This is a genomic window from Paenibacillus silvestris (assembly GCF_009882985.1).
GTDB classification, from domain to species: Bacteria; Bacillota; Bacilli; order Paenibacillales; family NBRC-103111; genus Paenibacillus_E; species Paenibacillus_E silvestris.
The window spans coordinates 983,881-1,099,223 of record NZ_WTUZ01000010.1 but is presented as its reverse complement, the minus strand read 5'-3'; the positions used below and the strand labels follow the sequence as shown (position 1 = coordinate 1,099,223).

General features: G+C 47.2%; 100 protein-coding genes (1 of these 100 running past the window's edge). 75 read left to right on the top strand and 25 right to left on the bottom strand.

Going from position 1 to position 115,343, the window contains the following annotated elements; translation table 11 throughout:
* The 6 genes in view from GQF01_RS08510 to GQF01_RS08485 are tightly spaced (at most 48 nt apart) and all read left to right on the top strand, a layout consistent with a single transcriptional unit that may run on beyond the window.
* Positions 1 to 1,693: the 3' portion of a putative 2-aminoethylphosphonate ABC transporter permease subunit gene (locus GQF01_RS08510; protein WP_161406343.1), read on the top strand. Its footprint begins 32 nt before the window's first position; only the last 1,693 of its 1,725 coding nucleotides appear in the window; its start codon lies beyond the left edge, outside the window; the stop codon is at positions 1,691 to 1,693.
* Positions 1,694 to 1,740: 47 nt separating this feature from the next.
* Positions 1,741 to 2,526, top strand: coding sequence for a DeoR/GlpR family DNA-binding transcription regulator (locus tag GQF01_RS08505; protein WP_161406342.1), 786 nt, complete (start codon positions 1,741 to 1,743; stop codon positions 2,524 to 2,526).
* Between the two features lie 34 nt (positions 2,527 to 2,560).
* Positions 2,561 to 3,376, top strand: coding sequence for a phosphonoacetaldehyde hydrolase (gene phnX / locus GQF01_RS08500; protein ID WP_161406341.1), 816 nt, complete (start codon positions 2,561 to 2,563; stop codon positions 3,374 to 3,376).
* Positions 3,377 to 3,418: 42 nt separating this feature from the next.
* Positions 3,419 to 4,519 (top strand): 2-aminoethylphosphonate--pyruvate transaminase, encoded by a 1,101-nt coding sequence (gene phnW, locus GQF01_RS08495; protein WP_328803423.1) that lies wholly within the window; start codon positions 3,419 to 3,421, stop codon positions 4,517 to 4,519.
* Positions 4,520 to 4,538: 19 nt separating this feature from the next.
* Positions 4,539 to 5,672: an alanine dehydrogenase gene (gene ald / locus GQF01_RS08490; RefSeq protein ID WP_161406339.1), complete on the top strand. Its 1,134-nt coding sequence runs from the start codon at positions 4,539 to 4,541 to the stop codon at positions 5,670 to 5,672.
* Positions 5,673 to 5,720: 48 nt separating this feature from the next.
* Positions 5,721 to 6,398 (top strand): MgtC/SapB family protein, encoded by a 678-nt coding sequence (locus tag GQF01_RS08485; RefSeq protein WP_161406480.1) that lies wholly within the window; start codon positions 5,721 to 5,723, stop codon positions 6,396 to 6,398.
* A gap of 53 nt (positions 6,399 to 6,451) precedes the next feature.
* Here the strand turns inward: GQF01_RS08485 and GQF01_RS08480 are convergent, their stop codons facing one another.
* A complete protein-coding gene (locus tag GQF01_RS08480) occupies positions 6,452 to 7,780 on the bottom strand; it encodes a UDP-glucose dehydrogenase family protein (protein WP_161406338.1) in 1,329 nt (442 codons plus the stop codon).
* A 14-nt stretch (positions 7,781 to 7,794) separates the two neighbouring features.
* Complete coding sequence (locus tag GQF01_RS08475; protein ID WP_161406337.1) at positions 7,795 to 8,952, bottom strand: glycosyltransferase family 4 protein; 1,158 nt, start codon at positions 8,950 to 8,952, stop codon at positions 7,795 to 7,797.
* Between the two features lie 233 nt (positions 8,953 to 9,185).
* Between GQF01_RS08475 and GQF01_RS08470 the strand changes: the two genes are divergently transcribed.
* Positions 9,186 to 10,385 carry an ATP-binding protein gene (locus GQF01_RS08470; protein WP_161406336.1) on the top strand — a complete coding sequence of 400 codons (1,200 nt, stop codon included), beginning with the start codon at positions 9,186 to 9,188 and terminating at the stop codon, positions 10,383 to 10,385.
* Between the two features lie 66 nt (positions 10,386 to 10,451).
* On the opposite strand, the gene GQF01_RS08465 is transcribed toward GQF01_RS08470, so the two are convergent.
* On the bottom strand, positions 10,452 to 11,312 hold the full coding sequence (locus tag GQF01_RS08465) for an AraC family transcriptional regulator (protein WP_161406335.1): 861 nt from the start codon (positions 11,310 to 11,312) through the stop codon (positions 10,452 to 10,454).
* 174 nt (positions 11,313 to 11,486) lie between these two features.
* Here GQF01_RS08465 and GQF01_RS08460 point away from each other — a divergent pair, with 174 nt between their 5' ends.
* The 5 genes from GQF01_RS08460 (at position 11,487) to GQF01_RS08440 (ending at position 17,904) form a co-directional block, all read left to right on the top strand.
* Entirely contained in the window at positions 11,487 to 12,365 is an 879-nt protein-coding gene (locus tag GQF01_RS08460) for a phytanoyl-CoA dioxygenase family protein (protein WP_161406334.1), read from the top strand.
* Positions 12,366 to 12,577: 212 nt separating this feature from the next.
* A complete protein-coding gene (locus GQF01_RS08455) occupies positions 12,578 to 14,419 on the top strand; it encodes a PAS domain-containing sensor histidine kinase (RefSeq protein ID WP_202556126.1) in 1,842 nt (613 codons plus the stop codon).
* A 148-nt stretch (positions 14,420 to 14,567) separates the two neighbouring features.
* Complete coding sequence (locus GQF01_RS08450) at positions 14,568 to 14,714, top strand: aspartyl-phosphate phosphatase Spo0E family protein (RefSeq protein WP_161406332.1); 147 nt, start codon at positions 14,568 to 14,570, stop codon at positions 14,712 to 14,714.
* A gap of 164 nt (positions 14,715 to 14,878) precedes the next feature.
* Positions 14,879 to 15,880, top strand: coding sequence for an aldo/keto reductase (locus GQF01_RS08445; protein WP_161406331.1), 1,002 nt, complete (start codon positions 14,879 to 14,881; stop codon positions 15,878 to 15,880).
* Positions 15,881 to 16,620: 740 nt separating this feature from the next.
* A complete protein-coding gene (locus GQF01_RS08440; protein ID WP_161406330.1) occupies positions 16,621 to 17,904 on the top strand; it encodes a polysaccharide lyase family 7 protein in 1,284 nt (427 codons plus the stop codon).
* A gap of 13 nt (positions 17,905 to 17,917) precedes the next feature.
* On the opposite strand, the gene GQF01_RS08435 is transcribed toward GQF01_RS08440, so the two are convergent.
* Complete coding sequence (locus GQF01_RS08435; RefSeq protein ID WP_161406329.1) at positions 17,918 to 18,802, bottom strand: helix-turn-helix domain-containing protein; 885 nt, start codon at positions 18,800 to 18,802, stop codon at positions 17,918 to 17,920.
* Positions 18,803 to 18,971: 169 nt separating this feature from the next.
* Here GQF01_RS08435 and GQF01_RS08430 point away from each other — a divergent pair, with 169 nt between their 5' ends.
* The 5 genes from GQF01_RS08430 to GQF01_RS08410 all read left to right on the top strand — a co-directional run bounded on the left by GQF01_RS08430 (position 18,972) and on the right by GQF01_RS08410 (position 24,125).
* Entirely contained in the window at positions 18,972 to 20,111 is a 1,140-nt protein-coding gene (locus tag GQF01_RS08430; RefSeq protein WP_161406328.1) for a fatty acid desaturase family protein, read from the top strand.
* Entirely contained in the window at positions 20,101 to 20,418 is a 318-nt protein-coding gene (locus GQF01_RS08425; RefSeq protein WP_161406327.1) for a MocE family 2Fe-2S type ferredoxin, read from the top strand. Before GQF01_RS08430 ends, GQF01_RS08425 begins: the two co-directional genes overlap by 11 nt.
* Before the next feature lie 25 nt (positions 20,419 to 20,443).
* Complete coding sequence (locus GQF01_RS08420; RefSeq protein ID WP_161406326.1) at positions 20,444 to 21,385, top strand: hypothetical protein; 942 nt, start codon at positions 20,444 to 20,446, stop codon at positions 21,383 to 21,385.
* Positions 21,386 to 21,606: 221 nt separating this feature from the next.
* Entirely contained in the window at positions 21,607 to 22,821 is a 1,215-nt protein-coding gene (gene fdhA / locus GQF01_RS08415; protein WP_161406325.1) for a formaldehyde dehydrogenase, glutathione-independent, read from the top strand.
* Positions 22,822 to 23,240: 419 nt separating this feature from the next.
* Complete coding sequence (locus tag GQF01_RS08410; protein ID WP_161406324.1) at positions 23,241 to 24,125, top strand: TolB family protein; 885 nt, start codon at positions 23,241 to 23,243, stop codon at positions 24,123 to 24,125.
* Here GQF01_RS08410 and GQF01_RS08405 read toward each other — a convergent pair.
* A complete protein-coding gene (locus GQF01_RS08405) occupies positions 24,100 to 24,912 on the bottom strand; it encodes a CPBP family intramembrane glutamic endopeptidase (protein WP_161406323.1) in 813 nt (270 codons plus the stop codon). The genes GQF01_RS08410 and GQF01_RS08405 overlap by 26 nt on opposite strands.
* A gap of 279 nt (positions 24,913 to 25,191) precedes the next feature.
* Between GQF01_RS08405 and iolD the strand changes: the two genes are divergently transcribed.
* The 11 genes from iolD (at position 25,192) to GQF01_RS08350 (ending at position 37,380) form a co-directional block, all read left to right on the top strand.
* Positions 25,192 to 27,057, top strand: a complete 1,866-nt coding sequence (iolD, locus tag GQF01_RS08400; protein WP_161406322.1) for a 3D-(3,5/4)-trihydroxycyclohexane-1,2-dione acylhydrolase (decyclizing) — start codon at positions 25,192 to 25,194, stop codon at positions 27,055 to 27,057.
* An 18-nt stretch (positions 27,058 to 27,075) separates the two neighbouring features.
* Positions 27,076 to 27,984, top strand: a complete 909-nt coding sequence (iolE, locus tag GQF01_RS08395; protein WP_161406321.1) for a myo-inosose-2 dehydratase — start codon at positions 27,076 to 27,078, stop codon at positions 27,982 to 27,984.
* 7 nt (positions 27,985 to 27,991) lie between these two features.
* Positions 27,992 to 29,002 (top strand): 5-dehydro-2-deoxygluconokinase, encoded by a 1,011-nt coding sequence (gene iolC, locus GQF01_RS08390; RefSeq protein ID WP_161406479.1) that lies wholly within the window; start codon positions 27,992 to 27,994, stop codon positions 29,000 to 29,002.
* 42 nt (positions 29,003 to 29,044) lie between these two features.
* Entirely contained in the window at positions 29,045 to 30,490 is a 1,446-nt protein-coding gene (locus GQF01_RS08385; protein WP_161406320.1) for a CoA-acylating methylmalonate-semialdehyde dehydrogenase, read from the top strand.
* A 43-nt stretch (positions 30,491 to 30,533) separates the two neighbouring features.
* Positions 30,534 to 31,412 carry a class II fructose-1,6-bisphosphate aldolase gene (gene fba / locus GQF01_RS08380; protein ID WP_161406319.1) on the top strand — a complete coding sequence of 293 codons (879 nt, stop codon included), beginning with the start codon at positions 30,534 to 30,536 and terminating at the stop codon, positions 31,410 to 31,412.
* On the top strand, positions 31,409 to 32,452 hold the full coding sequence (gene iolG, locus GQF01_RS08375) for an inositol 2-dehydrogenase (RefSeq protein WP_161406318.1): 1,044 nt from the start codon (positions 31,409 to 31,411) through the stop codon (positions 32,450 to 32,452). Before fba ends, iolG begins: the two co-directional genes overlap by 4 nt.
* Before the next feature lie 33 nt (positions 32,453 to 32,485).
* Entirely contained in the window at positions 32,486 to 33,304 is an 819-nt protein-coding gene (gene iolB, locus GQF01_RS08370) for a 5-deoxy-glucuronate isomerase (RefSeq protein ID WP_161406317.1), read from the top strand.
* An 83-nt stretch (positions 33,305 to 33,387) separates the two neighbouring features.
* Complete coding sequence (locus GQF01_RS08365; protein ID WP_161406478.1) at positions 33,388 to 34,398, top strand: LacI family DNA-binding transcriptional regulator; 1,011 nt, start codon at positions 33,388 to 33,390, stop codon at positions 34,396 to 34,398.
* Between the two features lie 204 nt (positions 34,399 to 34,602).
* On the top strand, positions 34,603 to 35,499 hold the full coding sequence (locus tag GQF01_RS08360; protein WP_328803422.1) for a formylglycine-generating enzyme family protein: 897 nt from the start codon (positions 34,603 to 34,605) through the stop codon (positions 35,497 to 35,499).
* 35 nt (positions 35,500 to 35,534) lie between these two features.
* Positions 35,535 to 35,705: a hypothetical protein gene (locus tag GQF01_RS08355; protein WP_161406315.1), complete on the top strand. Its 171-nt coding sequence runs from the start codon at positions 35,535 to 35,537 to the stop codon at positions 35,703 to 35,705.
* Positions 35,706 to 36,228: 523 nt separating this feature from the next.
* Complete coding sequence (locus tag GQF01_RS08350; protein WP_161406314.1) at positions 36,229 to 37,380, top strand: Gfo/Idh/MocA family protein; 1,152 nt, start codon at positions 36,229 to 36,231, stop codon at positions 37,378 to 37,380.
* An 18-nt stretch (positions 37,381 to 37,398) separates the two neighbouring features.
* On the opposite strand, the gene GQF01_RS08345 is transcribed toward GQF01_RS08350, so the two are convergent.
* The 5 genes from GQF01_RS08345 to GQF01_RS08330 form a co-directional block, all read right to left on the bottom strand.
* Positions 37,399 to 38,274 (bottom strand): helix-turn-helix transcriptional regulator, encoded by an 876-nt coding sequence (locus GQF01_RS08345; RefSeq protein ID WP_161406313.1) that lies wholly within the window; start codon positions 38,272 to 38,274, stop codon positions 37,399 to 37,401.
* A gap of 328 nt (positions 38,275 to 38,602) precedes the next feature.
* Complete coding sequence (locus GQF01_RS08340; protein WP_161406312.1) at positions 38,603 to 39,370, bottom strand: hypothetical protein; 768 nt, start codon at positions 39,368 to 39,370, stop codon at positions 38,603 to 38,605.
* A gap of 42 nt (positions 39,371 to 39,412) precedes the next feature.
* Entirely contained in the window at positions 39,413 to 39,589 is a 177-nt protein-coding gene (locus GQF01_RS35885) for a hypothetical protein (protein ID WP_164819425.1), read from the bottom strand.
* Between the two features lie 158 nt (positions 39,590 to 39,747).
* Positions 39,748 to 40,080, bottom strand: a complete 333-nt coding sequence (locus GQF01_RS08335; protein ID WP_161406311.1) for an S-Ena type endospore appendage — start codon at positions 40,078 to 40,080, stop codon at positions 39,748 to 39,750.
* A gap of 130 nt (positions 40,081 to 40,210) precedes the next feature.
* Positions 40,211 to 40,783, bottom strand: a complete 573-nt coding sequence (locus tag GQF01_RS08330; protein WP_328803417.1) for an S-Ena type endospore appendage — start codon at positions 40,781 to 40,783, stop codon at positions 40,211 to 40,213.
* A gap of 253 nt (positions 40,784 to 41,036) precedes the next feature.
* Between GQF01_RS08330 and GQF01_RS08325 the strand changes: the two genes are divergently transcribed.
* The 3 genes from GQF01_RS08325 to trhA all read left to right on the top strand — a co-directional run bounded on the left by GQF01_RS08325 (position 41,037) and on the right by trhA (position 43,471).
* The gene (locus tag GQF01_RS08325) at positions 41,037 to 42,080 is read left to right on the top strand and encodes a glycosyltransferase family 2 protein (protein WP_235959092.1); all 1,044 of its coding nucleotides are present in this window, start codon (positions 41,037 to 41,039) and stop codon (positions 42,078 to 42,080) included.
* Between the two features lie 2 nt (positions 42,081 to 42,082).
* Complete coding sequence (locus GQF01_RS08320) at positions 42,083 to 42,715, top strand: glycerol-3-phosphate acyltransferase (protein ID WP_161406308.1); 633 nt, start codon at positions 42,083 to 42,085, stop codon at positions 42,713 to 42,715.
* Between the two features lie 111 nt (positions 42,716 to 42,826).
* Complete coding sequence (trhA, locus tag GQF01_RS08315; RefSeq protein WP_161406307.1) at positions 42,827 to 43,471, top strand: PAQR family membrane homeostasis protein TrhA; 645 nt, start codon at positions 42,827 to 42,829, stop codon at positions 43,469 to 43,471.
* A gap of 17 nt (positions 43,472 to 43,488) precedes the next feature.
* Here the strand turns inward: trhA and GQF01_RS08310 are convergent, their stop codons facing one another.
* Entirely contained in the window at positions 43,489 to 44,382 is an 894-nt protein-coding gene (locus GQF01_RS08310; protein ID WP_161406306.1) for an AraC family transcriptional regulator, read from the bottom strand.
* A 226-nt stretch (positions 44,383 to 44,608) separates the two neighbouring features.
* On the opposite strand from GQF01_RS08310, the gene GQF01_RS08305 reads away from it, so the two are divergent.
* The 5 genes from GQF01_RS08305 to GQF01_RS36835 all read left to right on the top strand — a co-directional run bounded on the left by GQF01_RS08305 (position 44,609) and on the right by GQF01_RS36835 (position 50,684).
* Positions 44,609 to 45,766 carry a glycosyltransferase family 2 protein gene (locus GQF01_RS08305; RefSeq protein ID WP_161406305.1) on the top strand — a complete coding sequence of 386 codons (1,158 nt, stop codon included), beginning with the start codon at positions 44,609 to 44,611 and terminating at the stop codon, positions 45,764 to 45,766.
* 21 nt (positions 45,767 to 45,787) lie between these two features.
* The gene (locus GQF01_RS08300) at positions 45,788 to 47,035 is read left to right on the top strand and encodes an aminotransferase class III-fold pyridoxal phosphate-dependent enzyme (RefSeq protein ID WP_161406304.1); all 1,248 of its coding nucleotides are present in this window, start codon (positions 45,788 to 45,790) and stop codon (positions 47,033 to 47,035) included.
* 32 nt (positions 47,036 to 47,067) lie between these two features.
* On the top strand, positions 47,068 to 48,099 hold the full coding sequence (locus GQF01_RS08295; protein WP_161406303.1) for a zinc-dependent alcohol dehydrogenase: 1,032 nt from the start codon (positions 47,068 to 47,070) through the stop codon (positions 48,097 to 48,099).
* A gap of 78 nt (positions 48,100 to 48,177) precedes the next feature.
* A complete protein-coding gene (locus tag GQF01_RS08290) occupies positions 48,178 to 49,422 on the top strand; it encodes an MFS transporter (protein WP_161406302.1) in 1,245 nt (414 codons plus the stop codon).
* Positions 49,423 to 49,451: 29 nt separating this feature from the next.
* Positions 49,452 to 50,684, top strand: coding sequence for an HAD-IA family hydrolase (locus GQF01_RS36835; RefSeq protein ID WP_328803416.1), 1,233 nt, complete (start codon positions 49,452 to 49,454; stop codon positions 50,682 to 50,684).
* Here GQF01_RS36835 and GQF01_RS08280 read toward each other — a convergent pair.
* Positions 50,681 to 51,475 (bottom strand): helix-turn-helix transcriptional regulator, encoded by a 795-nt coding sequence (locus GQF01_RS08280; RefSeq protein ID WP_161406301.1) that lies wholly within the window; start codon positions 51,473 to 51,475, stop codon positions 50,681 to 50,683. The genes GQF01_RS36835 and GQF01_RS08280 overlap by 4 nt on opposite strands.
* A 338-nt stretch (positions 51,476 to 51,813) precedes the next feature.
* On the opposite strand from GQF01_RS08280, the gene GQF01_RS08275 reads away from it, so the two are divergent.
* The 3 genes from GQF01_RS08275 to GQF01_RS08265 all read left to right on the top strand — a co-directional run bounded on the left by GQF01_RS08275 (position 51,814) and on the right by GQF01_RS08265 (position 56,622).
* Positions 51,814 to 53,508 carry a cache domain-containing sensor histidine kinase gene (locus GQF01_RS08275; protein ID WP_161406300.1) on the top strand — a complete coding sequence of 565 codons (1,695 nt, stop codon included), beginning with the start codon at positions 51,814 to 51,816 and terminating at the stop codon, positions 53,506 to 53,508.
* On the top strand, positions 53,501 to 55,096 hold the full coding sequence (locus GQF01_RS08270) for a response regulator (RefSeq protein WP_161406299.1): 1,596 nt from the start codon (positions 53,501 to 53,503) through the stop codon (positions 55,094 to 55,096). The genes GQF01_RS08275 and GQF01_RS08270 overlap by 8 nt, the downstream gene beginning before the upstream one ends.
* Before the next feature lie 116 nt (positions 55,097 to 55,212).
* Positions 55,213 to 56,622: a HEAT repeat domain-containing protein gene (locus GQF01_RS08265; RefSeq protein ID WP_161406298.1), complete on the top strand. Its 1,410-nt coding sequence runs from the start codon at positions 55,213 to 55,215 to the stop codon at positions 56,620 to 56,622.
* Between the two features lie 88 nt (positions 56,623 to 56,710).
* Here the strand turns inward: GQF01_RS08265 and GQF01_RS08260 are convergent, their stop codons facing one another.
* A complete protein-coding gene (locus GQF01_RS08260) occupies positions 56,711 to 57,568 on the bottom strand; it encodes an AraC family transcriptional regulator (RefSeq protein ID WP_161406297.1) in 858 nt (285 codons plus the stop codon).
* Positions 57,569 to 57,571: 3 nt separating this feature from the next.
* Positions 57,572 to 58,225, bottom strand: coding sequence for a TetR/AcrR family transcriptional regulator (locus GQF01_RS08255; RefSeq protein WP_161406296.1), 654 nt, complete (start codon positions 58,223 to 58,225; stop codon positions 57,572 to 57,574).
* 144 nt (positions 58,226 to 58,369) lie between these two features.
* On the opposite strand from GQF01_RS08255, the gene GQF01_RS08250 reads away from it, so the two are divergent.
* Positions 58,370 to 59,872, top strand: a complete 1,503-nt coding sequence (locus tag GQF01_RS08250; protein ID WP_235959089.1) for an MDR family MFS transporter — start codon at positions 58,370 to 58,372, stop codon at positions 59,870 to 59,872.
* 195 nt (positions 59,873 to 60,067) lie between these two features.
* Here GQF01_RS08250 and uraA read toward each other — a convergent pair whose 3' ends face one another.
* The 3 genes from uraA to GQF01_RS08235 all read right to left on the bottom strand — a co-directional run bounded on the left by uraA (position 60,068) and on the right by GQF01_RS08235 (position 65,881).
* Positions 60,068 to 61,336 (bottom strand): uracil permease, encoded by a 1,269-nt coding sequence (gene uraA / locus GQF01_RS08245; protein ID WP_328803415.1) that lies wholly within the window; start codon positions 61,334 to 61,336, stop codon positions 60,068 to 60,070.
* Between the two features lie 67 nt (positions 61,337 to 61,403).
* The gene (locus GQF01_RS08240) at positions 61,404 to 64,316 is read right to left on the bottom strand and encodes a DEAD/DEAH box helicase (RefSeq protein WP_161406293.1); all 2,913 of its coding nucleotides are present in this window, start codon (positions 64,314 to 64,316) and stop codon (positions 61,404 to 61,406) included.
* Entirely contained in the window at positions 64,313 to 65,881 is a 1,569-nt protein-coding gene (locus GQF01_RS08235) for an SWIM zinc finger family protein (RefSeq protein WP_161406292.1), read from the bottom strand. The genes GQF01_RS08240 and GQF01_RS08235 overlap by 4 nt, the downstream gene beginning before the upstream one ends.
* Before the next feature lie 128 nt (positions 65,882 to 66,009).
* Between GQF01_RS08235 and GQF01_RS08230 the strand changes: the two genes are divergently transcribed.
* A complete protein-coding gene (locus GQF01_RS08230) occupies positions 66,010 to 66,702 on the top strand; it encodes a polysaccharide deacetylase family protein (protein ID WP_161406291.1) in 693 nt (230 codons plus the stop codon).
* Positions 66,703 to 66,799: 97 nt separating this feature from the next.
* The gene (locus GQF01_RS08225; protein WP_161406290.1) at positions 66,800 to 67,177 is read left to right on the top strand and encodes an IDEAL domain-containing protein; all 378 of its coding nucleotides are present in this window, start codon (positions 66,800 to 66,802) and stop codon (positions 67,175 to 67,177) included.
* Between the two features lie 113 nt (positions 67,178 to 67,290).
* On the opposite strand, the gene GQF01_RS08220 is transcribed toward GQF01_RS08225, so the two are convergent.
* Both GQF01_RS08220 and GQF01_RS08215 read right to left on the bottom strand, forming a co-directional pair.
* Positions 67,291 to 68,070, bottom strand: a complete 780-nt coding sequence (locus tag GQF01_RS08220; RefSeq protein ID WP_161406289.1) for a 3'-5' exonuclease — start codon at positions 68,068 to 68,070, stop codon at positions 67,291 to 67,293.
* 47 nt (positions 68,071 to 68,117) lie between these two features.
* On the bottom strand, positions 68,118 to 69,269 hold the full coding sequence (locus GQF01_RS08215; RefSeq protein ID WP_202556122.1) for an MFS transporter: 1,152 nt from the start codon (positions 69,267 to 69,269) through the stop codon (positions 68,118 to 68,120).
* Between the two features lie 734 nt (positions 69,270 to 70,003).
* Here GQF01_RS08215 and GQF01_RS08210 point away from each other — a divergent pair.
* The 21 genes from GQF01_RS08210 to GQF01_RS08110 all read left to right on the top strand — a co-directional run bounded on the left by GQF01_RS08210 (position 70,004) and on the right by GQF01_RS08110 (position 95,184).
* Positions 70,004 to 73,906: a polysaccharide lyase family 8 super-sandwich domain-containing protein gene (locus tag GQF01_RS08210; RefSeq protein ID WP_235959263.1), complete on the top strand. Its 3,903-nt coding sequence runs from the start codon at positions 70,004 to 70,006 to the stop codon at positions 73,904 to 73,906.
* 137 nt (positions 73,907 to 74,043) lie between these two features.
* Positions 74,044 to 74,937 carry an SMP-30/gluconolactonase/LRE family protein gene (locus tag GQF01_RS08205; RefSeq protein ID WP_161406287.1) on the top strand — a complete coding sequence of 298 codons (894 nt, stop codon included), beginning with the start codon at positions 74,044 to 74,046 and terminating at the stop codon, positions 74,935 to 74,937.
* Positions 74,938 to 74,950: 13 nt separating this feature from the next.
* Positions 74,951 to 75,763 (top strand): MBL fold metallo-hydrolase, encoded by an 813-nt coding sequence (locus GQF01_RS08200; RefSeq protein ID WP_161406286.1) that lies wholly within the window; start codon positions 74,951 to 74,953, stop codon positions 75,761 to 75,763.
* Positions 75,764 to 75,978: 215 nt separating this feature from the next.
* Positions 75,979 to 76,839 carry an AraC family transcriptional regulator gene (locus GQF01_RS08195; protein WP_161406285.1) on the top strand — a complete coding sequence of 287 codons (861 nt, stop codon included), beginning with the start codon at positions 75,979 to 75,981 and terminating at the stop codon, positions 76,837 to 76,839.
* An 837-nt stretch (positions 76,840 to 77,676) separates the two neighbouring features.
* On the top strand, positions 77,677 to 79,638 hold the full coding sequence (locus GQF01_RS08190) for an ABC transporter substrate-binding protein (protein WP_161406284.1): 1,962 nt from the start codon (positions 77,677 to 77,679) through the stop codon (positions 79,636 to 79,638).
* Between the two features lie 122 nt (positions 79,639 to 79,760).
* Positions 79,761 to 80,759 (top strand): ABC transporter permease, encoded by a 999-nt coding sequence (locus GQF01_RS08185; protein ID WP_161406283.1) that lies wholly within the window; start codon positions 79,761 to 79,763, stop codon positions 80,757 to 80,759.
* On the top strand, positions 80,756 to 81,916 hold the full coding sequence (locus GQF01_RS08180) for an ABC transporter permease (RefSeq protein WP_161406282.1): 1,161 nt from the start codon (positions 80,756 to 80,758) through the stop codon (positions 81,914 to 81,916). The genes GQF01_RS08185 and GQF01_RS08180 overlap by 4 nt, the downstream gene beginning before the upstream one ends.
* Before the next feature lie 12 nt (positions 81,917 to 81,928).
* Positions 81,929 to 82,963 (top strand): ABC transporter ATP-binding protein, encoded by a 1,035-nt coding sequence (locus GQF01_RS08175; RefSeq protein WP_161406281.1) that lies wholly within the window; start codon positions 81,929 to 81,931, stop codon positions 82,961 to 82,963.
* Positions 82,960 to 83,985: an ABC transporter ATP-binding protein gene (locus tag GQF01_RS08170; RefSeq protein WP_161406280.1), complete on the top strand. Its 1,026-nt coding sequence runs from the start codon at positions 82,960 to 82,962 to the stop codon at positions 83,983 to 83,985. The genes GQF01_RS08175 and GQF01_RS08170 overlap by 4 nt, the downstream gene beginning before the upstream one ends.
* Complete coding sequence (locus GQF01_RS08165; RefSeq protein WP_161406279.1) at positions 83,982 to 84,380, top strand: hypothetical protein; 399 nt, start codon at positions 83,982 to 83,984, stop codon at positions 84,378 to 84,380. Before GQF01_RS08170 ends, GQF01_RS08165 begins: the two co-directional genes overlap by 4 nt.
* Position 84,381: 1 nt before the next feature.
* On the top strand, positions 84,382 to 84,819 hold the full coding sequence (locus GQF01_RS08160) for a hypothetical protein (protein WP_161406278.1): 438 nt from the start codon (positions 84,382 to 84,384) through the stop codon (positions 84,817 to 84,819).
* Positions 84,820 to 84,846: 27 nt separating this feature from the next.
* A complete protein-coding gene (locus GQF01_RS08155; protein WP_161406277.1) occupies positions 84,847 to 85,668 on the top strand; it encodes a sugar phosphate isomerase/epimerase family protein in 822 nt (273 codons plus the stop codon).
* A 50-nt stretch (positions 85,669 to 85,718) separates the two neighbouring features.
* Positions 85,719 to 86,477, top strand: coding sequence for a DeoR/GlpR family DNA-binding transcription regulator (locus tag GQF01_RS08150; RefSeq protein WP_161406475.1), 759 nt, complete (start codon positions 85,719 to 85,721; stop codon positions 86,475 to 86,477).
* A 73-nt stretch (positions 86,478 to 86,550) separates the two neighbouring features.
* On the top strand, positions 86,551 to 87,510 hold the full coding sequence (locus GQF01_RS08145) for an AraC family transcriptional regulator (RefSeq protein ID WP_202556120.1): 960 nt from the start codon (positions 86,551 to 86,553) through the stop codon (positions 87,508 to 87,510).
* A gap of 21 nt (positions 87,511 to 87,531) precedes the next feature.
* The gene (locus GQF01_RS08140) at positions 87,532 to 88,521 is read left to right on the top strand and encodes a Gfo/Idh/MocA family protein (protein ID WP_161406275.1); all 990 of its coding nucleotides are present in this window, start codon (positions 87,532 to 87,534) and stop codon (positions 88,519 to 88,521) included.
* Between the two features lie 19 nt (positions 88,522 to 88,540).
* The gene (locus GQF01_RS08135) at positions 88,541 to 89,341 is read left to right on the top strand and encodes a sugar phosphate isomerase/epimerase family protein (RefSeq protein WP_161406274.1); all 801 of its coding nucleotides are present in this window, start codon (positions 88,541 to 88,543) and stop codon (positions 89,339 to 89,341) included.
* A 32-nt stretch (positions 89,342 to 89,373) separates the two neighbouring features.
* The gene (locus GQF01_RS08130) at positions 89,374 to 90,822 is read left to right on the top strand and encodes a sulfatase (protein WP_161406273.1); all 1,449 of its coding nucleotides are present in this window, start codon (positions 89,374 to 89,376) and stop codon (positions 90,820 to 90,822) included.
* Positions 90,816 to 91,811, top strand: coding sequence for a Gfo/Idh/MocA family protein (locus GQF01_RS08125; protein WP_161406272.1), 996 nt, complete (start codon positions 90,816 to 90,818; stop codon positions 91,809 to 91,811). The genes GQF01_RS08130 and GQF01_RS08125 overlap by 7 nt, the downstream gene beginning before the upstream one ends.
* A 24-nt stretch (positions 91,812 to 91,835) precedes the next feature.
* On the top strand, positions 91,836 to 92,375 hold the full coding sequence (gene cysC, locus GQF01_RS08120) for an adenylyl-sulfate kinase (RefSeq protein WP_161406271.1): 540 nt from the start codon (positions 91,836 to 91,838) through the stop codon (positions 92,373 to 92,375).
* On the top strand, positions 92,372 to 93,763 hold the full coding sequence (locus GQF01_RS08115) for a sulfatase family protein (protein ID WP_161406270.1): 1,392 nt from the start codon (positions 92,372 to 92,374) through the stop codon (positions 93,761 to 93,763). The genes cysC and GQF01_RS08115 overlap by 4 nt, the downstream gene beginning before the upstream one ends.
* 5 nt (positions 93,764 to 93,768) lie before the next feature.
* Entirely contained in the window at positions 93,769 to 95,184 is a 1,416-nt protein-coding gene (locus tag GQF01_RS08110; protein ID WP_161406269.1) for a sulfatase-like hydrolase/transferase, read from the top strand.
* A gap of 397 nt (positions 95,185 to 95,581) precedes the next feature.
* Here GQF01_RS08110 and GQF01_RS08105 read toward each other — a convergent pair whose 3' ends face one another.
* Positions 95,582 to 96,514, bottom strand: a complete 933-nt coding sequence (locus GQF01_RS08105) for an NHL repeat-containing protein (protein WP_161406268.1) — start codon at positions 96,512 to 96,514, stop codon at positions 95,582 to 95,584.
* 184 nt (positions 96,515 to 96,698) lie between these two features.
* Here GQF01_RS08105 and GQF01_RS08100 point away from each other — a divergent pair, with 184 nt between their 5' ends.
* The gene (locus GQF01_RS08100) at positions 96,699 to 97,511 is read left to right on the top strand and encodes a phytanoyl-CoA dioxygenase family protein (RefSeq protein ID WP_161406267.1); all 813 of its coding nucleotides are present in this window, start codon (positions 96,699 to 96,701) and stop codon (positions 97,509 to 97,511) included.
* 69 nt (positions 97,512 to 97,580) lie between these two features.
* Positions 97,581 to 98,312, top strand: a complete 732-nt coding sequence (locus GQF01_RS08095) for a nucleotidyltransferase domain-containing protein (protein WP_161406266.1) — start codon at positions 97,581 to 97,583, stop codon at positions 98,310 to 98,312.
* Positions 98,313 to 98,373: 61 nt separating this feature from the next.
* Here GQF01_RS08095 and GQF01_RS08090 read toward each other — a convergent pair whose 3' ends face one another.
* Positions 98,374 to 100,110: a sigma-54 interaction domain-containing protein gene (locus GQF01_RS08090; protein WP_161406265.1), complete on the bottom strand. Its 1,737-nt coding sequence runs from the start codon at positions 100,108 to 100,110 to the stop codon at positions 98,374 to 98,376.
* Between the two features lie 230 nt (positions 100,111 to 100,340).
* On the opposite strand from GQF01_RS08090, the gene GQF01_RS08085 reads away from it, so the two are divergent.
* Together GQF01_RS08085 and pruA are read left to right on the top strand one after the other, a co-directional pair.
* On the top strand, positions 100,341 to 101,255 hold the full coding sequence (locus GQF01_RS08085; protein WP_161406264.1) for a proline dehydrogenase family protein: 915 nt from the start codon (positions 100,341 to 100,343) through the stop codon (positions 101,253 to 101,255).
* Positions 101,256 to 101,282: 27 nt separating this feature from the next.
* Positions 101,283 to 102,851, top strand: a complete 1,569-nt coding sequence (gene pruA, locus GQF01_RS08080; protein ID WP_161406263.1) for an L-glutamate gamma-semialdehyde dehydrogenase — start codon at positions 101,283 to 101,285, stop codon at positions 102,849 to 102,851.
* Between the two features lie 208 nt (positions 102,852 to 103,059).
* On the opposite strand, the gene GQF01_RS08075 is transcribed toward pruA, so the two are convergent.
* The 3 genes from GQF01_RS08075 to GQF01_RS08065 form a co-directional block, all read right to left on the bottom strand.
* Positions 103,060 to 103,707, bottom strand: coding sequence for a transcriptional regulator (locus GQF01_RS08075; RefSeq protein ID WP_161406262.1), 648 nt, complete (start codon positions 103,705 to 103,707; stop codon positions 103,060 to 103,062).
* A 365-nt stretch (positions 103,708 to 104,072) separates the two neighbouring features.
* Positions 104,073 to 104,885, bottom strand: coding sequence for an ABC transporter permease subunit (locus GQF01_RS08070; RefSeq protein WP_161406261.1), 813 nt, complete (start codon positions 104,883 to 104,885; stop codon positions 104,073 to 104,075).
* Positions 104,882 to 105,772, bottom strand: coding sequence for an ABC transporter ATP-binding protein (locus GQF01_RS08065; RefSeq protein WP_161406260.1), 891 nt, complete (start codon positions 105,770 to 105,772; stop codon positions 104,882 to 104,884). The genes GQF01_RS08070 and GQF01_RS08065 overlap by 4 nt, the downstream gene beginning before the upstream one ends.
* 147 nt (positions 105,773 to 105,919) lie before the next feature.
* Between GQF01_RS08065 and GQF01_RS08060 the strand changes: the two genes are divergently transcribed.
* The 7 genes from GQF01_RS08060 to murI all read left to right on the top strand — a co-directional run bounded on the left by GQF01_RS08060 (position 105,920) and on the right by murI (position 112,518).
* Positions 105,920 to 106,531, top strand: a complete 612-nt coding sequence (locus GQF01_RS08060) for a TetR/AcrR family transcriptional regulator (protein ID WP_235959087.1) — start codon at positions 105,920 to 105,922, stop codon at positions 106,529 to 106,531.
* Between the two features lie 67 nt (positions 106,532 to 106,598).
* A complete protein-coding gene (locus GQF01_RS08055; RefSeq protein WP_161406258.1) occupies positions 106,599 to 107,687 on the top strand; it encodes a lactonase family protein in 1,089 nt (362 codons plus the stop codon).
* Position 107,688: 1 nt separating this feature from the next.
* Complete coding sequence (locus GQF01_RS08050; RefSeq protein WP_161406257.1) at positions 107,689 to 108,006, top strand: MGMT family protein; 318 nt, start codon at positions 107,689 to 107,691, stop codon at positions 108,004 to 108,006.
* 123 nt (positions 108,007 to 108,129) lie between these two features.
* Positions 108,130 to 110,142 carry an MASE4 domain-containing protein gene (locus tag GQF01_RS08045; RefSeq protein WP_161406256.1) on the top strand — a complete coding sequence of 671 codons (2,013 nt, stop codon included), beginning with the start codon at positions 108,130 to 108,132 and terminating at the stop codon, positions 110,140 to 110,142.
* A 141-nt stretch (positions 110,143 to 110,283) separates the two neighbouring features.
* Positions 110,284 to 110,814, top strand: a complete 531-nt coding sequence (locus GQF01_RS08040; protein WP_161406255.1) for an ATP-dependent Clp protease proteolytic subunit — start codon at positions 110,284 to 110,286, stop codon at positions 110,812 to 110,814.
* Positions 110,815 to 110,939: 125 nt separating this feature from the next.
* A complete protein-coding gene (locus GQF01_RS08035; protein WP_161406254.1) occupies positions 110,940 to 111,710 on the top strand; it encodes a Cof-type HAD-IIB family hydrolase in 771 nt (256 codons plus the stop codon).
* A 31-nt stretch (positions 111,711 to 111,741) separates the two neighbouring features.
* Entirely contained in the window at positions 111,742 to 112,518 is a 777-nt protein-coding gene (gene murI, locus GQF01_RS08030) for a glutamate racemase (RefSeq protein ID WP_161406253.1), read from the top strand.
* An 82-nt stretch (positions 112,519 to 112,600) separates the two neighbouring features.
* On the opposite strand, the gene greA is transcribed toward murI, so the two are convergent.
* Complete coding sequence (gene greA / locus GQF01_RS08025; RefSeq protein WP_161406252.1) at positions 112,601 to 113,071, bottom strand: transcription elongation factor GreA; 471 nt, start codon at positions 113,069 to 113,071, stop codon at positions 112,601 to 112,603.
* 149 nt (positions 113,072 to 113,220) lie between these two features.
* On the opposite strand from greA, the gene GQF01_RS08020 reads away from it, so the two are divergent.
* Positions 113,221 to 115,212: a stalk domain-containing protein gene (locus GQF01_RS08020; RefSeq protein ID WP_161406251.1), complete on the top strand. Its 1,992-nt coding sequence runs from the start codon at positions 113,221 to 113,223 to the stop codon at positions 115,210 to 115,212.
* Positions 115,213 to 115,343: the final 131 nt, after the last annotated feature.

The following is a 115,343-nucleotide window of genomic DNA, read 5'->3' as shown; positions in this document are numbered from 1 at the left end:
TGTTCGACGAAACTGGGGGGAGCTCCTCAATTTACAAAATTTCCTGATTGTCATACTTGTTATCACTTTGACCTTTACGATATTAGTGCCGCTCTGTTTATTGTTCAGTAAAGCTTTTTTTAATTCGAAGGCAGAGTTCATCGGGATTCAGAATTTTATCAACTATTTTACGACGCCATCTTTGGCGCAATCCTTGTGGAATACGATATGGGTTTCATTGCTTTCTACCGGGATTGCCGCCACCTTGGCCTTCGTATATGCGTATGGGATTAGCCGGACGGCCATTCGAGGTAAAGCGTTCTTGCATTATGTCGCTATGCTGCCGCTTTTTGAACCGACCATGATGCATGGAATTGCCTTAACGTATCTTTTTGGTAATCAAGGCATTGTGACAACGGGTATCTTCGGATTATTGCCGAGCGGCATTCATATCCCGATCTACGGCCCCGTAGGCATTGTCATTTCCGAAGTCATTTATTTGTTCCCGCAAGCCTTTCTCATTTTCATTACGGCATTGTCGATCACCGATCAGCGGTTGTATGAAGCTGCGGAGACACTCGGTGCAGGCAAGGTGAGAACGTTCCTGACGGTTACTTTGCCTTCGGTCAAGTATGGATTAATCAGTGCCATCTTCGTTTGTTTCACGGCGTGCTTTACGGATTTCGGGGCGCCACAAGCAATTGGCGGTAAATTCAACGTATTAGCTACTGATATTTATAAGCAAGTTATTGGTCAGCAAAATATGTCAATGGGCGCTACAGTTGGTATTTTGTTAACGATTCCGGCGATTATCGCTTTTGTAGTAGACCGATTAGTAGAAAGAAAACAACGTTCCATGCTTTCTTCCAAATCGACTCCTTATCGAATTGCTGGAGGGAAAGTTCGAGATATCATCTACCAACTGTTTGGTGTCATCATGGCTATTCTAATTCTCATTCCAATAATTACGATTGCCTGTGCTTCATTGATTAAAGTTTGGCCTTATAACTTAAATTTTAGCTTCAAACATTATGATTTCTCTCATGTCGCAGGCTCAGGACTCGATCCGTTCTGGACCAGTTTGCAGGTATCGTTTCTTACAGCAATCGTCGGGACAATCGTCACGTTCCTATTTGCCTATTTGATTGAGAAATCGCGTCATTTGAACGGACTTAGGCAGATTGGCTATTTTCTGTCTGTACTACCGCTAGCGCTGCCTGGGATGGTTATTGGTTTGGCTTACATTTTCTTCTTTAATAATCCGAACAATCCCATGAACTGGATTTATGGATCTATGATTATCCTTGTACTTGCCAATATCACCCATTTCTATGGCGTGCCATTCATCACAGCAACGACAGCCCTGAAGAAGCTGGACAAAGAATTTGAGCTCGTTTCCGAATCGATGCGCGTTCCCTTCTACAAAACACTGATGAGAGTAACGGTCCCTATGTGTTTGCCGGCGATTATTGAAATTGCCATGTACCTCTTTGTCAACTCGATGGTTACGGTTTCGGCCGTTGTGTTTCTGCGATCTGCGGATTTGAACTTAGCGGCAGTGGCGCTTGTGAATATGGAGGATGCTGGGGATGTGGCGGCGGCGGCAGCTATGGCGGTGCTCATCGTAATTACGAATATTATCGTAAGACTGCTATACACCCTGCTTTCCAAAAAAGTAAGAAAGAAAACAGAGGCTTGGCAGATTAGGAAGTAACCGCTACAAATCAACAATCAGGCAGTTGTGTAAGGAGGTTAACGTTCGTGTCACTGATCGGGGAAGAACGCAAGGAGTATATCCTTAATCAGATCAATTCCGAAGGCAAAGTTATTACCAATGAGCTTGTCGAGGTGCTCCAGGTTTCTTCGGAAACCGTGCGCAGGTATTTGGAGGATCTTGAAGAGTCTAACAAGTTGAAGCGGGTCTACGGCGGAGCGGTGAAAGTGAATCGATCCCGAGAAGAGCCCTCCCATTTGAACAGAAAAGTACTCAACGCCCAGGAAAAACGCAAAATCGGCAAAGCGGCTGCAGCCCTTGTTCAGGATAATGAAGTGATTTTTATCGATGATGGCTCGACGACGCTGCAGATCATTGAACATTTGCTTAATAAGGAGAATCTCACAATATTAACAAACTCCATTCCAGCGCTTCATTCGCTCATTGAGTATAAGAACAGAGAGCTGTACGCCGGGGAAATATTTTTCATTGGTGGCAAAGTAAGCTCGCTGCAATCCAGGGTTGTCGGCTCGTTAGCGGAGAAAATGGTGGAACATTTTTATGCAGACAAAGCGTTTATCTCCATTGATGGGATGATGATTGACAAAGGGATCACGTCTTTTGATGAAAAGCGAGGTCAATTAGCGAAGAAGATGATGGAACATGCCAAGATGAACCTTGTGGTCTCCGATCACACCAAAATAGGCATGGTGCAATTCTATAAAATGGCGGACTTCCGGGATATCGATGTTATCGTCAGCAATGTTCCTGCACCGGAAGACTGGGAAGCTGAACTAGAACAAATGCATGTAGAGTGGATCACGTCAGAATGATATAGATTTGCTAACTAAGAGAGGGATGGTAATGATGTCGAGAAATTATGAAGGTCAGATTCAAGCTGTTATTTTTGATTGGGCAGGTACGATGGTTGATTATGGATGTTTTGCACCTCTAGACGTATTCCTGCGGATATTTGAGAAACGGGGCATTGCCATTACAGCGGAAGAAGCACGAGGTCCGATGGGACTTTTGAAATGGGATCATATTCACACGTTATGCGCCATTCCAAGAATCGCTCAGCTATGGAAAGAGAAATTCGGGGCGTTGCCTACCAATGCAGATGTGGATGATCTATATGCGGATTTCGAACCTTTGCTTTTTGAAATTTTACCGAATTATACGGATCTGATCCCTGGCGCTCTAGACCTTGTGAAGGAACTGCGAGCTAGAGGACTGAAAATTGGTTCAACGACCGGATATACGGCGGAAATGATGGAAGTTGTGAGCCGAGAAGCCAAATTGAAAGGGTATGAACCGGATTCATTGGTTACTCCTTCCGAAGTAAAAGCTGGGCGGCCTTACCCGTGGATGTGTTACGCGAATGCCGTGAATCTAGGCGTTTATCCGTTCCAGGCCATTGTCAAAGTAGGCGATACGGTCAGTGATATTCAAGAAGGTGTTCATGCAGGCGCATGGAGCGTAGGGGTTGTAAAAGGAGGAAGCGAGCTCGGTCTTACCGAGGAGGAAGTCCGTACACTGCCAGCTGCGGAATTGGCAGCAAAAATGGCAGTTGTTGAAGAACGTTTCCGTCAAGCCGGGGCTGATTACGTGATCCCGACGATCGGCGACTTGGTGAAAGTGATTGATGATATTAACGCTCGTTTGGCAAAAGGTGGTCAATAGATGAATAATCCTAAGGAGGTTTCTACATTGAATATTGATTTGATTGAAAATAACCCGTATTTGCTTTTGACGCCTGGCCCCCTATCGACTAGCAAAAGGGTAAAAGCGGCCATGCTGAAAGACTGGTGTACGTGGGATGATGATTACAATCGAATTGTGCAGGATATTCGCGCTAAACTTGTGCAATTAGCGACCAAGGAGTCTTCGCTTTATACTTCCGTGCTTATGCAAGGCAGCGGCTCATTTTGTGTAGAATCGGTCATCGGAAGCGTTATTCCACGGGATGGCAAAATACTAGTTATGGCGAATGGTGCTTATGGTCAACGGATGGCTCAAATGGCAAAAATGCTGAACATTTCGCTCATTGTCTTGGATAGCGGTGAGATTCAACCTCCGGATTTGGATTTATTGGAATATACGCTGCGCAAAGAATCGGATATTACGCATGTAGCCGTTGTTCATTGTGAGACGACGACGGGGATGTTGAACCCGATAGAAGCCGTAGGCTATTTAGCTAAAAAATATAACAAAACGTATATCGTAGATGCGATGAGTTCTTTTGGCGGAATTCCGATGGATATCGCAGACCTACAGATTGATTTCTTGATCAGCAGCGCTAACAAGTGCATACAGGGTGTTCCCGGATTCGGTTTTATTATCGCCAAGATTGATGAAATGAAAAAGTGTGCCGGATGGGCGCGTTCTCATTCCCTCGATTTGTTTGATCAGTGGGATAAAATGGAGAATTACAATGGTAAATGGCGCTTTACATCACCAACTCATGTCGTTCGTGCTTTCTATGAGGCGCTCAAAGAGTTGTCAGACGAAGGCGGAGTTATCGCCAGATACAATCGATACAAGACAAGTCAACGAGCTCTCGTCAAGGGGATGAAGGTACTCGGATTTGAGACATTACTGCCAGATGCGTTGCAGTCGCCGATCATTACTTCCTTCCTATATCCAGAAAGTGAAGCGTTCCAGTTCCAAACTTTATATGAGAAATTGAAGCTTAGAGGTTTTGTGATTTATCCGGGTAAAATTACGAATGCCAACACATTCCGAATTGGCAACATTGGTGAAGTGGAAGCAGCAGATATGATTCGTCTTGTGGATGCTATACAGCAAGAACAATTCTGGAAATAGGCGAAGGAGATGCATGAGCATGATTATTGGTGTGCCAAAAGAAATTAAAAACAATGAAAATCGTGTTGGCATTACGCCTGCGGGCGTAGCCTCTTTTAGACATTATGGGCATGAGGTTTGGATTGAAGCTAGTGCTGGTTTGGGGAGCGGCTTCGAGGATGAGGATTATTTGGCAGTGGGAGCGAGAATCGTGCCTACAGCCAAGGATGCTTGGTCGGCTGAGATGGTGCTTAAAGTAAAAGAACCGCTTGCTGAGGAATATGGGTATTTCCGGGAAGGCTTAATTCTGTTCACGTATCTGCATCTTGCGGCAGAATCCGAGTTGACCCGGGCGTTAACGGACAAGAAAGTCATTGCAATTGCTTATGAAACCATTCAACTAAATAACGGATCTCTACCGCTTCTGACACCGATGAGTGAAGTTGCTGGCAGAATGTCTATTCAAATTGGCGCACAATTCTTGGAAAAGTCCAAAGGTGGAAAAGGCATTCTTCTTGGTGGAGTTCCAGGCGTAGCGCCAGCTGAAGTCGTAATCATCGGCGGAGGTGTGGTGGGGACGCAAGCGGCCAAAATGGCCGTTGGGCTTGGAGCGAGTGTGACGCTTCTTGATGTAAATCCAGAGCGATTGCGCCAATTGGATGACCAATTCCAAGGACGTCTGCGCACGTTAATGTCGCATGGAAGCAATATTGCCGATGCTGTCAAGAAAGCGGATCTGCTGATCGGCGCCGTGTTGATTCCGGGCAGCCGTGCACCACGACTAGTGTCAGAAGCTGTTGTCAAAACGATGAAACCTGGTTCCGTCATTGTGGACGTAGCCATCGATCAAGGCGGCTCGATTGAGACTATCGACCGTATTACAACACACAGTGATCCGACCTATGTGAAGCACGGTGTTGTGCATTATGCGGTTGCTAATATGCCTGGCGCAGTCGCGCAGACATCCACAATTGCCTTGACGAACGTCACGGTAGGTTATGGTTTGCAAATTGCCAATAAGGGCTATCGTGAAGCTGGGCTGCAGCATCAAGATTTGGCAAAAGGTTTTAATACAATTGAAGGCAAAGTCACTTATAAAGCTGTTGCTGAAGCCCAAGGTTATCCCTATGTTGAGATTGATGACGTACTAAACGGTCTTTCCGTATCCGTATAGCAAGTCCCGCGTTGTAGTCAGATGCAAGTTGAGAGGAGAAACACAGTGTTGATATCTCCCTTTGTTATCAAGTTAGGTATTGCTTTATTTCTTGGAATGTTAATCGGAATTGATCGTCAGCTGAAACATAAGCCAGTAGGCATGAAAACAAACATGGTTATTTCTGTTGCCAGCTGCTTAATTACAATGGTTTCGATCGAATCCGTAAGCCGTTTCTCCATTCCAGGTCATACCAACATGGACCCAATGCGGCTTGCTGCGCAAATCATCAGCGGCGTCGGTTTCTTAGGCGCAGGCGTCATTTTAAGAAAAAACAATGATGAAATTTCCGGTTTAACGACAGCGTCTATGGTGTGGTCCGCATCAGCGCTCGGGATTGCAACGGGTGCTGGGTATTATTTGCAGGCCTTTGTAGCCGTCATTTTTATTATTTTTTCCGTCAATTTGTTTCCTGTCATCATTAAATGGATCGGCCCGCGCTCACTCAAGCAAAGATATCTGGAAGTGAGAATCATTTGTCATGAAAGCCAGGATCCTAACCAGATTTTCAAAAGGTTGAAGGAACTAAACATTCAGATTGATCGCGTGAAAGTGAAGGATGTAGAAGGCAGCTCTAGTCAGATGGAGTTGAAGTTGTTAACGTATGAAAAAGTGCAAGTAACGGACCTCTATGCTTCGCTGAAGTCTGTTGAACATGTTACTTTTGTGGAAGTGGAGAGTAGATAACTTCGTGGTAAAAATCAAAACCCCAGTCCTTGTATAGCGGACTGGGGTTTATTTTATTCCGGTGAGGAGACTCCCGCCCAGGGGATTGGACTACGCTCCATCGGCCTGCCAACTGGCATATAGATGGCCCCATCAATATCCACGATTTGTGAGATGATTGGACTCGGCAAGAGATTCCGGCCGTCAAGCACATAGGGCCGACGCATGAGGTGAAGCAAGTAAGGCCAATCGAGCTCAGCGAACTGCGGCCATTCCGTCATAATCATGACAGCGTCAGCCTGGGCCGCTGCGGCATAAGGGGAATCCATCAGCTGAACGGATTTGGCTCCAACTTGTCTGACGACAGGGTCGAAGGCTTGAACCTCAATGCCGTGACGCTCACATTGAGCTAATAAGGTTAGAAATGGCGCGTCGCGAACATCATTTGTATTGGGCTTGAACGAGATGCCTAAGACGCAGAGGCGCTTGCCTGAGGGATTGCCCCAAAGAGAGATAAGTTTAGCGATCATTCTTGGAATACGCTGATTATTGACCTTAGCGACCGATTCCAAAATGGGAAGCGGGCTGCCGATCAGCTTCCCAGTCGTCAGCAGAGACTGCAGATCCTTGGAGAAACAGGAACCTCCATAGCCTACACCTGCCGACAGGAATTCAGGACCGATGCGCTGGTCAGCGCCAACTCCGCTCATGACGTGGCGGATATCTGCGCCATAGCCTTCACACACATCGGACATCATGTTCGCGAATGAGATTTTCATCGCAAGGAAGGCATTCGATGCGTATTTAATGAGCTCAGCGCTTCGTCTGTCACAAACATGAACGGGAGCTTCGATCCCTTCATATAACTGGCGAAGCAGCGATTCGGCTTGGGGCGTTTGACAACCGAATACGATACGGTCAGGTTCCATGAAGTCATTGAAGGCGCTGCCTTGCCTTAGGAATTCAGGATTAAAGGCCACCTCTGTATGCAACCCAGCCGCTAGCAAAGTAGCTTCCAGTTCATCGCAGGTGCCTACGGGTACTGTACTTTTGATGATGACAAGAGGAGGACAGGTGCCGGCTTGCATCAAGTGAGACAGCACTTCATGGATATGCCCTAGGTCTGTATGACCGTCTGATCGTGTGGGAGTGCCCACAGCAATCATCAAAGCATCTGTATCTGATGAGGCCTGAACGATATCTGTCTCGAAACGCAATAAGCCGTTCGCATAGACATCAGCCAATTCTGGCTCCAGCTGAGGCTCCCATACAGTCAACTTATTTTCCTTCAGCCCTCGAATGACGGGCTCGCGGTCAACGGCAATGACTTCGTGCCCCAGCTTCGCAAAGCAGACAGCGGCAACCAAGCCTACATACCCTGTTCCGACTAATGTTAATCGCATGGATGTCCCCTCCTTTAGGCCGTATAGAATCCAAGTTTACTTCCAAGCTGACGAGCATCGATAATCTGTTCGTAGTCCTCGAGTAATCTATCAAAGATAGCTTCCCATGAGCGTCCGAGGGCAAAACTTCTTGCTTCATGCCGGAAATCTGCCCAATGTTCCGGTGCGTGGACGAATTCGTCAATGGCACGGATGAACGATTCGGGCTGGCGAGGCTCGCATAAGGTTCCCGTCTGCCCAGGAACTATCATGTCCCGTACACCTCCGCTATTTGCGGCGATAACCGGAAGTCCGGAAGCCATCGCCTCTTGGACGACATTGCCGAATGTTTCGGTACTGGAAGGGAAGACGAAGAGATCTGAGGAGGCATAGATTTCTGCGAGTTCTTCCCCTTGCTTGTAACCGGCAAATGTTACATTATTCGGAGCTTGTTCACGCAGCTCGTCAAGTTGTGGTCCGTCACCGACGATGAGCCAGTGAACACGTTCTTTCAGAGAATCAGGCAAAGTACGCATGACTGCCGATAAGGTGTCAATATCCTTTTCAGGGGCAATTCGCCCAACATAGAGGAGGAGGTATGGCGCTGTAATTCCGTATCTCTCGCGAACAGCGTTCGTATGCTTCTCGGGAGTGTAGAGCGCGCAATCAACACCTCTGGACCACAGCAGCATGCGGTCGAAGCCTTGTGCATGCAACTGCTGCATCGTATCGGTTGAAGGGACGAAAGTGGCGTCACAAGATTGGTGAAACCACTTCATGTACGTCCAATACAAGGGGACTGCTCTTTTCATCCGGTAGTAGGTCAAATAGCGATCAAAGTGGGTATGATAGGAGGCTACGTGCGAAATCCGGTGTTTGCGGGCGTAGTGCAGACCGCACAAACCGATGTTAAACGGAGTTGCCATGTGGAGCAGATGGGGACGAAAGCGATCAAGCTCAGAACGCATAGACATAAAGTTGGGCAAGGCAATCCGGCATTCGGGGTAGAGGAAAAAAGGGACGGAGGGGACGGGGCGAATCAGTTCGGAGTAAGCCATTTCATCCGTACATTTCGGTGTGAACACAAGGTGCTCAACACCACGACGGTTCAAGTGATCCGTAAGACGTCCTAATGTGAGTGCAACGCCATTCATTTGAGGAACATAGGTATCGGTAAACAACGCGAGGCGCATAAGAATCCCTCCTGTAGTTCCTAGATGCTTTTAGCGTAACATCCGATTATTTGTGCAACGTTAACCGTATGTTAATTCTTTTTTAAATCAGCAAGGGCTTGATTACAGGCGTAAATTCTCATTTTGTCGAAAATCAATGGTGAAAGGGTTGCAGAAATCGACATACAGCAATGAGAGATTTGGAATATGATAGAGAGGAAGGTAGAGTTCACTCGTAGAAGGGGCTGATCGTTGTGGGCAAAATACAAATATCCTCAAAAGGGATCGAAAAAACTCTTCGTAAATTTGATTATTTGCAGGCGATTTCCGAATATATTTGGAACGGCTTCGACGCGCAAGCTACAGTGGTAGACGTTAAACTTCATTTAAATGTACTCGGCGGCGTTGACCATATCGTGATCTCGGATAATGGCTACGGCATTGATAGGCGCGAGTTGGAACGGAAGTTCACACCATTTTTTGAGTCTGAGAAGCAGATAGATCCAGAGAAGCGAACTAGAACGACATCAGCCATGCATGGTAAAAATGGAATCGGCCGATTAACCTTCCATCGCTTTGCTTCAGATGCGAAATGGAAAACAACCTATGTGGACGGGTTGCTGAAAAATACGTATACCATTCAAATTGGTGCGAATCAGCTGGACGCTTACGAGGTTTCGAGGCTCAAATTGACGGATGGTGAGCCAGGAACGAGTGTAACTTTTCACAATATCATGCAGGATTTCATCGTTGAGAATTTGTCCGCTTATCTATGCAAAGAATTTGGCTGGTTTCTGGAGCTGCACGCGGACCAAGATTTCGATCTTCGCTTGGATGGCCAATCGCTGGATTATTCGAGTCTAATTGGGGAAAAAGAGTGCTTTGATCTCGTTCATCCCGGCAGCCTAACCCCTTTTCAAGTTAAATTTGTTCGATGGCAGGATCGGATTAACCATGAATATTCCAAGCTATATTTCATAGACTCTCATTTGGAAGAAAAGTATAAACAGCCGACCACTTTTAATAATAAAGGGGACTCCTTTTACCATAGTGTTTACATTCAAAGTAAACTGTTCGACTATTTTGATTTTGAGAGTGATGATCAAAGCGGGCAGTTGGAAGCTGCTTTTGGCGGGAGCAAGAAATGCGATGCATTCCAATTTTTACTGGAAGAAATCAATACATTTATTAAGCAGAAAAGAAAGCCATATTTAGAAATACTATCTGACCATGTCATTCAAGAATTTGAGGAAGCCAAAGCATTTCCGGATTTCACGGACGGTCCTGAGGATACTGCGAGGAAAAACGAACTGGAATCCGTCATTCGAGAACTGTGCCAGTTGGAACCACGGGTGTTCGCTAGATTAAATCTGGAGCAGAAGAAATTAATGGCGCATCTTATTCATTTGGCGATGGGCTCGGCGGAGCGGGAGCGGTTGTTGGAGGCCTTGTAGGCGGCCGAAACGTGCCGTCTCTCTCAAATAAACCTTAGCGAAATTCTCGCTAAGGTTTTTATCATTTTAAGACCGCTGCCGATTCCGGTACTCCGAAGGGGAGATGCCATAATACAGCGTGAACTGCTTGCTGAAATGATGGATAGAGGAGTAACCTAAATCCTCGGCGATGTCTGTGACCGATCGGGCGCTCTCTTTCAATGCGGCTGCGGCTTGCTTCATAATGACGGAAGTCCAGTAAGCCTTGGGCGACATGCCCGTAGCTTGTTTGAACAGTTGGTGGAATTGCGTTTTCTTCAGTTTGCTTTGTTCCAGCCATGATTCATAACTGGAGCCCATGTAGGCTTTCTTATGAATATTATCAAGCAGAGGCTTGATGCGGAAATCAATGAACGGCGTGTAGGTATGCAGTTGAACAATTTTTAGCACCAAGGCTTGAAGGAGGCTTGTGGCGATAGCGTCTGAATAGGGCGCGGAATTCTGATGCTGCTCCACGACTAGGGCGAACAGATCAGTAATGGCGCTTTGATGCTGGAAATGGAGCAGATTGGGCAGATTGTCTAAGTCAGCATTCGGTTCCATAGCTGTCAATATGTGAGGATCGAAATCGGCTTCTTTCCAAACAAGATGCTTTTGTCCAGCGTCTGGTCGCGTTTCCCATAAGTCACAATAAATATTATAGGTGGATAGTGCATGCGCAGCGTCTGAATGAAAAGAGTGCTGCAGCTTAGGTGGAAAATAGAGCAAATCGCCTTTGGCTATGGGATAGGTACCGGAAGGGAGGGTAACGGCTCCTTTGCCGCCAGTCACGAGGTGGAAGGCATAGCAATAGCCTAAACGGAAGGATTCGCTGCCATTTTTCTCATAAGGAAAACGGTAATGGTGGGCAGTTCTTACGGCTGGATTCATCGCTGTCAAAATTGGCATCGGACGGTCTCCCTTTTAAACGCAGGTTTATCATCTAATAGTAAGTCATAATGATCTGGTTGAAAAGAAATTACCGGAAGAATTGATCAATCTTTGAACGGCAGGATAAATACGTTCTAACGCAAAGATGCTAAATTAATAAGTGTAGATCACCTTTGAGGAGGAATGGGAACAATGAACGTGAGCCAAATCGGCGGAAGTTTGAGCAAAGAGCAAATTGACTTTTATAACACAGAAGGCTATCTGGTAATTCCTAATCTGCTTCAGGAAGAGGATCTCGCGCAGGCGATTGAAGCAATGACGACCAAGGTCTCGCAAATTGCGGAGGAGCTTATGGAGGCAGGTCTCATTCATGACAAATTAGAAGGTCGTCCTTTTAAATATCGTCTGGCGGAGTTATTTAAAGATTTAACTGCAGATCATTTTCTGAAATATGGAAGAAGCTGGAGAGATAGGATTCCCGGTTATTTTCACTTAATGAGCAATCCCAAGATTTTGGATGCGGTTGAGTCGTTAATCGGCGGCGAGCTGTTCTCCAATCCGGTATATAATACGCGACCGAAAATTCCAAAGGTTGCCGCAGGCGCTGTGCCTTGGCACCAAGATAAATCCTATTGGCCTGATGCCAATTCCAATCCCGTGATCACGGTTTGGATTCCTCTAGTCGATGCAAATGAGATTAACGGTTGTCTGCATATTAAACCGCGCACTCACCGTAAGCGCTTACTGAAGTGGCATCAAGAATCAGATACAGGAACAGGGTACACAGCTTTGCGTGAAAGCCAATTGGGCAAAACGGAGACAGTTGTTCTTCCGGTTTCTGCAGGAAGCGCGATTCTGTTTAATGACCGTTGTTTGCATATGTCAACGCCTAATTTATCCGATGAGGTACGCTGGAGTGTAGATCTGCGTTATCAGCCTACAGACCAGGACCCCATGCCAGGCCATGGAGCTGGTTTCCTGGCAAGAAGCTATAAGTATCCAGATCGAATTGCTACGTTAGAGGATTGGCTGGCAAATCGGATAGAGCATTCCCCTGTCTCGCCAGGCTAGTTTGGTTTGAAATGGAAAAATTTGGTCGATATTTGAGGGATGCTGTCCCTAAAAAAGGAGAAGGCTCTTGCTGAGCCTCTCCTTTTTGCATATTCGACAATATCCATAAAGTGGAAATTTGCTTTTTGCTCTAATCTGGAAAGGAAAATGCAGAAGAACAACGAATTGTTAGTAAATAACATGCGTTTATTGATAGGGTGAGGACAAACAACATGGATAATAGGATACAGAGTAAACCAATACCGACAAATTGGATGCAGCAAATTAACCAACTATTCGACCTTTGTTTTAACCATACAAATGCCAGCATTGCGGTTATTGATCTTCAAAACCACATTTTGCAGGTAAACAAAGCGTATGAACAAATGTACGGTTGGACGAATGATGAAGTTTATAGTAAGTGTCTAAAGACGGTTCCCCTATACGAAGTAGATCGAGTAAGAAATGTCCATTCACATGTGATTCTTAATGATCAAGCAGAGTGTTATGAAACGCATAAGCTTCGTAAAAACGGCGATTCTTTTTTTGCTAGTATGACCATTTCCCCACTAAAGGACAATGAAGGGCGTATATTTGCGCTGGTCGAAGTAGCTAGAGACATTTCCAATCGTAAAATGGAAGATGTGAAACTGAAAGAGAGCGAAGAACGCTATCGTAACTTGGTTGAACACTCACCAGAGCCCATTATTGTCTACAGCGACTCAGTTATCGTTTATGCAAATCCAGCCGCATTACGGCTAGTAGGCGCTGAAAGTGAAAATCAGCTTCGAGGGAAGTTAGCCTTAGCGTTTATTCATCCGGATGAAAGAAACGAGCTTCAAGACCAGATTGAACATCTAATAAAAGCAGAGAAGCCTACAGAAATTATTGAAAAGAAATTGGTAAGGCTCGATAATCAACTGATCAATGTCGAAATCAGAGCGGTTCTAGTTGAATATTTAGGCAAACCGTCGGTCCAACTGCTGTGCAGAGATATTACGCATAAAAAAGTGATGGAAACTATCGTTCGCGAACGAGACGAAGAATATAGGCGCATGATTAAATTGCTGCCGGAGCCGATCGTTGTGCATCAGGAAGGAATTATTTGTTATATCAACGATATCGGGCTCAGGCTATTAGGGGCAATAACGCAGAATGAAGTGATAGGTAAAAGTCTTACGGCATTCATACATCCCGATTTCCATGAGATTTTCAAAGAAAGAGTCAAATCCGTTGAGCTCGTAGATAAATATATACCGTTTATTGAACTGAATCTGTTAGGTCTGCACGGGGAACGCATCGCTATCGAGGCTTCATCTGTCGTTCTGCATAACTATCTGGAACGTCCTGTAATCCAGACGGTTCTAAGGGATATCACCGAACGCAAAACTGCGGAAGAGATGCTGCTTCAATCGGAGAAGCTCTCCGTTGTCGGACAGTTAGCAGCAGGAATCGCGCATGAGATTCGAAATCCGCTGACTTCGCTTGTTGGTTTTTTGAAGCTTATTAAGTGCGCTCCTACCAAAAAGATAGCCGAATACACAGACATCATGTTGGTTGAATTAAATCGAATCAACAGCATCGTGAACGAGTTCATGCTTATTTCGAAGCCGCAAAGAAGTAGGTTCGAAGATAAAAACATCTGTGACATTATCGAGAATGTAGTCTCTCTGCTTCAGCCCCAAGCGCTCCTGCATAATGTCGAGATTCAATTCGATAGCAGGAATGAAGACGTATATATGGTTAAAAGCGATGAGGGCCAGTTGAAGCAGGTATTCATTAATCTGTTGAAAAATTCCGTAGAGGCCATGCCTGGTGGCGGAATTATTGATATTGTTATTCAGCGTCTTGGACATAAGAAAATGTCAATTAAGCTCAAAGACAATGGAATTGGAATTGCTGAGGAGCTTATTCCTAGACTGGGTGATCCCTTTTTTACAACAAAAGAAGAAGGAACTGGGCTCGGAATGATGGTTTGTTATCGGATTATCGAAGCGCACCAAGGAAGTATGAAGGTTCAAAGCAAGTTGGGAGTAGGGACTATGATTGATATCGAGCTCCCTTTTGTGCTATAAAAAGAGTACTTTCAACGTCTTTTTCATTTGAAATAATATTTCACAATTTCTTCAAAGCATGTCGACAAAGTTTTACAAACTTCTGAGGAATCATGATTTATAATAAAGAAACTAACGATACTGAACAGAAGTGGTGTGAATTGTCGAGATGGAACTAATCCTACAGAAAATTGAAGCACTTCGCATGAAGATGATAGAGGAAGCCGAACGTCACGGCTGTTTTACCCATGAAAAGGTCGTTGCGATTAGCCAACAATTGGATGAATATATTATCCGGTACTACGTGCTGAAATAAACAATCAGCAGGTTGACGATGAGACATCGCGGTGATAATATGGGATTAATCCAAGTGATTAACTTGGTTTAAGTAAAGCAGTTTGACCGACCGTAGAAAACGGAGGCAATCCTTTGATGGATTGTCCTTTTTTTTTATTAACTAACAGACAGGGAGATGTGGAAATGAGTATTGGACAAAGACGACTAGGCAGATCAGGGTTGCGCGTATCGGAAGTAAGTTTAGGCACGATGGCTTTCGGCAGATGGATCGGGGAAAAGGAATCTGCAGAAGTGCTGGATACTGCGCTTGATTCGGGGATTACCCTTATTGATACAGCTGATGTGTACGGCTCTGGAATGGACAAGGATAATCCGCTTGAAACTGGTGAGTCCGAAACGATTCTCGGCAACTTGCTGGGCGCTCGCCGTCATGAAATCGTGCTTGCAACCAAAGTTCACGGCCGTGTTGGACTAGGCCCGAACGATGCTGGTCAGAGCCGATACCATATCTACCGTGCTGTTGAAAATAGTCTTAAACGGCTGAAAACGGACTACATTGACTTATACCAAGTACATAGATTCGACGAACAAACGCCGCTCGAAGAAACTTTGCGAGCGCTTGACGACCTCGTTCGTCAAGGGAAAGTTCGCTACATTGGCGCCTCGAACTATGCGGCATGGCAGATCGCCAAAGCTCATGGCATATCTGCGCTGCAGCGGCTTGAACGCTTCGAAAGCGTCCAGCCAGAATACAGCTTGATTGCACGCGGAATCGAACAGGAGCTGCTGCCGTTCGCCATCTCCGAGGGCGTAGGCGTTATCGTGTACAGTCCACTGGGGCGTGGTCTTCTGACTGGGAAATACGCCTATGGTCAGCAAGCGCCGGCAGGAACTCGTGGCGCAGCGAATGAGAAACGGCTGCAAGCGCTGCTGGAGCAAGAGCGGCATTTCCACCTTGTGGAGCAGCTGAAGCCAATCGCAGCGCGCAAAGGTTGGACACTTGCTCAGTTAGCGCTGAGCTGGGTTCTTAGCGTGCAGGGAGTTACATCTGCGATTCTTGGTGTGTCCAAGCCGCATCATATCACAGACATTTTGCCAACAGTTGCTGAGAAGTTGACGCTGGAAGAGCTGAAAGAGCTCGATGCGGTGACGAGAAGCACACAAGCGGATTTGGTTCGGAATTAAGTCATGACGGCTGGAGGCATGTTGCTCCTCACCTGTGTAGGTGAGGAGTGTAACCAAACGGCATAGGTAATAGAGGGCTGCTCCTGGAAGATTATCTTCTGAGGGAGCGGCCTTTTTTGATTTTTTTGGAGTCGAGTAGTTCACTTTTCGGTGTACTTCACTCTCATGACTTTGTGGGGAACTATGATCCTTTATTTCCTGGATAATCCATATCTCCCTCGTCTATAGGGATCTACGATCCGCTATTTGACCGGGATTCACTCGAAAACGCGTATCGTGAGACAAATAAAGCCCTACAGTTCCCCTGCACAGAGGAAACAGCTCGATTTTCGCCAAATAGCGGACTCCAGTTCCTTTGAGTACTGCCTAAGTAGAGCCTTAGCGGAATTTTCGCTAGGTTTTCTAGAATTTATTCTAGGTTAGTAGGGTGGAGGCTGGCTGCACAGGAAGGGGGGAGGGATTGGGCAGTTTGATCCGTCAGCCCCTTTTTTGCACTCACTCTACGAATAACACAAGTGTACCTAAAAAAAACGCCACAGAAACAGGAAAATATTAACTATAATGAACATTGTTAAGCGCTTACACGGAAATAAACGTTAGTATTCAAACGTGAAAGGAGGTCGCATTTCGAGTTAAGCCGTCTGTTCACTCCAAGCATGCCTTACGCCTGTTTATCTGAATTAACAGCAATGCGCTCGGCTTCGAACACTAAATTCTAATCATTGACTAGGAGGATTATTATGCGAAAAAAAATGCTAAAACCGATTCATTACTTAGTCATGCTTTCCTTGTTGTTATCTTCTGCGTTCATTTTTAGCAATGTTACCTCGGTAACAGCAGCATCCATTGCGATCACTAACCCTGGCTTCGAAAGTGATGCAACAGGGTGGACGAAAGTCGGTTCCGCTGCTATCTCCACAAGCGATCATCACAGTGGTACGCGTTCGGCCAAATCCACAGCTAACGGTGGCGGATACAAGCAAACCATATCCGGTCTTACAGCAAACACCAGCTACACGCTGAAGGCCTGGATTCTCGGTCAAGGCGCCATTGGCGCTAACACCTTTGGTGGCAGTGAAGTTACGTCAGGTGGTACTACATCAGCCTGGACGCAATTTACCGTCAACTTTACGACAGGGGCGACGAATACCAGCGCTGTGATTTTTACTAGAAGCACCGGCTCTTCGGACGTGCGCTTTGATGATTTTACCCTTGACAGCGGCACCAGCTCAACACCAACTCCAACTCCTACTGCAACGCCAACATCCACACCAACACCGACGCCACCTACAACACCGACACTTCCATCTGATGTCCTATATCTGAAAAATTGGAAAATCACTTTACCAATCCCGAAGCAATCCGGCTCCACAAGTCCACTGGAGGTTGTACAGCCAGCGTTAAATACGTATTCGATTGATCCTTGGTTCAAAGTCGTACACGACGCGGATGGCTATGCTGTTCAGTTCCGTGCTAACCATGGCGCTGTGTCAACGTCCGGGTCCAGCAACCCAAGAAGCGAGCTGCGCGAGATGAAGGATAATTATACATCGGGAGACTCCAGCAATCAGATGGCCTGGGGCAGCAATGACGGGAAAACGCATACGATGTACATTAAGCAAAAAGTGACTCACCTGACACAGGTTAAACCGCAAACGGTCGTTGGCCAAATCCACGATGTCGATGATGATGTGACCGTCTTCCGTGTCGAAGGCAATAATCCTGGCGGCGTTTCCACAACAGCAAAAATTTACATTACAGACGGGGACAACACGCATGGCTATTTGCTCGATAGCAACTATACGCTTGGAACTTTATTTACGGTTAAAATCATAGTAGCAAACGGTGTAATTTCCTATGAATACAATGGTCAAACTGTGCCATACACGCAAACGAAAAATGTAACCGGATGTTTCTTCAAAATTGGAAACTACACGCAGTCCAATGATTCAACTGCACCTGGCGAAAGCCCTGACGCCTATGCGGAGAACTGGGTGTACGACTACTCAGTCACACATCAATAAGCTGCTATAAGAGTTACTGATCTGGTGTGTCTTTAAAAAGCGTAGCGCAAAATTGACTAAGACTCATACCTGTTTTCCGCTTAAAAATCTTACCGAATGCATGGATATTCGTATAGCCGACCCTGTTTGCGATTTCGCCAAAGGATTGGCCGGACTGGAGCGCGAGTTCCTTGGCTTTTTCCAATCGCACCCAGACCAAGTATTGCCCAGGTGACATGCCGAATGCGCTGCGGAACTGCGTAATGATGTAGTTACGGCTCCAGCCGGTTAGCTTCTCTAGATCTTGATGCGTAAAGCCAACTTGCAAATGGTTGGAGATGTAGTTACGAATAAGAATGAGCTTCGCTTTGTTAGCATCTTCTTTTTTTGAAGTGCTGACGGCGAGCTCTTTTTTTTGTTTGTTCATCTGAAGCAGAACTTGTGTCAGCAGGCTTTGACATAGAAAATGGTCTGTTACCTCCGGCATTCGGTAATGATGTACGAGTTCAGTCAGCTTATGCTCGATAGTGTGATTTTGGTAATTCCCCATATAATGTGGACCGATTTCATTGGAAGCATCTATGACTTGGTGGATGGGAAAACCGGTGTCGCCGAAATGAAAAACTATCGAGATGCACACATAAGGCTCGTTCTGCCGAGTGGTGATGTAATGGGGCTCTGTAGGTCTATGAAATATCAAATCACCACGTTCTGTCACATAATCGTGCCCGCTAATATGATAGTCTGCGACTCCCTCAACGACATACTGCAGTTGATATTGCTTCAACGAGCGTGGTTTCAATTTCCACCCGTTAGGGGCATGAAACATATGGGCAAGCGTAATATACGGTGGGAAGTAATACTGTTTCAACTGCTCGAGCGTTTCGCTCGGCTCCATGAAATAAAGCTTATTCGTCATCGTTCGCCTCCGTATGATCCGTCCAAATGCTTGATTCCATTATACAAATTTATGGGAATCAACCATAGTGTGATTTTGGTAACCATTTTGTTACTTTGGGATAAATACTTCCGTGGGGCTGGTCTGTACAATGAAAGCATATTCATCAAGGAGGGGGAGACACTCAGCGATGTCTTCAGGCAATGGAAGAAGAGATTACAGCCTTACAGGCAAGGAGAACCAGCGTGCCCAAGATAGAGGGCTCGTGACCACAGAATGGTACACATCGCCTATTCCTCGTCAGAGGATGAAGGAGCTAATGAAGCGTAAAGATGGGCCAGCGATACGGGATACAATTATTTTATTCGTGCTTCTTATAGCTGCTGGAATCCTTGCGTATTACTCGTGGGGAACTTGGTGGGCTGTTCCAGCATTCTTCATCTATGGCACGTTATATGCATCTCCGGGAGATTCGCGTTGGCATGAATGCGGCCATGGGACGGCTTTCAAGACACCTTGGATGAATGAAGTAGTGTATCAGATTGCTTCCTTCATGGTACTGCGCTCTGCTACACCTTGGCGTTGGAGTCATACGCGTCACCATAGTGATACGTATATTGTGGGGCGTGATCCCGAGATTTTTATGGAAAGACCACCGATCTGGCGCATTCTTATTATGGAGATTCTTCATCTCTATGGCGGACCAAAGGAAATAAAGCGATTTTTCCTGCACTGTCTAGGGAAAGTGGATAGCACGGAAAATGAATACATTCCCCAGTCAGAACGTCCCAAAACGTACCTGGAAGCACGTATTTACTTGCTTATTTTAGCAGCTGTTATCGGGCTTTCGATTTATCAAATGAGTTTCCTGCCGCTAATGTTCATTGGTCTGCCGACCTTCTACGGTACATTGCTGATGCTGTTATTTGGATTATCGCAGCACTTGGGGCTGCATGAAGATGTGCTGGATCATCGTTTGAATACTCGTACGGTGTATCTGAATCCATTGTTTAGGTTTCTATACTGGAATATGAATTATCACGTTGAGCATCACATGTTTCCGATGGTGCCCTATCATGCACTTCCTGCGCTGCATAAAGACATGCAGGCAGATTGTCCTAAGCCATGCAGTAGTCTGGGCGCTGCGTTGAAAGAAGTGATGATTGCACTGGTGAAACAAGGGAAAGATCCGTCGTATACGATTGTTAAGCCCCTGCCCAGCACAGCGCGACCTTATTACTATGGACCAGCGAAGATGCCTGAAGCCAAAGATACGAAAAGCACGGAGACTAACCCTGCGATGAGTGGAGGAATGACGCATGGCGCCTGATGAGTGGATTGAAGCATGCAGAGCAGATGAGATTGAACGGGAAGACGTAGTCCGTTTTGATTATAGCGATCGATCCTTCGCTATTTACCGAACAGATAGAAATGACTACTACGCGACGGATGGTTATTGTACACATGGGAAGTTCCATTTGTCAGAAGGGCTTGTCATGGGAAATATAATTGAATGCCCGAAGCATAATGGGAGATTTGATGTGACTACTGGTCAAGCGAAGCGGGCGCCGGTTTGTGTGGATTTGAGAACCTATCCAGTGAAGATTGAAGCTGGGAAAGTTTTCATTAAGCCCTAAAATTGCAGCCACGGGGAGGATGAATGTGGGAGATAGGCATGTAGCGAACGTTCAAACAGGAACGTATAAAGGATGCAGCTCGCTTACCATTGAAAATGAGCAGCTCAAAATAGAACTTGTCCCACAGCTTGGCGGGAAGCTGGTTTCAATGATCTATAAGCCAACTGGCAAGCAATGGCTGCTGGATTCAGGTACGCGTCCTCTTGAGCAGCCGGCGTTTGGCTCAACTTTCACGGATTGGGACATGAGCGGATGGGACGAATGTTTTCCAACGATTATTGCCTGTCCCTCCGGTGTGGATGAACATATACGACTGCCGGATCATGGCGAGCTTTGGTCTCTTCCTGGAAGCTGCAAGGTCGAAAAGGGAACGGTTGACTGTACGATTGAAAGTCCGCAGCTGCCCTACCGATTTTCAAGACGACTATCATTGATTGGCGCAAACAAAGTTAAGCTGGCGTATCGCGCCGAGAATGATGGCGATAAAGCCCTCCCTTTCCTATGGGTACCACATCCCCAGTTTGCAATTACAGAACGGACGCGTTTACTTCTCCCAGATGCCATGGAGCGTATGATGTGTGTTTATGGAGGTAAAAAGCTTACGCACGGCGATTCCTATCCATGGCAGGATGTCTGTAGGCTGTCACCAGAAATAACTGGAGATGCACGCAAGTTTTATTACGAAGGGAAAGCAATCGCTGGATGGTCGGGTCTGTATGAAGAAGAAAGCGGCAATTATTTCGTGATGTCTGTATCGACGGACAAGGTTCCCTATATCGGCATCTGGATCGACGAAGGAATGATCAATGATCGTGTTACCTGCGCCCTGGAGCCAAGCATTGGTTATTACGATTCACTTGAGAAAGCTATAAGCAATGGGACGGCGCAGGTCATTCCGGCTAAAGGTTCTTTTGAATGGGAAATGGAGCTTTCACTTGGTGTGGGCGATTGGTCAAAAGCTGTTTAAATGCCTACAGAAGGCTTAAACGTTAGGTGGTTACAACTTTGTTGCGATAAGCTGTATACTTCACTGGGCTTGTCTAATATAATGGAAATGGATGGAATGAATGATTAGTTGAGCTGGATAATTCCGAAGTTTTGAAAGCGTTTCCCCTATGCAAAAAATGAGAATGGATCACGGATGTTTGATCGACGAAAGTGACATTTCAATTTGGGAGGAATTCGAAGATGGCAGGAAACCGAGCGGTCGTGTACAACAAACCAGGGAGTGTAGAAATCCGGGATACGGATTTTCCGGATCTTATTTTACGCGATGGTCCAGGCGTGAATCCATTAAACGTGGGACGTAAATGCGAGCATGGCGTCATTCTTAAAGTTGTTACGACGAACATTTGCGGCAGCGACCAGCACATGGTCAGGGGGAGAACGACGGCGCCCTCGGGTCTTATTTTGGGACATGAAATCACCGGAGAAGTTATTGAAGTTGGTCGTGATGTGGAGTTTATCCAAAAAGGGGATTTAGTCTCCGTTCCCTTCAATATTGCCTGTGGACGCTGCCGCAACTGCAAAGAGCGCCATACGAATGTATGCCTGAATGTGAATCCGGATCGTCCAGGATCGGCCTATGGTTATGTCGATATGGGCGGCTGGGTAGGTGGGCAGTCCGAATATGTCATGGTGCCGTACGCGGACTTTCAATTACTGAAATTTCCGGACAAAGCACAAGCGATGGAGAAAATTCTGGATCTAACGATGTTATCCGATATTTTCCCAACGGGCTATCACGGTGCAGTTAGCGCTGGTGTACGTCCAGGCTCGACGGTTTACGTTGCCGGAGCAGGTCCAGTCGGACTGGCTGCAGCGCATTCTGCACAACTGCTGGGCGCAGCGGTCGTTATTGTTGGTGATTTGAACGCAGAGCGGCTCGCTCAAGCGAAAAGCTTTGGCTGCGAGACCGTCAATTTGCGTGAGCACGCTAATTTGGCAGAGCAGATCGAGCAAATTTTGGGGACACCGGAAGTGGATTGCGCGATTGACTGCGTCGGCTTCGAAGCTCATGGACATGGGAAGGCGCACGGTGAGGCGCCAGCGACTGTGCTTAACTCCATCATGGAAGTTACGCGCGCGGGTGGCAGTCTGGGTATTCCAGGGTTGTATGTGACCGGCGATCCTGGAGCTGTGGACGAGGATTCCAAAATTGGTACGCTAAAAATCCGATTCGGGTTGGGCTGGGCCAAATCCCATACGTTCGTCACTGGCCAAACGCCAGTTATGAAATATCATCGCGACTTGATGATGTCAATTCTCAGCGGCAGAGCGCAAATCGCGAAAGCGGTGAACGCGACGAAAATTTCCTTAGAGGAAGCGCCTAACGCGTACCAGGAATTTGATCGTGGTGTTTCGCGGAAATTCGTGATTGATCCGCATGGGCTTGTGAAATAGAGGTTTGGTTGAAGACATTCTCAGTCGATGGACTGGGGATGTCTTTTTGCGTTGAGCGGCGCGTAGCGAGTAGCGAGTAGGAGCAAAAACGTAGCGAGATTTCCGCTAAGCGTTTCTCCGGAGGAACAGGAATCCTCTATTTCGAGGAAATTGAGCTATTTCCTATCTGAGCGGAACTCCAGGCTCTTATTCGGCCATGAAGGCGCGTGTTTGGGCTGAAAGCGGCGAATTAGCGGACCATAGTTCCCCGTGTAGGTGGAAATAGGCTTTTTCACCGGAGATAGCGGCCTGTAGTTCCCACTGAGAGAGCTGTCATAAGCGCCACAGGCCTACTTTCGATAAAGCATGCAGGTTTAAGCATGCCTGCATCGAAGTATTTAACTGATGAAGTTGCATCCTATGGACACGGAGGTAAGCAAATGAATACGTTAAAAGAACCACTGACGAACAAAGGCCGCAATGTAAGGAGTATCCTGGAAGTCGTCGATATCCAAACGGGTGAGCGAACACAGCTAGCCTATTACGATTACCTAATCGAGGCTCCGAATTGGACAAGTGACGGTAACCGACTCATTTATAATAGCTTGGGCAGTCTCTATTCCTTTGATATTTTGGAAAGTGAAAGCACGCTAATCGATTCGGGGTATGTCAATCACTGCAATAACGATCACGTGCTGTCGCCCGATCAAACACAAATTGCGGTAAGTCATCACACGCAGGAAGACGGCCAGTCCCGTATCTATATCGTCCCGCTCGAAGAGGGGCATCCTGTTCTCGTTACCCCAATGGCACCGAGTTATCTGCACGGCTGGTCACCAGACGGCAGTGAGCTAGCCTATTGCGCAGAACGGAACGGACACTATGATATTTATACAATCCCAGCAGCAGGTGGTGTAGAGAAACAGCTAACGGATAGTCCTGGTCTGAATGACGGACCTGAATATTCCCCGGATGGCAAGCATATCTGGTTTAATTCTGTGCGATCTGGCCTGATGCAGGTATGGCGCATGAACGTAGATGGCAGCGAGCAGACGCAGATGACCTTTGAGGAAAGCAACAACTGGTTTCCGCATGTGTCCCCAGATGGTGAGCTTGTAGCGTATATTGCTTACAAAAAAGGCGATGTTGAACCCGGTGACCATCCCCCGAACAAATATGTAGAAATACGATTGATGCCAAGCGGTGGTGGCGAAGCTAGAACATTAGTTAAACTGTTTGGCGGTCAAGGCACGATTAACGTAAACTCATGGTCGCCGGATAGCAGCAAGCTGGCTTTTGTTAGCTACTCCTTGATTTCACCCTGATTCGGTACAACCAGAATCCAACGATTCCAGTGATCACGATACTGAAAATGCTATCAGGACTAGGCATCATCAGGAAAGAATAGCCAGCTCGAATCTCGATAAAGTTCTTTAAGATTAAGGTATCAATGAAAGCATTACCCATGGTATGCATAAGTACGGCTGGCCAGACGCTATTCGTCAACAGCCGTATTTCGCCGTATACGACGGACAAGAGAACAACGCCAAGCACCAGACGCGGTAAAAAAGTAACCATATGTTCTGTCGTATCGATAAAAAGAAATAGGTAAGGGAAATGCCACACGGCCCAAATGAGGCCGATATAACTATGAGAGAGCAGCTTATTCCAGCCAAGCGCATACACTTCTGGCGCTAAATAACCTCTCCATGCCAACTCTTCAAATATATTTTTGATGAAGCTGGGCAGGATTGCCATCCCAAAAGCAGAGAGGAATAGGGGAGTTAAAGGGGTTGTATCAATCAGCCCATCATGACCAATTAGCAGAATCAAGAGCGCGCAGCAGGGTGAGAATAGGGCACTGACCAAGTATAGGTGAACATTTTTCCTAAAATGAAATCGAATACCAATGTCCTGCCAACCATCTCCTCCAAACGTACGCAGTAACATCATCGTCAGAAGTGGAGTGACAATCCAGAGGAGCTGCCCCAGGCTGCCATTGGCATCCCTACCCACCTGTAAATCGACAAGCCGACCCACCCATCCGCAGCAGACCGCAAGAATTGAAAAAAGCAGGATGTTCCTGATCCGTCTATCGTAAATTAGTTTCATCATCGCTTCTCCTTGCACACAAGATAAGGCTTATCCCCTCAAAATGAACGAATGAAAACCTATGAAACCCGAATACATATATGTAAAAAACTTATTTCAGCATGACAAGGAATAGACTTTTTTTTGATTCGAAAATGAAGCTGGAAAATAATTGTTGAAGCATTTGAAATCCTGTAGTAATATCAAATTAAGCGCTTAACCTTATCAGGGATTAAGTGCTTAAAACAGGAGAGATTAAGCGCTTAATCCCTCGGGATAGCAAAGGAGATCGAGATACCCATGAGCACAATCCGCTTAACGATGGCGCAGGCCTTGCTTCGATTCTTGGACAATCAATACCTATCAGTTGATGGTAATGAGCAGAAGTTTGTTGAAGGTGTTTTCGGAATTTTTGGACATGGCAACGTGACGGGCATTGGTGAAGCGTTGGAACGAAGCGCGGGCAGTCTTATCTATAGGCAGGGTAAAAATGAGCAAGGTATGGTGCATTCTGCAATCGCTTTCGCCAAACAGCGGAATCGGCAGCAAATTTATGCCTGCACCAGCTCGATTGGCCCAGGTGCATTGAATATGGTCACAGCTGCTGCGACAGCGACGGTTAATCGCATTCCGGTGCTGCTGCTGCCAGGAGACAATTTTGCCTCCAGACAACCAGATCCTGTGCTGCAGCAATTAGAATCCATTCAAGATTATACGATATCGGCTACAGACGCTTTCAAAACGGTAAGCAAGTACTGGGACCGGATCGTCAGACCGGAACAGCTGATGACAGCGGCCGTTCAGGCAATTCGTGTACTAACGGATCCAGCCGAGACTGGAGCAGTAACTTTAGCTCTGCCACAGGATGTACAGGCAGAGGCTTATGATTATCCTTTAGCTTTCTTCGATAAGAAAGTCCATTATATCGACCGTCGGCCAGCCGCAGAAGGCGCGGTCAAACGTGCAGCGGAGCTGCTGAGAGGCAAGCGCAAGCCGCTCATCATCGCCGGCGGCGGCGTGCTGTACGCTTCCGCATCACAGGAGCTTGCTGCGTTTGCCGAAGCCTTTGGCATTCCCGTGGCCGAAACGCAAGCCGGCAAAAGCGCCTTGCCTTGGAACCATCCGCTGCAAGTTGGCGCAATCGGCGTCACTGGCTCGCTGGCGGCCAACAGGCTTGCGCAAGGGGCGGACGTCATCATCGGCGTCGGTACACGGTATTCCGATTTTACGACAGCTTCAAAGTCGGCATTTGCTCATCCTGACGTGCAATTCGTAAACATTAACATCAGTGGATTCGATTCTGTGAAATTAAATGGCGTTGGAATTACCGCAGATGCGAGAGAAGGTCTTATCGCCTTGCAGGAAGCGCTTACAACATCAGATTATAGCACCGCCTATGTAAGCGGGGAAATTGACGGTCTTAGACAGCAATGGACCGCTGAAGTGGACCGTTTATACGCCGCACAGCATGAGGCTGGACTAGCACAAACTCGTGCGTTAGGTGTCATTAACGCAGAGATTGATCCATCCTCCGTCATCGTCTGTGCTGCTGGCAGTCTGCCAGGTGATTTGCACCGATTATGGCGGCCTACTGAGCCCAAAACCTATCACATGGAGTACGGCTTCTCCTGTATGGGGTACGAAATTGCCGGAGCATTCGGCGCTGCACTGGCAGAACCGGAGCGCGACGTTTACGCCATGGTAGGCGACGGCAGTTACCTGATGATGCATTCCGAGATGGTCACCAGCCTGCAAGAAGGACGCAAAATTACCGTATTGCTGTTTGACAACCACGGCTTTCAATGCATTCATAACCTCCAAAGAAGCCAAGGCAGTGATGGCTTCGGGAATGAATTCCGTTACCGCACGGAAGCAACAGGTGGTTTGACGGGAGCCTATATGCCGATTGATTTTGCCGCACATGCTCGCAGCTTGGGGGCTAAAGCTTATAAGGCGAATACGGCAGAAGAGCTTCAGATAGCGCTGCAGCAAGCCAAACAGGAGAGTGTAACTACACTCATTGAAATTGCTGTTGTTCCAGGCACGAATACCGATGGTTATGAATCCTGGTGGAATGTCGGCGTACCCGAGGTGTCCGTCTCAAGTAAGGTTGTGCAAGCGCACGAAAATATGAAGGCCCGCATTCAGGCGGTCACCATTATTTAGCGAGAGGGGATACGGGGCATGAGTAATCAGTCTTTTAAACTTGGCATACATCCAATTAACTGGGTTGGCGAGGATGTGAAGGAACACGGCGCTGACACCACGTTTGAGCAAATTGTAGATGATATTCAGGCGCTAGGATTGACCGGTACTGAGATGGGACGCAAATATCCGACCGATCCAGCTACTTTGAAAAGTGAGCTTGCGAAACGTGGCATTGAGCTGGTTTCACAGTGGAAATCGGTGCTTTTTTCCGATCCGGCTTATCGGGAGGCAGAGCTTGAAGCTTACCGCAAGCATGTCGAGTTTCTTCATGAAATGGGAAGTACGGTGATCTCAACATGTGAAGTGGGAGGTTCGCTGCACTTTGATCCGCGGCGTACGCCAAATGAGAAGGAAGTACTTCGTTTCGATGAGGCGGCTTGGCGTTCGCTGGCCGAAGGTTTGAATGCAGCCGGAGCTATCGCTAAGGAATATGGTCTCAAATTAACGTATCATCATCACGGCGGAACGGCTGTGGAGCAGCCGGAAGAAATCGATCGCTTAATGGAGCTTACGGATCCAAATCTTGTGTATCTATTGTTTGATACAGGTCACGCCTATTATGGCGGTGCAGACCCGCTTGCGGTTTTGCGTAAGCATTACGACCGTATTGCCTATATTCATTTAAAGGATATTCGGCAAGAGATCCTGGACCAAGCACGCGCTGTGAACGCGGATTTCGTTACTTGCATCCGGCAAGGTGTATTCACGGTACCAGGTGATGGATGTCTGGATTTTGCCCCGATTTTCCGTGAGCTGCTAGATCGCAAGTACAGCGGGTGGGCGATGCTAGAAGGCGAGCAAGACCCTGGGGAACATCCAGCGTACGAATACGCGAAGAAGTCGCTTGATTATATCCAAACGCTTATATCCCAAGAAAGCAGGTAGAGAAGCCATGACCTATGTATCCTTTCCTACGAATAAACCGCTTGATTTTGTAGCAATTGGACGCTTATGCATCGACTTGAATGCGAACGAAATTCATCGCCCGATGGAAGAAACGATGACGTTCACCAAATATGTAGGCGGATCGCCTGCGAACATCACGATTGGGATGTCGCGCTTGGGTCTGAATACGGCTTTCATCGGGAAAGTCGCTAATGATCAAATGGGTCGTTTCATTACGGACTATCTACAGCGCAACAAGATCGACACCACAGGTGTTGTGACAGATACAACCGGAGCCGTGACGGGGCTTGCTTTTACAGAGATTAAAAGTCCTACCGATTGCAGCATTCTGATGTACCGTGACAACGCAGCTGATCTTAAGCTGACGCCTAACGAGGTTCAGGAAGAGCTGATCGCACAGGCGAAAGTGCTGCTTATTTCCGGGACGGCTCTTGCCAAAAGCCCATCGAGGGAAGCGGTATTCCAAGCCCTCAATTATGCGAAAAAGCACGGCGCAGTCATCGTCTTCGATCTGGATTATCGCCCTTATACATGGACATCCCCGGAGGAGACGGCGGTTTATTACAATCTGGCCGCTGAAAAATGCGACATCATCCTCGGAACGCGTGAAGAGTTCGATATGATGGAATGCTTCGAAAATAATGAGTCTTCCGACGATAAAGTTACGGCTTCCAAATGGTTCAACCATTCCGCCAAAATCGTCATCATCAAGCATGGAAAAGACGGCTCCATCGCTTATACGCAGGATGATGAGGGTCACCGGGCGAAGAGTTTCCCGGCTAAAGTCGTCAAAACGTTTGGGGCAGGCGACTCTTATGCCGCTGGTTTCCTATATGGCGTTATGCAAGGCTGGACGCTTGAGAAGAGCATGGAATTCGGTAGCGCAGCCGCATGTATCGTTATTTCCAGCCATAGCTGCTCGGATGCAATGCCTACCGTCTACCAAGTAGAAGACTATATTGAGCGCTGCAATCGCAATGAAATTACGGCCTCATAGGCGAAATTCAGAAACCAGGCAACATTGAAGGGGGAAACCACAATGACACAAGTATTGAAAAACTTGATTGGCGGCGCATGGGTAGAATCCACTGCCTCGCATAACGAAGCTGTGATGAATCCAGCAACCGAAGAAGTAATTGCTTATGTACCATTTTCAACCAAAGAAGATGTAGATCAAGCGGTTCAAGCGGCAAACGCGGCATTCAAAACATGGAGCAATACACCTGTTCCACGCAGAGCCCGCGTTCTGTTCAAATATCAGCAGCTGTTAGTCGATCATTGGGAAGAGCTGGCACGCCTTGTAACGAAAGAAAACGGAAAAAGCTACACGGAAGCTTACGGTGAAGTGCTGCGCGGCATCGAGTGCGTCGAGTTCGCTGCGGGAGCGCCGAATCTCATGATGGGCAAGCAGCTTCCGGATATCGCAACAGGACTGGAGTCTGGCATGTATCGCTATCCAGTTGGCGTTGTTGGCGGTATTACGCCTTTCAACTTCCCGATGATGGTGCCTTGCTGGATGTTCCCGCTGGCGATTGCTTGCGGTAATACGTTCATTCTGAAGCCATCCGAGCGGACGCCACTGCTGGCGAATCGTCTGGCTGAGCTGTTTATGGAAGCAGGCTTGCCGGAAGGTGTGCTGAACATCGTTCATGGCGCGCATGATGTGGTTAATGGCATTTTGGAGCATAAGGACATTAAGGCGGTTTCTTTCGTAGGGTCCCAGCCAGTTGCAGAATATGTGTACAAAACAGCTTCCGCACACGGGAAACGCGTACAGGCGCTGGCTGGTGCCAAAAACCATTCCATCGTCCTGCCAGACGCTAACCTTGACCTAACAGTCAAAGAAATTATTAATGCTTCCTTCGGTTCCGCGGGAGAGCGCTGCATGGCGTGCTCCGTTGTTGTAGCCGTGGGTGAAGTAGGCGATAAGCTCACTCAGAAGTTAGTGGAAGCTGCGGACAAAATTACGATCGGCAACGGCAATGAAGATGGTATTTTCCTTGGCCCAGTCATTCGCGGACCGCATAAGGAGCGCACACTGCAATACATTCAAACAGGGGAGCAAGAAGGAGCTTTACTCCTGCGCGATGGACGCAAAGATACGGCTGCGGGCGGTGAAGGCTACTTCGTTGGGCCAACGATTTTTGACAACGTGCAATGTGATATGAAAATTTGGAAAGACGAAATTTTTGCCCCTGTGCTTTCCATCGTACGGGTTGATTCCCTTGAGGAAGCTATCGATTTGGCGAATCGTTCGGACTTTGCGAATGGCGCTTGTATCTTCACGGATAGCGGAAGCGCTGTAAGACAATTCCGAGATACGATTGATGCCGGGATGCTAGGTGTCAACCTGGGCGTACCAGCACCAATGGCATTCTTCCCATTCTCAGGATGGAAGAAATCTTTCTACGGCGATCTTCATGCGAACGGCACAGATGGCGTTGAATTTTATACACGGAAGAAAATGGTAACGGCTCGCTGGTAATGTAGGGACAAAACGTGATGGAGATAGAGAAGGAGTGGAAAGCATGGCGCTGGTTTCAATGAAAGATATGCTGCAAAAGGCACTGGAAGAGAAGTATGCCGTAGGACAGTTTAATTTGAACAACTTGGAATTTACCCAGGCTATTCTACAAGCGGCGCAGGAAGAGAAGGCACCTGTCATTCTCGGTGTCAGCGAGCCTTATATTCCCTATATGGGCGGACTTCCCTGCATTGTAGGAATGGTCCATGCACTCATTGAACATTACGGAATTACCGTGCCGGTCGCCCTTCATCTGGATCACGGCACAACTTATGAGGTATGTGTACGGGCGATTCATGCAGGCTTTACCTCTGTGATGATCGATGCCTCGCACCACGGATTGGATGCGAACATTGAGGTAACTCAGCGGGTCACCCAAATGGCTCATGTCCTTGGGGCAACGGTTGAAGCAGAGCTTGGTAGAATCACTGGACGCGAGGATGATTTGGTCGTAGACGAAGCCGAGGGGATGTACGCAGTCCCAGAGGATTGCGTCAAACTGGTCAATCAAACCGGGATAGACTGCTTGGCACCTGCTCTAGGTTCCGTGCACGGACCCTACCGAGGTCAGCCTAAACTTGGCTTCGACCGGATGGGCAAAATTCAGCGACTGACTGGTCTACCGCTTGTTCTGCACGGCGGCAGCGGTCTGCCGGAGAGTGAAATTCGGCAAGCGATTGCTTTGGGGACTTGCAAAATTAATGTCAATACAGACAACCAATCAGCCTGTACAGCAGCGATTCGCAGCTATCTACAAGAGCATCCGGAAGCTTACGATCCGCGTAATTATTTGATCCCGGCGCGGGAAGCGATCAAGGCATCGGTGAAGGCGAAAATTCGTTTGTTCGGCAGCGATGGTAAAGCGGGAGGAAATGCACAATGAAGAAGATCAGAGTTGGCATCATCGGTGCGGGACGAATCGGAAAAATTCATACAGATAATCTATTGAAATTGTCGCAGGTTGAAGTTGTTGCGGTGAGTGATTTATTTGCTGGCGAGGAACTTATGGCTTGGGCGGCGGAAAGAGGCATCGATCAAGTTGTACAAGACAGCCAGGTATTAATCGCCAATCCCGACATTGACGCTGTGTTTATTTGCTCGTCAACGGATACGCACGTACCCCTGATTAAACAGGCAGCGAAAGCAGGCAAACACATTTTCTGTGAAAAGCCAGTTTCCATGGACATTACGCAAACCGAGGAAGCGCTGGAATGCGTACGCCAAGCGGGAGTCCAGCTGCAAATCGGGTTCAATCGTAGGTTCGATCATAACTTTAAACGCGTGCGCGACCATGTACAAAATGGGACTATCGGAGACCCTCATATTGTGAAAATCACATCGCGCGACCCAAATCCGCCACATCCGGATTATATTAAAGTTTCCGGCGGTATTTTTATGGATATGATGATCCACGATTTTGATATGGCCAGGTTCGTAACCGGCAGCGAAGTGGAAGAAGTGTATGCACAAGGGAATGTTCTGATCAATCCAGTTTTCGCTGAACACGGCGATGTAGATACGGCTATTGTGACGCTTCGCTTCGCAAACGGTGCGCTCGGCGTCATCGATAATAGCCGCCAGGCTGTCTACGGTTACGATCAGCGCGTAGAAGTATTCGGCTCCAAAGGTAGTGTCGCCGTAACCAACGATCATCCGAATACGGCGGAAATCTCTACAGCCGAAGGCATTACGCGGGATAAACCGCTGCATTTCTTCTTGGAACGCTACAACGCAGCGTATATCCTTGAGACTCAAATGTTCATTGATAGCCTAGTGAATGGTCATGCGCTGCCAGTTGAAGGCTTTGACGGGCTGCAGGCAGAGCGGATCGCATTGGCTGCGAAATTCTCAAGAGAGCTGCAGCGTCCCGTGAAAATCAATGAAATCAGCGAGCTGTTGTCGCAGCAATCTGTAGCACAATAATGCTTAATTATGTGGTAGGGAGGCAGGGATCGCATGTCGGATTCAAATCTGATCGTTAAAGCCCATGAGGCAGATAAAGAAGGTGTCGTCCTTACCGTCACTCCGGAGTCTGCAGGGTGGGAGTATGTTGGATTTCAAGTCGTCAAGCTGGCTGAAGGCCAAGTTCTGCGTCGTGAAACTGGGAGCAATGAAATCTGTCTGGTCCTTTTAAGCGGGAAAGCGGACGTCTCCACCAAGCTCCAAACCTGGCAAGGAATCGGTGAGCGGATGAGCGTATTTGAGAAGATTGCACCGTATTCCGTGTATGTGCCAAATGATGATGTATATGAAGTTAAGGCCCTTACGAACGTGGAGTTGGCGGTATGCGCTGCTCCCGGCTTTGGCCGATACCCAGCTCGATTGATTGAGCCAGCTCATGTGAGCATCGAGGCTCGTGGATATGGCAATATCGAGCGCCGGATTCATAATATACTGCCTGAACAGGAGTCAGCCGACAGCTTGCTCGTTGTGGAGGTTTTTACCCCAGATGGGCATTGGTCCAGCTACCCGCCTCATAAGCATGATCGGGATTCGCTTCCTGATGAGTCATTGCTGGAGGAAACTTACTATTTCCATGTTCAGCCTGAGCAGGGCTTCGCCATTCAACGTGTGTACACAGATGATCGCTCCCTGGATGAGACGCTGGTCGTCCGTGACGGTCAAACGGTGTTGGTGCCGAAAGGTTATCATCCTGTGTGTGCGCCGCCTGGTTATGAAGTATATTACCTGAATGTCATGGCAGGACCTACGAGGACGTGGAAGTTCCACAACGATCCCGATCACGCTTGGCTTATGACGAAACCTCGCGAATAACGGCTGTACGACCGGGTTGCAACTTGGATGCCTTCTGAGCATAATAGAGACTAATGTGGATGAAACAACGATGGGAGAAGCAAATGAAGGCAACCATATATGATGTAGCCCGTGAAGCCGGTGTATCGATAGCGGCAGTTTCGCAGGTCATTAACGGAAAAGGCAAAATCAGCGAAGAGCGACGCAACGAAATTTTTCTCGTTATGCAGCGGTTAAATTATCGACCGAGTGTGATTGCTTCCGCTTTGACAGGCAAAAAGACATATACCCTCGGGCTGCTCGTCCCCGATATTTCTAATCCTTTTTTTGCTGAAATCGCGCATGCGGTGGAAGATCAAGGACATAAGCTTGGTTATAGCATCGTCATCTGCTCAACGCATAACGAAGATGAGCGAATTGAGCGGTACTTGACGCTGCTGCAGCAAAAAAGTGTAGACGGCATGATCATTGGTACAGGAATGGACAATTTGGAACTTTTGTCTCCTTTGGTAGATAAGTCGATTCCGATCGTGTCCATTGCTCGGGAGATGGCAAGTCCCTATGTACAAACCGTGCATGTTGGTGACTTCGAAGGAGGCCAATTAGCTGCGCAGCATTTGCTGGAGCTCGGACATACCCGGATTGCTGTGTTGGCCGAGCATCTGAAGGTCAGTTCCTCCCGTGAGCGCATTCGCGGGTTCCGCGAGGCGTTAGCGGGCGCTGGGCTGGAGCTGCCGGAAGACTCAGTGAAGTCTGGCGGTTATGATCTGCTTCGCGACGGCAAACGCCAAACGATGGAGCTGCTCCAGCAGGAGGGGCGGCCTTCGGCGCTCTTTTGCTGTAATGATCTGCTCGCTATTGGTGCGCTGCAAGCTGCCAAAGCTCTGGGTCTGCGAGTGCCGGAGGATGTATCGATCGTCGGGTTCGACGATACGATTCTAGCCTCGGTCACAGACCCGCCTTTGACTACGATTGCTCAGCCCATTGAAGCGATGGGCAAGCTGGCCGTTGATCTTGTGATCGCGCAGCTCGCGAACAAAGGGGAGGCAAAGCCAGAGCAAGTGCTAAAACCGGAGCTTGTTGTACGCAAGTCTACCGGAGCGATAAGCAAGTAAACAAGCAGGGACCAGTCGATGATTGTCGAATGGTCCTTTCTTGTTGGCTTGGAAGGTGATATTCTTGTTTTATAAAGTTGTCTTAGCAATGATTATAAAATGGGGAGGAGATTTTTTTTGGAAGCTAATAAGTCCTGTTGTTCAGCAAGTCGAGATTCCGCTACACAAGCACACTCCGACGCTCCGACACCTGTTCAGGCTCAGATTCAGGAGATTGGTCCTGTCGATAGTCAAACGTTGGACAAGTCGAGCATGGTTTATTTGGATGGGGGCACGTTCCTGATGGGGACGGACGACCAAGAGGGTTTCCCGGAAGATGGTGAAGGACCGGTACGTGAGGTGACAATCAAGCCATTTTACATAGATCCATGCACAGTAACCAATGCGGAATTCAAGCAATTTATTGATCAAACGGGGTATCGAACCGAAGCGGAATCGTTCGGATGGTCGTTTGTCTTTCATCTATTTGTGTCCGAAGCTACAGCTCAAAAGGTGAAATCCGCCGTCCAGCAAACACCCTGGTGGTGGGTTGTCGAGGGAGCGGATTGGCAGCATCCGGAAGGACCGGATTCGAATGTGGAAGACAGATGGGATCATCCCGTAATCCATGTGTCCTATCAGGATGCGCTAGCCTACTGCAAATGGTCTGGCAAACGTCTTCCTACAGAAGCCGAATGGGAGTATGCCGCTCGAGGCGGTTTGGTACAAAAGCGCTATCCCTGGGGGGATGAGCTGAAACCGGGCGGCCAGCATAGATGCAACATTTGGCAGGGAAAATTCCCGATCAAAAATAATGCTAGCGACGGCTACGCGGGTACTGCGCCGGTTCAAGCGTTCGAGCCTAATGGATACGGATTGTATAACGTTTCGGGCAACGTTTGGGAGTGGTGCTCGGACTGGTTCAGCCCGGACTATCATATCAAAGCCAAACGAGTGAACCCGTCAGGGCCGCCAACCGGCCAAGCCCGTGTGATGCGCGGAGGCTCCTACTTGTGTCACAAATCGTACTGCAATCGGTACCGGGTAGCTGCGCGAAGCAAGAACACACCGGATAGCTCAACTGGGAATATTGGATTCCGCTGCGCAGCAGATGCTGAATAGAGACATTGCTTTCACGATAGGAGGTTCGGCTTACTGTGATCAAGTGTAGACATTGTTCCAAAACGACAGATCTTCAATTGCAGAAATGTACGCATTGCGGAGTAGTTCTGGGTTATTCGGTTGCAGAGAAATTCGATCTACTCGCTGAATCGGTTGAGCATGCACTGAAGAAGGAATTGGAAGCTAGAAGAAAGCTGAAGCATTAACGGGAAGTAGAAAGACAATAGGGAGAGGTCGCTTAAAGAGCGGCCTCTTTTGGTTGGTTTGTGGTTTGAGGTTTGAGGTTTGTGGGTGTGGCTATGAGTATGAGTATGAGTATGAGTGTTGGTGACTGTGTATGTATATGTGCTGCGGAGTATAACGCCGATTACTCCTGTTATTTTCAGCAAATGAGTAGATTTTTCCTAAATAACTGGAATTTCTACAGCTAAATTCACCGGTTCTAGCAGATTTCGTGCAGCTAGAGATGATTAGCTGGAGTTTCTACTGCTACTTCATTCCCTGTCACAATTCAGCGTAGAATAACGGTAGTATTTCCAGTTATTTCAAAATGGTGAACAAGCATGCCGCCAATACACGGTGGGATTGACGCCGAAGGAGTATCAGAGGGGACTGCGGGCGTAGGCGCTATCAAACCGCAAAATAGTCGTATTTTTGCACAAGATGTGTGTACATTTGGTAAGCGAATATTGGTAAGCTTGAACCAATAAGCTGAAGGAGGAAATAAGCATGCTCAAAGTTGCTATTATTGGTGCAGGAGCCATTTCGACCGCACATATCGAAGCCTATTTGAAATTCCCGGAGCGCTGCCAAATTGTGGCGATTAGTGATATCTATGTGGATAAGGCGCAGGAGCGAATTGACCATTATGGGTTGAATGCCCAAGCTGTCAAAGATTATAAAGAACTTCTCACGGGGGAAATTGACCTCGTTTCCATTTGTACACCACCGTATACCCATGCTTCATTGGCTGTTGAATTTATGGAGGCGAACACGCATGTGATGGTGGAAAAGCCGATGGCGTCTTCGCTTGAAGAATGCGATGCGATGAATGAAGCGTCGCGACGTACAGGCAAGCTGTTGTCCGTTGTGGCGCAAAATCGCTTCAAAACACCAATGATGAAAATGAAATCTGTCCTTGAAAGCGGACTCATGGGGAATATCCTGCACGTGCAAGTAGATTCATTCTGGTGGCGTGGCCATTCCTATTATGATCTGTGGTGGCGCGGCACATGGGAAAAAGAAGGCGGCGGTCCAACGCTGAACCACGCCGTGCATCATATTGATGCGCTGCTGTGGATGATGGGCAGCCCCAGCGAAGTGCAGGCATTCATGAGCAATGTTGCACATGATAATGCCGAAGTGGAGGATCTTTCGATCGGCATGCTGCGCTTTGCGAACGGATCACTCGGTCAACTGACCTCCTCAGTGGTTCATCACGGGGAAGAGCAGCAGTTGATTTTCCAAGGCGCTAAAGCGCGTGTCTCAACACCTTGGAAGGTGAAAGCATCGAACTCCAAAGCGAACGGTTTCCCTGAGCCGAATGCAGAACTGGAATCACAGCTGCAAGCTCTCTATGATACTCTGCCGGTAGTTGTGCATGAAGGGCATGCAGGCCAGATTGACAATGTCCTTACGTCTATTGAAACAGGCGCACCTCTTCTGATCGATGGGATTAGCGGCAGACAAACGCTTGAATTAATTACAGCTATCTATAAGTCGGCAAGCACTGGACAATTGGTGAAATTCCCGATTGGTCCTGAGGATGCGTTCTACACCCGTGAAGGTGTTCAAGCGAATGCTATTCATTTCTATGAAAAAAATAAGTCGATCGAAAATTTTGCAACGACTTCCATTACAACGGGAAGCAGCTACAAGTAAGGATGCAATTTAAATAAGTTAGCGCTGCTTTTGCCATTGCAAACGGAATTGATGCGGCGTGCTGCCCATGCGGTTTTTAAACATTTTGCAGAAGTAGGAGCTGTTCGTAATGCCTATGTTTTCGGCAATCTGTGCAATTGACTGCTCAGTTGAGGTTAACAGCATGACAGCTTGCTGCATTCTGCGTGCAGTCACATAGTCGGAAATACTGCTGCCTGTGCACTCTTTGAATAGGTGAGAGAGATGGTAGGGAGACAGGTGAAGCTCGCTGGCCATGTGCTCGAGTCGAAGCGGCTCGGTGTAATGTCCTTCGAGCCAGCCAAGAATGCGCTCAGCCTGATGCTTATGACGGGTATGGCCGGAGTCGAACTGCACGTCGCTTCGCTCCCATATTTGCCGTAAGGCCCGGAAGAAGGCAACCAGGAATAAGGAGAATTCCTCCAACTCGTCTTTCTTCGCTAACATCGGTATTTTCTCTTCCAGACTTGGAAAAATGGAAAGCAGCGATTCCGGTTCGCCGATCTTGTAAAGGCATGGCGCAGGCAGCTTGCTAGTGTGCATTTGCTTGAAAAATGTAAGCAGCTTCGGCCATCTCTCAAAATAAGTTTCATAGAGATAGGGCTCATAGTGCACAATCGAGCGGATGAAAGGCGTGTCGGGACTCACTTGGATATGGTGCAGTTGATAGGGTTGGAAAATGCAGAGCATGCCAGCCGTAACCTCATAGCTTTGCTGATCCACAATCAGCGTGCCCTGTCCTTCGTGTACGATCAAGATCTCCACCCCTTGATGAGCATGAAAGGTGCCATGAAACTGTTCGTTGCCGATCGTTTGACGCCGATAGGCAAAGTAGAGCGGACTCTCGCTGAAGCTAAGATTCTGAATATACGTCATCTGAAGCACGTCCCTCTGCTGCCGCGGCAGCGTTAAAAGAGCTTAATCCCAGCTTGCGAAAGCTGATGGATTAAGCTTTTTTCTGTAAGAATTCGTACGAGTTAGAGATTAGGGGAACTACAGTCCACTATTTCTCAGAAAAACCTGTTTTTCATATGCAAGGGGAACTGCGGTCCGCTATTTTGCCGATATCACTAGAAAAACATACATTACGGACAAATAAGAGCCTGTAGTTCCGTTCAGAAGGAAAACGGGGCGTTTTTCTCCAAATAGTGAACTCAAGTTCCCTTAACTCAGATGCTCATCTCTCTACCTAAAAGGAATTTTCTTATTCCGCCGTTACTTTTTGCATTTTGGCCGGATTGTTAATTTTGTAAGGTACAGGGTGCTTGCTAAGCTTCTTGGCTACGATTTTGCACTCAAAGGTGACGGTATCTCCAACTTCGAGTTCCAGCTTTTTCAGCGTGTTGCTATGACTGGACCACGCTGTGCCAATCTCCATCGCAGGATCCGTGATGGAAACAGCTTCATAAATAATAACTTCATCATCATTATCGGAGAAATTGTTAGGGACGGTTGTGAATTCCTGGACCGTAGCTATCATTTTTACTTTATCCTCAGGCAGCTCCAGCTTAGGAGCCTTCTCTTTTTTGGCTGCTTTTTCTTTCGGCTGTTTTGTTTTCGGAGCTTTCGCTTCTGCCTCCTCTTGGTCGGCAGGAGCAGAGTCATCTGCGATGGAGATGGAGTCCACAGCAGCAACCAGTGCTTCGGTTTCAGGCTCTGCAGCCTCAGTTCCAGCTGTCTCATCTGACGCTACTGTTAGTCTTTGGCTGTAATTAGCCGCCTGCATCTCCTTCAGATAGGAGGGGTGAATGCAGTGGAGTTGTTTATTGTCGAATGCAATAACAGCCGTCATTTGATCCACCAAGCCGACGATGTCGCAAGGCAAGTTCATGCCGTTGTTTTTGTAATAAAAAGCTTTCGTTTTGGCTGCTTTCTCAGAAAGCAAGCCCCATGCTTTACACTGCTCCAGTTGTTCGGCTTCATCCTCGAAGGATGTGTATGTTTCGGGCTGAATGGTGAATGCAAGTACCATATTCGGTGCCGCCTTTCTATGTATTTATAAGATTAGGTTCGATTATTGTTCTAATCGGAAATCATCCGTTTTCTCGCCGTCTTCCCAAATTTCCACAAATAAGGCTTCACTGTTATCGAAATCAGCAGGCGTGAACGATAGCGCTTTCTCCTCGTCTGTTCCCACATAAACATTTTCCATTTCTTCGCCGTCGAAAGAGAGAATGACGTATATTTTCATGCCAAAATGCCTCCAAATAAGTTGATATGGCTTATTATAACACAATCGTCCGAAAGTTCGCATGAAGTGGCAGAGGTTGAAATGACAAAAACAAGCTGCCTACTGGCAACTTATTTTTTGGCCGTAAGATATCCGCAGAGATGAAGCACCTAGTAAAGCTAGTAGTGGAGGGAGAGACCATATTCTCCTGATGCGGAAGACGTATTATTCAGGAGAGCTACAAATCCGATATCGCCGTAAGTTCTTGTAAACGTGCTGCCTGTTGGCACTGTGAAAGTGTCGATAGAAGCTCCAACTGAGTTGCGAATGGTCACATCTACGTGTCCTCCACCTGACGCTTTTACACTAACAGAACCGCTAATTGGTAGTGGCGGGATGGCAGGAGCTGAAGTATCAATCGCGTACACGGTTAGTGAATTGCCGGCAGTAATCATAAAGGTTCCACAGATATCGTCATTAAAAGATCCTCTATTGTTGCATAGACAAGGCATACAATCATCTCCTACGGATCTAGTTTGCTAAATCATTACTTTACTATTAATGCTGGATGATTGTAGTTGGTATAGATACTAACATAGCAGCTCGTCTATATTTAGAAATATGTTCATCTACCTAGCAGTTCTATGATTTACAGGTGATTTGCTCCGTTTCTTCTTTTACTAGACAGATCTCCTCTTTGCCTGGGCTGTCACTTATGATCTGTGGTCGAGGAGTAACCAGTATTTTTTTCTTAAGACTCTTACGTTTTTTTCTAGCAAAATAATAATGTGCGGTGATGGAGAATTGGCCAATACCTTTAAGCTCTGCTGAACTTGAGGAGCTTATTTCTAGACTTGCGACGGCTCCCAATGTGATTGATTTCGTCTGATTCAATTCGGTTAGTGTAAATAAGGTGATATCGGAAATCCCGTCCCCTGTTGTATCTGCTTTAACCGTCAACGTACAATGCGGACTTTGATTCCGAACAGTAATCGTTCCAAATGGAAGATTGCGCCCTGTGTTGAGCGTTCGCCAGTATTGCACGCTTTCGCCGTTGCTTTCCTGTGAAATGCTGCCGCAGATTTCATCTGTTACGAGCCGTTTCTGAAGTGGAGATGTTTTCCTCTTTCTGCAGATGGTCTTTTTTATCTTTTTAGTTCTGCAAATTTTGCATGATTTTCTAACACGTCTTTTATGACACGGCAAAGAAAACACCTCCTATACATCAATTTATGGATGAAACCTCGTTTATGGTTGGACGGCTTGACTAATGAATCCATCCATGTTTATTTCTAATGCCCGTCGCACTGGCTTAAAATCCCGCTAAAGTTCATATACATCAATACAAGCTCGAACGCCAGAGATGAGCGAAAGAGTTTCTTGGCAAGCGGCTGCGCGGAATAGGATTGAGGGGGTTTCTACGATGTTGATTGCGGTTATTTGCGTAATCGGGTGTCTCTGCGGGTTTATGCTTTTTAGAAAAAATGTCCTTCGGCCAGGTTACACGCCAGGCGCAGACAAAGTGAAGCTGTCCGTCATTATTCCAGCTAGAAATGAAGCGTGCAATCTGCCCCATCTGCTCCATGCGCTCAACATACAAACCCTGGAACCTTTTGAAATTATCGTTGTTGATGATTTTTCGGAGGATGATACCAAGGAGGTCGCGGAAAGCTACGGAGTTACCGTTATCTCTAATCCCAGCCTTCCGGAGGGCTGGACCGGCAAAAATTGGGCCGTGTGGAATGGCTACTTGCATGCCACTGGAGATATGATTGCCTTTCTTGACGCCGACATCCGGCTAGTACCTCGCGCATTGGAAATGTTAGTCATGGCCAGGCAGCAAGCCGGAGGTGTCATCTCGGTCGTTCCTTACCACTACACGGTGACTTTCGGTGAAAGGCTGGCTCTTATTTTTAATTTCTTAGGACTTTTTGCTTTCACGTCACCTTTTGAGAAAGACAACCCGAATAAGGGACTGTACGGATCCTGCATTTTAACAACAAGAGAAGATTACGAAACCATTAAAGGCCATGAAGGCATCAAGGCGGAGATGCTGGACGACCTGAATCTTGGAGCAGCCTTTCGCAAAGCCGGCATCGAAGTCACGAATTTTATTGGCTACGGTCTTGTTTCCTTCCGTATGTATGCGCAGGGAATGCAAAGCCGAATCCAGGGTTTCGGTAAAGGAGCCGTCCTCGGCACATCCAAGCTGAAGGGTGGAACTATCGCTCTTATTGCTCTGTGGGTGGTCGGACTCATAGCTTCGGAAACGTTCTTTTTATTTATAAATACGTCTTGGTGGCTGCCCTTGTTTGCCGGCTATTTGATCTATATGCTTCAGCTGTTCTACTTCGTTAGGTACGTAGGGAAGTTTGGCTTTGTCATGCCCATTTTGCATATCTGTTCAACGATATTTATGGTTGTTGTCATGCTGTACTCCGTTTATCAAGTGGTGTTTCTGGGCCATGTAGCGTGGAAAGGAAGAAACGTCAAAGTAGGAAGCAGGCGGTAGCTATGACTCTCGTATGGACGGCTTGCGCTTTATTATCAGGTTCTCTGATGTTTTCTTATTGGCTTGGGCTCATGGCGAGGCACAATCTAAAACACGTAGGAGATGGCAATCCAGGGGCTTTGAATTTGTGGAAAGCAGCGGGATATCAGATCGGGCTTACGGGCATTATTCTCGACTTTTTAAAAGGGTACCTGGTGCTGGTTTGGATCTTAGGATTCAACTTGGAAAATGCGCGTGTTCAAGGCTACGCAATGATTCCTGTGGCGCTCGCCCCCATTGTGGGGCATGCGTTTTCGCCATTTCTGAAAGGCAAGGGAGGCAAAGCGATTGCGGTTACTTTCGGTGTCTGGAGCGCGCTGACGAGGTTTGAGGCTTCCATCGCATTAGCGGTTATTTTGGCTGTTAGCTTGGCTATAGCGAAGTTGGTTACAAGAGGAAGGCCGATTTCCTCCTCGGCAGACGGGTTGCAAGTGGTAGTGGGCATGCTGCTTTTAGGCGTGTATTTGTATATAAGCGGCTACGTGGAAGCCATATTGTGGGTGTGGCTGGGAAATGCAGGGTTAATTGCGTATAAGCATCGAAAGGAACTTGCTTTTTACTTGTCAAAAAAGCAGTCTGAGCCAGGCGGCGAATAAACGCGCCAGCATGCGCCCAGCAAGGAAATAGGGGTCACTACGATCTGATTACATACTAGTCCCGACTAAGGGAAAAACTAGGAAACAATCAGAAAGGAGTGACCCCTTTGCATGGATAACAGCCTTCACTTAAAAGAGGAACGCTTAAATGCTGTAAGCCACGGAATCGGCGCGGCGCTTAGCGCTTTCGGCCTCGTGCTGCTCCTTCAGCGAGCCGCGATGTTCGAGGATTTTGCTTATACGATTAGCAATGCGATTTATGGCTTATCCTTTTGCATGGTTTATCTGTCCTCAACACTCCTGCATTGTTCTCGCTCGCGCAAATGGGGTGAGCGCTTCGAAGTGCTGGATCATGCTGCCATTTTTATCGCCATTGCGGGTTCTTACACGCCATTCCTCATGATTACGCTACAGGGCACATTGGGCTACTCTATGCTGCTGCTGATCTGGGTGCTTGCCTTTGGGGGTGTGCGTTATATCAAATTTATCATTCGGCGGTTTATCCCGTGGGGACTGCTCCTATATTTGCTGATGGCTGGGTTCATGGCCTCGCTGATTTCACCGCTGCAGGAACGGCTTCCTTTGATGGCTGTCATTTGGATCGTATCGGGCCTGATTCTGTATATTATCGGATTGTTATTCTTTCTATGGCGGAAATTACGCTATCATCATCTCGTTTGGCATGTATTCGTCATTGCCGGCAGCGGCTGTCATTTCATTGCGGTGTACACGTATGTCATGCCGGCTGTTCTTTGACTAACACCGCGGCGCAGCTAGGTAGACAACAGTCTCCTCCGGACTTCTGAAGGCGGATAACTCTTATATTTTTTATAAAGTTTTGTAAAATAGTTCGCATTCCCGCAGCCGATTCTCTCGGCAATCTCAGTGACCGTCCATTCCGTTTCACGGAGTAGGCGGTCTGCTTCGTTAATACGCAGCCAATTAACAAAATCAACGAAAGTTCGCCCCGTCAGCTTTTTAAACGTTTTGCAAAAATGGTAGGGGTTGAGGTTGACCATCCTCGCCGCTTGTTCAACAGAGAGCGGTTCTGCAAGATGAGCCTCAATGTGTTGAATTAACGGTTTGAATGACTCAGAATGCCGCAGGGGAGCGGGTTTATCCACGAACTTCTCAGGCAGAAATTGCCTGGAAAGCAAAGCGAAAAGCAGATGAAAGTTATGCTTGATGACAAGCTCGTAGGCAGCGGCTTGCTGCTCAAATTCATCGGTTGATTCACGAATGAGCCGCCGGAAAGGAGCTCCAAGTTCGTCGCTCGCGCTAAGCTTAGCAGGTAGTTGCGCCCGTCCATCGAGGAAGGGCAACATGTACCTCTCGAAGACAGGATCGGGATGCAGCATACGCAGTAGGGAAGCGTTGAAGACAACGGCTACGAATTCTACGTCTTCATCAGATGCGTTATAGCCAACATGAAGCGCCCCGGCAGGAACGAACAGCAGGTCGCCGGCGCTCGCCTCATAAGGGCGGCTATCGATATGAAACTGCGCCTTGCCGGCCCGCATATCGATAATTTCGAAGTGCTCATGCCAATGCAAATTTAAAATGGTGTCGTCCTTTTTGGCCATCCGGGATCGGTTCCGGTAAAAGCGGATCGGATAATTACTGTCCCAGAGAGGTGTTTTCTCCCTTAAATCTTGGGGATAAGTCATGCGCTGCCTCCCTTTCTAGCTTTCATTTTAGAGCAAGATTGCTGCTGTTTTCAATAGTAGCTAGATTCAATTTTTAATAGTGTTCGAAATGTGAGATAGACTGACAAATATCGAAAATATAAACTATAAATATATTCCAATTCAGTTGGAATTTAGTTGAATGGGAAGGGGGAGCCGTTACGATCAGGTTCATATGTTCAGCCAACATTTATGTGGAGGAGATAACATGCAACACACAGTGATTGTACCAGTGAATCAAGACTACGCCATTCTGAACTTGTTTACGGATTCATTGCTGAGAACCGTAAGTCCATCAACCCAAATCATATTCATTAACGATGGATCAGGCGCAGCCGTCAAGCAGCATCTCCATAAGCTGCAAGCGGAATGCAGGGATGGAGTAACGATTGAGATATTAGAGCACGACTATCCACTAGGATGCTCGGTTTCTATTAACCGTGCGCTCAGAATCGCGCAAGGCGAATATATTTATTTTTTGGATTCGGATACGATGCTGAATCATGGCTGGCAAGCGATGATGAGTGAAACATTAAATAGCAATAGCCAGATAGGCATGGTTGGCGGCGTACTGCTATACCCTCAAACCGGTGGTATCCAGCACTGCGGTATCGCCTTTACAGACGCAATCGGGCGGCATTTGTTCTTAAATGCTTCACCTTCGGATATTCCTCAGACTACGTTTTCTGTCCAGCTTGTCGTATTTGCTATGTTTGGGATGAAGCGGGAAGTCTATCAAGCAGTAGGAGAATTGGATGAGGAATTTTTTAATGGATATGAAGACTTTGATTATCAAATGAGAGCTAGAGCTGAGGGATATGATATCGTCATTAATCCTGAGATTACGGCTTATCACTGGGAGCGGAGCAGCGGGATTCACCGCAGTCATAACCGTAAGAACAACCTTGGCCGTTTCTGGAAAAAATGGGGCAGCGAAATGAAAGCCGATATTTGGCCATTCATGCTAGAACGTTTAGACAAGCATCTGAAAGAAGAAGCGATGGTAGTTTCAGCTCATCCGATGATAGGCGTAGATCTGGCAGAGGTTCGAGCCGATGCGGATACGTTCTGGAAGCGACTGGAGGATGCAGACATCTGCAAGGTGACGGAAGTTTATGATTACTCCAATCGCTTTAATTCGAGTGGCGCCATCTGGTTGCCGCAGGTGCTTGGTAAGGAGCTTTTTCAGAGCAAGCAGCGGTTGTTAATTCTAGTTGATAACTTCACACGGCTGCTGGAGAACCGTTATTGGATTGAAATGCGTCATGCCAAACGAGTGAACGATTTAATTATCGATTTGTATGGAAATGTGATTACGATTGATCGAATTTATGAAAGCTGCTGGCCGGGTACCAAAGTTCGATAATCAGAAGGAGGGTGGAACCCTATGAAGTCTATTGAGGAACAAGCCTCGTTTACCCAAAACTTGGCATGGTGGGAGCATGTGCAGGACATCATTCCGAACGGCTGCAGTACTCTCGCCAAAACACCGGAACGCTTATTTCCAGGGCATATGCCGGTTTGTTGTGCCGAAGCCTTGAATGCTCGTTTTATCGATATAGATGGGAACCAGTGGCTGGATTGCGAGATGGCGATGGGAACGGCAGTATGGGGACATGCTCGCAAAGAAATTCAAAGCGCCGCTATTCAGCAATTGTCCAAGGGAACAAGCTTTTCTATTCCATCAGACATTGAACTGACTTGCGGCGAGCTTATTCTAGAAAGGTTCGAAGGAAAGTATTCCGCTCTTCGTTTCTGCAAAAGCGGTGCCGACGCGGTTAGCGGTGCAGTGCGGCTCGCAAGAGCCTACAGCCATAAGCCTATAGTAATTGCGACTGCTTATCACGGGTGGCATGACTGGTCTGCCTATGGCTATTATGGCCAACAAGCAGATGCGCTTGGAATTCCACCGGAAATTGAGAAGAGCACAGTATGGATTGGTGAACCCACTGTGGATCGCATAACAGAAGTGGTCCATCAACACGCGGATAAGGCTGCTTGTATCGTACTTTGTCCTAATGAATGGGAGCGGGATACACTGTTTGAAGTTGTGAACGTATGCCGGAGCAACGGAATCTTGGTTATTTTCGATGAAGTGACGTCTGGCATTCGGATGGGTAAAAAGGCTACGGCGGGAGAGTTTGATATTTGGCCTGATCTGCTTTGTATCTCCAAAGGGATGGCAAATGGTTTCCCTCTGGGAGCCGTGCTGGGCAATGAAGACCTGATGAACCTGTGTGGCCAAGTCAAATTTAGCAACGCTCATTCCAGTGAAACCATTGCGCTAGCGGCTGCGATTGCCTGTGAACAGCTGATGAAAAGTGCACCTGTTTGGCCGAGCTGGCGAGGGGCGACAGAAGAAGTCATGTCCGAACTGCAGGATGAGCTGGTAGCGCTGAATTTAACGGGAGTGTTGGCGTTAAAGGGAACTTATGCCAGCTTCTGTATCCGATCGACAGCGGAGCGGGATTTCTACCGAGACCCCTTCCGCGAATTTATGGTCAAAGAGCTTGCTAGCCACGGTATTTTCTCCAAAGGGTTTTTTATTTTCTCAGATAGTCATACCCGGATCGAAATCATGTGGGTGAAAGAGACTCTAAAGCAAATACTACGAGCTTGGCCGCGATACCAATAAAAATAAAGATGCCACGAGGAGGAACAATTTGTATGAAGGCACTTGTTTATCAGGATTACCGGAAGGTTGAATTGAAGGATGTCGAAGAGCCCGTTTTACAATCAGAGACTGGCGTAAAAGTGAAAATTTATGGATCAGGCATTTGCGGTACAGATTTGAATGTTGTTAAAGGGAAGATTTTTGCCAATCAAGGGACGATTATCGGTCATGAAGGGGTCGGTACGGTCGTTGAAGTTGGATCCAAAGTAAGAAGCGTCCGTGTCGGTGATCGTGTCCTCATTGATCCGACGCAATCTTGCGGGATATGCACCTATTGCCGTGAGGGCTTGCATTGTTACTGCGAGAATTTTGAGGAGCACCAAGTAGGGATGACCATTCATGGAACTTTCGCTGAATATTATGTAGGCGAAGAAAAATATATCTATCAAATCCCGGAATCCATGAGCTGGGAAGCTGCGATGTTGGTAGAACCGCTTGGTTGTGTGTTGAATACATTCCTGAAGGCTAACATCAAGCCCGGTGATGCTGTGCTGGTGCTTGGTTCAGGTGCCATCGGCTCGTTATGCCAACTGGTAAGCAGTCGATTTGCCCGTCTAACGGTTGGCACGGAAGTTGATGAGTACCGCAAGCAATTTGCTTCCAAAATTGCGGATCACGTCCTTCATCCGAACGAACTTACGCTTGAAAAAGTATATGAAATCAATAACCATCAAAAGTTCGATATTATCGTTGATGCCGTGGGGAACCAGCTTCATGTAGCTTTGGGCCTGATTGGCAAAGGGGGAAGAATCATCCCTATGGGGTACGATGATAGCTATGAAGTTTCCTTCAAGCCAACGGATTTTATTAATAATGGCGTGAATATTATCGGTGACGTAGCGGTGCATCAAATCATTAGCAGAGCGCTCAAGTTTGCGCAAAACCTGCCTGAATTGGAGCATATGGTGACATCCAGGCAATCGCTGGATCAGTATGAACAAGCATTCAATGAGACAATGGGGTTTGATTTACGTACGGGAGAGCGCAGACCGATGACCTCTGTTAAAGCGGTGTTAATCTCATAAGAAGCAGGCCGTTTGTCGCTGCAAACCGGCTTCGGTTCATCGTTTGCAGCGATGATGGTCGGAAGGAGGGGCTAGTCTTTGAAGAAGAAGTGGCTGGATGATTTGCCGAAAAATCCGCGCTATTCCATATTACTTGAACCATTATGGGCGATCCCCGGAACGATTGTTTTGTTTTATGCACCGCTTTACATGAAGGAAGCTGGACTTAGCGATATTGAGATTGGGATTATTAATTCTTTTCATTTGTATTTTGCTTTTATCTTTCAGCTATTTGCCGGAGCGATTACGAATAAATTAGGCAGAAAACAAACAACGCTTTTCTTTGATCTGTTAGCGTGGAGTATTCCTATGTTTATTTGGGCCTTTTCCCAAAGCTTCTGGTTATTCCTAATCGCCTATTTATTAAATGCGACATCAAAGATTGTGACAGTCTCATTTAATTGCCTTATTATTGAAGATGTAGAAGAACGAAAGCGGCCAAAAGTATTCGGTATAATGAATATGATTATTACTGCGGCAGGCGTTCTTACGCCCCTTGCGGGTCTGATAATGGCTAATTACGGCATAGCGCGTACACTTGCTGTGATTTATTTCTTTGGTGGAATTATCATGACGGTATTGTTTCTTCTTCGCAATCGAATGACGGACGAGACGGAAGTGGGCAAAGAGCTGATGAAGGTGCACCACCAGATACATGTCTTCAAAAGTTTAAGGGAAAGCCTCCTGTTATTTGCCAAAGGTTTCCGGAGCCGAAGGCTGCTTCCAATTATTTTGATCACCGTTTTATCCAACTTCATTCTGCAGCTCAATTTCTTTCAAGTTATTTTTTTCAAAGAGCAGCTGCTGTTTGACAATCATACGCTTTCGTATATCCCGGTCGTTTCCGCTCTAACGGTCATGCTGCTCTACTTTGTTATTTTCCCCAAATTAAAACGGCACTCGGATGAAAAATATGTTGGCCTATCCGTTGCTTTATGCACAGTGGGCTCATTGCTGTTTCTTTTCATTCCAGCAGGGAATATTCTCATTCTTATGATAACCATTACGATTCTGGCTGCGGGGACATTTATCTTACAAACCTACCGGGACGCACTGTTAATGAACCGTTTGGGCACGCATGAGAAAGCAGACATGTTCTCTGCAGTGCAAACGGTCATGACCTTGACCGCCATCCCTTCCGGGTATTTAACTGGACTTATCTATAACCATAGTCCAATATCGCTTTTTGTTGTTGTTCTTGGCTTGTATGCCGCCTTACTGGTTGTTGTCTTATTTCTGCCTCTTCCAGCTGGGCGCCAACAAATCGTGGATTCAACTTATTAACATACATAGAAGTACTTTAGGAGGTAAAAATGACTAATATATTGCAAGTTGAAAAGCAGCTCGAACTTTCTTGGTTGAACAAGCCGGAGCAGTGGGGATTTACACAGGAGGGGGGAATTATTGTTACCGCTCCTCCCGGGGCTGATTTCTTTTGCGATCCGGCAGGCAAGCATATCTGTGCTTCGGCTCCATTTCTGTACACGTCAGTACAGCAATCCTTTGAAATGACAACGCAGCTCACTGTTGAAATGAAAAACAAATATGACTCGGGATGCTTAATGCTCCTAGTGGACGAAAACAATTGGTGTAAATTGTGTTTTGAATATAACGGTAAAGCAGCAACAATCGTTTCTGTCGTTACGAAGGATGGCGTTTCCGATGACTGCAATTCAGAAATCGTTCAAGTGGCTAACCCGTATTTGAAAATACGGAAAGTGGAGGATTGTATCTCTTTCTTTTACTCGCAGGATGGCGAAGAGTGGACGTTAGTTCGTTATTTCGGGATGCGCACTCCGAGTGGAGGAAAAGCGGGGCTTGTTGCTCAATCACCGCAAGGAACAGGAAGTGCTGCGCATTTTATGAACTTAGTCGTTACGGATGCAAATCTTGAAAGCCGATTTGGTCTTAAAGCGCTTATCTTTGATTTCGACGGTTTAATTATGGACACGGAAACTCCTTGGTACTACGCTTTTAAAGACATATACCAGGAACACGGAATTGAACTTTCACTTGAGCTGTGGTCAAAAAATGTGGGAACTTCCTTCGATGAGTTCAATCCCTACGTCTATCTGGAAACCTCCATCCAGAAACCCTTGGATCACGGACATATTAAACGGTTGTCCGAAGAGAAATATGCAACCTATCTAGGCGAAGCACAGCTGCTTCCTGGTGTGCTTACGCTATTGGAAGCAGCCAAACTGAGAGGTCTGCGGATTGGATTGGCATCCAGTTCTACGCGCGATTGGGTCCACAAATACTTGAAGGAACAAGGCATTTTCTCCTATTTTGATGTGATACATACGGCGGATGATGTCAAGCGGGTGAAGCCTGATCCTGAGCTGTATACATTAACACTTGAAAAGCTTGGCGCAGCTGCTAGGGAGACTCTCGTTTTTGAAGATTCGCCTAATGGATTGAAAGCCGCTAAGGCTGCTGGCATCCGATGCGTTGTTGTGCCGAATGATGTGACACGGAACTTGGAGTTTTTAGCCCATGATTGGATGGTTGCCTCGCTTGAAGAAATTGATTTAGGGGTTTTCTAGCTCTCATTTTTCTTACGTAATTCGATGGGGGAGCAGCCGACATATTTCTTGAACACAGCTCCGAAGTAGCTGGGACTGTTGAATCCCACAGCTTCGGAGATATCTTTCACGGTCATCTGATCATCACGGATCAGCAATTCCTTGGCCTTGAGCAGTCGATAGCGTGTTAAATAAGTGATAGGTGTCATTTGATATTCTTTTTTAAACATACGATTAAAATGCTGCTCAGTGATGGACATTTGGTTGGCCAGCATGGTCAGCGAAATATCATGTTGATAATTCTGCTTAATGAAAGAAATAATGCTGGAAAACATCAGCTTATTTTCCTTCTGATCCTCATGAAGCGAATGATCCTGCGAGAATTTCAGCTTGATTAACAGCATGTAGAGTAAGCCTGATCCGTGATAATCACGGTCTTTATGATGGGATTTTTGAAAAAGTACAATTTCATGAATAATCATTTGCTGCATGTCATCAAGTGGGTAAACGTTGGCATCTACAAGCTGTAAAGCAAATAGAAATCGATGCAGCAGAGAACCGTTAAAGGTAAGGTATATGAAGTCCCAAGGCTCGCTTATCATGTTGTATGTGCTGGTTATCTGAGGAGGAGAAATATATATCATGCCCTCATGGAGCATAAATTCGTGATCCTGACTACCAATACGGCCAGCTCCTTTCTTGCAATAAATCATGAAATAGTCCGAGGGATGGTGAAGCACGGGGTAGTGATCAGTGAGAGTCATGCTGCCGTGACTAGTGATCAGTAAAGGGAGTACATGATCTTGAGGCATGGATTTCTCCTTTCAAATTAAAAAGAAGTTAACTTGAAAGCTACTTGGAGCTCTTGAATCTATTCAAGGGCTTCTTTCGCCTGTTTGTATTCATTATAAAGACGAGATAGCTGACTTACATTGAAAATAACTACAATATTGTATACATAACACAGAATATTTAATATTTAGTTCCATAGTTTTCGAGCAGATAGATCATTGATATAATACAGGTATGTAAAAAATTGGACGGACTTACATGACCGAAAATAATGTGAAGGGCAGTGAGAAATAACTTGAATCAATGGATCAAAAGGCCAAGAGATTTCGGCTTCCGCACCTAAATTTTTCTGTCAAACTTGCTTATTATCGTATTTATTACCTCATCCATTGGGGGGTTCGCCGTCTATGCCTCTTCCAAATATTTAGAGAGAAACACGCGAGATTTGTCCTTGCAAGTGCTTCAACAGTACTCTGAAAATATGGATAACCACGCTAAGAGCCTCATTAATACGTCCGTTTATTTACTCAGCGATGATGCGTTCCGAAGTATCATTTCGGAGGGAACACTAGATACGGCTAGTGATAACTACCCTATTTTTCGCAGTCAACTGGAAGCTCTCTTATTGCAATATGGAAATAGTCATCCATCCATTAATTTCATTGGCATTCGGACGAATTCAGGTAAGAGTATTTGGTGGGAAAATAAAAAAGGTGCCAGCAGGACAAAGGATGTGAATTACTTCAATGAAGTTCTGTCCTCTGAAGCGGTTGCTATTGAACAAGCGGGAATTGAAATTGCTTGGCATGCGTCTACGAGAATGCCGAATGAAGTATTGATGTCAAGGAAGTTTATTAACCTGAACAATGTGAATCAAAGTTTGGGCACGCTTGTTTTTGGCATTGATTCGACCTATTTTCTTTCGATGGAATCCAACAGCTCGTTAATACGTAAGGAAAATCTAGTGATTTTGAACGAGGAGGGCTCGCTACTTGCAAGTGGAGGGACGACGATTGTTGATGACAAGAGCGGCCAAAGTATGAATAGCAGCTTTTTGCTAGTGCGAGAGTACATGAAAAATCTGGATTGGCAGGTGCTTTGTTATATTCCGAAGGATATTTTATATGCAAACAAGCACGTCTTAACCGTTGTAATTATTCTAGTTTCCCTAGTAGCGCTAGTGATCTCGTCTATTTTTGCGTTCTATTTCTCCGTTTCTACCACAAGTTTAATCAAGAAGCTTGAACAGGCTATGAAGCTAGTTGAGAAGGGGGATTTTGACGTACATATCGAGCCTGCGGGTCAAGATGAAATCGGAAGTTTAACGATTCGGTTCAATTTCATGATTGCCCGGATCAGAGAATTGATCAACACGGTCTATAAAGAAAGGCTAGCTAAGCAGCAAGCGGAATTCTCTGTGTTGCTATGCCAGATCAATCCGCATTTTCTTTACAATACGTTAGGCACAGTCAAGTGGTATGCGCATATGAAGCAGCAAAATGACATCGTTCAGATGATGAATGCCATTATTAATCTGCTGAAATCATCAGTCAGGCGAGAAAACGAATACCATCCGTTAAGCGAGGAGATTAACCATATCCGCGATTATATCTACATTCAGAAGATTGGTTATGGAGAAGCCATTGAAGTCCATTATGAAATCGACCCGGAAGTCATGCCTGCCTATGTACCCTATTTCGCCTTGCAGCCCCTGGTGGAGAATGCCATTTTGCACGGCTTGGAAATGTCCAAAGGGAATGGTTTAATTACGATTCACGCCTACCGAGAGGGACAAGCACTGTTTCTCTTAGTTGAGGATAACGGCATCGGAATGAATGCGAAGAAAGTGGAGCATATTTTGCATCGAGGAGACAGGAAGGGGCTATTTTCAGGCTTAACCAGCATTGGAATAAGAAGCGTGCATGAACGGATTCAGCTCTATTATGGTTGTGACTATGGGCTTAGTTATGAGAGCGTAGAGGGATCAGGTACGAAAGCTAGGATTCGATTGCCATTTATTCTAAACCTGCGGGAGGCTGAAAATTATGCTTAAAGCCATGATCGTAGAAGATAATGCGATGTATCGCTATGCGGTGAAATCGATTCTTCGTTGGGAGGATTATGGATTTGAAATCATACATGAAGCTTTAAACGGCAAGCATGCGCTGGAGCTGTTAAAGGAGTCTCAGGTCGATCTCATTTTGACGGACATCAGTATGCCGCAGTTCAACGGAATTGAACTCATTGAGCGGGTAAAGTTGTTCGATCCGGCAATTAAAATCGTAGCGCTGAGTTCATACGACGACTTTCACTTTGTTAAGGAAGCACTTAAGCTTGGGGCAGAAGATTATTTGCTCAAACATGAGTTGGAACCACAATCCTTGCAGAACCTGCTCCAACAGGTGAAAACACAGATATTGCGGGATCGCCTGAGAAATCAGGATACTTCGATCACAGCATCTAGCTTAACGTGTTTAAAGACAGATCTGGTTAGCAAACTGCTGCTAGGTGAGTTGGTGAATGCCAAGGAAATCGCGCATCGCGCAGCGTTTATTCAATTTCCTATTCTTCATGAGCCTACAGTTGTTTTGCTTGCTGCTTGTATGGGTAACGATGTCGACATGCAGACGTGGAAATCGAGTATGGAAGCTTGCCTTGTGCCTTATGCTAGCACCGAGTATTATCTGAAGGTTGTACCGATTACGGAGCGGAAAATGGCCATTGTCATCTCTTTTTACCACGAGAAGAGTGAAACCAGTATGGGAGTATCAGCGATGCAGATAGCATCGGAATTAGCCTCATGTTGTCGGAAAGACAACCGTTCTTTTGCTATTGGAGTAGGCTCGGTGGGTTATGGCCTTAAAGCGTTCAGTACGCTATACCAGCAAGCGGAGAAGGCGCTGTATCAATCGGTATATGATAGCTCTAAGCAAATCTATATACACCCGTTATTGTTTAGCTCGAATGTCAATACGAATGAAGGTATGGGACTGCTCGGGCAATTAGCTCAAGCTATGAGAAGGGGGGATTTAGGGGGCGTTGAGACGACCACCGAACAATTTTTTCAGCTGCTTTATAAAGGCCAACCCGAAATGATGGATCTTCGAAAATGGCTGATCGATCTTTTTGCTTTATTGAAGTTCACCTCACTTGAAAAGAATCAGCATACCGATAATATGGCGGACTGGCATACCGAAGTTCTCAGGATGATTGAAGAGCTCCGTCCGCTAGGAGAGCTGAGGGACTTGTTCCTTGTGCAGTGTAAGCAACTGCTTCATCAATCGGATGAAAACAGACGTTTCTCACGGAAAGAGATACAGCTTGCGCTCGAATATGTGCATGCTCATTATGCCGAAGGCATTTCTGTCGTTATGCTGGCCAAGGTTCTCAATTTGAGCGCAAACTACTTGTCGAATATTTTTAAACATGAAACAGGCTTAAGGATAATCGAATATATTAATCACTATAGGATTAAAAAAGCGAAGAAATTGTTGAGCGATCCCTCTTGTAAAGTATACGAAGTCGCAGAAAAAACAGGCTTTCAAGAGACCTCTTATTTTTGCAAAGTATTCAAAGAGATTGAAGGTCGTACCGTAACGGAATTTAGGCGGAATGCAGGTGTTAAAAACCTGTTGGAATAATTCTATCTTAGTTTTGTGCTAGCTCTGATTAAGAATGTCTATTAAGTATCTCATCCATCTTTTTTATAATAAGGGTAAGGTCACAGCATTCAATACACGCCAAGGAGGCAGGAACAATGCAGGAGAAACAACCTTTACTATTAACGGATGAACAAATGAGAGAGTTTATTACTAACGGGTGTCTGATTCTTAAAACGGATTTTTCGCATGCGTTTCACGACAATTTGCTTGAGCAATTAAATACCGTGTACGCCGAAGAGGGTAATCCTGGAAATAACTTGCTGCCGCGTATCCGAGAACTGCAAAAAGTATTCGACCATCCGGTTGTTACTGGGGCATTAACGAGTGTGTTAGGTCCTAATTATATGATGCACGCTCATAGACATGGGCATTTCAATGCTGTGCCAACCGCTGGAGGCTGGCACAAAGACAGCTATTGGGGATATGACCGCGTGCGCAATCATCACCCGAACTGGGCAATGATTATGTATTTCCCGCAGGATACACCGGTAGATTTGGGGCCGACAGGCATTATGCCTGGTACGCAAAATCACCAAAAACGGGCATTCGAAGCTAATGAGCATCCTGCTGAAGTTCTGGCAAGCGGCGAGGCTGGTACATTCGCATTGATCCACTATGATATCTGGCACCGTTCCACGCCGAATATTCTTGGACAGCCGCGCTATATGCTGAAGTTTGAGTTTATGCGCACGGAGCTGCCTACGCAGCCAAGCTGGAATAATCAAGAGCGCGAATGGAAGAAGCCAGCGAACTTGCTCGCACCGCTTGCTGCGCATGATGTGATGTGGGAAGAGACATGGAACTGGTTATCCGGTGACATCTGCTCCCTGGCAGGAACGGCTTCATCTGATCCGCAGGTAGTACAGGAGCTAGCAGAGCAATTAAGCGGTGATGAGACGATCGCCATTAATGCTGCTTATGATCTTGCACGCAGAGGGCAAGCTGGGGTGAATGCACTGCTGGATGGGCTTCGCAGCGATGATGTTCATGTATCGCGCATCTGCGCGTATGGGTTGGCGGTTGCTGGAAGTGAGGCGGTTGATGGGTTGATCGCAGCACTCAACCACGAGAATGTAAATACGGTAACACATGCCGTCTTTGCATTGGGAGAATTGAGCGGATTAGCTGCCAAAGCGGTTCCTGCTCTAACACAGCTGCTGGGTCATCCGGAGGATAAAATCCGCAGCGCCGTTGTTGATGCGCTTGGTTTTATGAACTCGCCTGTAGAGGACGTCGTGGCTAGCCTAACTCGCGGCCTACAAGATCAGAACGCACAAGTGCGCTTCATGTCCAGCTTATCATTGTCACGCTTAGGCGCTTCAGCAGAGCCGGCTGTTCCGCAATTGGAGATCGCGCTGGATGATGAGAACCGATATGTTCGTGCGCATGCCGCGGAAACGTTGAACTACATCGGTACAGAGCGGGCGAAAAATTCGCTGATTCGCTTCCTGCTGAACAACCGCTGGTGCTCCACAACGACGAAGGCAAATTCTTTTTATCCGTGAAACAGTAAACCATACACGGCACGTTGATTTACGAAAGAGGCTTTCTCTCAGCCATCACCATGGCTTGGAGGCGGCCTCTTTTATTCATTTATTCGCTATTATCAATGGTTTTAGGTCTCAAATCACGGAAAGCCGTAGGTTTAAATCCGGTTTGCTCCCTGAACATACGGGAGAAATACGATAGTTCCATCCCTAACGCGTCAGCGATTTGGGAGACGTTAAGTTCCGTCGTCATCAGCAAATCTTTGGCTTTTTCTGAACGAAGATGATTCATGTATTGGATAGGCGAGTAGCCCGTAAATTGCTTGAAAGCATTGATGAAGTAATTAGGATGGTAATGCGCAATGCGAGATAGCGTATCCACAGATACATTGTCAGCAATATGCTGTTCCATATAAATCAGGACTTTGTTCATTTTCTCAAAAGTAGGCGTAGAGGTCAGGTTGAGCTTGACGGATTGATTTTGCTCAATAAAATCGGCAATAAACGTCATCAGAATCGAGTAAGCTCGAAATTCTGAGGTTAAACTTTCGCTCTGACTGTAAGCAATCAACTGTTCAAAGGCTGTTACCAGCTCTTCAGGGTTCTGAACCTTCAAGCAAGGAGAGGTTTGCAGAATTTGAAATAAATCCAAATCCCCGATTTTGGCGGAAAAATGGCACCAATATTTTCCGAAAGTGTTGTCGCTAATCGTACCGTAAGCTTGGTCACTTCCGGCTGGAAGCAAATAGAGATCCCCAGGTTTCGGATAGTAAGTCTGATCCCCAATCCGGACATAACCTTCGCCTTCACGTATAAAATAAAGTCGGTTAAACGCACAGACCGGATTCTCATCGGTCCAGGATTTTTGGACTTTGGTATATGCCGCGTAGGATAAATCCAGCTTCGCCTTGGCGAGGTACTTCTTCCAGAACGTGCGTTCACTCGCGTTCATTCCGTTCTTCATAGCCTATATTCCTTTCACGAATAGACGGCAAATACCCTCAGTAAATTGCTCCTTGGTATATCCCAGAACTTCCTTATGATATAGATATTGATCCGGAATGAGGGAAGCAAGGATCGTATTGACGGTTAGTGTCACATCAATAGGCCTAATTTCCCCTTGCTCAACAGCGCGTATGACTAGAGGGGACATCAGATGATGAAGCCGTACAAACAGCGGTTTTTTATGCAAACTAAAGCTGCGCTTGTCCGTGTGCATCGAGACAATGGTCGAGAGCAGGGAAGCTTTCTCATCGACAAAATCAACAATTCGAACTATGCACTCGGACAATTGTTTCATCGCGCTCACATCTGACTTAATTTCAGCCGTTTCGATCTCAAGTGAAGTAAGGAATTGATTGGTTGTTGAACGCAGCAGATCACTGCAGACATCACCAATGTGTGCGTAACGGCGATACAGCGTTCCTTGGCCCACTCCGGCCTCTTTTGCGATTTGATGCATGGTGACGTCTTCAATGCTATGCGTTTGAAAAAGGGTTTTTGCCGTTGAAAGGATGCGTCGGCGATACTCGGAATCACGTTCCTCACGTCGTCCGCAGATCGGATGTGCATCCAGTTCGGGTCCAAATAATGCTTCTTCTTGATCATCTGTATGCTTCATACATTCTCCTCCCGAACAAATGACTCCTCTAAAATAAATGAAACATTTGACATTGCGGACAATTGTCCGTAATATGGTGTTGCGGACAAATGTCCGTTATTATTGTAACATGATCTTGTTGGATTGTCGAAGGAGGAGTTCATGATGAGTAAACCAGCAGTACCCGGTGCAGCGGAGCCGGAGTTTAAGATTACAAGCATTTTAGTGCCGCTTATTGCCATCATTTCGGGCATTTTCATGGTCATACTTGATTCAACGGCGATGAATGTCGCGCTATCGAAGCTGGTCGTTGATTTTAACACAGATCTGCCGACCATTCAGTGGACGGTTACGGGTTACATGCTGGCAACGGCGGCGGTAATTCCGCTTTCCGGGTGGTTATCCGACCGATTTGGCGCGAAACAGGTATTTTTGACTTCAGTTGTACTATTCACTGTTGCTTCTGTGCTTTGTGCTACGCCAAATAGTGCGGAATGGTTAATTGTTTTCCGAATTCTGCAAGGTTTAGGCGGCGGTTTCGTTATGCCGGTTGCCATGGCGTATGTGTTCCGTTTGAGTCCTCCGAATAAAATCGGCCAAGTGATGGGGATGCTCGGTGTGCCGATTCTGCTTGCCCCAGCTATTGGACCTATTTTGGCAGGTTGGTTAGTTGAGTATCATTCCTGGCATTGGATTTTCCTGATTAATCTGCCGGTTGGTATTTTCAGTTTGATTTTCGGATTATGGAAGCTGCCGGCAACTCCGCGTAAAGAAGTAGCCGGTTTCGATTTGCCGGGGATGATTCTTGGACCTATCGCTTTTGCTGCTTTGTCCTATGGGATTACACAAGGGGCGGAGAGTTGGTCGTCCGCAAAGACGTTAGGCGGAATTATCATTGGCGCTGGTGCATTGATTGCTTTTATCCTTGTTGAACTAAAAGCCAAAATTCCTCTGATAGAGCTGCGTGTATTCAAGTCGGTGGATTTCTCTTTTAGTATCTTCGTGCAATGGGTTCTGCAATTCAGCTTGTTCGGGGCTATTTTCCTACTGCCGCAATTTCTGCAGCAAGCCCGCGGTTTTGGGGCATTCGATACGGGTTTGACGTTATTTCCTCAAGCCATTGCTTCCGGCATTATGATGCCGATTGGCGGATATTTGTTTGATAAAATCGGTGTCCGATGGTTGGTTGTCATCGGACTTACGCTTGTCTCCGGGGCGATTTATCAATATTCGCACGTGGATTTAACGACAGAGAGCTCTGATCTGCTTCTGCCTTTGATTATGGCCGGTTCAGGTATGGGACTGATGATGATGCCGCTCAATTCGCATTTGATCAAGAAAGCACCGCAAGATCTGGTGAGCCGGGTGACGTCGTTAACTAGCGCGATGCAGCAGGTAATCAACTCATTTGCAGTAGCTACGCTGGTTACCGTACTCTCTTCGCGTGTCTCCACGCTAATTACGGAGAAGAACATTGTTATTACAGGTCCAGCTGATATGCAAAAAGCGATGTTGGCCGTAGCTCCAGAAGCGTTCGGCTATACGTTCCGCGTCATGCTGTTTATCGCAATCGGCGGTATTTTCCTAGGATTGTTCCTGCGCCGCGGTCAGCATCAGCCGACTGAGGAAGGCAGCAAACACGAAGTTTCGATAGAAGCGCTACATTAGAAAAAGCGGAAAAGGCTGTTCCGAAAGTCATCAAATGACCGAGGGAGAGCCTTTTGTGCGTTTGGCAGCTCCATCTTAGATTAACGGGAAATGCTACTGCTACAAGACAAAGAGGCTGTCCCAAGCTAAGTCATCCAATGACCGCGGGACAGCCTCATTTCGCCTATAGGCATGTGATCCTCGTATGCTGATCAGTTACTCGTTCGTTAGCTTTAATTTATCCAGCAGCTTGAAAAACAGACTAAGCACAATAGCAACAATCGTGGCAAGCGCCATGCCCTTCAGTTCAAAATGCCCGAGCTTCAGCGTTGCGCCGCTAAGACCGATAACAAGAACAGTGGTTGTCAGAATTAGATTGATCGGTTTGGAATAATCAACTTTCGTCTCCACGAGCATCCGAATACCGGAAGCAGCAATGATGCCGAACAACAGCATGGATACGCCTCCCATGACAGGCGTAGGAATGGTTTGAATCAAAGCCGAGATTTTCCCGACAAAAGAGAGAACAACCGCGAGGATCGCTGCGCCGCCAATGACCCAAACCGAGTAGACACGGCTGATCGCCATGACGCCGATGTTCTCACCATACGTCGTATTTGGTGTGGAACCAACCAAGGAAGACAGCATCGTCGAGATCCCGTTTCCAAGTAAGGATCTGCTTAGGCCTGGGTCTTTGGACAAATCTTTGCCCACCATATTGCTGGTTACGATCAAGTGGCCAATATGCTCTGCTATAACAACAAGTGCCGCAGGAGCGATGATTAATATACTAGCCCAATCAAACGTTGGTGAGTAGAAGGTTGGCAGCTTAAGCCACTGAGCCGCGCTTAGGGTTTCTTTAATATGTACTAAGCCTAGAAAGGCTGCAAGCACGTATCCAAGGATGATAGCCACTAGAATAGGAATGACTTTAAGTAGCCCTCGAAATACGATCGAGCCAACTACACCAATCAAAAAAGTAAAAATAGATACCGTGATCACGGTCATATCGGGAACCCAAGCTTCCTTGGCATCGGCAGGTGCGATAATGCCAGCCATAGAGGCGGCTGTGGGCACTAACTCTAGACCGATGACAGACACAATAGCGCCCATCGCGGCAGGCGGGAAGACTACGTCAATCCACCGTGTTCCCACGAAGCGAATCAATATAGCGATGATCGTAAAGATCAGACCGACGACGAGAAATCCGCCAAGCGCCGCACTATAGCCTTTTTGACCGAGGACGACGAAAACAGGCGAAAGGAAGGCGAAGCTGGACCCCAGGAAGGCGGGGATTTTTCCTCTAGTGATGAAAATATAGAGCAGGGTTCCGATCCCATTCATCAACAATATCGTAGCTGGATCGACATGAAAGAGAATGGGTACAAGCACGGTGGAGCCAAACATGGCAAATAAATGCTGTAAACTAAGGGGGATGCTTTCGCCCAAGGAGGGGCGTTCATCCACTTGAATGATACGTGACACGGTGTAAACTCCCTTTCTATTTCTTCTCGTTCGATATCTTATCACAAAACGTGCTCTACGGTAACCCTTACCAATCTCTCCGCAGAGCAAATAAATCATGCAGTTCTTCATTAGAGAGCTCGGTAATCCACGCTTCGGAGGTAGAAATCACATTTTCGCTCAGACTCATCTTGCTCTCGAGCATCTCGTCGATTTTCTCCTCCAGCGTGCCCAGAGAGATGAATTTATGCACCTGCACGTTCCGTGTCTGCCCCATCCGGTAAGCGCGGTCTGTGGCTTGGTTTTCCACGGCTGGATTCCACCAACGGTCAAAGTGGAACACGTGGTTTGCGGCGGTCAGATTGAGACCGACACCGCCTGCCTTAAGTGACAAAATAAAGATGCCAGGCCCATCCGCGGCTTGAAACTTATCAATCATTTTGTCGCGCTCTTGCTTCGGCGTGCTGCCGTTCAGGTACAACACGGGTTCGTCCCGCTGCGCCCGCAAAATATCAACCAGCAGCTTGCCCATGCTGACATACTGCGTGAAGATCAGGCAGGAGTCGCCTTCATCCCGCAGTTCACCAACCATGGCAGCGAGCCTTTCGAGTTTAGCTGAGCGCGCGATGAAACCTTCCCGGCTGTCTTCGTCAAGCAAGCTTTCCTCAGAGAGGGGAGCCTCCTTGGTCAGCAGAACCGGATGGTCGCAAAGCTGCTTCAGCTGTGTTAACGCGGAGAGAATCGCGCCTTTGCGCTCCATGCCTTCCAGCTTTTGCATGCGCTCCATGAGGTTCTTGACCGCTTGCTCATAAAGGGCGCCTTGCTCGGCGGTCAAGTTCAAGTAGACCTTCATCTCCTGCTTATCCGGCAAATCAAGCTGGATGGCAGGATCTTTCTTTTTGCGGCGCAGCATAAAAGGTTTGACGAGCTTCTGGAGCTGCATCGTCCGCTCCTCGTCTTGGTGTTTCTCGATCGGATTCGCGAAACGATGTTGAAAGCCGCGCTGATTCCCCAAATAGCCGGGATTCAGGAAGTCATAGATCGACCAGAGCTCAGACAACCGATTTTCGATCGGTGTGCCTGTCAGGGCGATGCGATGTTTGGCTTTTAGCGAACGAACGGCGGCAGACTGCTTGTTCTGGGCGTTCTTAATATTTTGCGCTTCATCTAGACAAAGGGAGCTCCATACCGTCTCTTGCAGCGTTTCTTGCTCCATAAGAGCAGTCGTGTAAGAAGTCAGCACGATATCGGTGTCCTTCAAGGCTTCAGCAAGCGCTTCGCCGCTTAAACGGCCTTTGCCGTAATACAGCAGAACTTTGAGCTCCGGGGCAAAACGAACCAGCTCTTTCTGCCAATTGCCGAGTACAGAAGTAGGACAAATCAGCAGAGCTGGCTGCTCCGATTCTGCCTGGTGATGCAGCAAATACGTGATGAACTGAATGGTTTTCCCAAGTCCCATATCATCGGCAAGGCAGGCGCCAAGACCGAAATTTCTTAAATAGGTTAACCATGTGAAGCCTTCATGTTGGTAGCTGCGCAGTTCAGCGCGCAAGCCTGCAGGAACAGGGATTTCTTGCAATTCTGACGGCTGTGCAAGCTGACGCACAAGCTTCATCAGATGCGCGTTTAACTCAACTTCCAGCTTAATTCGTTCTTCATTCTCAGCGTCATCCTCAGGCGAAGCACTGCCTTTAGGTGAATTCTCTTTCTCCGATTCATTAAGTAAGTGGAGCTGGAAAATATCGAGCAAAGATAAACCTTCTTGGGGGTCAACGCTGGACATCAGTCTGCGAATTTGCTCAAGCAGAGCGGGATCCAGATAGACCCACTGGCCGCGGAAGCGAATGAGGCGCTCATTGCGCGAGAGCAGCGCAGCGAACTCGGCTTCGCTTAGATCCGCCTCCCCAATAGCGATTCGCCAGTCGAAGTCGACTAAGGCGTTCAGCCCGAAGAGCGACTGGCCCTTGCCTCCAGCCTCGGAGGATACCTTCGCGCGAAGCCGAGGCTTTCGCTTGGAGGCAGCCTCCCACCAGCCAGGCAGCATAACGTTCCAACCGCCGTCTAGTAAGTGACGGCTGTCTGCCGTTAAGAATGTCCAAGCCGATTCATCGTCTAGTGGACTAGATAAGAGCTCAACGCCGCTGCTTCCGCTGGGCAGAGGTTCGGCTAGCCTGGCGGCCCAGCCGGCAGACCGTTCCAGCACATAAGGACTCCAGCTGCTGTCCCAGGTTCCTGCAGCGGTGCCTTCCGCTGTAAGACGAATCGGCGCGAGGACAGAGCGATCTTGCTTGTCCTGCAGGACAAGACGGAGGCGCCATGTGTCGTCCTCTTCATCTGGCTCGAGCAGCTGCAGGGCAGGTCGGAAGGGTGCCGTGTCTGGACGCCAGCCCAAAGAAGCGAGCCATTCTTCTTCCGTCAGAGCGACTGGGGAAGAGGATCGCTGGAACAACGCGGGGTAATCCCGGCGCAGGTCAGCAATCGCCGCTTCGCTTCCATAGTGCTCAGCAGTGATAGCGGCAGAGAACGCCGCGCGCAGCCCGCTTAGACCTTGACCAAGGGCATCAAGGTTCTGAAAGGCTGCCCAATCGAACGATTTCAGCGCGTCGGATTCCGCATCCCAAGTCCAGCCCAGCGCCCCTTTGTGGAAATCGTGCAAGCTAGGGACATAGCGACCAGCTTGCGCTTCTTGGTAAAGAAGCGGTGCGATTTCGCGCATTGCTTTCATGCCTTCATTGCCATCATCCAAGCGCAGGATGTCCATGAGACCAGGCTGGGTGAAGAAGGGAAGCACCATGTCCGCGGGGAGTACAACGACGGAGATGTCTCCAGCCTGCTGCAGGTCCAAAGCGGTGCCGTAATAGGAGGGTTCATGCCAAGCGAACATGAGATTTCGAAGCTTTTCTCCAGGTACATCGCGGTCGTCAAGAAATCCCCAGAATAAAGCATCGCCGCTATCTGTTAGTGTCATGCTGACTTGTAAATCATGCAATATTGCGTTCATCCGAGCAGCTTTCCTTTCCTAAGTTCCTCTTGCAGCGCCCGCAGCCTGCTATGGCGTTCAACAAAACCGGCAAAAAATGTTTCCCAGTGGCCGGGCTGTTTCATTTTTTTATACACTTTTTCGAGCCTTTTCAATAGTCTGACGGCTGCCTTGTAGTCATGACGATTTTTCAAACCAACATAATGGTTCACGGCTTGATGGTAATAGGGCAGAAGCAGCTGAGGCGCTTCTTTTTCAATCGGCTGGAGCACGCTGACTCTGTGAAAAAGCGGATCGTGACCTTGAAGAATCTGCATTTCGAGCCAAGCCTTCCATTTCCCTTGCTCGTAGAGAACATTTTCAATGAGAAAGTAAGAACGCGGCAGGAGGCTCTCAAATGCCTTCCACATCCGTTCTTCCGCCTCTGGATAATGAGCGACAGCTTTTTGCCAATAATTCGCGTAGGTATCGAGTTCACGGGTTCGCGGATTATTGAAGAAGAAGGCTGTTTTGGCTAACCAATCGACAAGTTCTTTCCAATTGAGGGATGCCAGCAAGTGGTCGAAGAAAGTAGCGAAAAGATAGGCGGGCGTATCTTTAAAGGCAGGCCCTTCCTCTAATGTTGCCCAAGCTACCTCGGTTTGTGACATTAGGAGGCGTATGTAAGCCTTCGCGGCAGAAAGCGAAGGCGTCGAAGATGAGCTGTCTGTTATCGATGTCTCAATGGCTTCGATTTCTTTAGGGGCGTAGGACAATGCCGCAGCGTTACCTGAAGTCATCCATTCGTTCCAAAGTGCTGCGTACACGCCAAAGTCTTGATAACTATGCCCTTGCTGTTCAGCAATCTGCGTTCTAAGATACGCGAATGTCGTCTCCAGGCGCTCGCTGGACTCGGAGAGAGCTAACTCGGAAGTGTGCTCTTTCAGCCATGTCAGAATATCATCGTATATCTTGTAGATCGCTGAAGACGTAAAGAAACTCGTCCCGCTTTGCGTGTTCTGCCCTTTTATTTTTCTCAGAAGGAATAGTAATTGATGTAGTTCAAAAAATCCCCGATCCTGGTCCGAAAAAGGTATAGCAGCCTGCGTTAGCGTAGTTAAATGAGTGCGCAGTTGCTGAGCGTAAATGCCCTGATCGTAGGTTGGTTTTATGGAAACTGTAAATTGATCCAGAAACTGCTGCCAGCTGCTAACCGACAGGGACGGCAAATTCAAGATGGCGGATTCGGAGACGGCTTGCGAAGCCGCGCGTTTGAGCTGCATTTTGGCATTCATAATTTGGGTAGCCGGGTAACCGAGACGGTCTGCCAGCTCCATCATGACAGCAGCTTGGTGCTTGCAAGCGCCATGAACCGGGCATGTACAGCTGCCATCTTTGAACTTATTTAGATTCAGCGAAACCTGGTAAACCTCAGATCCATCGACTTTGGCTTGAACCAAACGAGCATCAGAAATGCTCAGTGAGACAACTTGGCCTTGTTTGAAATAGGTAAACCCTCTGGAAAGGGTTACGTCTGTATAGGCTTCAGCCACATATTCGAGCAGCTTCAACCACTCTTCATCATTTAAAACAGTAGAAGTGCTCATAGGAAGGCTCCTTGCTAATGAATAGAGTATCTAATAACCTTATTAGTATAAATAGTGCAGCTAATATTGTAAATTTTGTTTCTTATTTAAATTGTTTTTTTTGCAAAAAAGGAAAGGTGAGTGAATAAATGAGAAAAAGAATAGTCATAATTGGAATAGGACTAATGACCGTTATTCTTCTATTGTTTGGCATATGGAAATGGATGAATGCTCGAAATTTTCAAGTCTTCGGCGGGCTAACCAGCCATGTTGAGACGAATGAAAAAGTTGTGGCGATAACGTTTGATGACGGTCCAACAGCACAAACCGCTTCAATTTTATCCCTATTGGGTAGATATCAAGCAAAGGCTACTTTTTTTCTAATAGGAAGCGAGCTTGAGAACAATAGAGAAGCAGGGCAGCAGATCGCCAAGGCTGGCCATCAAATCGGGAATCATACATTTTCACATCAACGAATGGTTTTCAAGAAGCCGTCTTTTATCCGCGAAGAAATTGAAAAAACAAACCAGCTCATTCGAGAGATGGGTTACGAGGGCGAAATTGATTTCCGGCCGCCAAACGGTAAGAAGTTGATTGGATTACCTTATTATTTACATAAGCAGCATATTCAAACGATTATGTGGAATTTGGAGCCGGATACGAATTTCAGCGCTGCTTCTGACAAAGTAAATGAAGTCGTACAACACGTTAAGCCGGGCTCTATCATTCTGCTGCATCCTATGTACGATAATTCGGAGCTTCTTGCGATAGAAGGTATCTTAGATGCTTTGACGAAAGAAGGCTATACCTTTGTGACTGTCAATGACCTACAAAATAGATAATGTTCATTCAGCATGAGCCACATTGACAAATGATACTGTAACATTTATAATTACAGTATAGCTAGAGATTACAAAATAACGCTAAAGGCGGTGCTGGATGATGAACTATCAAATCAGTGATTGGGTTACAGCCACTACGAATCAAGATGAAATGTTGCATGGGTATGTAGAATCCATGGATGTGCTTGGAGGTTTGACTCGCATTTACGTGATTGCATCCGACCGTGAATCAACGATTGGTAAAGTCATGGAAGTCAGTAACCAAGATGTTAAAAAATTACCGGCAATTTCGTTGGATATAGAAGAACAAGTAAGAAGTTTGATCGACGTTGCCCTCGCGGTGAGAGACGAAATGTGGTTCCTTGAATTGACAGGGAAACTAATCGCCATTCAACAAAATGAGTCCAAACGCAGCGGGCGCGAATTATTCCCATCACTTACTTTCAAAAATCGCTTAGGCGTTGATCAGCTATAATGAAAAGCCAATCCAAGACATGTGAAACGTGTCGAGTGGATTGGCTTTTTTTGGTGGTGGGGAGGGACGCTCAGTCCGTGAGTAAGCGGGTCCCGCCGCAGCACCTCCTCACGTTATTGCACGGGCGCTTTTTTTACAATTTGCGGCCCTTTCACCATTTCTGCTTCAAACAGAGCTTGCAGCTCCGTTATTTTTCTTGGATCGGTAAGCGCCATTTTGTCCTTAAAATATTGCTCTTCAATGAGCTCCCAAGTAGGCACGATCTTCTGGGCTGTAATGGAACGGATGGCTGTCTTCAGAAGTCGTCTTTCCTTTGCATTGCTATAGACATCTACATATTGCTGTGTCCGTTCAAAATCAAGCTCCTGAAAGATGGCTTTGAACACGAGCGACGTCATCCGCGCATCATCCAGCGCTCTGTGGGCGGAGCCTTCCGCCTCAATTTCCAAATCAAGCAGGGCGGCTTCGACACTGACATCATTCGTTACATTTTTGTAGCGGATAAACCCCTTCAGTAAATCATAATAGTCGGCATTCATCCAGAACGCATCATCCAATTTATGCATTCTCGTATCGAAAACGATACGTTTCAAATCTTCTCCGCCCCACGTGACGAGTAGAAAAGCATCACTCCGATTCAGCCAATCGATGAACTCCGTGATAACACTACGAAAGCCAGCGGCGACATCAATGTCCTCTTGTGGAATGCCTGTCTTCTTTTTAATAAAACCGTTCAATTTGGAGAAATAGACCGGCTTGATCAGAGCTGAGAACTCATCGATCTGCTGAAGGGAATCATTAAGGCGTACCGCCCCAATCTCAATGACTTCCATAGGTAAATCGCTCGCAAACTTGCGGCCGTTAAATTCAATGTCCAAAATAATGTAATCCATGATGTTGCCCCCGTTCTTTCTATACCTATCATTTTAGCAGAAAATGTTTAGGCTGCCATCTTGGTTTTTCCATAGATTGTGCTAAGTACTAGGCTGAATAGCAGTCCTATAAAGGACATGATGGAAATCCATAAGTAAAGCGATTGACCGCCAAAGCTTTCATAGAACCATCCACCCAGATACGAAGCCACAATACCCGATACCCCGAAGAACAGCAGTGCAAGAACTGTTTGACCTGTCGCTCTCCACTCCTCAGGTACAATGCGGTATAAATATTGGATCGCCGCGGAATAAAAGATTGGAAACGTGAAGGTTTGCAGAAGCTGTAAGTAAACAAGTGCATGAGGTTCCGTTATCCATGAGGACAATAGAAAGCGCAGGAAGTAAAAGAAAGCAGAGAAAGCAATAATTGCGAGTTCCTTCCCTTTACGCAGCCACCAGAAACTTAACGCAAAGACAAGAATTTCGCTTCCTGCCGCTAAAAACCACGCTTGTCCGATCAAGTCAGGACTTCCGCCTAATTTTCGTATATATACGCCTAAAAAAGTATCATTAATTCGTTGCGGAACGGCAACAATAAAGATTAGTACCATAAACCAAATTGTCTCTTTATTTCCTAGGAAATTACGTAAGCTTTTTAATGTGATTGGTTTACCAGTCACTGGTGCATCTGGAAGTGCTAAACATATAATGAGACTGATGATGCCGATTCCTCCGAAAAGGTAGCCTAAGCTGTTCAAGCCTAGATATTGAATCGCGTATCCAACCGCTAAAGACATAACGGCATAGCCAATTGCACCGAAAGTCCGTATGGAACCATAACTAACTCCGTTTGCTTCCGCTGTTTGGAAGTTTAGACTTTCCGTTAAAGGATCTAACGGCATTAAGAAAAAGTACAAGAACATCGTAAACAGAAGCAGCACTATGAAGCTATTGGAGGTATATAACAAATACCCTACAAGGCTTGAACACACTAATAGAAGCAACATGACCTTCTTAATGGTTCTGGTCCTGTCACTGATCATGCCCCATAGCGGTTGTGAGAAGATGGTAATAATGCCTCCTGTTCCGATGATCAGACCGATTTTGGTCGCAGGAAGCCCTTGGGCATCTAAATAAACAGGCAGAAATGAAACGAACATGGCAAGCAGGGCAAAGTACAAAAAATTAAACGAACGTAAAAGATTTGAAGAACTCATGATGACCGTAACCTTCCTAGTTGAAATTAGCTTATGTTTGCTGTAAAACTACATTCTAACATGATGCACGAAAGATTCCAAAAAGAAAAATGTCTCAGGACAAACAGACTATAACACTATCCCAAAATCAGAGAATAGAGCTATCTGAGCCCGTTAGATAGAGGGCAGTGCTCCAGGTCGCAGCAGCTAGCTGACAGCCAGAGTAAGAACTCCGCCAATAGTCGCCAACTAGTTACAGTACGCTGTATTCCACCAATAGCCGATCATTCGTCAGTCCTCCCAAGTAGCCACTTTTATCTTACGGACTCAGAAGCCGTTATTCCGCCAAATTCAGTTGAATTTGGGTGCTATCGGACTGAGGCGGCGTTATCTATGGAATTTGACGTTGTTTTAGGTGTTTCCATGGCTAATAGCGACTTGTGAGTCCGTTAGATGTAAATTCTATCGCATATAAAGCAAATAGCGTCATCTCCGTCCGTTAGACGAAACCCTATTCTGCCACATTAAGTCCGTCTTCAGGTCTGTTAAACGGGCTTTGAGCAATGATCGGCTTTTTTTGCTATGTCGGCTTTTTTTATCATCAGGAATCGGCGTTTTTTATATAACGAAATGCAAGAATTGAAGATTGCTTAGAAGGTTAAGTGTCTTTATGCTAGAAAAGTTGGTATAAACCATTCTCTAGCATTTGTTTTCTCGCATGAAAATATGTCGATGAGGTGATCGCATTGGGAAAAATGAAAAAAGTACTATCGGTCAGTATGGTTTCAAGTCTTCTTGTATCTGTCGTTCCCTTTTATGAAAGCGCTTATCCTAGCGTGGAAGCTGCTGCTGCCAACCTGATCAACAACGGCGGTTTCGAACAAACAACAACGACACTTGATGCGAGCTGGAATGGTATTACAAGTCCTGCGCCGGTCGGTTGGGGCTTGTGGATTCCGACAGGAAGCGGCAAAGCGCCAAATCAAACGGCGAATGTCTCTTTAGACTCAACCACCTTTCATGAAGGGAGCAAATCTATTTTGTTTGACGCTTTTGCGACAAGCAGGGTTTCTGTCAATCAGAGCGTTGTGACAGTAACGCCAGGTAAATCCTATCGACTTAAAGTGTGGGTGAAGACCGATAATGTCACAGGGACTGGCGCCTATTTTAGAACACAATATTATAACACTAGTAAAGTCGGTGACGGCCCAGCATCCGCCAAATTGCTCGGTACGAAGGATTGGACGATGCAGCAAGTTTTCATGACAATCCCGGCAAATGTGACGAAGCTGGTGATCGAGCCGTTCCTCGAAACCGGCAAAGGGAAGGTATGGTTTGACGATATGAGTTTGGAAGAATACAACGGAGTTACAGGGATTACGCTGGATCAAAGTGCATTTTCTATGGCTCAAGGGGCTTCAGTCGCACTAGCGCCAACGTTCGTTCCTGCGAATGCGGCGGACAAGACGGTGATTTGGAGTTCAACGAATCCTAGTGTGGCAGCTGTGGATAACAACGGAAAGGTTACTGGTGTGGGACTGGGCGCAGCTACGATTACCGTCTCGACGCCAGACGGCACGATCAAAGCGCAATGTCTCGTTAACATTGAATCTGCAGAGCTGTATCAAGCCTACGCACAGATGAGGGCCAAATGGTTCAATAAGCTGACAGGCGGCATAAATTATGATCCCGCTGATGCAGATATTTCCACTAATCTAGCAAAAATTGTGGATAATGTAACGAATGCCAATGCGACCGGCTTCTGGGATACGCTGGTCAAGTCCGCGGACCGAACACTTGTCTGGAATGACCTTGCCAGCACGACGGATTCGGCGCAAGTCACGACTTCGTATGCGAGACTTAGGACGATGGCTCTCGCCTATACGCTCAAGGGCTCCAGCTTATATCATAATGAAGCGCTTAAAGCTGATATTTTAAACACGCTGGATTGGCTGAACGCTAACCGTTACAACGAATCCAAAACCGAGTACGGCAACTGGTGGGACTGGGAAATCGGCGCTCCGCAAATTATGAATGATATTCTCGTCCTGATGTATGAATATTTAACACCTTCTCAGATTACGAAACATATGAAAGCTATCGACCGATTTGTCCCTGACCCGAAAAAGCGCACGCTTAACAATGTTGTTGAAACTGGCGCAAATCTGCTGGACAAAGCGCTTGTTGTTACAATGCGGGGCATCATCGGCAATAACAGCGCCAAAATTACGCAAGGCCGTGACCCGATTGGTCCCGAATTTGTTTATGCCAATCATGGAGACGGAGTATACATAGATGGTTCCTTAGTCCAGCATACGAATATTGCGTATACGGCAGGTTATGGCGCTGTATGGCTTAGTCGGGCAGCTGACATGACGTATGTCCTTAACGGCTCCCCATGGCCTGTAACGGATCCTAACGTTAATAATGTGTACCAATGGGTGACAGACACGTTCGAACCCGTTATTTACAAAGGACTTTACATGGATATGGTGAATGGCCGAGGTATTTCCAGACAAGCATCAGGCAGCGCAAGAAGTACGATTACCACTTTGCTTCGCTTGGCTGAAGGAGCACCAGCTGACGTTGCGCTTTCGATTAAGCGGATGGCGAAGGAGTGGATTATGACTGATACGACCTATGCGAATTATGTGGATGGACTGCCGATTTATGAGTTAGCTTTGATTAAAGAGCTGATGAGCGATTCAAGTATTTGGCCCAGAGGAGAATTGAAACGTAATCAAGTATTTGCCGGCATGGATCGTGTGGTTCATTTGCGGGATGGTTATGGCTTTGGGCTAAGTCTGTTCTCGAACCGGATTTCTGCTTTTGAAAAAGGAAATAACGAAAATCTCAAAGGCTGGTACACGGGAATCGGAATGACGTTCCTATACGATCAGGATCTGAACCAGTACCGCAATGATTTCTGGCCGACGGTGGATTCATTCCGATTGCCAGGCACAACGACGGATCAGTCGGGCAAAGGTGTGACCCCTGGCGAGTGGACCTCGTACATGAACGCTAAAAATTGGGTAGGCGGCTCCACCATCGACGGCCTTTATGGCGCCGCAGGCATGGATTTTTCGATGGATAAAGTGACGGGCAGCACGCTGCAAGGCAAAAAATCATGGTTCATGTTCGATGATGAAATCGTTGCTTTAGGAGCAGGGATTTCGAAAAGCTCTGCAGCCAGCGCGCCAGTTGAAACCATCATCGATAATCGGAAACTGAATGATGCCGGAGACAATGCCCTTATCGTCAACGGTTCTGTCCAATCGAATCAGCTAGGCTGGTCAGGAATACTAAATGATGTGAAATGGGCACATCTAGCTGGCAACGTAGCGAATTCAGACATCGGCTACTATTTCCCAGATTCGGCGAGCATCTATGGCTTACGTGAAGCGCGAACAGGAAGCTGGCAAGAGATTAACAGCGGACAATCGAATACGCCGATAACGCGTAATTATGCAAGCTTGGCTTTCGAACACGGGCAAAATCCGACGAATGCTTCCTATGCCTATGTCATGCTGCCACACAAGGATGCAGCGGCAACGGAGGCGTACAGTCAATCGCCGAATGTTGAAATTTTAAGCAACACTGCCGATGTGCATGCCGTGAAAGAGAAGCAGCTAGGTATTGCCGCAGCTAATTTCTGGAACCCTGGTTCCGTAGGAGGCATTACCGCTTACAATCCAGCTTCCGTAATGGTGAAGGAAACAGAGACTGAGCTTTCCATCGCGGTATCTGATCCAACGCAAGCGCAGAGTGTGATTTCACTTGAGCTGAATAAAAGGGGCTTATTGTTCGTTAGCGGTGACAGCACGATTACGGTACAGCAAGCTTCACCTGTCTTGAAGCTTGATATACATGTTGAGAGCTCGTTTGGTAAAACGCATGTGATTACCTTCAAGAAGGATGGAGCAGCTCCGATAACGACAGATGATGCGAAATCAGGGTGGCAGCGCACGGCTCAAACCGTTACATTAACGGCAAGCGACGCTGACAGCGGCGTACAAAAAACGATGTACAGCCTTGATAACGGTGCATTTACGGAAGGCAATACGGTTACTGTTTCTGAAGATGGCGTGCATCAAATTCGTTATTACAGTATTGATCAAGCCGGCAATCAAGAATCAGCCAAAACGGTTGAACTCAAAATTGATACTAAAGCGCCAGTGATCACGTCGACGGTCACGATGGATGTTTATTGGACGGATAGTGGCAGTCTAAACTTCAACATGAGCGATGAAGGAAGCGGAGTGGTTGCCAAATCTGTCAAACTTGACGGAGCTAGCGTTAGCGAGCCCTATGCGTACAAACCGTTTGCGCTTCGTATTGGTGAGCATCAAGTAAACGTTGCGGCAACGGATGCTGCAGGGAATGAAGCGGCAGCGAACTATGTGCTGAAGGTGCACATGGATGTCATGCATTTGGACGAGGCGGTGCGATATGCGTACCAACAAGGTTGGATTACGAATCAAGGCATCTACAATGGCTTGTTGATGTTGGTCGAGGCTTTGCAAAAGCACAAGGATGACAAAGGTGTCAAAATCGCTTTAAATGCCATTGAACAGTTTGTTCGAGCGCAGTCAGGTAAAAAAATCGACAGCAATTTCGCAACATTTTTGTTGAATGCCATTTCATTTTTGAAGGCATAAGCAGCCTAATCGGGTTTTCCTGGAAGTCATGAAAATGGCGGAGGGAAAGCCCTTTCTTTTTTTTGCGGAAAGGCATTCCTGCTTCTTCCAATTCGTACGAGGACGGTTTACAATAACGGAAGAGGAGTTGATGTCTAATGGGTTCGAAGAACGTACAGCTGGTTCTGGACGCTAAAGCCACTCTAGGAGAAGGACCATGCTGGAATGAGAATGAGAAAGCGCTCTATTGGGTTGATATTCTAGAAGAGAAATTCTGTAGGTTTTATCCGGAGACGGGTCAAAATGAGTCATTTCTTATTGGAGAATATGTAGGTGCTGTTGTTTGCGCTGGGAAAGATGAGGTCGTTTTGGCGACGCAATCCGGTTTTCAATCCTTCAACATGCAGAAGAGTACGTTAACGCCTCTCGTTGATCCAGAAGCACATTTGCCTTTCAATCGGTTTAACGATGGAAAATGTGATAGCCACGGCCGATTCTGGGCGGGAACGATGGAAATCATTGAAAAAGGGGCGACTGGCTCCCTCTATGTGCTTGAAACAGATTATAGCTATCGCAAAGTTCACGAGGATGTGGGTGTATCCAACGGGATTGCCTGGAGCCTGGATGAAAAAGAGATGTATTATATTGATTCGATGAGAAAAAAAGTGTTAGTTTTTGATTATGATGCGGAAAAAGGAGAAATTAGTCGTCCTAGAACATTGATCGATTTCGCAAGTGAACAAGGATTCCCTGACGGGATGACGATTGATGCAGAAGGGATGCTGTGGATTGCTCACTGGGATGGCTGGCAGGTGTCGCGTTGGAATCCTCGGACGGGTACTAAACTGGAGAGCATCGCAGTCCCAGCAGCGAAAGTAACCTCTTGTATTTTTGGCGGAGATGACCTGGACATTTTGTACATAACGAGCGCACGAAAAGGGCTGGAGGATGAACAAGCAGGAGATCAGCCGCACGCTGGTGGCATTTTTGCCGTCAAACCTGGTGTTAAAGGAACGAAGACACAGGCATTCGGTGCATCATACAACCAATAAAAGGAGTAATTTTATGTCATTAGAAGCTAATCAGCTAACCATTCAGTACGTTGGACAGGTTGGCGTTATTTTGCGAAAAAACGACATTGCCATAGCGATTGACCCGTATTTGACAGATTCTGTCGATCAACTCGGAGGTTCTCCCGATGGGTTCTGGGTGAGAAGGTATGCACCGCCGGTGAAACCTGAGACATTGGCGGATCTGAATCTTGTGCTTTGTACACACGAACACATGGATCATATGGATCCGGGGACGCTGCGGGCTATTGCGGAGGCATCTCCAAGCTGTCGATTCGGTGCTCCTAGGGTTTGCTTGCCGGCGCTAGAGGCAATGGGAATAGACCCAAGTAGGCTGCAAGCGCTTGGTGTTCAGGAGGCTTGGTCGTTCGCTGACGAGCTGACGATCCAACCGATACCAGCGTGGCATGAAGAGCGTGTGCAGGATAAAGAGGGCTGGGACCATTATTTGGGCTACATGCTACAATGGGACAACTTATGCCTCTATCATGCAGGGGATACGCTGCTCAAGGATGAGTTGGTAGAAGTGTTGTCGGGCTATACCATTGATGTAGGCTTCCTGCCGATTAATGGCCGGGATATTTTCCGCAACAGACTTGGCGTCGTGGGCAATATGAACGCTTTGGAAGCGGCAGATTTGGCTGCTTATCTTCATTTTGATATCGTGGTACCTGTTCACTTCGATATGTATCCTAATAATAGTGAAGGCATTTCACCTTTCGTGGACAGACTTTATCAGAAGCATCTGGGGCAGAAGTTTCATATTTTTCAACCAGGTGAGACGCTTGTGTATAGGAAAGTGAATTAGTAATTAGGCCGTTTAATGTTCCGTCTGAGCTGGACAGTAAGCGGCCTTGTTTTCAGAACATTCGACAAGACTGAGCGGTGAAAATAGGCCACTTAGGCTATTGTAACTAAGCACATCTTCATCTACAGATATCACATGTTCTGTGATATGCTGAAGAAGCTGGTACGCACCTAAACAGCTGCAAACATGACCATTATGAATGGAGTGTTGTTCAGATGAAAATGTACCAATCCGTTGACTATATCCAGCAAACTGAGAAAATTGCGCTTTACAAGCTTCATCAAAAGGCGAATGAGCCGGAGCACACGCATAATTTTGTCGAGCTGGTTTATATCGGGCAAGGAGCTGGCTATCATCAAGTGAATGGGAAGTCATATGCCGTGCAGCGCGGGGACTTTTTGTTCATGAATGTTGGTGACCGGCACTCGTTTGAAATTCAGAAGAACATGCAGTATATGAACATCTTGCTGGACCCTGCGTTTTTGAGCAATCGATTGCATGCTACCGAAAGCGCTTCCGAGTTTCTCCCGCTCATGCTGTTTCATGAGTTCAAGTCCTCACTCGCGAATCCTTCGCCCCACGTCACATTCAGGGGGAAAAGCATGATTGAGGTCGAGCAGCTGCTCGAAACGATGTACACGGAATATTGCGGTAAAAAAAGCGGATATTTAGCTATGCTTCACGGCTACGCGACATTATTGTTGACACGGATGTTCAGATCGATGCAAGAAAACTTACATAACTCAGAATTACGTACGGCTTATCACATGCTGCCCCAGTTATTGTCTTACATCGAGGAGCATTATGCAGGACATATTACGCTGAATGATTTGGCTAGAGAGAGCTTTTATTCCCCTTATTACTTGAGCAAAATGTTCAAAGATTGTCTGGGGTTCACCTTCACGGAATACGTTCACGACGTCAGGCTGCGCGAAGCGAAGCGAATGCTGCTGGAAACGAAGGATTCTGTCGAAAGCATCGGACGAAGTGTCGGTTATGAGGATAAAACGCAGTTTTTCCGCCTTTTTAAGCAGACCTTGGGCATGACGCCTCAGCAGCTTAGGAAGCAGATGTGAAAATGTGCTTGAAGAGAGGTTATGAGGGATAGGTGCGGTGCGTAATGGCGTGTAAGTAATTTACAAACCGTTGAAATTGTAAACGCTTAATATGGGAAAAGAATGCTGGCCTGCTCCGCTTCTGGAGCGGGCTATTTGTGTTTGGGGCAGATTGTGATGGTAGGGCAACCCCCTGAGCGGTAAAGGGGAGCGAGTCGTGTGCGTTAGCGATGAAAAACAGCGTTACGGCGGAGGGAGTAGCGCGGTTTGAGCACCTCCCGCGAGAGTTAGCGTGTTCAAAGTGCTAGGGCAGCGCAGCCTCATTGGACGAAATCCAATGAAAACGCCAACGGCGCACCTAAATTGCTCTTTTCATTGGATGAATTCCAATGAAGGAGCAATATCAGGTGCTTCAGCGGCTCAATTAACCGATCTCATTGGATTTCATCCAATAGGATCGTTAATTGAGCCTTCAAATCACTAGGTTCATTGGAATTCGTCCAATGAACCTAGCCTTCTAGCCAAACCACAAGTCCAGTTTTGACTTTGTGGGACTTTCTTTGCAAATCCGCGACTCAGCCCTAGAGTCCAGCTTTCACTGCTATGTCGCCTCCCGTTTGAGGCGGGATATGTTCATTTTCATAGCAGCAAATGATGTCGAGAAACTATTGGTAGCGGTTACATTTTATGCGCAAAGAGCCGAATCGGTCTAATCTTGTCGAATCTTAACGATGAGTGGTGTGTTTAGTGAAGATAGTGAATTTTCAGAAAATAAGGTTGATTATTAGGGGCAATCTCCATAACAATGAGGATGAGTCCACAAACTCAAAAACATTTTATGAAATCGGAGGGTTGCAAATGAAGTCAAGGAGGAAGTCGATTATTTTACTCCTGGTTTCAGCACTCATGTTGACGCTTGTACTTGGGGGGTGTCAAGACAGTCCAGCTTCGACAACTCCAGCGCCAACGACTGCTGCGGTACAAGCAACGAAAGCGCCGGATCCAACAAAAGCACCTGACGGTGGGGGCGGACAGCCTGCGCAATTGACAGACTTTAAGGATTCACCGGTTTTGGCATCAAAAGGGCTGCCACCTGTGAAAGATCGCTTGCCAAGCGATTATAAATTCACGAATGAAATACCGGAGAGCCAAATGAAATACGAAGTCGGTACGTACGGCGGTGTTTTGAGAACGGTTACATCTGCTCCGGACTGGGATGCTGACGTTTTCGTCATGAACAATGAACCGCTGCTCAACACGCCAGGTATTCTGGGCGACACGATCACAGGTAACGTGCTCAAAGATTACAAGGTCAGCGATGATCAAAAAACCTTCACATTCTCCATGCGCAAAGGCATGAAATGGTCCGACGGCAAGCCGGTTACAACGGAAGACGTTAGATTTACGGTTGAGGATATTTTGAACGATCCTGAGCTGACGCCGATCTTCCCTGTATGGTTGCGTGGCGGCGGTGAAGCTGATGCAGCTCCGATGAAACTGGAAGTTGTCGACGATTTGAACTTTAAGCTGACGTTCGACCGTCCGTACGGAGGTATCTTGATTCGCTTCGCTATTCAAGGCTGGCGTGGGTACACAGAGCTCATTCGTCCAGCGCACTACCTCAAACAGTTCCACAAAAAGTACACGCCACTCGATAAACTTGAACCGCTGATTAAACAAGCAGGCTTCCAGCCTGGCGAATGGTTCAACCTTTTTAACGACAAAGATATTACGAATTGGGAGCTTGCAAATAAGAAAGCCGTTGGCTTCCCTGTGCTTTATCCATGGATGATGACCAAATCGACGGAATCACTAACAACGTATGAGCGCAACCCGTATTACTTCAAAGTTGATACGGCAGGCAATCAATTACCGTATATCGACAGCATCCAGAGTACACTCGTGCAGGACATTGAAATGGTTGGTTTGAAAACGATTGCTGGTGAAGTCGACTTCTCCAGGGAGTCAGCTGCTCTGATCAAAATGCCGCTTTATCGTGAAAATGAGAAAAACGGCTACAAAGCATTGCTGGCCAACATGCACGTTACGCCGACGGATATCTTCCTGAACGAAACGTTCAACGATCCGAACTGGCAAAAAGTCGTTCAGGATGTTCGCTTCCGCAAAGCGCTGAGTCTGGCGCTGAACCGCAAAGAGATCATCGACACGATCTACTATGGCTTTGCGAAGCCGGGCAGCATCGAAGATCCGACGTTTGATCTGGCTGCTGCGAACAAATTGCTTGATGAGATGGGTCTCACCAAAGGAGCCGATGGCAAACGTCTTGGACCGGATGGCAAAGTGTTCACGATTCCGTTCGAAGTTGGAGCCCAAGCGCCGGATATCGTGCCATTGACGCAATTGATCGTAGAGATGTGGAAGCAGCTCGGTCTGAACGTCACGATGAAAACGATCGACCAAACGCTCTGGACCACTCGGAATACGAATAATGAATTACAAGCAACCATGATTTGGACACATACACCGCTCTGGTACATGGGCGATTGGGGTACGCAGCTTTGGGGAGCTCAATGGGATCTCTGGCGTACTTCAGGCGGTAAGAACGGTCAAGAGCCGCCTGCAGACATCAAGAACCTATACAAAATGATCAACGACGCTGCAGCAGCCAAACCAGAAGATGCAAAGAAAAAAGTAGCTGAAATTAAACAAGTGATGAAAGACAAAGTGTACTATTTCATTCCGATTACAGAAGTGAAGCAGCCACTCATCGTTAATGCGAAGCTGCACAACATCCCGAATGACACCAGCTTTGCGATCGGCGCGAACTTCAGCGGCGAGCAGTTCTTCTTTAGCAAATGATCAGTAAATACTCGTAAATAATTGAACAGGAGCCAGTAGTGAGCCCGGACGGCGGCAGGTCGTTTGATCCGGGCTCCACGGCTCGTTCAGAGACAGGGTACATTTTTGGAAGGAGGAATCACATGCTGAATTATATCTCGTATCGGCTCCTGCAGCTTATCCCGCTGCTTGTTGCCATCAGTATTATCGTTTTTGTGATCATTCAGCTTCCACCTGGAGATTTCTTGACACAATATATTGCTACGTTAAAGCAGTCCGGATCGGCGGTTTCAGAAAGTACGGTCATTAACCTCCAACAGCTTTATGGATTAGATAAATCTTTAATTGTTCAATACATCATTTGGATCAAAAATATTGTGCTGCACGGTGACTTAGGTCGTTCCTTTCAATGGAATCAGCCTGTGACAGAAGTCATTGGTCCAAGACTGGCGTTGACAGTTATCATATCGCTCATTTGCCTAGTTTTTGTGTGGCTGATCGCGATTCCAATTGGGATTTATTCAGCGACACATCAATATTCGGCACTTGACTATGTGTTTACGTTTATAGGCTTCATTGGTCTGGCAATGCCAGGATTTCTTATTGCTTTGATTATTGTGTATGTCATTTTCGCGCAAACAGGCGTTTCGATTACTGGCTTATTCTCAGCCCAATACGTGGATGCCCCATGGACGATGGACAAAATCATGAATATGCTGCCAAGGCTCATTATTCCTGTCGTCGTTATTGGCATGTCAGGAACAGCATCGCTGATCCGTATTACACGTGGGATGCTGCTGGATGAGTTATCGAAGCAGTATGTCATTACCGCTAGAGCCAAAGGTGTTCCTGAGGGCAAGCTGCTATTCAAATATCCCGTTCGATTAGCGATCAATCCGCTGATTTCGACAATCGGCTGGACACTTCCGGCGCTTATTTCAGGGGAAGCTATCGTCTCGATCGTGCTGAACTTGCAAACAACGGGGCCGATGCTGCTCAAAGCACTGATGTTCCAGGACGTGTACTTAACGGGAAGCTTCCTGTTAATTCTTAGCGTGATGACGGTCATCGGAACGTTGCTGTCAGATATCTTGCTAGCGTTCGTTGACCCGAGAATACGCTTCGGGGGTGTTGCAGAATGAGTGCGATTACGACGATTGCGAATCGATTTCGGAGGACCAAGGTGAACAACCGGAACCGAGTCGGAGCCGATAATCAATACGAGGTTGCTTCCCAGTGGCAGTTGATGTGGTGGAAATTCATTAAACACAAAATGGCTGTTTTTTCTGCGGTTGTGTTAATTTTGTTTTATTTGGTAGCCATCTTCTGTGAATTTTTGGCGCCAACGGTGCAGGAGGCGAGGTACACCGATTATAAGAACGCAGCGCCGCAGAAAATTCATTTTGTCGATCCGAATAATGGCTTTCAGCTTAGGCCGTTTGTCTACGGAATGAGCGAGAAAGTCGATCAAAATACGTTTAAACGCACGTTCTCGGAAGATCCGGCGAAGAAGTTTGAGATTTATTTCTTCACAAAAGGCGAGCCGTATAAGCTGTGGGGGTTAATCCCGATGGAACGTCATTTGTTCGGATTGAAGAATCCCAAAGATGCGCTCATTCTGATGGGAACCGATAAGCTGGGACATGACCTCCTGTCCAGAATCATTTATGGAGCTAGAATCTCGCTCTCTTTCGGACTGCTCGGCATCGTTGTAACCCTCATTCTGGGATTAGTGCTTGGCGGAATATCCGGTTATCTGGGCGGTGTGATGGATACTATCATTCAACGAACGATTGATTTGCTCATCTGTATTCCAACCATTCCGCTCTGGATGGCGCTTACAGCTGCATTACCAAGAGATTGGTCAGCGCTGCAAACGTACTTCGGACTAATTCTCATCTTCTCCATCATTGGCTGGACAGGACTGGCTCGCGTTGTGCGGGGGAAAATATTGTCTCTGCGTGAAGAGGATTTCACGATGGCGGCCAGACTTGCCGGAGCAAGTGATTTCCGCATTATTCGCAAGCATTTGCTGCCGTCCTTCGCCAGCTACATCATCGTGAATGTGACGCTTTCGATTCCTGGCACGATTCTGGGTGAGACTGCTTTAAGCTTCCTTGGAATTGGACTTCAGGCGCCAGTTGTAAGCTGGGGAGTGCTGCTGCAGGATGCGCAAAATCTGGAAACACTAGCCCATCACCCTTGGTTGCTGTGGCCGGCTGCATTCATTATCATGACGGTCTTAATGTTTAATTTCCTTGGGGACGGACTGCGTGATGCGGCAGATCCATACAAATAGGAGGTGGAGTGAATGTCAAAAAGGGATAACGTCATATTGGAAATGAAGGACGTGAAAGTTCACTTCCATTTGGATGAAGGCATATTGAAAGCGGTTGACGGTGTTGATCTGCAAATCAAACGTGGCATGACGCTTGGCATCGTTGGCGAAAGCGGCTGCGGCAAAAGCGTCACATCGCAAGCGCTGCTGCGGATTGTGCCCAAACCGGGCCAAGTGGAAGGAGAGATCAAGCTCCAGCGAAGCGGTGCTGGGAGCCATGAAGCCGTCGACTTGGTGAAGCTGGACCCGAGGGGGAAGGAAGTTCGGGATATCCGGGGCGATGAGATCGCGATGATTTTCCAGGAGCCAATGAAGGCATTCTCGCCTATTCATACGGTAGGTAATCAAATTATGGAAGCCATCTTACTGCACGTGACACAGGATAAAAAAGAAGCTTATCGCCTGGCGGTGGAAATCCTGCGCAAGGTCGGCATGTCCAATCCCGAGCAGCGGCTTAGCGAATATCCGCATCAGCTTTCGGGCGGGATGAGGCAGCGGGCCATGATCGCCATGGCATTGTCCTGCAACCCCTCGATTCTCATCGCCGATGAGCCGACGACGGCCTTGGATGTCACAGTCCAAGCGCAAGTGCTTCAGCTGATCAATGATTTGAAGGCTAATCATGATACTTCCGTCATTTTCATCACGCATGACCTTGGTGTTATTGCCGAAATGTCGGACGAAGTGGCGGTCATGTACCTGGGGAAAGTCGTCGAATACACTGATGTTGACTCTTTGTTTCATCATCCTAAACATCCGTATACGAAGGCGCTCCTGAACTCGATACCGGCGATAGGCAGGGAGAACAAGAGGCTGGAATCCATTGAAGGAACAGTCCCGTTCCCGATGAATTTGCCGAAGGGCTGCGGCTTCTATACGCGCTGCAAAATGGCGATCGACGGTGTGTGCAACGTAGCGGACGTGCCTCTTGTCGAGGTTAGAAAGGATCACAAAGTTCGCTGCTTATTGGTTGAAACAGAGCTTAAAGAAGCCGAGGTGGTCTCATGACGGTACAAACAGACGAACTTATTCTTGATGTGAGCTATATGCGGAAATATTTTCCGATTAAAAAGGGCTTCTTGCAAAAAAACGTAGGTTATGTCAAAGCCGTCGATGATGTCCATTTCCATATCCGTCCTGGTGAAACGTTCGGGCTCGTCGGCGAATCCGGCTGCGGTAAAACAACACTTGGTCGCTGTATCCTGCGAGCTATTGAACCAACCTCGGGTTCGGTGCGCTTTCGGGACCGCCAAGGTCACATGCAGGAAGTGCTGCAGCTGGACGCCAAGGATTTGCGCGCAATTCGGCGAGACATGCAGCTCATCTTCCAAGACCCTTATTCCTCGCTCAATCCTCGGATGACGGTGCTCAATATCATTGCCGAACCGCTCGTCTGCAACGGCATGGCGCACGGCCCCGAGCTTAAGGAGCGCGTGGCAGACCTCATGGAGATGGTAGGCCTGAACAGCCGGCATCTCGAGCGATATCCGCACGCTTTCAGCGGAGGCCAACGCCAGCGGATCGGGATTGCGCGCGCTTTGGCGACGAATCCGAAGTTCATCGTTTGCGATGAAGCCGTTTCGGCACTGGACGTGTCCGTTCAAGCGCAGATTATTAACCTGCTGCAGGATTTACAGGAAAAGCTAAACTTGTCCTATCTGTTTATTTCACATGATCTCGGTGTTATTCAGCATATATCTAACCGTGTCGGCGTTATGTACGTTGGCAAAATGGTAGAGACAGCGGCAACGAAAGATTTGTTTGCTGCTCCGAAGCACCCTTACACAGAGGCGCTGCTTTCTGCGAAGCCGGTACCTGACCCTCGCAAAAAGTCGAACCGCATTATTTTGCAAGGTGAAGTCGCTAACCCAGCGAATCCGCCGTCTGGCTGCTATTTCCATCCGAGATGTGCCTATGCCAAAGACATTTGCAGGAATCAAACCCCAGATCTCAAACAGGTTGGAGATGGGCATTACGCAGCTTGTCATTTTGCAGGGGAGCTTGACCTTAGGGGGGCAGCGTCGATATGACGTATATTCTGCTTACACTGCTCATATTCTTCGTCTGCCTAAGTCTAATTATGCTGGGCTCGTTATGGTATATGAGGGTGCTGCTCGAGAAAATGGTCGGAGGCAAGCTGCGGGACTTGGAGACACTGACAGCGACGGGTACAATCCCCGAAACGTGGACGGCCAAGTATAACGAGCGCATGATTCAACATCAAAAGCTGGGCAATAGCAAGCAAGTGGACCGAATTGAGCGCTTAGCACGAAAGTCATATTTGAACAAAATCAGTAAGCTGATAGCTTTTGTAAAAAAATCGACGCTGGTAGAAAGTGAAGAATCGCGAAAAGCCACGCTGCGCATCCTGCAAAGAGTGGAGCGGGAATGGAGGGACGCTAACACGTATGGATCCTTTTCTTGAGATGAAGCAGCGCGATCCGGCAGCAGGGTACAAATCGGTAGGAATTACTGTCATTACTGCGGCGCTGGGCATTATGAATTGGTTCGAACTGCGGAGTCTGCTGCTGGTTTTGCTTACTTTTTTTGGCGTTAAACGTTCCTCATGGCAGGGGATTGATAATATGTCTTTTCTGTTTATGGGTGTCGTTTGGCTCGCTTACGTGTTCTACTGCCAGTATTATTTGAAAAAGAAAGCGGAAGCTAAGCAGGTGCTGCAAGCTTCAGCCATGCTGCTGGCCATTCAGTTGGGGATCTTATTCGTATGCAATCTCTTCTCGCATGTCTTGCTGAGTGTACCATTTGAAGCGTACATGCTGCTTTTTTTGATCATTGAAGGCGTTTTGACTCTAGTGCTAGGCTGGTTTGCTTGGGATGCGGCTCGCAAGAGGGTCTTGCGATAATTTGTAGTCAAAGGTGGGTTAGCCCGTATGGATATAGGTGTTGTTTCACGCAGCTTTCCGAAATTATCGAACGAAGAGGTGGCAGCGCTGCTCGCTGAGCGCGGATTCAGATGGACAGAGCTCTGCTTCTCACAAACGGATTCTAACTACTGGCGTTACAATGGGCGGAGTGATCTCAGTGATTTGACGGATAAAAGAAGCCAAGAAATCGTAGAAACCTATTGCAAACATGGCATCGAAGTTGCCTCGATTGGCGTATTTACGAATTTGTTGGAATCGGATGAGCAGGAAATGGAGGCGAATTTGCGGTATTTTGAAAGGCATATGCAAATTGCTGCCGGAACTGGCGTTCCCGTAGTTGCGACGGAGTGTGGATTCATCCCGGGAAAACGAGGTATTCAAGCAGATTCGTATGAGAAGGATTTCGAACGATTCAAACAGCAGTTAAGCTGGCTTGGTGAGCGTGCTGGTCACTACGGCATAAAGCTTGCGCTGGAGCCTTGTGTCCTGGATGTTGTGCCTAGTGCTAAGCGAACGGCTGATTTGTTAGCGCAGATTGGATCGCCGCACATTCAAGTGCTCCTTGATCCGGCAAATTTAATAGCGAATAGCTCAGAAGAAGAGATGTTCCAGTATTTAGCGCCGCATCTGGCTTACTTCCACGGAAAAGACCGTAAAGTTAATGACACTTACGGACGCTGCGTAGGGGACGGGGATATTGACTGGAGGAAGCTGCTAAATCTATATCATGAGCAAGCTGAAGGTGTTCCCTTTATTTTGGAATATGTGAATATCGATAATTTCTGTGAAATTCGTGATCGGGTGATCGCGTTTGACCAAACCCGCTAATTGTCCTCTACATCGAATCGGAATTCTGAAGTTCAGGGAGGTGTTTGATGATGCTAGTCGCGGAAAGGGTTCAGCACATTCTACGGCTGGTTAACGAGCGGGGAAGCATGCGCGTCACTGAACTCAGCCAGATATGCCGGGTTACGGAGGAAACGATCCGCCGGGACTTGGATCGCTTGGAAAACGAAGGGCGTTTGCTGCGCAGCTATGGCGGAGCGATCCGCCTGCAGCCGCAAACGTCCGAAACGTCGTACGAGCTGCGGGAAACGGTGCATGTGACGGAGAAGCAGCGTATTTCGGCGCACGCTGTCAAATACGTGGAGCCCCACGATCGTATCGTCCTCGATGCGAGCTCCACGACCTGGCATATGGCAGCGCTGCTGCCCGACATCCCGCTTACCGTCATCACCAACTCCTTGAAGGTGGCTTTGGTTCTTAGCGAGAAAAAGAACGTCAGCGTCATCAGCACAGGAGGCATTCTTGTGCCAAATTCACTTTCTTTCGTTGGACCGCTGACGGAGCAGGCCTTGGAGGAGTATCATGTAAATAAAGCGTTCGTATCCTGCAAAGGCGTACATATGGAGCGGGGCATCAGTGAGTCGAATGAAATGCAAGCGAGGGTGAAACGGAAAATGGTCGGCATGGCCGAACAGGTATTTGTTCTAGCGGATTACAGCAAATTTGATATGCAGGCTTTTACGATGATCGGAGCCTGGAACCAGATTCATAATCTGATAACGGATGAACAAACGCCTCTTGATCATGTTCAGCTGCTGCAGCGTAAGTTTATTAATGTCATTCAAGTTTAAAAGCGATTGCTAGATGGCGCAATCCCCTTGTAAGATGGCTGAAACCGCAATGAAAGCGTGAACTGGATGCCTTATGATGAAGACAGAAGCAAAGAAAGGAATTGTACATATGGTTAACCTCCTGCGACAAAGTCAATTCATGAAAGATAAGCAAATTCCGTTTAGCATTAACCGCTGCTTTCATCATCAAGATAATATGCCGACGGTTCATTCACATGATTTTATCGAGCTTGTTTATGTGGTTAGCGGTCAAGCGGATCATGTGTTTGAAGGAGAATCCTACCAGATCCAAACGGGCGATGTCTTTATTATTAACCCCGGGGAAGTTCACACGTATTGTACGAAGCCGGGAGAAGGCATCGAGATTATTAATTGTCTCTTCACGCCAGAACTCATTCAAGAGTCTTTACTGAAGGAATTAGGCGTGTCACAGTCCATGGATTACTATTATGTACATCCTTTCTTAAATCCAAGAGAACGCTTTCATCACAGGCTGAATCTGATGGGGCAAGCATCCAATCATGTTCTTACTTTACTTGAAGCAATGATCTCTGAATGGGAACATCACCGGCCAGGTTATTTGCCACTCATTAAACTGCAAATGCTCCAGCTGCTCATCCTGTTATCTCGCTGCTATTCGGATTCTATGAACAAGGAGAAAAAGAGCTCGCGATCAGCGAATCATACGATACTCGTACGCCGGATCACTGGGTTTCTGGAGCGTCATTTTGACAAAAAAATGACCATCCCTGACTTGTGCGAGTTGTTTAATGTGAGCAGCAGGCAGCTGAACAGGGTATTTAAGCAAGAAACGAATCAAACCGTAACGGAGCGTATTCATGACATTCGGATTGAACGGGCGAAGCAGTATTTGACAGAAGGCGACGAAAAAGTGATACATGTAGCCCAGCGTGTTGGCTATGAGGACCCGGCCTTTTTCACACAATTGTTTAGACGCAGAGTCGGATGCTCACCAGGGCAGTACCGTGATTTGCATGGGGAAGTGCTTGAGAACGCACAGGAAATCCAGTAGAAGAAACGGGAGGAATAAGCAATGACGTTAAAGGTTGCGGTAGTTGGGGTTGGCAATATCGGTTCGATCCATGCGGGTGTGTACCATGAACATGCGAAAACAGAGCTTGTTGCGGTATGTGACATCATCAAAGAGAAAGCAGATGCGGCTGCGGCCAAATTCGGCTGCAGAGCTTTTTATAGCGTGCAGGAAATGCTGGCTAGCGGCATTCATTTGGATGCTTGCTCCATGGCGACCAAAGGGGAAGAAAATGGCGGAGAGCATTATCAACCTACCATGGAACTGCTGGAGGCGGGCATTCCTGTATTAGGGGAAAAGCCGATTTCCAACCGGATTGACGAAGGAGAGCGGATGGTGGCACTTGCCAAAGAGAAGCAGATTCCTTATGGTGTCAACCTAAATCATCGATTCACACCTGCAGCGCTGCGTGCCAAGGAATGGGTGGAAGAAGGCCGTCTTGGTCAATTACATATGATTAATATGAAAATGTGGATCAATAACCCAGTCGAAACTTCGCCTTGGTTTCACTTGCGCGCGCTTCACCCGCACTCCTTTGATGTGATTCGTTATTTCTGCGGGGATGTGAAACGGGTAGCTGCCTTCATGATGAAAGGTGAAAACCGGAAAATTTGGTCGAATACGCAAGTTATGCTCGAGTTTGAAAATGGTGCTATCGGGAACCTCGTCGGCAGCTATGATGCTGGAGCTAGCTACGGATTGGAGCGCTGCGAAGTGGTCGGATCCAAAGGCCGATTCGTGCTGGACGACGCTTGTGAGCACTTAACTTACTACCCTCGGCATAGCATTGCAACGGAAAGCTACAGCTATTTAGGCGGCATGCGCCATTTCAATGAAACGTTTAAAAGTCGCATCAGCGATTGGATTGAACAGCTGGATGCCAAAGTACCCTACGATCAAATTAATGGCTCGGGACAAGAGGCGCTGAAGGCGCAGACGATTATTGAAGCGGCTATTCGTTCATTTGAAACATCAAGCATTGTTGAACTTTAACTAAGGGAGGCAGTAAACCATGATGCAATTAGGGATAAATTCCGTGTTGTTCAAAGATTTTGATTTTGCTACAGCAGCGCAGCACATTAAGCTTTGCGGCTATGACGGTGTGGAGCTTTCGGCAATCAAAGGCATGTGCGAGCACATTCAGCTTGACAACTGGCGGGAGCAGGCGCCGGAAATTCGGAGAATTGCCGAGGAGGTTGGGCTGAAGCTCCTGTCGATGGAAGTGGCTGAGCTGAACGAAACGAGGCTTCCGCTTGCTTTTGAAGCTGCGGCTGAGCTCGGGATACCGGTTGTCAATGTGGGCCCTGGTGGAAAGTCGGATGTGGAAGAAGATTTGCAATTCACGATTGAAAAGCTGACCAGAATGTCAAAACTAGCTAGTGAGTACGGGGTTACACTTTGCGTGAAAGCGCATGTCGGCGGTTCGATTTATAACACGCCTACATCAATAAGAGCGATAGAAGCAATTGCAGATCCAGCTTTTGGCATCGATATGGACCCTAGTCATATTTATCGAGCTGGCGAGAATCCGGAAGCGGCGTTGCCCGCTGTGATCTCGCGCGTGAAGCATATTCATATTCGTGACTGCAGCGGCAGGCAAGCGGGTCCAGGCACAATCGACAAGCAGGCATGCGGGCGTGGAGACATTGATTTGATCGGCTACTGCAAAGTGCTTGCGGATAACGGTTATGAGGGTCCTGTTTGTCTTGAAGTCATTGGCGCTAATGGGCATTCACTCGCGCAAGTATCCATTGTTGCAGCTGAAAGCTATGGCTATTTAAATGCCGTACTGCACTCTTTTGGAGCTAGATAAGTCGATTATAAAACGGAGAAGGAGTCATTCACATGACATCAAAAATGCCGAATTTACTGCTGCTTGGTATAGATAGCTTGCGTCGAGATCATATGAGTGGTTATGGCTACCACAGGCTGACAACGCCGCATATCGATCAATATAGCCAAGGAGGCGTGCTGTTTGAGCAGCATTTCTCTCCCAGTATTCCAACGACTCCAGGTTACGCCTCCATGCTCACGGGGATGGACTGTTTCGGAACAGACGTTGTCGCGCTGCGGCATGGCGGACCTGTTGGCGACCATGTCAAGATGCTCTCCGAGCTGCTCGAAGAGAACGGTTACAATACGACGTGTATCGGCTTCACAGGCAACCCCTCCGCACGCGGCTTTCAGAAGTACATTGATTTCGAAGGCTGGGGACCTGACGAATCGGGAAGAAGCCCGAAGGCGGACAACTTGAATCGTGTTGCGATTCCAGAAATGAAGCGTCTTAAAGAAGAAGGTAAGCCATTTTTCCTCTTTCTGCGCCACATGGATCCGCATTCGCCGTATTTGCCGCCTAAGCCGTTCGAGCGGATGTTTTATGACGGCAATGAGTGCGATCCTGATAATCACTCATTGGATGAGCTTTATGATTTCAAACCATTCGCTGATTATTTCAGTTCATGGTTCCCAGAGGGATGTACAGACAGCAAATATATCGACGCCCAGTATGATGGCGCTATAGCTTACATGGATGCGGGTATTCAAGCGATTTTCACTGCACTGGAATCCCTTGGCATCGAAGACGAAACGCTCGTGGTCATCACCTCCGATCATGGTGAAACTTTAAATGAGCATGATTGTTATTATGATCATCATGGTCTGTATGAAACTAATTTGCGAATTCCACTCATCCTGCGGTTTCCGGGCAAGCTGCCGGCAGGTAAGCGTGTAGCGAGTTCCTCGCAAATTAAAGATGTGATGCCGACCATTGTTGAGCTTCTGGGGATTCCGTGTGAAATTCCATTTGATGGTCGCAGCTTGATTCCGCTCGTGAAAGGCGAGGAGCGGGTGCCGGAGAGTGAAATGTACATCACAGAATGCACATGGATGCGCAAACATGGCTGGCGGACGCAGGAATGGAAGCTCATTGTAGCGCTTGAGCCAGATATACATTTCAAGGCTCCTGTAGAACTGTATAATTTGGTTCGCGATCCTGAGGAACTGCATAATCTAGTTGATGAAGAGCCGGAAGTAGCGGCCCATCTCTTGAGTCGATTACATGCCCATATTGCGAAGCGGGAGCAAGAGACTGGGCGGGAGAATCCCATCTATACAAATTTGAATTGGCATGGCTTAGGTTGCGGTCCGTTCAAGACCTCGCAGCAGGCTTTTGACTCCATGCATATTGGTTCCCCGAGGACGGCACGATCCTTGCAAACGAAAGAGAAGGAAGCAGAAGCAGTGGCAGAAGCGGAAGGCGAAGCCGCAGAAGTGGAAGCCGATTCGACATGCTGAGAATAGCTGTTGTCGGAGTCAATCACATTGGACGCATACATTGCCGTTGTTATAAGGAACACGCAGATAGCGAGCTTATCGCTATCTGCGACTTAAACAAAGAACTGGCGGATTCAGTTGCTGCACAGTTTGGCGTGAAGGCGTATTACGACTTGGATACCATGCTTGAAGCTGAACAGTTGGATATCATCAGCGTAGCTACGGGCGGAATCGAAAATGGCTCTCATCACCGAGAGCCTGTTATGAAAGCTATTGCGGCCGGTAAGGATGTAATCGTCGAAAAGCCCATTTCCAATTCCCTGGAAGAAGCCCGGGAAATGGTTCAATATGCCAAAGAAAAAGGCGTTCGTTTCGCCTGTAATCTCAATCATCGCTTCACGCCTGCAGCTAAGAAGGCGAAGCAGTGGATGGAAAATGGCGATATTGGGCATCCGCTTTTTGTGAACATGAAGCTGACGATCGGCAATCCGAATGAATCCAGTCCCTGGATCCATTTGCGTGCGCTGCATCCGCATTCGCTCGATGTGATGCGTTATTTTGCAGGCGAGGTCCGCCGTGTTCAAGCTTTTTTGACGAAAGCTCCTGGTCGTACGGTCTGGTCAACAGCTTCCATTAATTTGGAATTTGCTTCTGGCGCGGTTGGTCATTTGCTCGGCAGCTACGATATGTTCGGCATTCACCCCATTGAGGCTTGTGAAATGGCAGGCGATCGAGGCAGATTTGTGCTGGATAATGTTTATGAATCACTTACGTACTATCCGCACCGTCAGGAAGATTTGCGGGTTTATCGGAATTCAATAATGAGCGGCATGCGAGGATTCGAGGATACGTTTCGGCTTCGGCTGGACGCTTTTATTCAGGAAGTGAAGCAGGGGGTTCCTCCTGAGCAGATTGCCGCTTCCGGCGCGGATGCCTTGGCTGTGCAAGAAATCATTGAAGCAGCTATCCGTTCCCATCTAGCGAATGGTGCTGTTATTCCAATTTCCTAAAGACCGATCCGAAGGAGGAAGGTTATGAGTAACGATGGAGAGGTACTGTGGTTCACCGGTCTCTCAGGCTCAGGCAAATCAACGACGGCTCGTGCCTTAGTTGAGCCACTTCGCGTCAGCGGCAGGAAAGTTGAGCTGCTCGATGGAGACGAGCTTCGGCGGACGATTTCCCAAGGGCTGGGCTTTAGCAGGGAGGACCGCATCAAGAATGTTGAGCGTATCGTCTTTCTATGCAAGCTGTTATCGCGTAACGGTGTTACGGTTGTCGTGTCGGCCATTACGCCTTATGAAGAAATGAGAGCGCATGCCCGTGCCGAGCTGCCCGGTTATGTCGAAATTTATGTAGATTGCCCACTTGAAGAGTGTGAACGTCGAGATGTGAAAGGGCTGTATGCCAAGGCCAGAAACGATGAGATTAAACAATTTACTGGCATTGGAGACCCGTATGAAATGCCGGATCAGCCGGACATTGTCATTCGTACGCATGTGGATGAGGTAGAGAGCAATGTCTCTTTTATCATGGATTATTTGATGACAAAAACAGGGCGGAGTGAGGCCGTATGAACATTGTTTTCATCTCCATGGACACGATGCGCGCCTCCCGGCTGGGCTGTTATGGCTATGAGAAGCCGACTTCGCCCTACATGGATCAAATCGCAGAGCAAGGTGTTCTGTTCGAAAGAGCGTATGCGGCAGACATTCCAACGGAAGTAGCGCATACCGGTATATTTACGGGAAAAGTAGGGCTAAGAACGGGCGTCGTTTCTCACGGTTCGCCACTTACTCAACTGCCAAAGAAAGAGTCGTGGCTGCCTTCCCTCTTACAAAATCAAGGCTTCACGACGGCTGCTGTTGATAACTTGTACCAGTTAAAGGAATGGTTCGCTAGAGGCTATCGGTATTACATCAACTCCGTTCAAAAGACGCGAAGCATAGACGGGAAGTCGGTTAACGAGCTTGCTTTCAAGTGGATTCGTGAGCATAAAGAGGATGACTTCTTTCTGTTCCTGCATTATTGGGACCCGCATACCCCTTACCAGCCTCCGGCAAGTTATGTGCCCGCTTTCTATGACCAAAGCCGTGATCCTTATGATCCTGCAAATCGCAGTATGCATGCCGCATATAACCATGCGGCTTATCCGTTTTTTAAGCATCATCATTATGACTTGCTTGGCCCAGTCACGGATGCTGCTTACATCAATGCACTTTATGATGCAGAAGTGCGTTATCTCGATGACCGTCTGCGAGAGCTCGATGAGCTACTCATTGCGGAAGGGGTCTATGATGACACGTTATTGATTTTGTTCGGCGATCATGGGGAAAGCTTGACGGAACACGACATTTACTGGGATCACTGCGGTTTATACGAAACCTCGGTTCAAGTCCCGATGATCATGCGGTGGCCTGGTAGAATTCCGGAGGGGCGTAGGGTCAAAGGATTAGTTCAGCAGGTCGATATGCTCCCGACCATTCTGGAAGCAGCCGGAATCATGACACCTGATAATATTGACGGACGCAGCTTGTGGCCGAGTATACGAGGAGAAGCGGATGGGACGCAAGATGCCATTTATTTGAGCGAGTGTGCTTGGCAAGCCAGCAGAGGGATCGTGACGAAGGATTATAAATTTATTCGTACGCTGGATGCTGGTCCTTTTGTACGTCCGCCAAGGGAACTCTTCGATTTGCGTGTTGACCCTGATGAAACGGTGAATATCGCCGAAAGCTCTCCATCTATTGCAGATGAACTGGCCTATCAGTTAGATAATTGGACGGAGAAAATGCTGAATGGGCGGGCGGATCCCATGCTGACACAGATCGAAGCGGGACTCCCGTTTCGCAATCGAATCCATGAGATTTTGCTGCAATATGGCTTAACATGGGATGAATGGATCAAAGATCCTCGGCGGGATCGATTCGATGAAGCATCAGCAGCTAGACATGCGGGGAGGTGAATGGGATGGCTGAAAAGCCGAATTTGCTTATCATCATGGTCGATCAGCTGCGGTATGACTGCCTCGGCTATAGCCAGCAGGCGCCTGTTGTGACACCTCATCTCGATAAACTGGCATCTGAAGGGATGTGGTTTGACCGCGCTTATAATCATATCCCCATATGCGGTCCCGCGAGGCAGTCTTTCGTCTGTGGCAGGAGGGCAGAATCCTTCGGCGGACTTTGGAACTACTCTTTGGGGATGCGGATCGGCGCCTTAGAGCCCACGAGTTACTCGTGGGCCCGTTCTTTGCAAGGGGCGGGTTACAGGAACGGTTATATCGGAAAATGGGATGTACATCCGACCTACGATCCGACGCATTATGGGTACGATATGTTTGTTTCCAGCGATGAGAAATACCGGGAGCGGACGAAGACGCAGTACCCGGAGCTGACGTATACGGGCGGGTTCTTTGGTGAAACCGATCCACTACCGCTCGGGGATACACGGACACATCAGACAGCCGAAATGGCCATGGCTTTGATGAAACAGCTGGCAGAGGAGAGCGCGGGATCAGGATCACCTTGGCAGCTGCGAGTTAATTTCCAAGAGCCTCATCTGCCATGCCGTCCGGTTGCGGAGTTCGCTGCCATGTACCCACCGGAAGGCATTCCCGAATGGGGAAGCTTCCGTGAAACATTCGCGAATAAGCCGTATATCCAAAGTCAGCAGCTTCGGAATTGGGAGATTGAGCATTACGATTGGGCAGATTGGGCGCCTATCGTCGCTCGTTATTATGCGATCATCTCGCAGTTAGATGATGCGGTTGGGAAGCTCCTCGCGGGGTTAGACGCGCTTGGGCAAAGCGAGAACACGGTTGTCATTTTTACAACCGATCATGGCGACATGTGTGGCGGGCACCGAATGCTGGATAAACATTACGTCCTCTATGAGGACGTCGTTAAGGTTCCGCTAATTATTAGGTGGCCTGGTGTTATTGCGCCTGGCAGCCGCTGCGAACGATTCGTCCAGACCTTGCTGGATTTGCCGCCGACACTGCTGGCGATCAGCGAATCGGAATCGCCGCCGGCTGCCCATCGGCTGCATGGGGAGTCCTTGCTGCCCTTGCTTCTCGGTGCTGAACCTGAGAAGTGGCGAGAGGAAGTAGTCGCCTCCTACAATGGCGGACAATTCGGCCTCTACACGCAGCGAATGATTCGCACCCGGGAGTGGAAATACGTCTGGAATTGCACAGATGTGGATGAGCTTTATGAGATGGATCATGATCCGCATGAGCTTCATAACGTGATACATCATCCGGCTAATCAGCGAATTGTGGCTGAACTGCGGGAGCGGCTGTATCATATTTTGTACGAGGATGGCGATGGCATCGTGCAGAATGATTGGATGCGGGACCAGTTGCTGCTGGGGCGGAAGGGGTAGCAGTGTGACTGGGGGCTGGGCGCTTGGTTTCGGTGCCAGTACCGGTACCAGTGCCAGTGCCGGTGCTAGTGCCAATGCCAATGCCAGGTGCCAGGTTTTGACCGCTACGCGCTGCTGTGGGAACTGTGGTCCGTTATTTGTTCGATTTTCACTGTATCGCTAGGCCAAAGGGAACTAGGGTCCGCTATTTTGTCAATTTTGACCCAAATACCTGTCATGATGGTCAGATAAGACCCTGTAGTTCCATCTGGACACTGCAAACTGCAGATTTGACAAAAATAAGCCCCTGTAGTTCCCCGCCAAGTGGATTAGGTGCTTCGTGATTGCTTAACAAAAAGGGACCGTCCCAAAGTCATCCGTGATGACTAGGTGATAGTCCCTTTTATAGTCCCTTTGTTTATCGCTGTCTGACTAACTTCGTTACTCGGCCATCGGAAATCCACTCGGCCAAATAGACGTTGCCCCCCGAATCCACACAAATACCGTGCGGAGAGCTGAATCGATCTGCTCGGTAATAGCTTTTAGGAAGATTCGGCCAGCCTTGCTGTTTATAAGCTTGTTGATCCTCGCCTAAGTGCGTGATCAAGCGATCATTCGCGTCCAAAATGGTCACCCGACTGTGAAGATCGGGCAGATAGACTTCATCGCCGAAGAAATAAAATGAGCAAGGAAGATCCAGATTATGCTCAACGAAACGCACATGCTCCCCTTCTAGGGTGAAAACTTGAATGCGGTTGTTGCTGCGATCAGCTATGTATATTTCGGGAACTTCTCCACGCAGATTGATAGAGATGCCATGAGGCGAATTAAGCTTGCCTGGCTCAGAACCTTTTCCGCCCCACGAACGGATGTAAGTTCCCTCAGCATTGTAGTGATGGACGTAGGATTGACCATAGCCATCGGCGACATAAATGTCCCCGTTTGGAGCTACACAGACATCTGTTGGCACATATTTACGCTCAGCATCATACAGATCAGGCCGATCTGGCGGAGTGATGCGCAGAAGCACTTCACCGGTTAATGTCGTTTTGACGATCATGGAACGTTTGGTGTCGGCAAAATAAAGGTATTGCTGTCCATCCGGATCGCGATGCAAGTAAAACCCATGGGCACCGCCTTCAAATTCACTTCCCCAGGAAGTTAGAAAGGTACCGTTTTTATCAAACACAACAACAGACTCTTTGCCAGTGTGATGTACATACACACGATCTTCATCGTCTACGACAATCCCATGTGTGTAACCATACTGGATGCTTGCTGGCAGTTGACCCCAGCCTTCTTGTACGGCATAAAGATGTGAAGCGTTTCCAATAATAAGCTGCTCAGACATATGAAACCTCCTTAGTGGTTGACAAGCTTCTTTACATCATACACCATGCCCTAACAAAATAGGGCGGTTAATTTCTCTGATTTGATTTTTCTGTGAAAAGTGCAACTTCAGATTGGAAATATCTAACGACTCAGAGACCTCCTGACCGTACAATAAAGATATATCAAGCGAGGAGGAATTAATCATGCTATCACAAGAGCAGATCAATCAATTCGATGAGTTGGGGTTTCTTAAAGGCGATGTCGTTTTATCCGATGAAGAAGTGGAACAACTCCGTGAAGAGCTGGAAAATGTCATGGAAGGGAAATCTGTTAAAAAGCCAATCCTCAACCGAAATATGCTCGATAATTCCCATTATGGGATGACCATAACGAAGAAGGAAACCGTTGTCCAGATCGTGAATATATGGATGGCGAGCGACGTTTATTTACAGCATGCGGCTAACCGCAGAATATGTGAAGAAGTTGCGCAGCTATGCCGTACAGATACACTTCGGATCTGGCACGATCAAATTCAATACAAACCGCCAGTCATGGGAGGACCGACACACTGGCATCAAGATCATCCGCTGTGGCCGGTGATTCAACCCGCTGAGCTCATCAGCGCATGGGTAGCTATGGATGATGCGGTCATTGAAAATGGTTGTATGTGGATGGTGCCTGGCAGTCATAAATGGGGCAATCATCAAAAATATTTGGGCTCGAACGACGAGTTCATGCCGGTTCACAAACAACCAGATTTGCTGCCTGAAGGAGCAAAGGTGGAAGCGGTGCCTTTTGAAATTAAAAAAGGCCAAGTTGGCTACCACCACTCTCTGACATGGCATGGCAGTCCGAATAACCGTTCAGAAATGAAACGCAGGGCGATTGCGGTTCACTATATGCCAGGTCATACGTATTACGCTCCGACAGGCGGTCATCCGATGGAACCTCATATTCATGTGGCGCCAGGCGAGATCATGTCCGGAGAGAGCTTCCCGGCGGTTTACCAGAGATAGCCCTTCGGTAAGAAAGGGGATTTACTTATTCCGAATCCGAATCCTACACCTTTTTCAGATATCAACGAAATGCTAGATCAGCTTGTGCTTGGTATCAAACGTGTACTCGATCAGGATGTTGTTGGCGTTTATGTTCACGGTTCCTTGGCACTAGGAGACTTCAATCGCGAAACGAGCGATGTTGATTTTCTCGTGGCAACTCGGACTGAACTGCCTGCGGAAAGGCTTCCGGCTCTGGAACAGATGCATGCTGAACTCCGAAATCAGGGGTTCAAATGGGCTTGCAACATGGAAGGTTCCTATATTTCGCAGGCTTTGCTGAAACGTTATGATCGTCAACAGTGTTGGCATCCTGCATTACGCTGCGACGGAAGCTTTGGTGTAGACGGGCATGCGAGCGATTGGATCATTCAGCGAGCTATTATTCGTGAGCATGGCATTACGTTATTCGGGCCAGCACCGGAGACTCTAATTGATCCTGTTGCGCCAGCTGAGCTCACAAAAGCTGCGCAGGCGATTTTAACGGAATGGTGGGCTTTGTTATTTGAGGATGCCTCACGGATTGACACGAGTGAATATCAAGCCTATGCCATTCTTACGATGTGCAGATGCTTGTATACGATAGAAGAGGGACTGGTCGCGTCCAAACCTGCCGCAGCCCAGTGGATGATAGACACACATGGAAGCAAGTGGGAGTCGCTGATCCGGCAGGCACTGGCATGGCGCAGGGGAGATGAGCTGAACGCAATCGATGAGACGTTGGCATTTGTCAGGTACACCCTTGATCACGCTGTTAAATAAGAAAAGTCCCTTTTCCATTTGGATGGAAGGGGGACTTTTGCTTTTAGCTTTGTTTTTGTTTTTACTCCATTTCATATTCTTTCATTTTGTTATAAAGGGTGCCTCGGGAAATGCCGAGCAGCTTGGCGGCTGCGCTTTTATTTCCTGCCGTCTTGGCCAGCGCTTCCTCGATTAACGTGATTTCTTCCTCGTCCGAAACCTTATTTTTCAATAATATAGCTGCTGAATCACCTTCAAAAGAGGAGAGACTAGGCTGCCCCTCTTGTAGAGCTGCAGGCAGATGCTCCAGCTGGATATTATCCTCATCACTTAAAATGACACAGCGCTCGATGACATTTTTTAATTCTTGTATATTTCCAGGCCAAGCGTAGTTCGTGAGCGCCAAAATGACTTCTGGCGAAAGCACGGGAACTGGCTTCTGATAGTGTAAAGAAAATTGCTTCAGATACATATGCACCATAGCAGGAATGTCTTCCGTTCTATCGCGCAAAGGCGGAATGCGGATGGATATAACATTGAGCGCATAGTACAGATCAGCGCGGAATTCGTGAGTTACCAATTTAGCTGCCAGATCCTGCGTAGTTGCAATGATAATCCGTGTGCGAACCCGGATGGGTTGGCTTCCTCCCGAGCGGACAATGGTTTGTTGCGTGATAGAGTGGTAGAGCTTGGCTTGCAGTTCTAGTGGAAGCTTTTCGACTTCATTAATGAATAACGTGCCGTCTTTGGCTTGTTCGAGCTTCCCGGCTTCCCCTGTTTCACTCCCTGTGAAAGCGCCGCCTTGATAGCCGAATAATTCAGCCTCAAGCAGCCCCGCGGGGACAATGCCGCAATTAAGTGTCAAGAAAGGATGCTCCGACCGCGAGCTAGACTGGTGAATAATATGAGCCAGCTGCTCTTTACCGACACCCGATTCTCCAATTAGGAGGACGGGTGTTTCTGTTGCGGCTACTTTTTTGGCCCACCCAATGACTTTGCCGATTGCAGGCCCTTTGCCTTTAATTAAAGTAAATAAGTCTTCGGTTTGCTCTCGATTAGGAAGTCCGAAGGAGTCCGCAGCTGTTAACTGTTCATTTAATCTCACCAACTGTGTAATATCCTGTTCAGTCGCAATGCCGCCAATGATAAGTCCTTGGGCATCCCGTATGGGCGAGGCGTTAATAAGCACATGGGTGTCTGGGCGCGGTCGGTGATACGTATTTCGAATCATACGGCCTTCGTCCAAAATTTTGAGCACCATCAGGGTCTCCACGTCAAAATGCTCACCAATTCTCTTCCCTAAAATATCCTCGCTCGGAAGCTGATACAGCTCCTCGGCAACCGTATTCCAGCAGATCACAGCGCCGTCTCGATCAACGACAGTGACAGCATCCGTAACGGTATCTGCAAGGGAAGTGAAATAAGATGCCCACTTTTGTTGTTCTAGGTTCGCAGCATGGGCCAGGTCCGATAAGGAGGAGTATCCCCGAATGTTTCCCTCTTTATCCTTAATTAGAAGGGGCCGATTCGACGCTAACCGCGCGAGCTCCTGGCTGCTGCTCAGCAGGTTTTCGTTGTCGTCCCATTGCTTAGTTTCAGCAAGAAAAAAGGAGCTGGTCGCCATTAAAGCCGCAATGTTCTTAGGGGACAAAGCAGGCAGAAGCGCGGCATCTTCCGGTGTAATTAAACAGGTGCCGCTTTCCGAATAGGCAATAACACCGATGCCTTCTTTTAAATAGGAGGAAACTTCTTCGAGTGTTGTATCTATTGAAAGAGTTGCTATCTTGGTGTTTAACAGAAAGTGTTCATTTTTGAACATAGTCGACCTCATTTATCGAGCATTGATTTGCTATAAATTTACCACGAAGCTCTTGGCTATTCAACACGTTCTGCATGAGCGGCGAGTATGATAGGAGTATAGTTGATAATGTGTTCAAAATTATGAAAAATATACACATAAACAAATAGTGTTCAAAATATAATTTATAGTGTACAATAAAAACATAAATTAAACACTATTGTACAAATTCCATTGGAGGAATAACACAGATGGAACTCATGATGAGAAACATGTTTCAATCTTTAGGGAAAAGCCGCACCGCGAATCGCTTAGCGAAACGATATGGTTTACGCTTTGGCGCTGCACGTTTCGTTGCCGGTGAAACCATTCAGCAATCCATTAATGCTGTGCGCGGACTCAATCAGGATGGCCGTGTTGCCACACTGGACCATTTAGGGGAGTTTGTTTTCAGCGAAGCAGAAGCTTTGGAGTCAGCGGATATGTGCATCCAGACGTTAGATGCGATTGCAGAGTCGGGTGTCACCTCTAATCTATCTCTAAAAATGACCTCACTTGGTCTGGACATAAGCAGAGATTTGTGTGTAAGCAGTATGAGACGGATTCTTGACCGCGCTCGCATGCACGGCAATTTTGTCCGGATTGATATGGAAGATTACGCGCACTGCCAAGTTTCATTGGACATCTATCGTGAGCTTCGCAAAGACTACGACAATGTAGGCATCGTTATTCAAGCTTATTTGTTCCGTACGATGAAGGATATGGATGATTTGCACGAGCTTGGCGCGAACTTGCGTCTTGTGAAAGGGGCTTATAAGGAATCCCCGCAGGTTGCTTTTCCAGAGAAAAGTGATGTTGATGAGAATTACAAAAAAATGATTCAAAAACATTTGCTAAACGGCCATTATACAGCGGTTGCTAGCCACGATGAAGCCATTATTTCTTTTACAAAAGATTTTGCTAAAACAAATGGGATCTCAGGGAGTCAGTTTGAGTTCCAGATGCTGTACGGGATTTGTGAAGAATTGCAGAAGCAATTAGTGAAAGAAGGATACCGGGTGCGCATCTACGTTCCATATGGTGTGGATTGGTTCGGTTATTTCATGAGAAGGCTAGCAGAACGTCCAGCCAATGTCTGGTTTGTTCTTAAAAATATGTTTAAATAAACTTCCCATTCGGAGAGGAGAAATACGATGACAACATTTACAAAGGTGAGCCCATACGCGAACGAGCCGTTTACAGATTTTAACCTTGAGGAAAATAAAAAGGCCATGCAGGCCGCTATTTCGAAAGTAAAAGAGGAAATGGGCCGCGAATATCCGCTCTACATCGGGTCGGAGAAGGTAACAACTGAAGCGAAAATTACGTCCATTAACCCAGGTAACGTGGATGAAATTATCGGTTACGTAAGCAAAGCAGATCAACCTCTTGCTGAGAAGGCGATGAACGCTGCGCTCGAAACTTTCGAGTCTTGGAAAAAGGTTCCGGCAAGAGAACGTGCCGAATACTTGTTTAAAGCTGCGGCACTGATGCGCGCTCGCAAGCATGAGTTCTCAGCACTGATGCTGCTTGAATCCGGCAAAAACTACGTGGAAGCCGATGTCGATACAGCAGAAGCGATCGATTTCATCGAGTTCTATGCGCGCGAAATGATTCGCCTGAGTGAAACGAATGAGACTCAACCATTGGTGAAAATTCCGGGTGAAAACAACAAGCTTACGTATATCCCACTTGGTGTTGGCGTTGTTATTCCTCCTTGGAATTTCCCGCTTGCGATCTGTGTTGGGATGACGATGGCGGCGGTTGTTTCCGGTAATACGGTTCTGCTCAAACCAGCTTCCACGACACCTGTAATTGCACACAAATTCGTTGCACTTATGGAAGAGGTGGGTCTGCCTGCAGGCGTCATCAACTTCATTCCGGGCAGCGGTGCTGAGGTTGGCGACTACTTAACGACTCATCCGAAAACGCGTTTTATCTCCTTCACAGGTTCCAAAGAGGTAGGATTACGCATCAACAAGCTGGCTGCTGACACTGTTCCAGGTCAGATTTGGATTAAGCGTGTTGTCGCCGAAATGGGCGGAAAAGACGGTATCGTCGTGGACGAAACGGCTGATCTTAACGCGGCTGCAGCAGCAATCGTGGCATCGGCTTTCGGCTTCCAAGGGCAGAAGTGCTCTGCTGGTTCCAGAGCGATCATTGTAGAATCCGTGTATGACGAAGTGGTTGGAAAAGTGGTTGCCCTGACGAACCAGATTCAAAGCGGTTTGCCCGAGCTAAACTTCGCGGCAGGTCCAGTTATCGATAAAACGTCTTACGAACGGATTCTGGATTACATCGAAGTTGGCAAAAGCGAAGGAACACTTCTGGCTGGTGGCGGCAAAGCGGAAGGCAACGGTTATTACATTCAGCCTACCGTATTCGGCGATGTGAGTGGTAAAGCTCGCATTATGCAGGAAGAAATCTTCGGGCCTGTTCTGGCCATCGCTAAAGCGAAGGACTGGAGAGAAGCTATCGCGATGTATAACGATACGGAGTTTGGTTTGACGGGTTCGTACTTCTCCACCAACGAAGAGCGCATTTCTGAAGCTCTTGACACTGTACACTGCGGAAATTTGTACATTAACCGCAAATGCACGGGCGCTTTGGTTGGTGTTCATCCTTTCGGCGGCTTTAACATGTCGGGCACGGACTCCAAAGCAGGCGGATATGATTACCTGCTGCTCTTCACGCAAGCGAAGTTGACATCTCGCAAGGTGTAATAAAGATTGAAAGACGGACGAATGTGTCCGTCTTTTTGTTGTTTTTTAGGAGTCGTTACCCTCCTCCAAGCACTTGCATTCTGCTCCCTCTTGATGGGCGTCCGGAGTCCTCTCCGGCCGTCAAATGCTGCTATTCGCAGAAATAGCGTAGTTCCGCTAAGTTGGCTGGGTTGCCAACTTAGCTCTGCTGTGAGGCCGCCTCCGCCCACTAAACATTCAACCGATACATACGTGCGCGCGTTTGCCCGCTTGAGACAACAAATAGCTGCTTGTCGCACAAGCCATGCAAAATCTTTCTGGCATATTTGGTGCTCACTTGAAGATGGGAGGCCAAGTCGGAAGGGGAGAGGGGGCGCATCATTCGTCTTGCGAATCGAATCGCTTCGCTTTCGACCCATGTGAGGTGCTCTGGAGTATGGGCAGAGGAGATGAATTTGCCCACCAAAGAGAGCATAAGCTGTTGGCACAGCTTTGGCGATTCCATAATTGACGGGTAGGCGATAGGCATAACCAGCCAGCCGTCTAGTGCAAGATGGCAATGCCGCTGGCAAAGATCTTTGAAGCGCCAAAGTTCAATATCCCGTGCATGTGAGCCGTAACCTTGGATTTCGATTGCTCCTCTGGCATTGCCAGGCATATAAGCAAAGTCCAAGTAACGATACCCATTAGCTAAGTCGCGCACTTCCCATTCCGCATATAGATTGTTAAAGTGTCCGGTAATTGGAAACCATACACCCCGCAAAAATTCGATTTCCGCATGACCTAATCCTTGCTCCAAACGCTCTCGTCTGCGTCCATTGGTTTCCTCAGCAATCTGTGAAGCCATGAAATCTTCAAAGGCTTTTTCAAATCTCATTCATAATCCCACTTTCTCTATTAGAATTTGCTGGATAAAACGCAAAACGCCGCTTTCACCTGTTCGTCAAGGAGAGGACTCCTGCGAACTTAGATGAAAGCGGCGTGTGCTTCACGACCAGCTTGTATAGTTAATTGTAGTATAGCAAAGCCCCGGCTATCATTCCAGATTTTTCCATGGAACTGTAGGCCGCTATTTCTACGAAAAGCCGCCTTTTCCTCGTCCTGGGGAACTAGGGTCCGTTATTTCCTCACATTTGGCTAAAACGCAGCCAATTACGAAGAAATAAGACCCTCCAGTTCCTCGCAGCCGCCTAAACACCACTATTCGCCGAAATAGAGAACCGTAGTTCCCCCAACGCCCGCCTACAAAGGCAAATCCCGCCGGCGAAACAGTACAATGCCCGCCGCAAAAGCCACAACGCCAATGGCGGCCAAGATCGACCAAGCAAGCCCAATGTGCGCCTCGCCAACAATGATCCCGCTCGGATCATAGAGCGAGAAATAGCTCAGGCTGCGCAGCCAATCGATTTTCTCGCTTAGCTTCCCGATAAAATCTAAAGAGAAAAACCCAAACGTCAGCACCGCGGAGATGCCAAGCGCCTTCTTCTCATCATTTGCAAGCGATGAGACGAGAAAGGCGATGCCGCCGACCGCGAAAAACAGCAAGAACGCTGCCACGTTCATTCGGAGATAAGCCGCGCCGTGGAAGGCGCTGAGATCTCCGATAAACAGCGCATATCCCGCAAAGCCGCACAATGTCGTGACTGCCATAATCGTGACAAGCCCTGTCACAAGCACAGCGGCCTGTGTCAAAGCAACTTTGCCGCGAGTCGTCGGCGCTGCGAGCAAATAAGCCATCGCACCTTGGTCAACGAGCTTCGCCATCAGCCCAGTGGAGAACAGAATGCAGAAGATGGCTACGATAAGAACGAGCAGCAAGCCATAATATTCACCGGAAATGAACCCCTCTACCGTCCCGAAGCCGCTTCCCAAGTTGAAGGCATTGGTGATGCTGGCTGGAAGGGATTTTATCAAATCATTCAGTGCTTCGTTATTCCCTGCGAAGCTTGGAAACAACCAAAACATAAGCAAGATGTAGAAAGCAGATCCGAACGCATAGTTGAACATGCCTTTGAAATGAATCTTCATCATATGTTTATAGAGCGCGGTATTCATTGCAAGGCCCCCTTCCGGTCGTAGTAGTTCATGAACACGTCTTCGAGGCTTTGCGTGAACACATCAAGGTTGCGAATCGCGTACTTCGACGTTTCCGCCAAGAACTGAGCGTACTCACCCTGCACGGGAACCCGAACCCGGTTGCCATCGATAAATTCGATCACCAAGCCGGAGGTTCGAATAAATACTTCCGCATCTGCCGCTCGTTCGAAGGTCACTTCGAACAGTTTCCGCTGCATGGATTGCAGCTCATGTATGTCTTTGACGGTAAGGATTACACCGTCCTTAATGATCGCTGCCCGGTCGCATGTCCGCTCAATTTCGGGAAAGCTATGCGATGACATCAGGAATGTGGTGCCTCGCGCTTTCTCTTCCAATACGAGGTTGATGAACACCTTTTGCATGAGGGGATCAAGCCCTGAAGTCGGTTCATCCAAAATGATAACCTCCGGCTGATGCATGAACGCGGCAACGATGCCGACTTTTTGCTTCATGCCTTTTGACATTTTGCGAATGGGCGTTTTGACGTCAAACTGAAAGCGGTCGATTAGCTCATCTTGCCGAGCGAACTGCTTCATGCCCTGCATTTCAGCCATAAAATCCAAAAATGACTTCCCAGTCATACCTTCTATAAAAGCAATTTCGCCTGGCAAATATCCAAGATACTTTTGAACAATTCCTTGCTGTGTCCACGTGTTCAGCCCGCTAACCGTCACCGACCCTTTATCCGGCTTCATGAATCCCATGATATGCCTGATCGTCGTTGATTTCCCAGCGCCATTTGGACCGAGAAATCCGAAAACCTCGCCTTTTTTTACTGAAAAAGAGACATTGAAAATGCCTTTCCCGTTAGGAAAAGTTTTGCTCAACTGCTCTACGGTCAACATGCGCGGCCACCTCCGAAAACGTAAAGTTATGAAATATAACCGACAGTTTATTTCAAAACTCATGTTACTCCTCCATGATTCCTTCGTCAATAACTTTTGAAATATTATTGTGCTATAATTTCATTATTCCAACAAATAGGTGATGTAATGAACGGTTTTGAAAAAAGAGCTCAGCAAAAAAAACAAAGCATCATGCAGGCCACACTGCAGTTGCTCCAAACGACGGATTCCAAAAAACTGCGAATTGCCGATATTGCCGAGGAGGCCGGTGTTTCGCAGGTTACGATTTATAATTATTATGGCAGTAAAGAAGCGTTGGTAAGAGAAGCCATTATGGATTATATCCGCAACACGATCAAGGAGTTTGCAGACTTTCTGGCCGGCAGCCACACGTTGAAGGAGAAGATTGAATATATCATTTTTCAGAAAAAGCAATCGTCCAAAACCTTCAGTCTGCAGATGATGAGGGAGATTTGGCAGGGCGATCCTGAATTGGCGCGCTTCGTTAGAGAAGAATATATGGCGAAAGGCATTCCACTTGTGATCAAGCTAATTGATGATGGCAAGAAAAGCGGTGAGATCACCGACAAACTTTCCACATCGACGATCGTTATGTATATGCAAATGCTGACTAACCAAGCGGACACCATGCTTGAATATGCCCAGCAGCAAGGAGATATGGAAGTGCTAATCGAAGAGATGGCTCATTTGTTTTTCTACGGCATTGGGGCAGTTGCTCAGCACTCAGATGGTTCCTAAATCCTTGGCATATTGCTCCTGAGAGCTGGATTTGAGATAATGCTCGTAGAAAATTGAGAGATAGGAGATGGTTATTTTGTCTAAAGCCCACAAAACGTTAGCATTTATTGGTTCCTATGCGGATTCAAGTAATCCAAGTGTGTACACCTGTCAATTTGGAGAAAGCAATGGAAGTCTGGAGATCCTTCACGAAGTGGATGGTTTGCAAAATCCAACGTTTCTTTCCGTCGATAAGGAAAATTGGAGACTCTATGCCATATCTGAAGGCACTGACGCCAATGGACAGCGCTGCGGAGCAGCAAGCTCTTATGATATTGACACGGCTTCGGGGAAATTAGCCTTTTTGAACAATGAGATCACGCTTCCAGCAACCACTTGCCATATCCAGCTTGATCATTCGAATCAAGTGATCATGGTTTCGAGCTATCACGGGGGCATGGTGGGCTTATCGCCTGTTTTGGCAGATGGTCGCATCGGTGAGAATGCCGATATTCAGCAGCACGAAGGTTCCAGCCTTTTGGATGTGCAGGATAGACCGCGCGCTCATTCCGTTTTCTTGGATCGTACGAATACCTATGTCGGCGTTTGTGATTTAGGATTGGATAAAATAAAGCTGTACAAGCTCGACCTTGCAGCGAAAAAGCTTCATCCTCATGGTGAAGTGTCTGTCGCTCCTGGATCAGGCCCGCGGCATTTTGCTTTTCACCCGTCCTATCAATATGGTTATGTCATTAATGAGTTAGGTTCCACTGTAACTGCATTTAGCTACAAGGAGGAGCAGGGCGAACTTACTGAAATTCAAACGATTTCTACCCTTCCAGAGGCGTTTGATGGTGAAAATGCTTGCGCGGATATCCACGTATCACCTGACGGCAAATATCTTTACGGCTCGAATCGCGGGCATGACAGCATCGTCGTGTATGCCATTGATGCGGAAACAGGTAAATTGACACCTGTTGAATATGCACCTACGCTTGGAAAACATCCGCGTAATTTTGCCATTTCACCAGATGGATCATATCTATTAGTCGCAAACAAGGACTCCGATAACGTGGTATCGTTCGTTAGAGATGCGGCAACTGGGAAGCTGTTTCCAACTGGAAGCGTGCTGACAGTGTCTAAGCCAGTCTGCATCAAATTTGCAATTGTAGACTAACATGACACCTTACACGGAGCGTGTTATTGAAATTATTCGATCCATCCCTGAAGGCAAAGTGATGACCTACGGGCAGATTTCGCGGCTTGCGGGAAGTCCTAGAGGAGCCCGCCAAGTGGTGCGAATCTTGCATGCGATGAGCAAGAAGTATAAGCTGCCTTGGCATCGAGTTGTTAATGCGAAAGGTGAAATCGCGATTCCTGATGATGAAGGATCTGAGCTGCAAAGCTTTTTACTTCAAGCAGAAGGCGTTGAGCTCATGGATGATCGCTTGATCTCGCTTGAGCGCTATCAGGCTCATAGGGAAGAAAATACGTAAACGGTAACATAAGCAGCCTCATTTCTTGCAACAATAAGAAGTGAGGCTTTCTTGTGTCAGAAGGAAACTGTAGAATCTTGTCGAAGTGTAAAGCACAAAGCTAAGCATTATCGGGGGTTTAGAATGAGTCAACATCAAGCGCTGCCTTCGGCGGTATACAATTTATTAACGATGCCGTCTAATCGCGCACAGCGGCGGTTTGCTTATATCATTGGGGCTCTAGTCACTCTTATCTCTTTGTTTTCCGTGCCTTTTGTCCGCCTTCAGCTGGGAGAAATGGCAGCGTTCCAACCGGCTATATTCTCTACGGTTGTTTGCTTTGAACTCATTACGGCTTATGTGATCTATAGTCAGTTCAAAATCTCCCGCCTGCCAGCCGTGCTTGCTCTGTTCGCGGGTTATTTGTTCTCAGCTGGGATGAGCTTAGTTTACATCCTCGCGTTCCCGCGTGTATTTGCTGACAATGGGTTGTTCAACTCAGGCCCCCAAACATCCGTCTGGGTGTATGCGCTTTGGCACATGGGCTTTCCGCTGACAATCCTGCTCTATTTGTGGCTGGAAGCCAAATATCGAAATGTGCGGTTCAGCGCTCGCAAGGCTAAGCTAGCCGGCTGGTGTACATTTATTGGTACGATCATATTGATGGCCGTATGCACTCTGTTTACAACGCGTTACGTCGAGCAGTTGCCAACCGTTTTGTCACAAGGACAGTTGTTGCCTGCTTTTGTTAAGCTTGTTGGAATACCGATCGTTGTACTTACGTTCATCACATTACTGATTTTCTACTTTCGGACGAAAGCTAGCACGGTCACATCTACTTGGCTGTGCGTTGCCATTCTTGCGATGATGCTGGATGTGACTATTGTCCTTTGTGGCGGTGGACGTTTCAGTCTGGGCTGGTATGTGGCCAAGTGGAACTCCTTTGTTTGCTCAAATGTGGTGCTGGCCGGAATGATTTATGAATTTACGAAAATGTATCTGAACATGGCTGATCTTTTTAGAAAAGTCAAAGATAGCGAGTATAGCTACAAGGTGCTTCTAGGGGAAAGTCAGCAAGCGGAAAGAACGATCTCTGAGCAGAACACGATTATCGAGCAAATGCTGGAATCCAGCCATGAAGCTATTGTCATGTGCGATACCGTAGGGCGAGTTGTTTTTGCAAATCGTCGTGTGGAGCGCTTTTTTGAAAATCCGATTAACAAAGGGGACTGCCTGTCAACGTATTGCCAAGGGATGCGAGCTTCTGATGCTGCTTTTAAAGACGTCATTGAAGCCTATTTTAACCAAAGTATACCGCCTTTTCAGAAAAGGATATCCAGGATATCGCTCTCAGGTGAAATGAAGCACTATGAATGTTATGTGAATCCGATTATTGACGAGGGTGCAGACACGCTTAGGGGGCATTTATTCGGTTTCAGGGACCGGACGGAGGAAGAGCGGATCGATGAGATGAAAAATGAGTTTGTCTCGATCATTTCCCATGAAATCCGAACTCCGTTGTCTTCCATCATGGGGTTTATTGAAATTTTGGCGACCCGTAACGTCACTGAGGACAAACGAGCCAAGTATGTGGAGACGATTCATAAGGAATCTATGCGGCTTTCCAATTTAATCAACGATTTTTTGGACTTGCAGCGATTGGATTCAGGCCGGCATGCTTTCCATTTTCAAACGCTGAACGCAGCTCATTTGTTAGGTGAAATCGTGGATCAATGGCAAGGGAAAGACAATCATGAGATTGAGCTGCACATCCTTGACGAATCCCCTTTTATTCATGGAGATGAAGAACGTCTGAAACAAGTTTTTCATAATCTGATCTCCAACAGCATTAAGTATTCGCCTGATAAATCGAAGATAGATGTGTTTGTGGAACGTGAGAATGGCTGTGTTTTCATTAAAATCCAAGATTATGGACTAGGCATTCCCGCTGATGCGTTGGATAAATTATTTGCGAGATTCTATCGCGTAGATAATTCGGATCGCAGGAAAATCGGGGGAACGGGACTTGGACTCTCCATTGTCAAAGAAATTGTTGAAGCTCATCACGGTAAAGTGCTGGTGGAGTCAGAGCTGGGTGAGGGCTCGATCTTTACTGTTCAATTTGATGAATATAAAGAAGGGTTACCTACGATTTAAACTTCGAGAAGAATCTGGCCTAGTGCCAGGTTCTTTTCATTTTCGCCCAAAAATTCGCAAAAGCAAGCAAAAGAGTTACAAAGTCTTTACAAGAGGAATAGACTATCTGTATCACTAGGCCATAGGACAGGAGGCATTTCGATGAATGAAAGAACCTTATATCTATTCGATGGCATTAATAAAAGCTCTGTGAAAACCATTGTCGAGCAAATCATGAAAATAAACCAATTTGATGATGACAAAGATAAGAAAGAAAAGGATTTTAAACGCGTTCCAATCGACGTCATCATTAATAGCAACGGGGGGAGCGTCTATGATGGTCTAGGTCTCATTAATGTGATCGAAAACAGTAAGACGCCTGTACACACCTACGTGTATGGACTAGCTGCCAGTATGAGCTTGCTGATCGCTGTAAGTGGTCACAAAAGATATGCAGGTAGGCTTAGCACCTTTATGTATCATGCAGTTTCTACCCACATTGATGGTCATCTGGAATATTTGAAAAACCGAGTGGATGAAACGCAGAGGCTGCAAAACATTTATGATGACTATCTGCTATCCAAAACGAAGTTAACCCAGGATGAGATCCTTCGTGTGCAGGAGCACCAGCGTAATTGGTATATGAGTCCTGAGGAGGCCTTATCTCACGGTGTGATTGATGAAATTGTATAGCAGTCGGGAAGAGAAGCCTAGGGGATTCTCTTTTTCTTTGTTTTTTATCTCTTTTTGGTGTTTAATGAGAGAAAGAGAGAAGGCTGGCAGCGACAGCTGCCGCCAAGAGCAAAGGAGACCCAACTGTGTATAAAATTGTGTTTTTTGATATCGACGGTACACTTGTCAATGAGGAAAAGCAGGTTCCTGCTTCCACGGTAACAGCTATTCATCAATTAAAGCAGCAAGGCATTGAACCGGTGATTGCTACCGGACGAGCTCCTTACTTCATTAAGCCCTTGGCCGAGCAGCTCGGGATCGATTCCTATGTTTGCTTGAACGGCGGATATGCTGTATATCGGGGGGAGCCACTGTACAGACGCATCCTTGCCAAAAGCAGCATCGAGGCTTTGGTAAAACTTGCCGCGAAGTATAAACACTCCCTTGTATTTGAGGGGGAGCACCAGTTTTTTACGGACACGGAAGATCATCCATTCGTAACCGGATCCGTTTCGTCGTTGAAGGTTGATTTGCCAGGTTATGACCCGGATTTCTGGAAAACGAACGATGTTTATCAAATTTTCCTGCATTGCGAAGATACGGATGAGCATTTGTACGAAGAGCTCCAAAGCGAACTTAAGCTCATTCGCTGGCATCAGCATGCTATCGATGTGTTGCCGGCTGGAGGTTCCAAAGCGCAAGGAATTGCAGCGCTGCTTGATCTTGTAGGTATTAAACCGGAAGAAGCAGTTGCATTTGGTGATGGCTTGAATGATATGGAAATGCTTTCCTTTGTTGGCATGGGCATCGCGATGGGCAACTCCCACAAGGATTTGCTTCCTTATGCTGATCATGTAACAACACATGTGGATGAAGATGGCGTTCGTAATGGACTTATAACAGCAGGATTGCTCTAACATCGAAAGAACAAGATCAGGGTGAAAACAAATGAGAATAGCTTTTTTTGATTCAGGAATAGGCGGGATTTCCGTCTTGCACGAAGCCATGAAGCAGTTGCCTCATGAAGATTTTCTTTATTTCGCGGATACGCTTCATGTGCCGTACGGGACGAAATCCAAGGATGAGGTTCTTACTTTTGTGAAACAAGCGGTGGAAACTATCAGCAAAGAAGAGGTTAGTGCGCTTGTAATTGCGTGTAACACGGCGACGAGCATTGCTATCTCGGAACTTCGCCGCATATACGATATGCCGATTATCGGCATGGAACCTGCGGTCAAACCGGCGCTTGCCATGAACCGTTCTTCGGGCAAAAGAGTGCTTGTGCTCGCAACGCCGTTAACACTTAAAGAGTCCAAGTATCGTGAGCTTGTTTCCCGTATCGATGATATGGGGATGGTGGATTCGCTGCCAATGCCGGAACTAGTCCAATTCTGTGAACAACTAAATGTGGATAGCCAGCAAATCATTGATTATTTTCATGCTCAGTTCGCACCATTCGATCTGAGTCTGTACGGCACGGTGGTCCTTGGATGCACGCATTATCCTTTTTTTAGGAGTGTTTTGAAAAAGATTTTGCCGGATTCTATTCATATTGTTGACGGAAGTGCTGGGACGTTGAATCGGCTGACACAGCTGCTTAGCGATCGAGACCAGCTGCTTGGCAAGGGACATTCCGATTTGAAATGGATGTGTTCGGATGGTAATCCGGCTTACTTGGAGAAAATGCGGAAGGCCTTGCAGCTTTTTGAGGTAGTTGGGGTATAAAAGTATCATAGGAAAACATAAAAAGGGCTGTCTTCTAGTAGATAAATCTACATAGAGGCAGCCTTTTGTTGTGCTAACTAAACTATATGCGAATCTCAAGTAGTTCATAGGAAATAACACCCATTGGCGCATTTACACTGATCTTATCGCCAACTTTTTTATTCATGAGTGAAACGCCAAGCGGGCTTTCGTAGGAAATTTTGTTCTCATTGACATTCGCTTCAGAGGAACCAACGATTTTGTACTCAATTTTCTCGGCGAACTCTACATCATTCAGCACGACTGTTGATCCAACTTGGACTTTGGACGTATCAAGATTCGTTACAACACGTGCTTTCTTCAACATTCTTTCGATCGTCATAACTCTGGTTTCCATGAAGCCCTGTTCTTCTTTGGCCGAATGGTATTCACTGTTCTCTTTCAGATCACCGTAGCTAATCGCAGTCTTAATGCGGCTTGCCAATTCTTTGCGTTTAACGGTTTTTAGTTCTTCAAGCTCTAGTTCTAAACTGCGTAATCCTTCGGGAGTTAGAATGATTTCATCATTGGACATTTTTACAGCTCCTCATGTATTCGATACTTGTTATAGTACTAAAGTAGCGAGGTCAAGTAAAGCAATCGTAAAAAAGCAACTTTTCAAGCGAGGAAACGTCTAAATAATGGAAGTAATTTACTTGAATTGGATGCGGGAGCGGTGAACCCATGATGATGAAATTAAAACTGTTCACATTTACGGTTGTTGCAGCAGCATTTGGTCTGGCTGGCTTGGTGTCACAGGCTGCTGCGGATACGATTTATGGAGGCTCTTATGCGCCTGAAGGGCTTCGATTCCCTGCCGAGATTGAGCTGCTGGCCGACACACCTTATTATGCGGCGGCAGATACGTACAACACGAACCCCGAAGGAACGTTTGGCCCGCAAACTGTGCATGTGCTGGAAACGGAAAGCGCCTGGTCGATTGGCGAGGCGACATGGAAAATTGAAACGATGTTCGGACCGCGGTGGATAAGACCGAAACCTTGGGAAATTGAGATTGCGCCGCCTAAGCGCATCACCCTGCTTGAAGAAACGCCGCTTTATCGCAGTCGAAATACGAAAAACAGCGCTGTAACGGCTTTATCTCCCCAAGAGGTGGAAGTGACAGATGCTGAAAAGCAGTGGTTCTATACCAACGATCCCAACAGCAAAGCTTGGATCAAGGTACATACAAGTTGGTTAGGCGATCTATGGGCGTTGATTCCAGTTAAGCAAATTGGCACGGTTCACAACGTTCAGCGCAAAGCGTATTACAGCAATCTTCCTTCAAAAAGCGAGCTTGGAGCTGCAATGGGCATTGGTCAGCAGCAAATGGAATGGGCAAAGCCGATAGAGGGCGATTTTGAAATCTTGCATGAATTCTCAACCATTTATGATCGCACCTTCGAAGTTCAAACGGATCAAGGGAAAGTCTGGACACGCGACAAAGGGGTGACTATTCTTCCAACGGATGAACAACTGAAGATTGTGCGTGAAACGCCGCTTTTTTCCACTGCTTTTGGAACATTTACGAAGGAGAATGCGGTGCTTACCAATGAGACGGTCACTGTATTTGAGAAAATTGTTGAGCCCTTGTGGGTAGGGAGAGGTCCCTATAGTGTCTGGCATAACAGCCCATGGTATCATGTGCGTTCCTCCAAAGGAACGGGCTGGGTGAACAAGTTAGTCGGTGATCCCGAGTCTGCCCTTCCTGTTCATTGGAAGATGGCGATTAAGGATCCGAAGGAGCTGTATCGCTATCCGGATATGCCGTTTAACAATACGACATTGCTGCTGCGTAATCAGACCATGGAAGCGACAGAGGCGTGGAATCCGCCAAACGGCGGATCTATGTGGCTGAAAGTACAAGTGGATAACCGAACGGGGTGGATTCCATATTGGAACAATGGGCAGGATGGAATGTGGGATGAGGATTCCCAAACGATCGCTCATGCTGCAAACGCAGGCATGAATGTGTTTGGCACCGTAATAACCGCACAAGATAGTTTGCAATTTTTCACAGGTGAGCGGATAGGCTACATAGACAAAGATCAATCTTATTTAAGTTTGAAGCAGCTAGCTCAGCGGCTTCATTATGAAATTAGAACCACTTCAGGCAAGGATGAGGTTACACTCACCAAAGGTGATTATGCCTTCGACTTGCAAGCGAACCAAAGCAGCGCTGTGGTACATTGGAAGGCAGGAAAGGGCAGGAAAGTTCTTCTGGAAAAGCCTGTTGTGCTTAACGAAGACGGTTGGTATTTGAATTTGAAAGATGTGTTAGCTCTTTTTGGAGTAACGCAGGGATTTGCCGAAAAGGACTACAGTATACTCGAGAGCAATTATACTGTAAGGGAAGCTGACACCCACATAACCGTGAATAACGGACGACTGGAACTACAGGCATTCGTGGATGACTGGATCAGCAGGGAAGATTATAAAGCAGGGAAAATGCCGCCCCTTCAACTGACGATTCTCGAGGACGGAGCTGACGGAGGAGCAGGGCATCATACAGAGATCAAAGGAATTGTGAATCAGCAAGACCAAAGTTCAGCTGTTACTCTGTTTAGCTTGACAACGTCTCGTCCATTATCTGTGGGAACGCATCAAGTTGATGCTGTCTTACGTATTGGCGAAAGAATCATTTGGAGTAAAAGCATTAAGATAGCAGCTAAGTAATCTAAACATGCAGCTCGGTTCCTTAGTGGGAATGGGCTGCATGTTCTTTTTGGCAGCTTGAGGGGAAGCACAAGGTCTTCACAGAATTAGCACCCTGTAGTTCCACCCTGTTTCTTGGCATTTTTCCCTAT

What these genes read in the sequence shown, in the direction of transcription:
- iolG (WP_161406318.1), top strand. Translation starts at nt 31,409, where the DNA reads ATGAAGAAGATCAGAGTTGGCATCATCGGTGCGGGACGAATCGGAAAA.
- GQF01_RS08255 (WP_161406296.1), bottom strand. Translation starts at nt 58,225, where the DNA reads ATGAAGCATACAGATGATCAAGAAGAAGCATTATTTGGACCCGAACTG.
- GQF01_RS35885 (WP_164819425.1), bottom strand. Translation starts at nt 39,589, where the DNA reads ATGAAAATATACGTCATTCTCTCTTTCGACGGCGAAGAAATGGAAAAT.
- GQF01_RS08130 (WP_161406273.1), top strand. Translation starts at nt 89,374, where the DNA reads ATGACATCAAAAATGCCGAATTTACTGCTGCTTGGTATAGATAGCTTG.
- GQF01_RS08205 (WP_161406287.1), top strand. Translation starts at nt 74,044, where the DNA reads ATGGGTTCGAAGAACGTACAGCTGGTTCTGGACGCTAAAGCCACTCTA.
- GQF01_RS08105 (WP_161406268.1), bottom strand. Translation starts at nt 96,514, where the DNA reads ATGTCTGAGCAGCTTATTATTGGAAACGCTTCACATCTTTATGCCGTA.
- GQF01_RS08450 (WP_161406332.1), top strand. Translation starts at nt 14,568, where the DNA reads ATGGAACTAATCCTACAGAAAATTGAAGCACTTCGCATGAAGATGATA.
- GQF01_RS08165 (WP_161406279.1), top strand. Translation starts at nt 83,982, where the DNA reads ATGACGTATATTCTGCTTACACTGCTCATATTCTTCGTCTGCCTAAGT.
- GQF01_RS08070 (WP_161406261.1), bottom strand. Translation starts at nt 104,885, where the DNA reads ATGAATACCGCGCTCTATAAACATATGATGAAGATTCATTTCAAAGGC.
- GQF01_RS08440 (WP_161406330.1), top strand. Translation starts at nt 16,621, where the DNA reads ATGCGAAAAAAAATGCTAAAACCGATTCATTACTTAGTCATGCTTTCC.
- GQF01_RS08020 (WP_161406251.1), top strand. Translation starts at nt 113,221, where the DNA reads ATGATGATGAAATTAAAACTGTTCACATTTACGGTTGTTGCAGCAGCA.
- GQF01_RS08465 (WP_161406335.1), bottom strand. Translation starts at nt 11,312, where the DNA reads ATGCCAATTTTGACAGCGATGAATCCAGCCGTAAGAACTGCCCACCAT.
- GQF01_RS08050 (WP_161406257.1), top strand. Translation starts at nt 107,689, where the DNA reads ATGACACCTTACACGGAGCGTGTTATTGAAATTATTCGATCCATCCCT.
- GQF01_RS08085 (WP_161406264.1), top strand. Translation starts at nt 100,341, where the DNA reads ATGGAACTCATGATGAGAAACATGTTTCAATCTTTAGGGAAAAGCCGC.
- GQF01_RS08110 (WP_161406269.1), top strand. Translation starts at nt 93,769, where the DNA reads ATGGCTGAAAAGCCGAATTTGCTTATCATCATGGTCGATCAGCTGCGG.
- GQF01_RS08095 (WP_161406266.1), top strand. Translation starts at nt 97,581, where the DNA reads ATGCTAGATCAGCTTGTGCTTGGTATCAAACGTGTACTCGATCAGGAT.
- GQF01_RS08340 (WP_161406312.1), bottom strand. Translation starts at nt 39,370, where the DNA reads ATGGTACTTGCATTCACCATTCAGCCCGAAACATACACATCCTTCGAG.
- iolC (WP_161406479.1), top strand. Translation starts at nt 27,992, where the DNA reads ATGACCTATGTATCCTTTCCTACGAATAAACCGCTTGATTTTGTAGCA.
- GQF01_RS36835 (WP_328803416.1), top strand. Translation starts at nt 49,452, where the DNA reads ATGACTAATATATTGCAAGTTGAAAAGCAGCTCGAACTTTCTTGGTTG.
- GQF01_RS08270 (WP_161406299.1), top strand. Translation starts at nt 53,501, where the DNA reads ATGCTTAAAGCCATGATCGTAGAAGATAATGCGATGTATCGCTATGCG.
- greA (WP_161406252.1), bottom strand. Translation starts at nt 113,071, where the DNA reads ATGTCCAATGATGAAATCATTCTAACTCCCGAAGGATTACGCAGTTTA.
- GQF01_RS08140 (WP_161406275.1), top strand. Translation starts at nt 87,532, where the DNA reads ATGACGTTAAAGGTTGCGGTAGTTGGGGTTGGCAATATCGGTTCGATC.
- fba (WP_161406319.1), top strand. Translation starts at nt 30,534, where the DNA reads ATGGCGCTGGTTTCAATGAAAGATATGCTGCAAAAGGCACTGGAAGAG.
- GQF01_RS08040 (WP_161406255.1), top strand. Translation starts at nt 110,284, where the DNA reads ATGAATGAAAGAACCTTATATCTATTCGATGGCATTAATAAAAGCTCT.
- GQF01_RS08150 (WP_161406475.1), top strand. Translation starts at nt 85,719, where the DNA reads ATGCTAGTCGCGGAAAGGGTTCAGCACATTCTACGGCTGGTTAACGAG.
- GQF01_RS08160 (WP_161406278.1), top strand. Translation starts at nt 84,382, where the DNA reads ATGAAGCAGCGCGATCCGGCAGCAGGGTACAAATCGGTAGGAATTACT.
- GQF01_RS08055 (WP_161406258.1), top strand. Translation starts at nt 106,599, where the DNA reads ATGGTTATTTTGTCTAAAGCCCACAAAACGTTAGCATTTATTGGTTCC.
- GQF01_RS08410 (WP_161406324.1), top strand. Translation starts at nt 23,241, where the DNA reads ATGAATACGTTAAAAGAACCACTGACGAACAAAGGCCGCAATGTAAGG.
- GQF01_RS08100 (WP_161406267.1), top strand. Translation starts at nt 96,699, where the DNA reads ATGCTATCACAAGAGCAGATCAATCAATTCGATGAGTTGGGGTTTCTT.
- trhA (WP_161406307.1), top strand. Translation starts at nt 42,827, where the DNA reads ATGGATAACAGCCTTCACTTAAAAGAGGAACGCTTAAATGCTGTAAGC.
- iolE (WP_161406321.1), top strand. Translation starts at nt 27,076, where the DNA reads ATGAGTAATCAGTCTTTTAAACTTGGCATACATCCAATTAACTGGGTT.
- murI (WP_161406253.1), top strand. Translation starts at nt 111,742, where the DNA reads ATGAGAATAGCTTTTTTTGATTCAGGAATAGGCGGGATTTCCGTCTTG.
- GQF01_RS08175 (WP_161406281.1), top strand. Translation starts at nt 81,929, where the DNA reads ATGTCAAAAAGGGATAACGTCATATTGGAAATGAAGGACGTGAAAGTT.
- GQF01_RS08190 (WP_161406284.1), top strand. Translation starts at nt 77,677, where the DNA reads ATGAAGTCAAGGAGGAAGTCGATTATTTTACTCCTGGTTTCAGCACTC.
- GQF01_RS08320 (WP_161406308.1), top strand. Translation starts at nt 42,083, where the DNA reads ATGACTCTCGTATGGACGGCTTGCGCTTTATTATCAGGTTCTCTGATG.
- GQF01_RS08425 (WP_161406327.1), top strand. Translation starts at nt 20,101, where the DNA reads ATGGCGCCTGATGAGTGGATTGAAGCATGCAGAGCAGATGAGATTGAA.
- GQF01_RS08250 (WP_235959089.1), top strand. Translation starts at nt 58,370, where the DNA reads ATGAGTAAACCAGCAGTACCCGGTGCAGCGGAGCCGGAGTTTAAGATT.
- GQF01_RS08180 (WP_161406282.1), top strand. Translation starts at nt 80,756, where the DNA reads ATGAGTGCGATTACGACGATTGCGAATCGATTTCGGAGGACCAAGGTG.
- GQF01_RS08195 (WP_161406285.1), top strand. Translation starts at nt 75,979, where the DNA reads ATGAAAATGTACCAATCCGTTGACTATATCCAGCAAACTGAGAAAATT.
- phnX (WP_161406341.1), top strand. Translation starts at nt 2,561, where the DNA reads ATGTCGAGAAATTATGAAGGTCAGATTCAAGCTGTTATTTTTGATTGG.
- GQF01_RS08220 (WP_161406289.1), bottom strand. Translation starts at nt 68,070, where the DNA reads ATGGATTACATTATTTTGGACATTGAATTTAACGGCCGCAAGTTTGCG.
- GQF01_RS08300 (WP_161406304.1), top strand. Translation starts at nt 45,788, where the DNA reads ATGAAGTCTATTGAGGAACAAGCCTCGTTTACCCAAAACTTGGCATGG.
- GQF01_RS08280 (WP_161406301.1), bottom strand. Translation starts at nt 51,475, where the DNA reads ATGCCTCAAGATCATGTACTCCCTTTACTGATCACTAGTCACGGCAGC.
- GQF01_RS08435 (WP_161406329.1), bottom strand. Translation starts at nt 18,802, where the DNA reads ATGACGAATAAGCTTTATTTCATGGAGCCGAGCGAAACGCTCGAGCAG.
- GQF01_RS08200 (WP_161406286.1), top strand. Translation starts at nt 74,951, where the DNA reads ATGTCATTAGAAGCTAATCAGCTAACCATTCAGTACGTTGGACAGGTT.
- GQF01_RS08170 (WP_161406280.1), top strand. Translation starts at nt 82,960, where the DNA reads ATGACGGTACAAACAGACGAACTTATTCTTGATGTGAGCTATATGCGG.
- GQF01_RS08475 (WP_161406337.1), bottom strand. Translation starts at nt 8,952, where the DNA reads ATGCGCCTCGCGTTGTTTACCGATACCTATGTTCCTCAAATGAATGGC.
- GQF01_RS08405 (WP_161406323.1), bottom strand. Translation starts at nt 24,912, where the DNA reads ATGAAACTAATTTACGATAGACGGATCAGGAACATCCTGCTTTTTTCA.
- GQF01_RS08075 (WP_161406262.1), bottom strand. Translation starts at nt 103,707, where the DNA reads ATGAGATTTGAAAAAGCCTTTGAAGATTTCATGGCTTCACAGATTGCT.
- GQF01_RS08385 (WP_161406320.1), top strand. Translation starts at nt 29,045, where the DNA reads ATGACACAAGTATTGAAAAACTTGATTGGCGGCGCATGGGTAGAATCC.
- GQF01_RS08215 (WP_202556122.1), bottom strand. Translation starts at nt 69,269, where the DNA reads ATGAGTTCTTCAAATCTTTTACGTTCGTTTAATTTTTTGTACTTTGCC.
- GQF01_RS08145 (WP_202556120.1), top strand. Translation starts at nt 86,551, where the DNA reads ATGATGAAGACAGAAGCAAAGAAAGGAATTGTACATATGGTTAACCTC.
- GQF01_RS08210 (WP_235959263.1), top strand. Translation starts at nt 70,004, where the DNA reads ATGAAAAAAGTACTATCGGTCAGTATGGTTTCAAGTCTTCTTGTATCT.
- iolB (WP_161406317.1), top strand. Translation starts at nt 32,486, where the DNA reads ATGTCGGATTCAAATCTGATCGTTAAAGCCCATGAGGCAGATAAAGAA.
- GQF01_RS08480 (WP_161406338.1), bottom strand. Translation starts at nt 7,780, where the DNA reads ATGCGATTAACATTAGTCGGAACAGGGTATGTAGGCTTGGTTGCCGCT.
- GQF01_RS08345 (WP_161406313.1), bottom strand. Translation starts at nt 38,274, where the DNA reads ATGACGTATATTCAGAATCTTAGCTTCAGCGAGAGTCCGCTCTACTTT.
- cysC (WP_161406271.1), top strand. Translation starts at nt 91,836, where the DNA reads ATGAGTAACGATGGAGAGGTACTGTGGTTCACCGGTCTCTCAGGCTCA.
- GQF01_RS08325 (WP_235959092.1), top strand. Translation starts at nt 41,037, where the DNA reads ATGCTTTTTAGAAAAAATGTCCTTCGGCCAGGTTACACGCCAGGCGCA.
- GQF01_RS08310 (WP_161406306.1), bottom strand. Translation starts at nt 44,382, where the DNA reads ATGACTTATCCCCAAGATTTAAGGGAGAAAACACCTCTCTGGGACAGT.
- GQF01_RS08335 (WP_161406311.1), bottom strand. Translation starts at nt 40,080, where the DNA reads ATGCCTTGTCTATGCAACAATAGAGGATCTTTTAATGACGATATCTGT.
- GQF01_RS08445 (WP_161406331.1), top strand. Translation starts at nt 14,879, where the DNA reads ATGAGTATTGGACAAAGACGACTAGGCAGATCAGGGTTGCGCGTATCG.
- GQF01_RS08090 (WP_161406265.1), bottom strand. Translation starts at nt 100,110, where the DNA reads ATGTTCAAAAATGAACACTTTCTGTTAAACACCAAGATAGCAACTCTT.
- GQF01_RS08060 (WP_235959087.1), top strand. Translation starts at nt 105,920, where the DNA reads ATGAACGGTTTTGAAAAAAGAGCTCAGCAAAAAAAACAAAGCATCATG.
- GQF01_RS08295 (WP_161406303.1), top strand. Translation starts at nt 47,068, where the DNA reads ATGAAGGCACTTGTTTATCAGGATTACCGGAAGGTTGAATTGAAGGAT.
- GQF01_RS08185 (WP_161406283.1), top strand. Translation starts at nt 79,761, where the DNA reads ATGCTGAATTATATCTCGTATCGGCTCCTGCAGCTTATCCCGCTGCTT.
- GQF01_RS08065 (WP_161406260.1), bottom strand. Translation starts at nt 105,772, where the DNA reads ATGTTGACCGTAGAGCAGTTGAGCAAAACTTTTCCTAACGGGAAAGGC.
- GQF01_RS08430 (WP_161406328.1), top strand. Translation starts at nt 18,972, where the DNA reads ATGTCTTCAGGCAATGGAAGAAGAGATTACAGCCTTACAGGCAAGGAG.
- GQF01_RS08115 (WP_161406270.1), top strand. Translation starts at nt 92,372, where the DNA reads ATGAACATTGTTTTCATCTCCATGGACACGATGCGCGCCTCCCGGCTG.
- GQF01_RS08230 (WP_161406291.1), top strand. Translation starts at nt 66,010, where the DNA reads ATGAGAAAAAGAATAGTCATAATTGGAATAGGACTAATGACCGTTATT.
- GQF01_RS08045 (WP_161406256.1), top strand. Translation starts at nt 108,130, where the DNA reads ATGAGTCAACATCAAGCGCTGCCTTCGGCGGTATACAATTTATTAACG.
- fdhA (WP_161406325.1), top strand. Translation starts at nt 21,607, where the DNA reads ATGGCAGGAAACCGAGCGGTCGTGTACAACAAACCAGGGAGTGTAGAA.
- GQF01_RS08155 (WP_161406277.1), top strand. Translation starts at nt 84,847, where the DNA reads ATGGATATAGGTGTTGTTTCACGCAGCTTTCCGAAATTATCGAACGAA.
- GQF01_RS08460 (WP_161406334.1), top strand. Translation starts at nt 11,487, where the DNA reads ATGAACGTGAGCCAAATCGGCGGAAGTTTGAGCAAAGAGCAAATTGAC.
- GQF01_RS08240 (WP_161406293.1), bottom strand. Translation starts at nt 64,316, where the DNA reads ATGAACGCAATATTGCATGATTTACAAGTCAGCATGACACTAACAGAT.
- GQF01_RS08455 (WP_202556126.1), top strand. Translation starts at nt 12,578, where the DNA reads ATGGATAATAGGATACAGAGTAAACCAATACCGACAAATTGGATGCAG.
- ald (WP_161406339.1), top strand. Translation starts at nt 4,539, where the DNA reads ATGATTATTGGTGTGCCAAAAGAAATTAAAAACAATGAAAATCGTGTT.
- GQF01_RS08225 (WP_161406290.1), top strand. Translation starts at nt 66,800, where the DNA reads ATGATGAACTATCAAATCAGTGATTGGGTTACAGCCACTACGAATCAA.
- GQF01_RS08235 (WP_161406292.1), bottom strand. Translation starts at nt 65,881, where the DNA reads ATGAGCACTTCTACTGTTTTAAATGATGAAGAGTGGTTGAAGCTGCTC.
- pruA (WP_161406263.1), top strand. Translation starts at nt 101,283, where the DNA reads ATGACAACATTTACAAAGGTGAGCCCATACGCGAACGAGCCGTTTACA.
- iolD (WP_161406322.1), top strand. Translation starts at nt 25,192, where the DNA reads ATGAGCACAATCCGCTTAACGATGGCGCAGGCCTTGCTTCGATTCTTG.
- GQF01_RS08265 (WP_161406298.1), top strand. Translation starts at nt 55,213, where the DNA reads ATGCAGGAGAAACAACCTTTACTATTAACGGATGAACAAATGAGAGAG.
- GQF01_RS08350 (WP_161406314.1), top strand. Translation starts at nt 36,229, where the DNA reads ATGCTCAAAGTTGCTATTATTGGTGCAGGAGCCATTTCGACCGCACAT.
- GQF01_RS08365 (WP_161406478.1), top strand. Translation starts at nt 33,388, where the DNA reads ATGAAGGCAACCATATATGATGTAGCCCGTGAAGCCGGTGTATCGATA.
- GQF01_RS08125 (WP_161406272.1), top strand. Translation starts at nt 90,816, where the DNA reads ATGCTGAGAATAGCTGTTGTCGGAGTCAATCACATTGGACGCATACAT.
- GQF01_RS08260 (WP_161406297.1), bottom strand. Translation starts at nt 57,568, where the DNA reads ATGAAGAACGGAATGAACGCGAGTGAACGCACGTTCTGGAAGAAGTAC.
- GQF01_RS08305 (WP_161406305.1), top strand. Translation starts at nt 44,609, where the DNA reads ATGCAACACACAGTGATTGTACCAGTGAATCAAGACTACGCCATTCTG.
- GQF01_RS08135 (WP_161406274.1), top strand. Translation starts at nt 88,541, where the DNA reads ATGATGCAATTAGGGATAAATTCCGTGTTGTTCAAAGATTTTGATTTT.